This is a genomic window from Pseudarthrobacter sp. MDT1-56, from assembly GCF_059383555.1.
Genome location: NZ_JBWZCK010000006.1, coordinates 168,902 through 283,790, shown reverse-complemented (window position 1 = coordinate 283,790; position 114,889 = coordinate 168,902). Strand labels below are relative to the sequence as shown.

Genomic DNA, 114,889 nt, shown 5'->3' with positions numbered 1-114,889 from the left:
GTTCCACCCTTTTAAATACGCGATTCGTTGATAAGTCTGAACTCCAGTCTACTGACTCGAGTTAAATCCTCGACCGCAAGGTATGGCGGGGCCCCGGCTCCGCGCCCGGAACCGGGCCGGATCAGCCGCGCCTGAGGCTCCAGTTTGCGCCGTCCGGACCATCCTCGACGACGACGCCGGCGGCGGCGAGGGTGTCGCGGATGGCATCCGAGGCGGCCCAGTCCTTGCTGGCGCGGGCCTGGGCCCGGGCCGCGAGCTGCGCTTCGACGAGGACGCCAAGGGCGGAGGTGCCCTGTTCGTCGACTGCGGGTCCCGCGGTGTCGTTGAGACCAAGGACACGCAACATGTCGGTGGCGCTGAGCAGTGCCTGCCGGGCGGCGTCGAGCTCCCCGGCGGTGAGGGCGGTATTGCCGGCGCGGACGGTTTCGTGGAGCACTGCCAGGGCCTGCGGGACGTTGAGGTCATCGTCCATCGCGGCAGCGAAAGCGTCGGGAACGGCCCCGTGGCTGCCGAAGACAAAGTCCCCGTCCGCCGAAGCGAGGACCCGGGCAGCGCGGCTGACGAAACCGTCAATCCGTTCCACCGCGGCGGCGGCCTCCTGCAGCGAGCTCGGCTGGTAGTCCAGCACCGAGCGGTACTGTGCCTGGCCGAGGTAGTAGCGGACCACCCGCGGCGGGGCCAGCTCCAGCATCTCGGCCGGGCTGACAGTGTTGCCGATCGACTTGGACATCTTCTCGCCGGCGTAGGTCACCATGCCGTTGTGCATCCAGAAGTTGGCGAAACCGTGGCCCGCAGCCTGGGACTGCGCCATCTCGTTTTCGTGGTGCGGGAAGCGCAGGTCCAGTCCGCCGCCGTGGATGTCGAACTCGGTGCCGAGGTACTTGGTGACCATCGCGGAGCATTCGAGGTGCCAGCCCGGGCGGCCGGCGCCCCACGGCGAGTCCCAGCTCGCCGTCGTCGGCTCCCCCTCCTTGTGGCCCTTCCAGAGCGCGAAGTCGCGGGGATCCTTCTTCCCCCGCGGGTCCGAATCAGGAGCCCCCTGCATGTCGTCGACCTTCTGCCGGGTCAGCGAGCCGTACTTGGCCCAGGAGCGCACGTCGAAGTAGACGTCGCCCGAGCCGTCCGGGGCCGCGTAGGCGTGGCCTCGGTCGATGAGATGCTGGATCAGGGCGTGCATCTCAGGAATGTGGCCGGTGGCGCGCGGTTCGTACGTGGGGCGGGAGACGCCCAGGGTGTCGTAGGCCTTGAGGAATTCCTGCTCGTAGCGGTAGGCCAGCGCCCACCACTCCTCATCCCGGACGGCGCCGGGCTCGTCCTCGAAGTGGGGACCGAAGGAAGCCGCGGACTTGGCGAGGATCTTGTCGTCGATGTCGGTGACGTTGCGCACCACGGTGACCCGGAAGCCCCGGTACTGCAGCCAGCGGGTCAGCTGGTCAAAGGCGATGGCGGAGCGGATGTGCCCGACGTGCGGCATGCCCTGCACCGTGGCGCCGCAATAGTAGAGGCTCACTTTGCCCGGAACCAGGGGGGCGAAGTCGCGGACTTCGGCGGATGCAGTGTCATAGAAGCGCAGGGTCACCGCTCCAGATTAGCCGATGGGGATCAGGCCCCGGCGTGGGACCGCTTACCCCGGCCTACTTGCAGTACTCGCCGATCCTGTTGTTCTGTTCGGTGAGCTGTTTGGTCTGCTCGTCGCTCCTGGCTCCGAGTGAGGTGCCGGCCACCTGCTTCATGATGTCCGCCATTTTCTGGATCGGATCGGCCACCTCGGGCGCCACCTTGTCCGCGACCTCCTGGTAATGCTTGGAGATCTGCTCCGCCTGCTGCTGTTGGTTGCCGGTGGGGACGAAGGTGTCCTGGTTGAGGAACGCGCAGCTTTCCGGGATGCTCATCTTCGGCGTCGCGGCGCACCCGGTCAGCAGGAGTCCGGCCAGCAGGACGACGGCGGGCAGCAGCTTTTTCACGGGGAGTCTCCTGGTGTTGCGGGAAGGGTCTTCGGTTAACCCTAGGCGACGGACTCGGGGGACGCCGAGCGGACGGGGTAGACGAGGGCCGACGCCGTGGCCGAAATGCCTTCGCCGCGGCCGGTGAAGCCCAGGCCGTCGCTCGTGGTGGCCGAGACACTGACCGGGGCGCCTGCGGCCTCGCTGAGGACCCGCTGGGACTCCTCCCGGCGGGGCCCGAACTTGGGCCTGTTGGCCACGAACTGCACGGCGATGTTCCCGATCTCGAAGCCCGCGGCGCGGACGATCCGCGCAGCCTCGGCCAGCAGGGTCACGCCGGAGGCGCCGGCATATTCCGGGCGGTCGGTGCCGAAGTGCGTGCCGAGGTCCCCGACGCCGCAGGCGGAAAACAGGGCATCGGCGGCGGCATGCGCAACCGGGTCGCCGTCGGAGTGGCCGGACAGTCCGCGCTCCCCATCCCAGAAGAGTCCACCGAGCCAGAGCGGCTGGGGCGCGTCGTCGGGGGCGTACGCGTGGACGTCGATCCCGATTCCAGTCCGCGGGATGACGGGCAGCGGGGCGTTCTGATTTCCGGACATGCTCAGCCTTCCACCCAGCGGGCGCCCAGCGGGCCCTCCAGGAGACCCTCGGCGATGATCAGGTCCAGCGGCGTGGTGATTTTCAGCGATTGGCTGGCGCCGCGAACCGCGTGGACCGGGACGCCGAGGAGTTCCACCAGCATGGCGTCGTCGGTGACCGCGGCCGCCTGGCCGGCGTCGAAGGAGGCCGCCGCTTCGTGGGCTCGCTGGAGGGTGGCGAGCTCGAAGCCTTGCGGGGTCTGCACCGCCCGGAGGGTCTCCCGGGCCGCGGTGCCGGTGACGAGCTCCGGGGCGATGGCGGCGCCGTCGCCCGTGGTCCGTTCCACCGTCTTGACCGTGTCCACCACGGGCATGACCGGGATGACGGCCACCGCGCCGGCCGCCAAAGCGTGCGAAACCCGGTGGAAGACAGCCTCCGGAGCCAGCGCGCGGGCGGCGTCGTGGACCAGGACGGCTTCCGTGCCTGGCAGGAGCGCGGCCAGCGCGGCGCGGACCGACTCGGCGCGGGTTGCGCCGCCGTCGACAACCGTCACGACCGGGAGCTGCACGCCCTCGCCTGAGGGCGTGCGCCGGCGCTCCGTCTTGAGCTCCTGCGTGAAGGCCTCACAGAGTGCGTGGAGTTCCGAATCGCCGGGAGGGATGGCGACGCAGATCTGCTGCGCGACGCCGGCTGCGGCGACACCCCTTAGGGCGTGGGTGAGGATGCTGTCCCCGCCCAGCGGAACCTTGGCTTTTGGCATGCCGTAGCCCAGGCGCTGGCCTGAGCCGGCGGCGACGACGATGACTGCGGTGGCGGGGCCGGCCGGAGACGTGGTGGTCGGTGCAGAGTCCATGCGCACAAGACTACGTCCCGGCGCCGCGTGCATCCCAGTGAGCTGTCAGTTCTGGTGCTTATCGGGCGGTCTGAAGGACCAAAGCTGAAAGATCAACCCGGGCGGTGGCTGAAAAAGGGCGAAAAGAAACCCCGGCAGCCGTTACGCTACCGGGGTTCGATTCTTATCTGTTCGACTTGCTTAGGAAGCCAGGACCTCGTCGAGAACGCTTGCGGCTTTCTCTTCATCGGTCTTTTCAGCCAGCGCCAGTTCTGAAATCAGAATCTGGCGTGCCTTGGCCAGCATGCGCTTCTCCCCTGCGGAGAGACCCCGGTCGTGATCGCGGCGCCACAGATCGCGAACGACCTCTGCCACCTTGATGACGTCACCGGAAGCAAGCTTCTCCAGGTTTGCCTTGTATCGACGCGACCAGTTGGTGGGTTCTTCAGTGAACTCGGCCCGCAGCACTTCAAACACGTGCTCCAGACCTTCTTTGCCCACTACGTCCCGGACCCCAACAAGGTCAACGTTCTCTGCTGGAACTTCAATGGTCAGATCACCCTGAGCCACCTTGAGCTTGAGATACATCTTCTCTTCGCCCTTGACAGTGCGCATCTTGATTTCTTCAATTTTCGCTGCACCGTGGTGAGGGTAAACTACTGTCTCGCCGACCTCAAAAACCATGTGGACATTCCCCTTTCCCGCAGACCAGTTTATCACGTTTAAGGCATACGACTGCCATGGAACGCACCCAAGAACCGCGTGAATACAGGGAAAATGGCCTTAAACGGCACCGTCTGACCCCTTGACGAAAGCGGATATTAGTGCATTGCCCCTCCCCTGCCAAGGGTGCACGCCTTCCCGCGCGGGCGCCCCGCCAGCCGCGGAGCCGACGGGATTGTGTACTGCCCGAATCATCGTTTGGCGTGGATTGCCGATAGGCTATGGCTGAATACTGTTCCAAGACTCTCAAGGAGTGCGAGACGTGGGTTTCACTGCGATGAACCGGGGCCAGCGCGGCAAGCTGGCAATGGCAACGGCTGCTCTGGGCATCGGCCTGCTGTCCGTAACAGGCTGTGGCTACACCAACCCCCAGGCGACCGCCGCGCAGTACGCGGCCTCTGACGGAACGCAGGCCAACGTGGGCGCGCTGCAGCTGCGCAACATGATGATCATCTCCGCCGGCGAGGACAAGCCCGGCCGTGTGATCGGCGCCGTGTACAACACGTCCTCCGAGGACGTGACACTGACCATCGCCGGCGCCGGCGGATCCCAGACCGAGGTGCCGGTCAAGCAGAACTCCTACACGCTGCTCAACGACTCCACCGACGAGGCCATCTTGAGCACCACCGGCGGCATCCCGGGTTCCCTCGTCGAGGTCAACGTCAGCGAGGACGGCACTAACCAGAAAACCACGTTCAAGGTTCCGGTGCTCGACGCGACGATCTCCGACTACAAGCAGTACCTGCCGGCAGGCAGCGAGCCCACGGGCTCGGCCACGCCGACCCCGTCCCCGACGAGCAGCGCAAACCACTAGCTTTCACTCAGAAGGAGGGGCGCCCGGTCACCGGGCGCCCCTCCTTCTCTGTATGTTCTGTGTGCGTTATTTTCTGGGTGCGTTCCGCCCCGTCCGGGCTATTGATTCCCCGGGCTCAGGGCTCGAACTTGTAGCCCAGGCCGCGGACCGTGATCAGGTGCCGCGGCGCCGAGGGATCCGGTTCAATCTTGCTGCGGAGCCGCTTGACGTGGACATCGAGGGTCTTGGTGTCCCCCACATAGTCCGAACCCCAGACCCGGTCGATCAGCTGCCCGCGGGTCAGGACCCGGCCGGAGTTCCGCAGCAGCATCTCCAGCAGCTCAAATTCCTTCAGCGGCAGGGAAACCTGTTCACTGTTGACCGTGACGACATGCCGCTCGATGTCCATCCGTACCGGTCCGGCCTGCACGGTACTGGAGACCAGTTCCTCTGGCTCGCCCTGGCGGCGCAGCACGGCCCGCACGCGGGCCACCAGCTCCCGTGACGAGTAGGGCTTGGTGACGTAGTCGTCGGCGCCGAGTTCCAGCCCGACGACCTTGTCGATCTCCGCGTCCTTCGCCGTCAGCATGATGACCGGGACGGACGAGCGCTGCCTTAGCTGCCGGCAGACCTCGGTGCCCGACTGGCCGGGCAGCTGCAGGTCCAGCAGCACGAGGTCGGCGCCGTTGCGGTCGAACTCGGTAATGGCGTCCAGTCCGTTGTCCACTACCTCCACCTCGAATCCTTCTTTGCCCAACAGGTAGGACAGCGGGTCGCTGAACGACTCTTCGTCCTCGACAATCAGAATCCTGCTCAAGCGATAGCTCCTTGCTCATGGGCGCCGGCGGCGTCCCGTCGTGTTGGTCTGGGGTGCTGGGACGGGCCGTGGGCCGCGGCCTGGGTGGCCGCCCGGTCCGCCGGCTCGCCCGCGTCGGAAACGCCGTCGAGGTCCTGCCCTTCCAGCTCCGGAAGCCGGATGGTGAAGGTGGAGCCCTGCCCGGGCCGGGACCAGAGGGTCACCTCGCCGCCGTGGTTGGCGACCACGTGCTTGACGATGCTCAGGCCAAGGCCGGTGCCGCCGGTATGGCGTGAGCGGGCGGCATCCACGCGGTAGAAGCGTTCGAAGACGCGTTCCTGGTCCTCGGGGCTGAGCCCCTCGCCCTGATCCGTGACGGAGACGGCCACGAGGCCGTCCTTGGCCCGGATGCCGACGCCGACCCTGGTGTTTTCCGGGGAGTAGCGGATGGCGTTGTCAATCAGGTTCCGCAGTGCCGTCACCAGCTGGTCCTGGTCGCCGTAGACCATTGCGTCCGAATGCCCGCCCACCACGAGGTCGATGTTCTTGCTCTCCGCCGGCAGCTGCGACCGGTCAACCGCCTCGGCGACCACGGTGTTGATGTCCACCGCCCGGCCCTGCTTTGCGACGTTGGAGCCCTGCAGCCGGGAGAGTTCGATGATGTCCTGCACCAGGGCCGCCAGGCGGGCGGATTCCTTGTGGGTGCGTTTGGCGAAGCGGCGCACGGCTTCCGGGTCATCGGCGGAGGATTCAAGCGCCTCGGCCAGCAGCGAGATAGCCCCGACAGGTGTCTTCAGTTCGTGGGAAACGTTGGCGACGAAATCGTTGCGGACTTCCTCCGTGCGGGTGACCTCGGTCCGGTCGTCGGCGAGCAGGAGGATGTATTCCTCCGCGATCACGGCCGCCCGCACCTGGACCACGATGGTTCCCTGTCCCAGGGGGCCCCGCGGCAGTTCGAGCAGCCGTTCGAGGATGACGCCGTCGCGCCGCACTTTCGCCGTCATCTCCAGCAGCTGCTCATGGACCAGGGTGTGGCCGCGCACCAGGCCGTAGGCGTACGCGGCGGGGCTGGCGCGGACGACGCCGTCGATCGCGTCCACCACCACAAACGCCCGACCGACGGCGGCCAGCACCTCGGCGGCGCCTTCGGGAAGTGCGGGATCCTCGAACTCGACGTCCACGAGCTTTCGCTGCTGTTCACTGACCCGGAAGGCGAGCACGCCGAAGACGCCAAGCGACAGGCCGATAAGGCCGGCGATCACACCGATGAGCATTGGGTCCACGGCTCCAGCTTATGCTCTGCCCCGCGTCGGAAACTGTAATCTCCTGCTATTCCCACTCCGGTTCAGCTAACGTTCATCTATTGGGGCGTAACAGTTCACCGGACGCTGGAAGACTGGACAGTTGAAGCGCCGAGAGGTGAACCGAAATGGTCCCGCCACTGTGGTGGCTGGCATTGTTTCCAAGGAAAGGACGCACACGTGCGCAAGGTTTTTCAGGAAGAGCTCGCCCAAGTGGGGGAACAGCTCGTCGAAATCTCAACGCTGGTCAGTGAGGCCATTGAGAAAGCTACGACTGCCTTCGAGGGCGCCGATATCGACCTGGCAGAGGACGTCATCGCGGCCGATGCGCGGATCGACTTCCTGCAGAACAGCCTCGACGAGCGCGCCATCGACATCCTCGCCCTGCAGGGCCCCGTGGCCAGCGACCTGCGGATGATCGTGGGGTCCCTCCGGATGAGCGCCTCCCTGGAGCGGATGGGCGACCTCGCCCGGCACCTCGCCCAGCTTGCCCGTCTCCGGTACCCCGCCACCGTGGTTCCCGCCCAGCTGCGTGAGACCTTCCAAAGCTTCGCCGAGCATGACCTGCTGATCGCGCGGAAGCTCACGGTGCTGCTGGAAACCCGGGACCTTGAAGTGGCCCGGGACATCCTGAAGGCCAACAGCGCGGTGAACGACCTGCACCTGAGCGTCTTCCAGGCCATCGCCCGCAGTGACTGGCACGAGTCCCCCGCCACGACCGTCGACGTCGCCCTCGCCAGCCGCTACTTCGAGCGTTTCGCGGACCACGGCGTCTCCGTGGCGCAGAAGGTCACCTACCTGGTCACCGGCGCCTGGCAGCCGAACGGCATCGAGCACAGCTAGCACTCCCCGGGCCGGGACAACAGCGCCCGGAGAGTGGAGCCGGACTATAGAACGTACGACGCCGGCCGGTCACCTTGCGAGGTGACCGGCCGGCGTCGTACTTTTTCGTCGGTGCTGCGTCGAAGCGCTACTTCTTGCCCTGGTTGGCGACTGCCTGGATCGCCTCGGCAGCGGCCTCGGGATCAAGGTAGGTGCCGCCCGGGTTCAGCGGCTTGAAGTTCTCGTCCAGTTCGTAGACCAGCGGGATGCCCGTGGGGATGTTCAGACCGGCGATGGCTTCGTCGCTGATGCCGTCCAGGTGCTTGACGAGGGCGCGCAGCGAGTTGCCGTGGGCCGTGACCAGCACTGTCTTGCCGGCCTTGAGGTCTTCCTTGATATCCGATTCCCAGTACGGCAGCAGGCGGACCAGGACGTCCTTGAGGCACTCGGTGCGGGGCAGCTCATCGCCGAGGTCCGCGTAGCGCGGATCATGCGCCTGGGAGAACTCGGAGTCGTCGGACAGGGGCGGCGGCGGGGTGTCGTAGGACCGGCGCCAGGTCATGAACTGCTCCTCGCCGTATTCGGCGAGGGTCTGGGCCTTGTCCTTGCCCTGCAGGGCGCCATAGTGGCGTTCGTTGAGCCGCCAGTCCCGATTGACCGGGATCCAGCCGCGGTCGGCCTTGTCGAGGGTCATGTTGGCGGTGTTGATGGCCCGCTTCAGCAGCGAGGTGTACAGGACGTCCGGGAGGATGTTGTGCTCCACGAGAAGCTCGCCGCCGCGGATCGCCTCGGCCCGGCCCTGGTCGTTGAGGTCAACGTCCACCCAGCCGGTGAACAGGTTCTTGGCGTTCCATTCGCTGTGGCCGTGGCGCAGCAAAATCAGCTTATAAGTCATGGTTTTCATCCTAGCTGAGCAGCCACGGACAGTGCCGCGCGTTACATCACCGCCGCCACACCGCGACGCGCAGTCACTCCGCGCCCATTCCGGGGCGCCGCTTGGGCCGGAACTGACCCCGCCCTGGAGGATAGGGTGGGCTGGTGGTGCAGAAGGCTGAGCGGGTCGCGTCCCCGCAAACCCATGTCATAGGAAAAGGCGGCATGGAAAAGCGCGGGGTGGCGAAAAACGGACCCCGCGCGGGCAGGCCGGTGGGCAACATTACCCGCGGCACCACCAACCCCAACCGGATGCGGCGGCTGGACCGCTGGCTGACCGGCCCGCAGGCCTGGCGGCTGCGCGCGGCGGCTGATCCGCTTGTCGTCGATCTGGGCTACGGCGCGTCCCCGGCCACCGCCGTCGAACTCTTTGAACGGCTGTCCGCAATCCGGCCCGACGTGCGGGTGGTCGGCATCGAAATCCAGCCCGAGCGGGTCCGGCTGGCCCAGGAACTGGCACGGCCCGGGCTGAGCTTCCAGCTGGGCGGCTTCGAACTGCCGGTGCCCGGCCGGCCCGTCCTGGTGCGGGCGTTCAACGTGCTGCGGCAGTACGAGGAAGCCGACGTCGCGGCCATCTGGCGTCTGGTGCAGGGGCGGCTGGCCCCGGACGGGCTTTTCATCGACGGCACCTGCGACGAGATCGGCCGCCGGGTCACGTGGGTGGCGCTGGACGCCGAGCGGCCGCTGAGCCTGAGCCTGTCCATGCGGTTCGGCAGTTTTGACCTGCCTTCGGAGGTGGCCGAGCGGCTGCCGAAGGCCCTCATTCACCGCAACGTGCCGGGCGAGAGGATCCAGGCCTTCCTGCAGGCGATGGACAGAGCCTGGCTGGAGGCTGCGCCGCTGGCGTCCTTCGGGAACCGGCAGCGCTGGACGGCGATGTGCCGGGCACTGCTCGACGTCGGGTGGCCGGTCCAGGACGGTCCGGCCCGGTGGCGGCTGGGCGAGCTGACGGTCGGCTGGGACGCCGTCGCGCCGGGGCCTTAGGCGGCCGGTGGTGGGGCCACGCCGGCAGGGTTCCCTGAGCGAGCTTGCGAGCTTAGGCGGCCGGTGGTGGGGCCACGCCGGCAGGGTTCCCTGAGCGAGCTTGCGAGCTTAGGGCCCGGTGGTGGGCCCACGCCGGCAGGGTTCCCTGAGCGAGCTTGCGAGCTTAGGGGGCCGGTGGGGATTACCAGGGGCCGTAGGGACCCATGTTGCGGCTTCCGCCGCGGCCCGCGTCCTTGACGGCGGGGCGGACGTCGGCGAGGTACACGGAGGCCGCCGTCACGGCGACGAGTCCGAACAGTCCCAGCGGGCCCAGGAGGCCTCCGCCTCCGCCGCCCAGGAGGGAGAGCAGGCCCACGGTCATGGCGCCGCCGGTGACGGCCAGCCAGAAGGTTTTGGTGCGCTTGGAGACGGCTTCAAAAGCGTTCGCCTTGTGCCGCAGGCAGTCGAAGAAAGCCCACACCTCAAGGGCCAGGGCTACCAGGGCCAGGAGAAAGTAGACCCCTGTCTCGACATAGTAAATAAGCGCTCTTCCGTCCATGCCCCCAGCCTAGCCGTCCAAGCTGGCCAAGGCCTGCTCCAAATCGGCCCAAAGATCCTCGACGTTTTCGATTCCCACGCTCAACCGGACCAGGTTGTCCGGCACACTGACCGGTTCGGCGGTGTGCCGGCGCCGCCGTTCGATCAGCGACTCCACTCCTCCGAGGGAGGTGGCCGGCAGCCAAAGCTTCAGGGCCCGGATCATCCGGTCCGCGGCATCGGCACCGCTGAGGCTGCCACTGCGGCCGGCCACAGGGGCCATTTCAATGCACAGCACCGAGCCGAATCCCTTCATCTGGCTCTTGGCCCGTGCGTGGCCGGGATCCGAGGGCAGGCCCGGGAACCGGATGCTGCCGACCCTGGGGTGCGCGCCCAGCCGCTCGGCCAGCACGGCCGCCGAGGCCTGCGAGCGCTCGACCCTCAGGGCCAGGGTGCGCAGTCCGCGCAGCGCCAGCCAGGCCTCGAACGGCCCGGCGATCCCGCCGTGGATGGTGCGGTGGTGCAGCAGCGTGGCGCGGAGCCCGGCGTCGGAAGTCACCAGGGCGCCCAGCACGACGTCGGAATGGCCGGAGAGGTATTTCGTCACCGAGTGCAGGACGACGTCGGAGCCCAGCGCCAGCGGCTGCTGCACCAGCGGGGTGGAGAAGGTGTTGTCCGTGACGACGACGGCGCCCGCCGCGTGAGCGGCTGTTGTCAGCGCTCGGATGTCCGCGACGCCCAGCATCGGGTTGGTGGGGCTCTCCAGCCAGAGCATGCTGGCGGGGCGCCCGTCCGCCGGCGCGAGTTGCGCCAGGACCGCGTCGGTGTCCGCGATGTCCACCGTCCGCAGTTCCAGGAAGCCCTTCCCGGCAAGTTCCGTGGCCATCACCAGGGATCCGGCGTAGCTGTGGGACGGCATGACCAGCACCCCTCCGGCAGGAACCAGGGACAGTGCCGAACTGGCGGCGGCGAGGCCGGAAGAATAGAGCAGGCCGGGCAGCGCGGCGCCCTCCAGCTGGCCGAGGGCCTCCTCGAAGGGGTCCCAGGTGGGGTTGGAATACCGCCCGTAGCCGCGGTCGCCGTCGCCCAGCGGTCCCGTGCCGTAATAGGTAGAGGAGAGCACCAGCGGGGGGTTGACCGGTGCATCGCGTTCACGCGGCGGGCGGCCCGCGGCCACGACCACCGTTTCCGCGGAGAGGGAGGCTGCCTGCGCTTCGGAAAGACTCATGGTCACAGGGTACTTCGGCGCCCCGCAGGGCGGCCAAGGCGTTACGTCCAGGGCGTGACTGTCGGGGATTGTCGGTAGGCTAGAGCGGTGACTACCCATAACCCCGGACTGTTTATCGCCTTCGAGGGCGGCGACGGCGCCGGCAAGTCCACGCAGGCAGCTGAGCTGGCTGCGGCGCTTGAATCGCGCGGCCTCAAGGTGCTGCGGACCAGGGAGCCGGGCGGCACTCCGATCGGCGAAAAGCTGCGTTCCCTGGTCCTGGACCACGGCCACGGCCACATCGATGCGCACACTGAAGCCCTGATCTTTGCCGCCTCCCGCGCCGCCCACGCCAGCCAGGTCATCCGCCCTGCCCTGGACCGGGGCGAGATCGTCCTCACCGACCGTTACATCGACTCGTCGGTCGCCTATCAGGGCGCCGGTCGGGACCTTGGCACCGACGCCGTCCGCAATATCAACGAATGGGCCACCTCGGGCCTGCAGCCGGACCTGACGGTGCTGCTCGACGTTGACCCCGCGGTCGGCCGCCGGCGGCGCACCGCGGGCGATGCGGCCGAGGACCGGCTGGAGTCCGAGGCGGACGAGTTCCACGCCAGGATCCGGACTGCGTTCCTGGCCCTCGCCGCGGCCCGGCCCGAGCAGTATCTCGTCCTTCCCGCCCACCTCCCGGTCGACCAGCTGGCGGTCCGGATCCTCGAACGGGTCGACTCGCTGCTGACCCTCCCCCGGGGCGTGACCGCATGAGCGTCTGGGACGACCTCCAGGGCCAGCCCGCTGTGGTGGCCCAACTTCGCCAGGCTGCCGAGGGCGACGGCCTGACCCATGCCTGGCTCTTCACGGGTCCGCCGGGTTCCGGCCGGTCCAACGCGGCAAAGGCCTTCGCCGCCGCGTTGAACTGCGATCAGGACGATGTCACCCTGCGCGGCTGCGGTGAATGCGCGGCCTGCCTGACCATCCTGGGTGAAACCCACTCCGACGTCGCGTTCGTGCGCACCGAAAAGGTCACCATCACCATCGACGAGGCCCGCGAGCTGGTCTCTACCGCCGGGAACCGGCCGTCCTCGGCGCGCTGGCGCATCATTGTCGTGGAGGACGCAGACCGGATGGCGGAACGCACCACCAACGTGCTGCTCAAGGCGATCGAGGAACCCACTCCCCGCACCATCTGGATGCTGTGCGCGCCCTCCCCGGCCGACGTCCTTGTCACCATCCGCTCCCGGTGCCGGGCGGTGGCGTTGCGGCTTCCGCCCGCAGCCGACGTCGCTGCCCTGCTGGTCAAGCGCGACGGCGTCGACCCGGCCGTCGCCGAACGTGCGGCCCGGGCGGCGCAAAGCCATGTGGGGATCGCCCGCCGGCTGGCACGGGATCCCGAAGCCCGCGAGCGGCGGCTCGAAACAGTGCGGTTCCCCTTGGGCCTCCGGGGCGTCACCGCCGCGGTGCTGATGGCGGAGAAGCTCGTCAAGATCGCCACCGAGGAAGCCAACAGCTCCAACGATGAGCGCGACGCGGCCGAAAAGGCCGCCCTGCTCGCCACCCTCGGAGCGCCCGAGAGCGGCACCCTGCCGCCGGCCATGCGGGGGCAGGTCAAGCAGCTCGAGGACGACCAGAAGCGCCGCGCCAAGCGTTCGGTAACGGACTCCCTGGACCGCACGCTGACCGATCTGCTGTCCTTCTACCGGGATGTGCTGATCATCCAGATGGGGAACGCCGTGGAACTGGTCAACGTTGAGCTCAGGAGCGAACTCGTTGAGTTCGCCCGCCAGTCATCCGCCGAAACGACGCTTGCCCGCATGGACGCCATCAACAAGGCCCGCAAACGGATCACGACTTCCAACGTGGCTCCGCTGCTGGCCATCGAGTCCATGGCCGCAAGCCTCATCTGAGGGATCATAGAGAGACCCGTCCCGGATGAACCGACTTTCAGCCCAGCCCCCAGCACCGGTCCGGTGTGACGTGGCAGCCCCTCCGCTCCGTTCCGATCCTCCAAGGAGAACCGTATGAAGTCTGCACGAGCAGTGCCCGCCAGATCCCGATCCCTTACGATCGGCATGCGGGCAGCCGGCGCCATGGCCCTGGCCGCGGTGCTCTCCTCGTGCACCCTGTTCGGTGCCGGCGACAGCGGGGCCAAAAGCTCCAGCACACCGAATCCTGAGATCGCGTCCTCCGCGCCCGCCGAACTCCGCAGCTACTACACCCAGGACGTCGACTGGTCCGCCTGCGAGTCGGATTTCCAGTGCGCCAAGATCAAGGTTCCGCTGGACTACAGCAAGCCTGACGGCGAGAGCATCGAGATCGCGGCGCTCAAGCTGGCCACGAAGGGCGGCAGCAAGGGCAGCCTGCTCATCAACCCGGGCGGGCCCGGCGGCTCCGGCTACGACTTCGTCAAGGATGCCGGATCCACGCACTTCTCGGACAAGCTCCGCGCCAACTTTGACATCGTGGGCTTTGACCCGCGCGGCGTGAATCGCTCCGCCCCGGTCACCTGCCTGACGGACGAGGAACGCGACGCCTCCCGCGCGAAGATCTACGATCTGGACACCGAGGCCGGCCTGTCCGAAACCCTGGCGGACAACCAGGTGATCGCCGCCAAGTGCGAGGAAAAGACCGGGCCTGTCCTCGGCAAGGTCGACACCGAGAGCTCCGCCAAGGACCTCGACATCCTGCGCGCTGCCCTGAACGACACGAAGCTGAACTACATGGGGTTCTCATACGGGACGTTCCTCGGGTCGACCTACGCCTCGCTGTTCCCTGACAACGTCGGCGCGATGGTCCTGGACGGCGCGATGGACCCGTCCCTCAGCTATGAGGAACTCACCAGCGGGCAGGCTAAAGCCTTCGAAAAGGCCCTCCGTGCCTACGTGGAGAACTGCCTCCAGTCCGACGGCTGCCCGCTTAGCGGCGGGGTCGACAACGGGATCCAGCAGATCCGGGACCTGATCGCCGCCGTGGAGGCGAACCCCATGCGCGCCAAGGACGGCAGGATGGTCTCGGCTTCCACCCTGGTCACCGGCATGATCGTCCCGCTGTACAACGACGACAACTGGCCGTTGCTGACTCAGGCCCTCGGTGCGGCCCTGAAGAATGACGCGTCGCCGTTCCTGAGGCTGGCCGACTTCAATGCCGAACGCGAACCCGACGGCAGCTACTCCTCGAACAGCACCTTTGCCTTCAGCGCCATCAACTGCCTGGACTACCCGATGGTCACGGACACCGCGGGCATGCGTGCCGACGACCAGCAGCTCCGGCTGGATTCGCCCACCTTCGGAAAGTACTTTGCCTACGGCGGCACTAACTGCAAGGAGTGGCCGTACCAAAATGTCCGGACCCCGGCACCGGTGGAATACAAGGGTTCGACCGACATCCTGGTGATCGGCACCACCGGCGACCCGGCCACCCCGGTGGAATGGGCGAGCGAGCTGCGCAAGCAGCTGGGTAACGCCTCGCTGCTGACGTGGCAGGGCGAGGGCCACACAGCCTACGGCCGCTCCAACGACTGCGTCGGCAATGCCGTGGACGGCTACCTGGTCGACGGGAAGACCCCGGCGGACAATACAGTCTGCTGAGGCGTTCGACACTCATTTTGACCGGGGCCGGAGGACTCTACTACAGTTGTCTCTGGCATGAAGCGCCCGGGCCTCCCGGACACTTCAGGCGGTTGCTTCCTTAGCTCAGTTGGTAGAGCGTCTCACTCGTAATGAGAAGGTCGCCAGTTCGATTCTGGCAGGAAGCTCTGGTCTTCATCTATCGGCCCCGGCGCAGTCGCCGGGGCCGATCTTTTTGCCCCCACACGGGTGGCGCCTGCCCTCAAGGCGCACAAGAAGGCACTTCGTTGCCAGGATGACGTGCACGGCCGAAAGCCTGGCGCGCCGGTGAATATCCTCGGTGCGGCCATGAACAACGGCGTAGTCCGCCCTGCCCCGCGCCTTCAGCGCTGTGCGGGACGGCGCCACCAACAGAGCGTGAGCTCCAGGAGTAGTACATGAAGAAACGCACAACGTTGTTTTCCAGTGCAGCCGTCGCGGCCGTGCTGTCCCTCACGGCGTCCCTCGGCGCCGTCGCGGCCCCGGGGGCAGCCCCGGCCGCGACCACTGCCGCCACGGGCACCTACAAGTGCACCCTCAAGATCAGCGACGGCGTCCCGCCCTGCACGCTCCGGGCGGCACCGGCGCCCGCCGAAGCACCCGCCCCGGTCGCTGAAGTGGCTCCCGCAGCCGAGCCTGCCCCGGCAGTCCCGGTGCCCGCAGCGGCTGCCGTGCCCGCCGCACCCGCGGCGGTGGTGCCGGCGTCGACCGGCTCCGCGCTGATGCCCCTGGGCGTGCCCGGCGCGTGGTCGCAGACCTTCAGCGATGACTTCAACGGCACCACCCTCGATACCAGCAAGTGGTCGAGTTCCTGGTTCGGCGGCGGCACCATGAACAAGGTCAAGACTGACCCGGCCAACGTCTCCGTCGGCGGCGGAAACCTCTCGCTGAAACTTTCGGACGCCGGCACCGGCAGCCTCGTGTCGTCAAACCCGAAAGACGCCGCCACCACCGGCTACGAGTTCCGGACCGGCTACACCGAGGCCCGCATCTCTTTCCCCGGTAACGGGACGGTGCTGCACAACTGGCCTGCATGGTGGACCACCGGACAGTCCTGGCCGGCCACCGGCGAGAACGACATCGCCGAAGTGCTCAAGGGAAAGCTGACGTCGAACTATCATTCGGGCTCCGGAACCCACAACCAGGGCACCATTGCCGGCAGCTGGGGGAACGAGTTCCACACGTACGGCCTGTGGCGGAAGGGAAACCTCTCCGAGGTTTACGTCGACGGGGTAAAGGTCAAGTCCTTTCCCACCGACGACGGCAACGCCCCGCAGTACCTCGTGCTGAACGTCGGCAAGGCCAGTGCCAGCACCGCGTACGGGCCGGCCTCCGAGATGAAGGTCGACTACGTCAGGGCCTGGCAGTAACTGGCAGGCCTGACCTTGGCCGCGCCCGCGGCGGGCCAGGGCCGGGCTCCAGCGTCGCTCCTCACCCGCGGGCCCGCGCCTCCCGGCGCCGCTCGCCCGCCCGAAGGACGATCTTGCGGAGCTCATCGAACCACAGCACGGTCGACGCCATCGCAACGCAAACGGCCCAGTGGCCGGCGTCCAGGGACGCCGTCCCGAAGGCCCGCTGCAGGAACGGCAACTCGACGACCGCCACCTGAAGCACCGTCGCCAGCAGCACCGACCCCCAGAGCCACTTGTTCACGAAGAGCCGGCGGAAGGCCGACGTCGTCTCCGAACGGGAGTTGAAGGCGTTGAACAGCTGGGCGAACACTAGGGTGGTGAAGCCGGCGGTCCGTGCGACATCGAGCGAGTCAGTGCCGCCGGGGACCAGCCCGCCGGGCAGGAAGATGTCGATGGTCAGCAGGGACGCAACGCCCATAACCAGGCCGATGCTCAGGATGCCCAGCCACATGCGCGTGCCGAGGATCCGGTCGCCGCGCTGACGGGGCCGGCGCGCCATGACGTCGTCGATTTCCGGGTCAACGCCCATCGCCAGGGCGGGGCCGGAGTCGGTCACGAGATTGATCCACAGGATCTGCGTGGCCAGCAGCGGCACCGCGACTTCGCCGGGGCTCGCGCCGGCCAGGCCCATGGCGCCGGCGAACACAACGCCTAGGAAGACCGTGAACACCTCGCCCATGTTCGAGGACAGCAGGTAGCGCAGGAATTTTTCGATGTTCTCGAAGATGACCCGGCCCTGGCGCACGGCGGAGACGATCGTGGCGAAGTTGTCGTCGCCGAGGATCATGTTCGAGGCCTCTTTAGTGACCTCGGTGCCCGTGACACCCATGGCGATGCCGATGTCCGCGGTTTTCAGCGCGGGCGCGTCATTGACGCCGTCCCCGGTCATCGCCACCACGTTGCCTTGGGCCTGCAGTGAGGTGATGATCTGCAGTTTGTTCTGCGGTGCCACCCGCGCATACACCGAGCTGTTCCGGGTGAGCGCGCGCAGCCCGTCCTCGTCCAGTTTGTCCAGCTCCGCGCCGGTGACCGCCTGCTCCCCCGGCATGGCGATCCCAAGGTCGCCGGCGATCCGTGCCGCACTGAGCGGGTGGTCCCCGGTGATCATCACGACGCGGATCCCCGCCCGCCGCGCCTCTGCCACGGCGGAGGCCGCTTCTGCCCGGGGCGGGTCCAGGATTCCGACGACGCCGACGTACACCAGCGTGCTCTCGTCTTCCTCGTCGAGTACGTACGTTTCGTGACGGTCCGCTTCGGTGTACTGGCGGTAGGCCACGCCGAGCGTGCGGAAGGCCTGCGAGGAGAGCTCCTCGACGTCGCGCAGCGCCCGGGCGCGGCGCTCTGCGTCCATCGGAACCACCTCCCCGCCGAGCTGCAGTGCGGTGCAGTGTTCCAGTAGGACGTCCGGGGCGCCCTTGGTGACCAGGGACAGGGTGCCGCCCTCCCGGTGATGGGCCAGCGCCGACATCAGCTTCCGCTCCGAGGTGAAGGGGATCTCGCCTTGCCGGTCGAACTCCCCGATCCTGTCGGTGACCCCTTCAAGCTTCCGGGCAGCGACGAGGAATGCCGCCTCCGTCGGGTCGCCCTGGATCTCCCATTCGCCGTCGTGTTCCCGCAACTGCGCGTTGTTGGCGAAGGAGCCCCCGGCCAGCACCATGCGGGCTTCCCGGAGCAGTGCCGGATCACGAACTTCGTGGCCGTTGTAGAGCACACCGCCCTCCGGCCGGTACCCGACGCCGGTGAGCTCGACCTGGCCGGAAGCGGTGGTGATCCTGCAAATGGTCATCTCGTTGCGGGTGAGCGTTCCGGTCTTGTCCGAGGCGATGACCGAGGCGGAGCCAAGGGTTTCCACCGAGTGCAGCTCCTTGACCACGGCGTTGCGTTTTGCCATGTTCTGGACACCGATTGCGAGCACCACGGACAGGATGGCGGGCAGCCCTTCGGGTACGGCCGCCACCGCGAGCGAGACCCCCAGCAGCAGGACGGTGACGAGCCCGCTCAGCGTGGACACCCCGTTGACGATGATGATCGTGGCCATCACGACGACGGCGATCGCGATCACGGTGAAGCCGAGCAGCTTGCTGACGCCCGCGATTTCGCGCTGCAGCGGCGTGGGGGCGTCCTCAGCGGCTGCCAGCATTCCGGCAATCGCGCCGACCTCGGTGTCCATCGCGGTTCCGGTCACCACCGCGCGGCCCACGCCCTGCGCCACGGCGGTCCCCTTGTAGACCATATTCAGCCGGTCGCCGAGGGGGACCTCGCCGCTGAGGACCCGGGGGTTCTTGAAGACGGGCGAGCTTTCTCCGGTGAGCGAGGACTCGGCGACGCCCAGGGAACTTGCCGTAAGCAGCCGGGCGTCGGCGCCGACGGAATCCCCCTCGTTGAGGACCAGGATGTCACCGCGCACCAACCCCGAGGACGGCACCGTTTTCAGTTGGCCGTCCCGCAGCACCGTGGAGTTCGCTGCCGTCATCAGCCTCAGCGCCGCGACGGCGCTCTCGGCCTTGTTTTCCTGCACATAGCCGAGGACGCCGTTGAACAGGACCACGGCCCCGATCACCAGCGCGTCAATCGGCACGCCGGAGGCGCCTTCCACCGCCCAGGCAAAGACCGAGATGGCGATGGCCGCGAGCAGCAGGTAGATCAGCGGGTCCTGGAACTGCCGCACGATCTTTCGCCACAGTGGCACCGGCGGTGCGGAGCGGAGTTCGTTGGCGCCGTAGAGTCCCAGGCGCCGATCCGCCTCGTCCGAGTCCAGACCGGTCTCCGGGCTGACGTCGAGGGTCTGCAGGGCCTCGGAGGCGCGGCGGAGGTGCCACGGGAGGGTGCCGGCGGCGGCGCCCGCCGCGTCACCGGCGGCCGGGTCGGAAAGGCTGTGCGGCGTGTTGCCAGGGCCGCCTGATGGTCCGCTCAAGGGGACCAGACGGAGGCAGCGCCGGAATGGCCGGTACTGACGCTCTGGTAAACGAAGAAGGCGCCGGCTGCCGCCGCGACGACCAGCAGGGCCAGCCGGACAACGCGGTTGGTCCGCAGGCTCCCCAGGAAGGCGAATCGCCGCCCGATGGGCTCATGGCTCGCGACCAGTGTCGCCGCGACAATCACAAAGAACACCACAGAAACGGCCTTGAGCACGTCCCCCTGTTCCGCATGCTCCCGGATCAAAGCCGACGAGGGGCGGGCCTCCTCCAGCTGTTCCCCGGCCTCCGCGGTGATGAGGGACAAGGGCACCAGGCCAAGGGACAGCACACCCAGCGGCCAGGCCAGGTAGCCGCGCCAGCGGGGCGCCGCCGCGTAAGCGATCGCGGCGAGACCGGCGGCCGGGGCCAGCACAACGACGGCGTGGATGAGCAGGATGTGGGCCGGGAGCCCCGCTATTTCGATCATGTCTGTCCCTATCCGTCCAAACCGCCCGGTGGTGGCGGCATCGCCGGGGCCGGACTTCTATGATTCTTGCATGGGAGAGCAGGGGCTGGCGGACGTCGCGGGACGGCTCTATGCCCTCCCGTTCGACGATTTTGTCGCCGCACGGACAGCAGCTGCCAAGGACGCGGCTGCCGCGAAAGGGCAGCGGTCCCTCGCCGCAGAGGTGCGGTCCCTGCCCAAACCGTCCGTGGCGGCGTGGACGGTGAACATGCTTGCCGCCCGGCAGCCTGGGACCCTGCGGGAACTCGCCGGGGTGGGGACGTCGATGCGCGCCGCGCAGTCCTCCCTCGATGCAGCGGAACTCCGGCGGCTTGGACACGAACGGCGCCAGCTCCTGGCCACCGCGGTCAAGGCAGCAAGGGAGATCGCCGAACAGCAGGGCCGGAAGATCAGCGGCGCGATCGCGACGGAGGTAGAAGCGACGTTACGCGCGGCGACAGCAGATGAGGGGGCAGCGGCCGCCGTGCAGTCCGGCCGTCTGCTCCGGGGGCTGTCCGCCGACGGTGTGGACGTGGTGGACCTTGCCGGTGCCGTGGCGCTGCCCGGCCTGATGCTTCCCGCCACGGCCGGACCGGTTCCCACGCCCGGCGCACCCGGGGAAGAGGTGCGGACCGGAACCGCGGCCGGGACCGGGACTGCAGCCGGTAAAGCAGCGGAGCAGCCCCGGTTGCGCGCTGTCCGGCAGGAACCGCGGAGGTCCACTCCCTCCGCGCTGGTACGAGCCCGGGTTCTGCTCAAGGATGCGGAAGATGCCGCCGGAGCGGCCGCCCGGGAAGCCCGGCAGCAGGAAGAGGAGCTGTCCGAGTCGACGGCCCTGGCCGCCGACCTCGCCGACGCGGTGCGAACGCTCCGGGAACAACTCGCAGCGCGCGAGCAGGAGCTCAAAGCCGTCAGGAAGCGGCGCGAACTGGCCGCGGCCCGGGCGCAGCAGGCAGCACGGGCCGCGGCCAGGGCGCGCCGTACCGAGGACCTTACCCGGGAACGGGTGCTGCGGCTTGGCAACACACCGCACTGATGACCGGATAGTGTCGGAGGTCGGCGCCACACTTAATGCATGGAAACCAACCAGTACTTTGAAGTCACGTACCTGGACACGGACTGCGGCCGCATCCGCACCGAGACCTTCGACGACGTTTCCGACGCCGAACGCTTTGCCAGCCGCCGGGTGGCCGATGAGCACGGCTGGGCTGTCGTTGACGCGGTGCCGGTGAAGGAAGGCCGAAGGGCCGCCTAGCGGGGATCCGCGGGGTCACGGGGCCGCAAAATGGGCCCCCACCCGGTTCGGGTGAAGGCCCAGCTGCGGTCTTCGCGGCGCCGTCCGGCCGTGAGGCCGGGTTGGCTTAGGCGAAGTCGGAGACTGCCGGGTCGGCGCCGATGCGGCCGGCGCCCTCGGCCGAGTTGTCCATGCCGTTGATGGCCTGCACATCCGTCTCGTCCAGGCTGACGTCCAGCGCGGCGTAGTTCTCGCGGATGCGGGATTCGGTCACGGACTTGGGGATAACAACGTTGCCGATCGCCAGGTGCCAGGCGATGACAACCTGCGCCGGAGTGGCGTTATGCTTGGCCGCGATCTGGCCGATGACGGCGCTCTCCAGCAGCTCGCCGCCCTGGCCCAGCGGCGACCATGCCTGGGTGAGGATGCCCTTGGAGGCGTTGAATTCACGCAGCTCGGCCTGGTTGAAGAAAGGATGCAGTTCGATCTGGTTGATGGCCGGCACGACGCCGGTCTCGTCGATCAGGCGCTGCAGGCCTTCCTTGGTGAAGTTGGAGACACCAATGGTCTTGACGCGGCCCTGCTTCTGCAGCTCGATGAGAGCCTTCCACGTGTCCACGTACTTGTCCTGTTTGGGCTGCATCCAGTGGATCAGGTACATGTCCAGGGTCTCCAGGCCCAGGCGTTCCATGGATTCCTCGAAGGCCTTCAGCGTGGACTCGTAGCCCTGGTCCGCGTTCCACAGCTTGGTGGTGATGAAGATTTCCTCGGGCTTGAGGCCGGAGCGCTCGATCGCCCGGCCCACCCCCGCTTCATTGCCGTAGATCTTGGCGGTGTCGATGTGGCGGAAGCCGGCCTCGAAAGCCTGGACAACCACCTTCTCGGCGACGTCGTCTTCAACCTGCCACACTCCATAGCCAAGCTGGGGAATGGTGTTGCCGTCATTGAAAGTCAGTACCGGTGAAAAAGTCATCTAACTATCCTGCCAACGTACCCGCCATACCGCCAGCGTTTAGGGCGCAGCTAAGCTAGGCGCTTAACCGGGAATTTTGGGCCAGCCACGGCAGCCGGGGACCGTCAATCGGTGGCGGCCGCCTCCGCCAGGCGTCGTTCGGCGTCGGTGACCTGTTCCAGCACCGATTCGGCACGGCGCCGTACCGACTCCGCGCCGGGCTCGGCAGGGCCGACGGCGAGCCGGAGCATCGCGGCTGCTTCGGCCGTGGTCGCCAGGGAGTTGCCGGCCGTGGACAGGGCGCGGTGGACTCCTCCCAGCCTCCCGGGAATGTCGAGCCCTTCGCTGGGTGCGCGCCGCTGGGCCTCCACGCAGATCTGCCGGACCCGCACGGAGAGTGCCGTGAGTTCGTCGGCGATCTCCAAGAGTTCGGCGTAGAGGGCGTCGTCCTCCACCCCCGCGAGGACCTGGTGATAGCGGTCCAGGCCACGGGTGAAACGGTCATGGGCGCGGCGCCAGAGCCCTTTGCCGAGTTCGGCGTCGTCTTTCCGCCCTTGCCGGGCGGCGCTGAAAAATCCCAAGGGTGCCTTACAGGTATTGGCCGGGACCATGGTCCGGGTCTGCGGGGACGGCAGGCTGCGGGTGAACCGGGCCGGGCTTGGGTGCGGCGGCGCGCTGGGGTTCCCCGTTCTCGCCGATCACCACCCCGGGCGCAATCACTGTTCCGGGAGGCAACTGGCGGAGCTGTGCCTGCGCCACGGCGTGCTCCCGGGCTGCATGCTGGGCCGCGAGAGCGGTCTGGATGCCGTGGAAGAGGCCCTCCAGCCAGCCCACCAGTTGGGCCTGCGCGATCCGCAGTTCCGCGTCCGAGGGGGTTCCCTCTTCGGGGAACGGAAGGGTGATCCGTTCCAGCTCCTCTACCAGTTCCCGCGCGAGGCCGTCTTCCAGTTCCTTGATGGAACGTTCATGGATCTCTGCCAGGCGGACCCGCGCCGCGTCATCGAGAGGGGCGGACCTCACTTCGTCCAGGAGCTGCTTCATCATGGTGCCGATCCGCATCACCTTCGCGGGTTCGTCAACGAGGTCCTGGAGCTGGCTGGACCTGGGGCGTGCCCCCGCGGGCACCGAGGGCTGGACGGGTCCCCCCACTCCCCCGGGCTGGCCGGGCTCCAGCGGATGGTCCCGGGCAACTTTTCCGTCGTCGCCGGCCGGCCGGGGGTCCAGGGTGGCACCCTCGAAGGGGACCCCGCCGTCGGGCTGAGTGTCGTTCGGATCGCTCATGGCTTCATACTCTCACGAGCCCGGACCCACGGAGCGGGCCAGCCGCCGGGCCGCGGCCCGGACCCACGGAGCGGCGCGACAAACGGTGCAACAAACAGCAGAGGGCGCCGCCGGGCACTAGTGTGCCCGGCGGCGCCCTTGGGCACCTGCGACGCCGATCAGCCGAAACGGTCAGCAGCACCGGCCCTGCGGGTTGGCTTCCTGGCGGTCCGTCTGGTCCCGCCAGAACTCCCGCTCGGTCATCGGCTGGGAGCCGTGGCCTGCTTCGACATGGTGTGCCAGGTACTTCGTGTAGGCATCTGCGCCCATGACACTGCCGAGGTACCGGGCGAACCCCCGGAAGCCTGCAACTACAGCGTTCATTTGTGCCTCCGCATTAGTGGTGGGCGGCCTTCTCGGCCCGCTTGTCCGCCGGCAGCTGGTTCCACTTGGCCATAAGCTCCCGCTCGGACGCCGTGGGAACCGGGCCGGCCGGGGCGAAGACCCGGGCCGGCAGCGCCGGATCCTCGTTGCTGGTGTTGGCCACGCCGGCCTTGGCGTTGCGGAACGCCTTGGACGTGGCGATCAGGGCAGTGGTGATGACGATGATGCTGAGCACCACGAAGATGACCGAGAGCCAGCCCTGGATCGCGGTGTTGCGGACCACGGCTTCCATGGCCTGGACGGTCTTGGCCGTGCCGAAGGAGGTTTTACCCTCCTCGAGTGCCTTGGAGAAGGCGGCGTTGTTGGCGAAGTAGCCGACTGCCGGAGTGGAAGAGAAGATCTTCTGGTAGCTGGCCGTGATGGTCACGACGGCTGCGAAGGCCATCGGGAGCGCCACGATCCAGAGGAACTTGAAGGAGCCCTTCTTCGCAGCGATGGCGAGGCAGACCGACAAGGCGATGGCCGCCAGCAGCTGGTTGGCGATGCCGAACAGCGGGAACAGCGTATTGATGCCGCCCAGCGGGTCCGTGACGCCCATCAGCAGCACAGCGCCCCAGGCACCGACCATGACGGCAGTGGCGAGCCAGGCGCCGGGACGCCAGGAGTGCTCCTTGAACTTCGGGATGAAGTTGCCGATCGAGTCCTGCAGCATAAAGCGGGCAACGCGCGTGCCGGCGTCGACGGCGGTGAGGATGAACAGCGCCTCAAACATGATGGCGAAGTGGTACCAGAAGCTCATCATGGCGGTGCCGCCGATGAACTGCTGCATGATGTGGGCGAGGCCAACGGCGAGGGTCGGGGCGCCGCCGGTTCGGGAGACGATGCTGGCTTCGCCGACGTTTGCGGCCGTCTCGGCGAGCATGTTCGGGCTGATGTTGACGCCGGACAGTCCGAGGCTGTTGACCCAGGCGGCCGCGGTTTCCACGGTGCCGCCGGTGAGGGCCGCCGGGGAGTTCATCGCGAAGTAGAGCCCGCGGTCAATGGAGATCGCCGCGACGAGGGCCATGATGGCCACGAAGGACTCCATCAGCATGCCGCCGTACCCGATGTAGCGGGTCTGGCGTTCCTTTTCGATCAGCTTCGGCGTGGTGCCGGAAGCGATCAGCGCGTGGAATCCCGAGAGCGCACCACAGGCGATGGTGACAAAGAGGAACGGGAACAGCGCGCCCGGGAAGACCGGGCCGTTGTCGCGGCTGGCAAATTCACTGAAGGCCGGGACCGCGATTTCCGGTCGGACCACGATGACGGCCAGGGCCAGCATCACGATGACGCCGATCTTCATGAAGGTGGAGAGGTAGTCACGCGGGGCCAGGAGCAGCCAGACCGGCAGAATGGCGGCGATGAAGCCGTAGATGATGATGGCCCAGGCGATGGTGACCTTGTCCAGTGTGAAGAGGGCGTCGCCCCATTCGGTGGCGGCGACGGCCCCGCCGCCGATGATGGCGGCCATGAGCAGCACAAAGCCGATCAGCGAGACTTCCATGATCTTGCCGGGGCGGATGAAGCGCAGGTAGACGCCCATGAAGAGCGCGATCGGGATGGTCATGCCGACGGAGAAGACACCCCACGGGCTCTCGGCCAGGGCGTTGACGACGACGAGGGCCAGGATGGCGACGATGATCACCATGATCAGCAGGGTGGCGATCAGCGCGGCGGTGCCGCCGATGACGCCGAGTTCCTCGCGGGCCATCTGTCCCAGGGAGCGACCGCCGCGGCGCATGGAGAAGAACATCACGACGTAGTCCTGGACTGCTCCGGCGAACACCACGCCGATGATGATCCAGATGGTGCCGGGGAGGTAGCCCATCTGGGCGGCGAGGATCGGGCCGACGAGGGGGCCGGCGCCGGCGATAGCGGCGAAGTGGTGGCCGAAGAGTACGTTGCGGTCCGTTCGGACATAGTCCTTGCCGTCGGCCTTGTACTCTGCGGGGGTGGCCCGGCGGTCGTTCGGCTTGAGCAGGTAGCGCTCGATGACCTTGGAGTAGAAGCGGTAGCCGATCAGGTACGTACACACTGCGGCGAACACGAACCATATGGCGTTGACTGTTTCACCGCGGACGATCGCGAGCATGAACCATGCCACGGCGCCCAACAGGGAGATTGCCGCCCAGATTGCGATCTTGGTCGGCGTCCATTTGCGCTCTTCGGCTTCGCGCAGGGACTCGTCCACGGCGGTGGGCGGCAGCGTCGGATCGGGCGTGATGCCGTCATCGACGAGTAAGTTTTTTGGCGTGCCATCTGGCATTGTGCCCATGTCTCCTCCTTGAGAAACCCCAACCGGGCAAATCCACTCGACAGATGTGCCCCAAGGCACCCTACCAACGACCGCGATTCATGGATATGGGTTTGCGCTGGGCGGCACCGCGGAGGCGATGAACGGTTGGGTCAACGCGCCGAACGGCGGGGTTGTTACCGCCGGGTGCTACCCGCTGGTAGTGGCCGCGCGGGGCGGACGTCAGGCGGACGGACCGGCCAACTGCATGAGCCGGGCCTCGCAGAGGTCGAGCCACCGCACCTCGGCCTCGGTCTGAAAGATGAGTGAATCCAGCACCAGCAGCCGGGCGGTGTCCGCCGACCGGTACTGGGATGCCGTATCGCGCCGGGCCTTGGTGTAGTCCTGCAGGGCGCGGATGGATACGGACCGCTGGGCTTGGATGGCTGCGCCGACGTCGACGCCGGGAAGCGTCAGCCCGAGGGCGAGCTTGATGGCCAGTTCATTCCGGGGAGGGCTGGTCCGCGGAACCGGTGAGGTGAACCAGTTGCCGACTTCGGCGCGACCCTCGGGGGTGATGGTGTAAACGACGTGGCCTTCGCCGTCGGCACCATCCTTGCGGACAAGGCCGTCGCGCTCCAGGCGGTCAAGAGTGGTGTAGACCTGCCCGATGTTGAGGGGCCAGGACGATCCGGTGCGTTCCTCGAATTCGATCCGCAGCTGGTAGCCATAGCGTGGCCGGTCCTGCAGAAGGGCGAGGAGGCTGTGACGGATGGACATGATGCTCCCGGAGGGTAGCGGGACGACAGCATACACGCGCCCCAAGACGCGTGTATACCGCGTATGGAATTACATTACAGTCATTCGTAATGCCGAAGCAATTCGAGATATGCCATAACTGGAATACCTGCTACAGGACCAGCAGGATTTTTCCCACGTGGTCGCCGGAGTCGAAGTACCGGTGTGCGGCCACGACTTGCTCCAGCGGAAAAGTCTTTGCCACCAGCGGCCGGATCCGGCCGTCAGTCAGCAGCGGCCAGACAGCCTCGCGGACGGCATCCATGATCACGGTCTTCTCCTCCACGGGCCGCGGGCGCAACGCGGTCGCAATGATCGCAGCGCGCTTGCTCAGCAGCTTGCCCAGGTCCAGTTCACCTTTGGCCCCGCCCTGCAGCCCAATCACCACCAGCCGCCCGTAGTCAGCCAGCGCCTCCACGTTCTGTGTGAGGTACTTGGCCCCGACAACGTCGAGGATGACGTCCGCGCCCTTGCCGCCGTTCTGCGCCCGCAGGCTCTCCGGGAAGTCCTCCTCGGCGTAGTTGATCGCGATGTCGGCGCCAAGGAAGGCCTTGGCGGTGCTGACTTTCTCCGCGGTGCCCGCTGTGGTGGCGACAACGGCTCCGAAGGCTTTGGCGAGCTGGATGGCCATGGTGCCGATGCCGCCGGTTGCCCCGTGGATGAGCACGGTCTCGCCCGGCTGCAGCTGCGCCGTCATGATCAGGTTGGAGTAGACCGTCGCCGCCACTTCCGGCAGGGCTGCCGCGGTGACGAGGTCGATGCCGTCAGGTACCCTCAGGACCTGCCCGGCCGGAACGGCCACCTGCTGGGCGTAGCCGCCGCCGGCCAGCAGGGCGACGACCTTGTCCCCCACAGAGAACGGCTTGGCGACGCCGGGCCCAAAGCCGGCGATCCGGCCCGAGACTTCCAACCCGGGAATCTCCGAGGCCCCGGGCGGCGGCGGGTAGTGGCCCTTGCGCTGCTGGACGTCGGCGCGGTTGAGTCCCGCGGCAACGACGTCGATCAGCACCTCTCCGGCGCCGGGCACCGGGGGCGGGACCTCGCGGACCACCAGGGCCTCGGGTCCGCCCGGCTCGGAGATGTAGACAGCCTTCATGGAGAACTCCCGATTCCTAACTAATCTTGCTGCAGCTTCCCGCAGGGACGCGCGTGCGGCACACGACATCCGAAGCGCCTTCTCCCAGAGTATGCGGAGGAGTTACCCCTGTCCGCGAGCGCAACCGCGTTTTTTGTTGCTGCCGACTGCCTATGAAACACTACTCGTTAGGGAAGGTTGTCCGAGCGGCCGATGGAGCTGGTCTTGAAAACCAGTGTGCGGTAACCCCGTACCAAGAGTTCGAATCTCTTACCTTCCGCGAATAATGCCCCCAGTTCCCCTCTTATGGCGGAACCGGGGGCATTTTTGCGCGCCGGGCCGGCGGGAGGCAATCAACCGGAGCCATTGAATCCGTCGGTGCCCGGGAATAGTCTCTGTGTGTCTTCACCACCCGCATGAACCGGTCGGCCTGCCGGCTCGACCCGGGGCCGCAGAGCAGAGAAGGAGCCCACAATGCCCACACCGGACCACACCAACGGCGCACCTTGCTGGATCGACCTGATGACCTCCGATACCGGGAAGGCCAAGGCGTTCTACGGTGAGCTGTTTGGCTGGACCTTCGAGACGGGCGACCAGGAGAAGTACGGCGGGTACATCATGGCCGAGAAGGACGGGAAGCCCGTTGCCGGCATGATGCAAAAGGACGAGGCCACGGCGGGCATGCCGGACGTGTGGAGCACGTACCTGCGCTCGGATGACGCGGCGGCCACCCTGCAGGCTGCGGCCCAACACGGCGGACAGGTGTATCTGGAGGCCATGGACGTTCCGGACCAGGGCCGCATGGCGATGATCGCTGACTCCACCGGGGCATCCATCGGGGTGTGGCAGCCCGGCGAAATGAAGGGCTACGGGCTCGCGGCCGAACCGGGCACGCCCGCCTGGCACGAACTCCACACCAGGGACTATGGCGCCGCGGTGAAGTTCTACCAGGACGTGTTCGGCTGGGACACCGACGTCATGAGTGACACCCCTGAATTCCGCTACACCACGCTGGGTGCCGGGGATGCTGCCCAGGCCGGAATTATGGACGCCTCGGGTTATCTCCCTGCCGGGGTCCCGTCCAACTGGCAGGTCTACTTCGCGGTGGCGGACACGGACGCCGCGATCGAAAAGGCCGTGTCAATGGGCGCCCAGGTGATCGACGGGCCGGACGACAGCCCGTTCGGGCGGCTGGCCACGCTTGCCGACCCCACCGGCGCCATGTTCGTGATCGTTGCAGAAACCGCGCAGCCAGGCGCTGACGCCGGGCCACAGGGTACCTGAGCGTCCCGGGCGAATCTCAGGAAAAGCTGAGGAAAAACTTCGGAAAATCCTTGCGCAAAACTGCCGCGGGAATGCCGGCCAGCCGCTTCAATGGCGGTTACTGCCCGGTATTCTTTTGCCATGCCCGCCGCCTGGGCGTCGGGCATGGCTCGACTGACCAAGGTCAGAAGCTTCACCAACTCCGTTGCTGGGACGCACCGTTGGTGTTCCGTGACGGCTGTGACGCGTTCCGCTGGGGGACGTCTCGCCGAATGCACATGCACGACACACCGTGTTCATTCACCCCTGTTTTGATGTGCCGGGAACTGCTTAACCAGGAGCAACGACCGGCGGTCCGCGGCATCGCGCGGGCACCTTCCACCAGCCCTTACCCGGGCACCTAATGAGAGTTAGAGCGGATGAAACACATACCTTGGAAGACCGCGCTGGGCACTGCGCTGTCGGTGGGGCTCATTGCAGCCCCGCTGGCCGCTGTGCCGGCGTTTGCCGTGGAGGCCACCCCGGCAGCGGCTGGCAGCTCGCCAGTCATCATCAACGAGGCGTACCTCAGCGGCGGCAGCGCCGGAGCCGCCTTCAAGAACAAGTTCGTCGAGCTTCACAACACCTCCGACGCCCCGGTTTCGCTGGACGGCTGGTCCCTCCAGTACCGCTCCGCGTCGGGAACCGGAGTCCCGAGCAGCGTCGTACCGCTCACCGGCACCATTGCGGCCAACGGCCTCTACTTGCTCAAGGGCGGGAGCAATGGCACGGTCGGGCTGGATCTGCCCGCCGCTGACTCCACGGCCACCGGATTCAACCCTGCCATCGGCGGCGGAACAATCGTGCTGGCGAAGCAGGCAGCCGCTGTCACCGACCTCGCCACCGGGTCCGTCGTCGAACCGGCCAACGTGGCCGATCTCCTCGGTTACGGCAGTTCGCTGACCTTCGAAACACTGGCGGCCAAAGCGCCGTCGGGCACCGGTGACGTCAAGAGCCTGAACCGCAGCAATGGCGTTGACAGCAACAACAACTCCGCGGACTTCACCCTGAACGCCACCATCACCCCCAAGGCCCCCAACGGTGCAGCCGCCCCGGTCGATCCCCCGGTCGATCCCGGCCCCGTCACTCCCCCCGCCGTCAGGACCATCGCCGAAATCCAGGGCGAGGGCGTCGCGAGCCCGCTCGTCGGGACTTCGGTCATCACCCGCGGCAAGGTCACCGCGACGTTCCCCACCGGCGGGTTCGCCGGCTACTACATCCAGACCCCCGGCTCCGGCGGCGACCTGACCCCGGCGAACCACACGGCGTCGGACGCCATCTTCGTCTTCTCAGCGGCCACGGCCGATTCCGTGCAGATCGGCGACTACGTCGAGGTGACCGGCGCGGTCAGCGAATACTTCGGCATGACCCAGGTGACGGTCGCCGCTGCAGCGGACCTGAAGAAGCTCACCGAGGCTGCCCCCGAGGTCAAGGCCACCGGCTTTGCCCTCCCGGCCGAGGAAGCCTTCCGCGAAGCGCTCGAAGGCATGCTGCTGACCCCGCAGGGACCCGTCACGGTCACTGACAACTACTCGCTGAACCAGTACGGCGAAATCGGTCTGGCCGGAGGCACCACCCCGCTGGAGCAGCCCACCGCCGTCGCGCCCTACGGCTCCGCCGAATACACCGCCACCGTCGCCGCCAATGCCGCCCGCGGCATCAAGCTCGACGACGGCGCCACCACCAACTTCCTCAAGGACGCCGGCACCAAGGCGCTGGAACTGCCGTACCTGACCACGGCGGACCCCGTCCGCGTGGGCGCACCGGTGAGCTTCAAGACCAACGTCGTGCTCAACTTCGCCAACGGCTCCTGGAAGTTCCAGCCGCTGACCCACCTGACCCCGGCCAACGCGGAGGCCGTCCAGCCCGCCAGCTTCGGCGCGACCACCCGCACGGAGGCCCCGGCGGCCGTGGGGGGCAACCTCAAGATCGCCTCGTTCAACGTGCTCAACTACTTCCCCACCACCGGTGACCAGCTCACCGGATGCACGTACTACACCGACCGCGCCGGCAACCCGATCACCGTCCGCGGCGGCTGCGACGCCCGCGGCGCGGCCAACGCCGAAAACCTCCAGCGCCAGCAGGACAAGATCGTTGCCGCCATCACCAAGTCCGGCGCCGACGTCGTGTCCCTCATGGAAATCGAGAACTCAGCGCAGTTCGGCAAGAACCGTGACGACGCCCTGGCCAAGCTGGTCGATGCCCTGAACATCGCCACCCCGGGGATCTGGGACTACGTCCGAACGCCCGCCAACGCACCCCCGCTGGCCGACGAGGACATGATCCGCACCGCCTTCATCTTCAAGAAGTCCGCAGCGGAGCCGGTGGGCGAGTCCATCATCCACAACGACACCGTGGCCTTCGCGAATGCCCGCAAGCCGCTGGCCCAGGTCTTCAAGCCGGTCGGCGCGGCCGATGACAAGAAGTTCATCGCGATCGCCAACCACTTCAAGTCCAAGGGCTCAGCCGCCACTCCGGAGGACACCGACAAGGGCCAGGGCGCCTCGAACCTCGCCCGCACCGCACAGGCCCGGTCCCTCCTCGCGTTTTCCAACGAGCTGCAGACCGCCAAGGGCACCGACAAGGTCTTCCTGATCGGCGACTTCAACGCCTACGCCAAGGAAGACCCGATCAACGTCTTCACGGCCGCCGGTTACGTCAACCAGGACGAAAAGGCCCGGAACGCCGATGGCTCCGCCAAGCACTCCTACCTTTTCGGTGGCCTGGTGGGCTCACTGGACCACATCCTCGCCTCACCGGGCGCCAACGCCATCGTCACCGGCGCTGACATCTGGAACATCAACTCCGTGGAGTCCGTGGCCCTGGAGTACAGCCGCTACAACAACAACGTGACCGACTACTACGCTCCGGACCAGTTCCGGGCGAGCGACCACGATCCGGTGGTCGTGGGGCTTGATCTGCCCTCCACTCCTGCCAGCGTTGAGCTGAACTTCCTTGGCATCAACGATTTCCACGGCCGTATCGATTCGAACACCTTGTTCTTTGCAGGCACGATCGAGAAGCTGCGAGCCGCGGCTGCCCCCGGCGCCACGGCATTCCTCTCCGCCGGTGACAACATCGGCGCTTCACTGTTCGCCTCGGCCGTTGCCCAGGACCAGCCGACCATCGATGTGCTGAACGCCCTTGAGCTGCGGACCTCCGCCGTGGGCAACCACGAGTTCGACGGCGGCTGGGCCGACCTGCGCGACCGCGTCATCGCGGGCGGCAGCAACGCCAAGTTCCCCTACCTGGGCGCCAACGTCTACCAGAAGGGCACCACCGAGCCGGTCCTGCCGGAATACACCGTGCTCGACATGAACGGCATCAAGGTCGCCGTGATCGGCACGGTTACGCAGGAAACGCCCTCGCTGGTCACTCCTGCCGGCATCGCCGACCTCGAATTCGGCGACCCCGTCGACGCCATCAACCGCGTCGCCGCGAAGATCAAGGCGGACAACCTGGCCGACGTGATCATCGTGGAAAACCACGACGGCGCCGGTTCCGGTGTGCCCGAAGGCTCCACCCTGGAGCAGGAAGTCGCCGCCGGCGGCCCCTTCGCCAAGATGGTCACCGAGGTCACCCCGGATGTTGCCGCGATCTTCAACGGCCACACCCACAAGCAGTACGCGTGGGCTGCCCCGGTCCCCGGCGTTGACGGCAAGACCCGTCCGATCGTCCAGACCGGAAACTACGGCGAGTTCATCGGCCAGATCCGCCTCACCATCGACACCGCAACCATGGCGGTCACCAGCTACACGGCCGCCAATGTCAAGCGCACCACTTCCGCCGACCAGCCGGCGGCCGACCTCGTGGCCAAGTACCCTCGGGTCGCCGCCGTCAAGACCATCGTTGACAAGGCCCTGGCCGACGCAGCAGTGGTCGGCAACCAGCCGGTCGGCTCGGTGACCGCGGATATCACCACCGCGTTCACGCCTGCCACCGCCACCACCCCGGCAACGCGCGATGACCGTGGCAGTGAGTCCACCCTGGGCAACCTGGTCGCGGACTCCCTGGTGGATTCACTCAAGACCCCGGAACTCGGCGGCGCCGAGATCGGCGTCGTCAACCCGGGCGGCCTGCGCAACGAGCTGTACTACGCCCCGGACGGGACCATCACCTACGCCGAGGCCAACGCGGTCCTGCCGTTCGTGAACAACCTGTGGACCACCTCGCTGACCGGCGAGCAGTTCAAGGCGCTCCTGGAGCAGCAGTGGCAGACCAACCCGGACGGCACGGTTCCCAGCCGCGCCTACCAGCAGCTCGGCCTGTCCAAGAACGTCAACTACACCTACGACGCCGCCCGCGCCGCCGGTGACCGGATCACCTCGATCCGGGTCAACGGCGCGCTGATCGACCCGGCGCAGTCCTACCGGATCGGAACGTTCAGCTTCCTGGCAACGGGCGGCGACAACTTCCGCATCTTCAAGTCCGGCAGCGACACCAAGGACTCCGGACTCGTGGACCGCGACGCGTGGATCAAGTACCTGCAGGCACAAAGCCCGGTCTCGCCGGACTTCGCCCGCCGCTCTGTTGCCGTGGTGAACACCACCGCCGCCGAGGTCAAGGGCGGGGAGGCCATCACCCTGGCCGTCTCCAAGCTGGACCTCACCTCGCTGGGCAGCCCGGTGAACACCTCGCTGCGCGCCGAGTTCACGGACTCGAACGGAACCGTCACGGATCTGAGCTCGGTACCGGTTTCCGCCGGCGCCGCCACGGTTGATGTGAAGGTTCCCGCCGGCGCAGCAGCCGGCACAGGCACCCTGGTGCTCACGGCCGTCGAATCCGGCACCGTGGTGAAGACGGCCGTCCTGGTCGCAGCCAGCGTCCCGGCCCCGCCGACGTGCACCGCGCCGGTCAAGCCCAAGAAGTCCGCGGACCTCGTGGGCCAGGTGAATTACGGCAAGGCAATGGCCGCCTACCGCCACTGCCTCAAGGGCTAGCTTCGTAGCCCTGCACCAGTGAGCATGCCCTCCCCCGGGCTGCAGCGGTGGACATATAGCCCATATGTCCATTGCTCAGCCCGGACGGAGGGCATGCTCATTTTTCGTGGGCCCGGCGGGAGGGCATGCCCATTTTTCGCGGGCGGTCCGGAGGGCATGCTCCTTTTTTCGCGGGGTTAGCGTCCGAGGATGGCCCGGGCAATCTCGTCGGCGTCCCGCAGGGTGCGCTGGCCACTGCGGTACACGGGTCCGCTCTTCTGCCGGGCTTCGGCCGCGATGGCGGTTCCCCACTGCACCGCGGACAGCTGCAGACCCAGGACGTATAGGCCTTCGGTCACCGAGCCGTTCGCGCCCAGCGGCCGGTACGGATGCGGCGTCACGTCCAGCCCGGACGTCGGCACCGGCGCCCCTTCCACCGTCATCATGAGCCGCGGGCGGACCAGGCCTTCGGCGAGCAGCTGCTCCAGCAGGGGCGATTCGTTGGCCGTGACCATGTTGGCCGGCGCCAGCGCCTCAACCATGGCCACGGCCTGCACCACTTCCCCGAAACCATCTTCCGCGCTGTTCCCCACCCAGGGCGAGACCGCCGTGAACGTCCCGGCCTTGCGGTCCACGCCGAACTTCGGGTCCGGGCCGACGAACCGGACGACGCCGGCGCTGACCAGGGCCGCGAGCTGTTCGGACCGGAGCGCCGGCGGACCGCTGGCCAGGCCTTCGACGAAGGATTCGAACCAGCCGCGGAGTCCCGCGACCCAGGATTCATCGGTGATGCCGCCGTCCGCGACGGCGGTCTTCAGCACCGCCCGGCCGTGGTGCAGGGCGCCGATGGTCATCTTCACCGGGTCGTCCTCGCCCAGCGCGGAACGCCTGGCGTCATCGAGCAGATAGTCGACGACGGCGTTGTCGAGTTCCGCACGGGAGGCGAACGACCTCCCGGCCAGCGGCGCCGCGAGTCCCAGCAGGTTGAGGCGGTGGGCGGGGCGGACGTGGATCTCCAGCACGGAGTCCACCACGTCGTCCCATTTCGCGGCCGAGTGCGCGTGCGGATGGAGGGCCTCCTCCAGCGCCTGCAGGAACTCCTTCGGGTCCGTCACGATGGCGCCCGGCTGCGAGCGCGCCAGCGTCGAGTAGTAGGCCCAGAGGGCGTCGCGGTGCAGGAGGGGCCAGAGGTCATGGTCGAAGGCAGGCCGGATTCCCGCCTCCGCGAATTTCGCCAGGGCGCTTTCGGTGCAGTACCTCAACGTCACGGCGTCGGGATAGTAGCCGGCGAGGGTCGCCTTGGCCCGGTACGGGGTGCCGCGACGGGAGGCTGCGATGATGAGCGGTTCGCGGCCGGAGGGAAGGTAGCGGAGTCCGCCGTTTTCGCCGGCCAGGAACCGTCCGCCGCGGCCTTCGGTCAGCTGGCCCATGGCGTCGAAGAAGTTCAGGCCCATGCCGCGCACCAGAACCGGTTTGACCGCCGGCACCAGCGCCCAGTCGACGTCGGCCGGAGCCGCCGGAGGCAGGTACAGCAGCCCGAGGTCCTGCGCCGCCGTCTGGAGTTCACGTTGTTCGGGGTTGAGCCGCGATTCCAGGTGGCCGAGGGCCAGAACCACGGAATCGACGGTGAGGACCGCGCCGTCGGCCAGTCCGACGTCGAACCTCACCCGGCCGTCCTCGCCCTCCCCGGCTCGGGGCGCGGCAGCATGGCGGACGAAAGTCGCCGTCGTGTCGTGGAATTCCACCGTAGCGCCGGCGGGGAGGCGGGACAGCAGCTCCTCCAAGGTGGAGCGCAGGTAGCGCCCGTACAGGGCCCGGCTGGGGAAGTCCGCCGCACCCAGCCCGGAGAGTTCTGCACGTTCCTCGGCCGAGAGGCAGGGGTGGGGCTGTTCCTGCTGCAGTTCACGCCACCTGTCGAAGGTGTGGCCGGCGAGCGGCCGCGCGAGGTCGGGGTCCTCGGGGATGACCGTGGGGTAGAACGACTGCGTGTTCATCAGGTAGAGCCGGGACTGGCCGGGCTGCCAGACGTGTCCCGGCCCCGCGGGATACGGGTCGATAACGTCGACGTGCAAGGTGGCGTCCGGTCCGGCAGGCACCCAGTTGGCCAGCAGCCGCTCCAGTGCGCTGGTGCCCCGGGGACCGGCGCCAATCACTGCCGTCCGGATGCTCTGCGATATGCCCACGGCATCCAGCGTATCCGCTACCGGCCCGCAGCCCGGACCCGGGTGAGGGACCCGGGACGGGTTCCGCCGGGCTGCGGCTTGACTTGCTACTGGTGCGCGGATGTTGCTTGGATGGAAAAATGACCACCGCTGAAGCTGCTCCCCCGCCCGCGTCCGACCGTCCCGCCGCGAGCGCCCCCGCGGACACCGCAGGGGGAACCGCGCCCGAACCCGTTGACGAAAACATCTGGCTCGAGGAGATCTACGGCGAGGAACAGCTGGCCTGGGTCCGGGAGCAGAACGCCCGCACCGAGGAGCTGCTGGAGGATGCCGAGTACACGGCCCTGGAGGGCAGCATCCTGGAGGTGCTGGACTCCCCCGACCGGATCGCGATGGTGGGCAAGCACGGCGAGTGGTACTACAACTTCTGGAAGGACCGGGAGAACCCGAAGGGCCTGTGGCGCCGGACCAGCTGGGACAGCTACCGCGGCGGGGCCCCGGAGTGGGACGTCCTGCTGGATGTGGACGCGCTGGCCGCGGCGGAAGGCGAGGAGTGGGTCTTCCACGGCGCCAACTTCCTGCGCCCGGCCGCCGGAGAGCCGCACCGGCGCGCGCTGCTGGCACTCTCCCCCGACGGCGGCGACGCAAACCGCTACCGCGAGTTCGACGTCGAGTCCCGCAGCTTCGTGGACCCCGCTGCCGGCGGCTTCGACCTGCCGGCCGCGAAAGGCAACGCCTCCTGGCTCGACGCGGACACCCTGCTGGTCTCCTCCACCGCCGAGGGACTGCCCGCCACCACGTCCTCCTACGCCCGAACCGGCGTCAAGCTGCGCCGCGGCGGATCCCTGACCACGGCGGAGCGGCTGTTCGACATCCCCGAGGACCACATGATGGCCCTCGTGGCGCATGACTCCACCCCGGGCTTCGAGCGGACCTTTGCCGTGGACTGGATCAGTTTCTTCGAAAAGACCACCTCGGTGCTGCGCGACGGCCGGTGGGTTCAGCTCGACGTCCCGCTGGACGTCAACCTCAGTGCGCACCGCAAATGGCTGCTGTTCCGGCCGCAAAAGGACTGGACCGTCGGCGCGGCGACCTACCCGGCAGGATCCCTGCTCGCGGCCGGCTTCGAGGATTTCCTGGCCGGCAGCCGGGAAGTGTCCGTGCTGTTCACCCCGGATGAGCACACCTCCCTGCAGTCCTGGAGCTGGACGCGGGACTTCCTGCTGCTGAATCTGCTCCGCGACGTCTCCTCGGAGATCCGCGTCCTCGATCCGCAGCAGCCCGGGACGGACACCGCCTGGGCTTCCACCGTGCTGGACGCCTGCCCGCCGCTGCACGACGTCAACGCCTACGCCGTCGACGACGAGGACACCGCCATCGGTTCGGACGACGACTCGGACGATGACGGTACCGACGGCGCCGCACCGCCAGCCGAAGGGGAGGCTCCCGGGGCCGGGAACGACTTCTGGCTCGTGGCCACCGGTTTCACCACCCCGAGCACCCTGACCCGCGGGACCCTGAAGCGCACCGCCCGGGGCGGCGTGGACGGCACGCACGAGGTGATCCGGTCCTCGCCGTCGTTCTTCAACGAAGACGCCTACGAAGTCCAGCAGCACTTTGCCGTGTCCCAGGACGGCACCCGGGTGCCGTATTTCCAGGTGGCATCCAAGGGCCTCGTGCTGGACGGCCAGAACCCCACGCAGCTCTCCGGATACGGCGGCTTCGAGATCTCCCGGACCCCCGCGTACAGCGGCGCGGTCGGCCGCGCCTGGCTGGAACGCCGCACCCAGGAATGCGCCGGGCCCGAGGGGGGTGCCCCGCACACCCGTGGCGGGGTCTACGTCGTGGCGAACATCCGCGGCGGCGGCGAATATGGTCCCTCGTGGCACCGCGCGGCGCTGCAGGACAAACGGCACCGGGCCTACGAGGATTTCGCCGCCGTGGCGGCCGACCTGATCTCCCGCGGCGTGACGTCGCGCGAACGGCTCGGCTGCGTCGGCGGATCCAACGGCGGCCTGCTGGTGGGGAACATGCTCACCCGGTATCCGGAGCTCTTCGGGGCCGTCTCCTGCGGGGTGCCGCTGCTGGACATGCGCCGCTACACCAAGCTGTCCGCCGGATACTCCTGGATTGCCGAGTACGGCGATCCGGACGTCCCCGAGCAGTGGGACTTCATCAGGACGTTTTCCCCCTACCACCTGCTCAGGGACGGGGTGGACTACCCGGAGACGTTCATCTGGACGGCCACCTCGGACGACCGCGTGGGGCCGGTCCAGGCGCGCAAAATGGCCGCCCGCATGCAGGCGATGGGCATCCCCAACGTCTGGTTCCACGAGGCGCTGGAAGGCGGCCACGCGGGTGCCTCGGACAACCGGCAGGCCGCGGCGCTGCAAAGCCGCAGCCAGCACTTCCTCTGGCGGGCCCTGGCGGGCCGGAGCGCCTGAGCTCCGGCACTTCCCCGACGAGCCACGCGGGGTCACTTTGCGCCCAGGCCGCGGCCGGGATGGGCCGAAAGTGAACCCGCGTGGCTCGTTTTGCACTGCATGGCCCCTTCTGCGTATCCTTGGTTGGCTAGTTAATAGCAATTGGAGACGTGCCAGAGCGGCCGAATGGGCTTCACTGCTAATGAAGTGTGGGGCACAACTCCACCGGGGGTTCAAATCCCCCCGTCTCCGCGTTTGGCCCCGGTCCTGGACCGGGGCCTTTTGCGTACCCGGGCACGTCCGGGTGCCGGACACCGGGCGCCGTCCCGGCGGCCCGGATGGCAGGATAAGCCCATGTCGAGCAACAACGCGTTTGACGCGATCATCGTAGGCGGCGGCCATAACGGCCTGGCCGCGGCCGCATATCTGTCCAAAGCCGGCCGGAAGGTCCTGCTGCTGGAGAAACTGGAGCACCCCGGCGGTGCCGCGGTGTCCGCCCAGGCGTTCGACGGCGTCGACGCGCGCCTCTCGCGGTATTCCTACCTCGTGAGCCTGCTCCCGCAACAGGTCATCGACGACCTTGGGTTGCGCATCCGGCTGGCCCGGCGCCGGTACTCGTCCTACACCCCCGACCCGCACGACGGCAGCAACGCCCTGCTGGTCGACAATGGGGATGCCGAGGCCACGGCGGCGTCCTTTGCCGCCGTCGGCGCTCCCGCCGGCGAATTCCACGCCTTCACCGAGTTCTACGCCGGCTGCCGCCGGCTCACCGAGGCGCTCTGGCCCACCATGACGTCGCCGCTGCCGACCCGCTCCGAGGCGAGGGCTCTCGCGGCCGGTGCCGGTGCGGCGGAGGTGTGGGAGGCCATGGTCGAACGGCCTCTCGGGGACAGCATCGCCCGGTCGCTGCAGCACGACCTGGTCCGCGGCGTGGTGCTGACGGACGCCCTGATCGGAACCTTTGCCCGGGCCGGCGACGAGGATCTGCAGCAGAACATCTGTTTCCTGTACCACCTGGTCGGCGGCGGGACGGGCGACTGGGACGTACCCGTCGGCGGGATGGGCGCAGTGTCCGGCGAACTGGAACGCTCCGCCCGTGACGCCGGCGCGACCATCCTGACGTCCGCTGAGGTCACCGCCGTCCGCCCGGGAGGCGCGGTCAGCTACCGGCATAACGGAGCAGAGCGGACGGCCACCGCGTCCTGGGTCCTCGCCAACGTGGCCCCGGTGGTGCTCGACCGGCTCAGGAGCTCCGGGGCTTCCAACGGCACCGCCCCGGACACAACACAGAACCCGAACCATCTCCGGGAGGGCGCCCAGGTCAAGGTGAACCTGCTGCTGAAACGGCTCCCCCGGCTGCTGGACCCGAAGGCCAGCCCGGAGGCTGCCTTCGGCGGGACATTCCACATCAACGAGACCTGGTCGCAGCTCGACGCCGCCTACCTCGCCGCCGCGGCCGGAACCATCCCGGACCCGCTGCCCTGCGAGATCTACTGCCATTCCCTCACGGACCCCAGCATCCTGTCCCCGGAACTGCAGGCCTCCGGAGCGCAGACCCTCACCGTGTTCGGCCTGCACGTCCCGGACCGGCTGATCACAGCGGACAACAACGACCAGCGCCGGGCGGAACTGCAGGCCGCGGTCCTGAAGTCCCTGAACTCGGTCCTGGCCGAACCCATCGAGGAGCTGCTGGTGGCCGGCCCGGACGGGCAGCCCTGCATCGAAACCAAAACCACCCTGGACATTGAACGCGCGGTCGGCATGCCGCGGGGCAACATCTTCCACGGGGGCCTCGACTGGCCCTTCGTCGAGGACAACGCACCGCGGGACACCCCGGCGCAGCGCTGGGGCGTCGCGACGGATGACCCGCAGCTCCTGCTCTGCGGCTCCGGGGCCCGGCGCGGCGGTGCCGTCAGCGCCATCGGCGGGCACAACGCGGCCATGGCAGTGCTGGAGTCCGGGTCCCTGGAATCCGGGCCGTTGGGATCCGCCCGTGCTTCGCAGGGCTAGGCCGGGCGCCGCAGTGGCCCGTGCATGACTAAGCCTTCACCGCCTGCTGGCACCCCGGCGGACCAGTGGAGTCCACGGCTGGCCCTGCTCGTCGCGGCGACGTTTTTTATGGAGTTCCTCGACGGCACCGTCCTGGTCACCGCGATCCCCAGCATCGCGGCGGACTTCTCAGTCCCCTCGGCTGACGTCAACATCACCATGACCGCCTACCTGTTGACGGTGGCGATGGGGATCCCGCTCAGCGGCTGGCTGGCCGAACGCCTCGGGGCACGGCGGGTGTTCTGCCTGGCCATTGCGACGTTCACGGTGGCCTCGCTGTTGTGCGCGCTCAGCCAGGACCTGACCATGCTGACCCTCAGCCGGGTGCTGCAGGGTGCGGGCGGCGCCATGATGGTCCCCGTGGGCACCCTGGTGGTGCTCCGCGGAACGGCCAAGAAGGACCTGCTCCGCGCCACGGCCTACCTGGTCTGGCCCGGACTGCTGGCGCCGGTCCTCGCCCCGCTGGTGGGAGGCGCGCTCACCACGTTCCTGTCCTGGCACTGGATCTTCCTGATCAATCTCCCGCTGGGCCTCGCGGCGTTCCTCGCGGCGCTGCGGCTGGTCCCGAGCACCGCGGGTGACCGGACACGGCGCCTGGACTGGCTGGGGCTGGCCCTCACGACCCTGGGCGTGGGGGCCGTCGTGGTGGGGCTGGAGCTGGCCGGCGGCCGCGAGTCCGGCGGCCTTGCGACCGCCAGCTTCACCGCCGGGCTGCTGTTCCTGGTCACGGCTGTCTGGTGGATGCGGCGGGCCCGCTCCCCCTTGTTCGACCTCGGGGTTTTTTCCGCCCGGACGTTCTGCGCCACGGCGACCGGCGGGTTCGTCTACCGCCTGACCATCAGTGCCGTGCCCTTCCTGCTGCCGCTGATGTTCCAGATCGGCTTCGGCTGGGATCCGCTGCGCGCCGGGGTCCTCGTCGCGGCAGTGTTTCTGGGCAATATCGGGATCAAGCCCGCCACGACCCCGCTCATCCGGCGCTTCGGCTTCAAGCCGGTGCTGGTCTTCGCGTCGCTGGCCTCGGCGGTGACCTTTGCGCTGTGCGCCCTGCTCGATGCCGGCACCCCGGAGCCGCTGATCTTCGCGTTGCTCGTGGCCAGCGGAGCCTTCCGGTCCATCGGCTTCTCGGCTTATGCCTCCGTGCAGTACGCCGACGTCGTTCCGGCCCAGCTGCCGTCCGCCAACGCCGTCTCCGCCACCCTGGTGCAGCTCGCGACGGCGGCCGGGATCGCCATCGGGGCCCTGCTGATCCGGGTTTATGAGGCCGGCGGCCCGCTGCTGGGCGGGGTGGGGGCGGCCGGCGGGGATCCGGCGGCACCGTACCGGGCCGCGTTCCTGGCGCTTGCCGTGGTCATGCTCCTGAGCACCCTGGACAGCCTGGCGCTGCCCCGCCACGCCGGGGCCGAGGTCAGCCGGCCTGGCCAAGCACCAACGGCAGCACAGCGCCGGCGCCCGCGAGCCTGAGGGCCCGGCCGGCGACGGTCACGGTCCAGCGGCTGTCGACCAGATCGTCGATCAGCATCACGCTCTGGCCCTGGATTCCGGCCAGGGCGGCTTCCAGTTCCGGCCCCACCACGAGCCGGTCCCAGACCCCGGCGAGCCGGTAGGCGCTGTTGCCGCCGCGCCCGCCGGTCGGTCCGCCGTGCTCGAGCTGCAGCTGCCCCAGGTAGGGGATCCGGCCGATTTCCGAGATGCCCCGGGCCAGCGAGTCCACCAGGGCAGGCTTGCCGCGGGACGGGACGCTGATGATGGCGGCGGGCCGGCCTGCCCCGCTCCAGCCGGGCGTGCGGGCGTCGCCGGCGCCCCACTCGCGCAGCACCTGGACGCAGGCCTGCAGCATGCCGGGGTCCACGGTCCGGTCGGGGGCTCCGGCGGCGAAGGCTTCGCGCAGGGCGCCGCCCCAGCCGAGGTCCGTGAGCCGTGCCAGCGCGCGGCCGCCGGCGACGCTTTCCTCGGGCTTGAACTTGCCCTTCACGGGCACGCCCAGGCGGTCCATGCCGCTGGGCCACTGCAGCCGGGGTTCCAGCGGGACACCGGCGCGGCTCAGCGTCTGGCCCGCGGCTTCGGTGGCCGACGCGGCAATGTCCGCCGGGAACCATTGTCCGGCGCAGTTGTCACAGCGGCCGCAGGCGCGGGCGGTCTCATCGTCGAGGACCGAGGTGATGTATTCCATCCGGCAGCCGGCGGTGTCCTGGTAGATGACCATGGAGTCCTGCTCGTCCACCCGGGCCGACGCGATCCGGCTGTACCGCTCGGCGTCGTAGGTCCACGGCTGGCCCGTGGAACGCCAGCCGCCGCCCACCCGCTCCACGGCGCCGTCGACCGCCAGGACCTTCAGGAGCAGCTCCAGCGGCGTCCGGCGCAGATCCACGCGCGCCTCCAGCGCAACCGTGGACACGGCGGTCCCCGCTTCTGCGAGGGCGGTCAGCACCGCTCCGGCCTTCTCCTCCGACGGCATCGACGCGGTGGCGAAGTACTGCCAGATGTCCCGGTCCTCGGACCCGGGCAGCAGCAGCACGTCGGCGTTGGCGGCCCCACGGCCGGCACGGCCGACCTGCTGGTAGTAGGCCACGGGCGAGGACGGCGCCCCCAGGTGCACCACGAACCCGAGATCCGGCTTGTCGAAGCCCATGCCGAGCGCCGAGGTGGCCACGAGGGCCTTGACTTGGTTGTCCTTCAGGAGTTGCTCGGCGCGTTCCCGGTCGGCCGGGTCGGTGCGTCCGGTGTAGGCCAGCACCTCGTGCCCGGCTTCGGCGAGGAGCCGTGCGGTGTCCTCGGCGGCGGAGACCGTCAGGGTGTAAATGATTCCGCTGCCGGGCAGGTCCTTCAAATGGGTGAGCAGCCAGCCGAGCCGGTCGCGGGAGTCCGGCAGGCTCAGCACGCCGAGCCGCAGCGATTCCCGGCCCAGGGCGCCGCGGATGGTCAGCACACCGGCGCCCAGCTGCTCCTCGATGTCGTGGACCACCCGGGAGTTGGCCGTGGCGGTGGTGGCCAGCACCGGCACCGACTCCGGCAGCTGGGTGATCAGGTCGGCGATGCGGCGGTAGTCGGGACGGAAGTCGTGGCCCCAGTCCGAGATGCAGTGGGCCTCATCGATGACCAGCAGCCCGGTGCGGCGGATCAGCTCGGGGAGCTGGTTCTCCCGGAACGAGGGATTGGTGAGCCGCTCGGGCGAGACCAGCAGGACATCGACCTCATCGGCCGCGAGCTGTTCGCGGACGGTGTCCCATTCCAGCTGGTTGGCGGAGTTGATGGCCACGGCCCGGACCCCGGCCCGTGCCGCGGCGGCTACCTGGTCACGCATGAGGGCCAGCAGCGGGGAGACGATCAGGGTGGGCCCGGCGCCGCGGCGCCGGAGCAGCAGGGACGAGACAAAGTACACCGCCGACTTTCCCCAGCCGGTGCGCTGCACGACGAGGGCCCGCCTGCCGCCGTCGACGAGGGCCTCAATGGCCTCAAACTGGCCGTCATGGAACTCCGCGGCCGGGTGCCCGACCAGCTCGCGCAGCACTTCCTGGGCCTGCTCCCGGGTTCCGGCTCCCCCGGCGGAACCGGCGGGGCCGGCCCCTCCAGCGGGGGCGGCGGAAGCGGAAAGGACTGCAGCGTTCTGGTTATTGGCCATTGCTTCAGTATCCCAGCCCCCTCCGACAGCCGCGAAGCCGGGGGCGCCGCTATGTGGACAATCACAGCGGATCCGCCCGCTCTCCGGCGGCAGGAGGACCACACGATCGCTCCTCCACAGCACGGTTCGGCCGTCAACGTAAGATAAGACGCGTGACTATGGACCAGACAAAGACTTTTGACCTCTCGGCCTCCTTCAAGGCCTACGACGTGCGCGGCATCGTCGGCGAGTCGATCACCGCCGAGATCGTCGAGGCGGTGGGCGCGGCATTCGTCGACGTGCTGGCGCTGGCGGGCAAAACGGTGCTGGTCGGCGGCGACATGCGCCCGTCCTCCCCCGAGTTCAGCAAGGCCTTTGCCAACGGCGCCGCCCGGCGCGGCGCCAACGTCCAGCTCCTCGACCTCATCTCCACCGATGAGCTCTACTACGCCTGCGGCTCGCTCAACGCGGCCGGCGCCACCTTCACCGCCAGCCACAACCCCGCAGAGTACAACGGCATCAAGATGGCCAAGGCCGGCGCCGAGCCGATCTCCTCCGAATCCGGACTCAAGGAAATCCAGGCCCGCGCCGAGGAATACCTCAACTCCGGTTCCATCCCCGCCGCCCCCACGCGCGGCCTGATCGGCGTGCACGACGTGCTGAAGGGCTACTCCGAGTACCTGCGCAGCCTCGTGGACCTCCGCGGCTCCCGTCCGCTGAAGGTCGTCGTTGACGCCGGCAACGGCATGGCCGGCCTGACCACCCCCGCCGTGCTCGGCGACGCCCTGCTGCCCAAGCTTCCCCTCGAGATCATTCCGCTCTACTTCGAGCTGGACGGTTCCTTCCCGAACCACCCCGCCAACCCGCTGGAACCGGAGAACCTGCGCGACCTGCAGGCCGCCGTCGTCGAGCACGGCGCGGACATCGGGCTGGCGTTCGACGGCGACGCCGACCGCTGCTTCGTCATCGACGAAAAGGGCGAACCCGTCTCGCCGTCCGCGATCACCGGCATGGTGGCCCGGCGCGAGATTGGCCGCGCACAGGGCCTCGGCGAGGCCAACCCCACCGTCATCCACAACCTGCTGACCTCCCGCGCGGTCCCGGAACTGGTGGAACGCCACGGCGGCCGGGCCGTGCGCACCCGCGTGGGCCACTCCTTCATTAAGGCTGTCATGGCCGCGGAGGGGGCCATCTTCGGCGGCGAACACTCCGCCCACTTCTACTTCCGCGACTTCTGGAACGCAGACACCGGCATGCTCGCCGCGATGCACGTCCTGGCCGCCCTGGGCGAACAGGAGGGCCCGCTGTCCGAGCTTGGCCGCGAATACGAGCCGTACATGTCCTCCGGCGAGATCAACTCGGAAATCGAGGACAAGGCCGGCGCCGTGGAACGGGTCCGTCAGGATTTCCATTCCGAGGACGTTGAGGTGGATTATCTGGACGGCAGCACCTTCATCGCCACGGACGGCAGCTACTGGTTCAACCTGCGGCCCTCCAACACCGAGCCGTTCCTCCGCCTGAACGTCGAAGCCACGGACCGGGCCACCATGGAGCGTGTCCGCGAGCGCGTCCTGGCACTGGTCCGGGGCTAGAACCGTGTCGGAACGGCCAGCGAATCCCGTCACGGACTCCGCAATACAAACCTCCAGCGCGAACCCTGCCGGGACGGAATCGTGGCGCAGCAGCGTGCCGGAAGCCAGTGCCACCGATCTGGAGAACCTGCTCGGCACCGGAGTCGGCGCCGCCCAGGAACAGCTTGAGCGCAACGGCGGGTTCCTGCCGTTCGCCCTGGTGGTCGAAAACGACGGCGAGGTCCGGCTGGTTGCCGTCACTCCCGCCGACGCGGCCGAGGGAACGGACGCGGATTTCGACGCCGACTCGATGATCAGCGACCTGACCGAGCTGCTGCGCCAGCACCGGGACGAGTTCCGCGCCGCCGCCGTCGTGTGTGACATCACCCTGCTGGAGGAGGCCTCGGACGCGATCCACGTGGCCGCGGAGCACCGGGACGGCTCCCTCTTCGCCGCGGTCCTGCCCTACGCCGCCAACCCCGCGACCCACGAGCTGGAATTCGGCGAGCTCTCCGCGGATTCGAACGAGCCCGGCATCTGGGTGGACTAGACCGCCCGTAAACTGGTGTTATGAAGATCAACGCCTTCGCGGATGTAAGCCTGCGCGCCATGATGGTGCTCGCAGCCGCCCCCGACGGCGCGCTCCTCACCACCCAGAGCATCGCCGATGCCGTCGCGACCCCGTACAACCACGTCAGCAAGGCGATGGCGAAGCTGCGTGAACTGGGAATGATCGACGTCGAACGCGGCCGGCACGGCGGCTCCCGGCTCAGCAGCGCGGGACGCGTCGCCACCGTGGGCCAGCTGCTGCGCCAGCTGGACACCCGCACGGACCCGGCCGACTGCGTCGCGGCCGGCGGGGCATGTCCGCTGATCAACGAATGCCGCCTCCGCGGCGCCCTCTCCCGGGCCCGTGAGGCTTTCTACCGCGAACTGGACGAAATTATCGTCGCATCCCTGCCGACCTCCCGGCAGATGGCGCCGGTGTTCCAGGCGATCGGTCTGCGTCCCGGCCTCTGAGCGGAGCCGTGCTTCGCCCAAGCTGCCAGGCCCTGCCCGCCACGCCCGGGAATCCCCTCGATTTGGAGATGTTTTCTACGCCATGTAGAACTGATGCATAAATACTTGCATTTCAGATACAGGTATTATCGACGGTCCGGTTGAAGACCCCGGGCCACTATCTCAGGAGTCAACATGCTCTCGGACAAGTCCTTCCCCGTCATCGAGGCCACCCTCCCGCTGGTCGGTTCCCGGATCGGCGAAATCACCCCCAAGTTCTACGCCCGCCTCTTCGCAGCGCACCCGGAACTGCTGGACGGCCTTTTCAGCCGCTCGAACCAGCGCAACGGCAACCAGCAGCAGGCCCTGGCCGGAAGCATCGCCGCTTTCGCCACCCACCTGGTCAACAACCCCGGCACCCTGCCGGAGACCGTGCTTGCCCGCATCGCCCACCGCCACACCTCCCTCGGCATCACCGAACCGCAGTACCAGGTGGTCTACGAGCACCTCTTCGCCGCCATCGCCGAGGATCTGGCCGAAGTCATCACCCCCGAAATCGCCGAGGCCTGGACCGAGGTCTACTGGCTCATGGCGGACGCCCTGATCAAGCTCGAAAAGGGCCTCTACGCCGCACAGGCCAACAGCGTGATGTGGAGCCCGTGGCGGGTCGCCGCCAAGACCGCCGCCGGCACGGGATCGATCACCTTCACCCTGGAACCGGCCGACGACACCCCCATCACCCCCGCTCTTCCGGGACAGTACGTGAGCGTCAAGGTCACCGTTCCGGACGGACTGCGCCAGGTCCGCCAGTACTCGCTCTCCGGCGACGCCGGTACGAGCCGCAGCTTCACCACCAAGAAGGACGACGGCGGCGAAGTCTCCCCCGTGCTGCACGACACCGTCCAGGTGGGCGACATCCTCGAGATCTCCAACCCCTACGGCGAGATCACGCTCAAGGACGGCGACGGCCCCGTCGTCCTGGCTTCCGCCGGCATTGGCTGCACACCGACCGCCTCGATCCTGCGCTCCCTCGCGGACGCCGGCTCGGACCGCCAGGTCCTGGTCCTGCACGCGGAAAGCGATCTGGAGTCCTGGGCGCTGCGCTCCCAGATGACGGACGACGTCGAGCGCCTCGACGGTGCCGACCTCCAGCTCTGGCTCGAGCGGCCCGTCGCGGGAACCAAGGAGGGCTTCATGTCCCTGCGCGAAGTGGACCTGCCGGCCAACGCCTCGCTGTACCTGTGCGGTCCGCTGCCGTTCATGAAGAGCATCCGCAACGAGGCCATCAATGCCGGCATCCCGGCCACGAAGATCCACTACGAGGTCTTCGGCCCGGACATCTGGCTCGCCAGCTAAGGTACTCATCGATTGCTCCGTAACGGCCCTTTTGAGGGGTGAAAAGGGCCGTTACGGAGCAATGGATGAGCGTACTACGGCGGCCCCGCACCTTTCGCAGGTGCGGGGCCGCCGTCGTCGTGAGGTGTGCTGCGGGAAACGACCCGCACAGGGTGTCAGGTCGCGGACGGCACACCGGTGATCGCGTGGCCGAAGCGCAGGAGGTTACCCGGGTCGTAGCTGGACTTTGCGGCCCTCATCCGTTCGTAGACTGCGGGCGACCATGCCCTGGCTCGGTCGGCTTCATTGCCAGGCTCGCCATGGAAGTTGACCAGCGTGTATCCCGTGGAGTGGGGAGCCATCGCGTCCAGGACCCCGCGGATGGATGAGGCGACGGCCTCGGCGAACGGTGGCATGTTGAATCCGAGCAGGAAGAGCAGGAACGCCGCGTCCCGTCCGGACACGGCGTCCGGCAGCGCCCCGGCCCGGGCCAGGGCCCCGCCGAGCGGCCGGATTTCGACGAGGAGCAGCGGACAGTCGGAGCCTTCTCCGGTGAGATTCAGCAGGTCCGCGACCGTCTCTTCGCCGAAGTCTTTCAGGAGCGCTCCGCCGGCTGTGAATGGGAGCGGATCCGCCGGGTCCATGTGGATCTGGTCAACGTCGAGGTAGCTCATGGGCCCCGCCGTGTCCATCAACGGCCTCGAGACCGCCCGCATCGGGGCCAGCAGCGCGTCGCCGTCTTCGCGGGTCCCCAGGAAGGCGAAGCGCAGGTGCACGACGAACTGGCCCCGCAGCGGCGCGGGGACGAACTCCATGTCCGGAAGCCGGAGCAGGGAGATGGAGGGCGAGGCGTCGTCCGGCAGGCTGGGCAGCCAATCCCGGAACGCGGCCAGGATGAGGGCCGTGTCCGCCCCGGGATAGATGATCCCGCCGCCGTAGAACTCGCCCAGCGGGAAGAGGCTGAACTCGAGTCCTGTGACAATGCCGAAGTTGCCCTTGCCGCCGCGCATCAGCGCGAACAGCTCGGCTTCGGCCCCGGCATCGATCCGGCGCAGCGCGCCGTCCGCGGTCACGACCTCCATGCTGCGGACATGGTCCGCCGCAAACCCATGGGCGCGGCCCAGCACAGGCAGTCCGCCGCCGAGGGTGTAGCCGACGGCGCCGACGTCGGTACTTGAGCCGTGCAGTCCGACCAGCCCGTGCGGCACGCTCGCTTCCAGGACGCTGCGCCACTTCACCCCGGCCCCCACCCGTGCGGTGCGTTCGACCGGATCGATCTGCAGATCCTGCAGGCGCCGTGTGTTGATGAGCAGGCCGCCATGCACCGCAGAGTCAGCGCCGTGGCCGGTGGACTGGACTGCCACCGGCAGCCTGCGTTCTGCCGCCCATTTCACCGCGGCAGCGACGTCCTGTGCGTTCTCGGCCCCCAGGACGACGTCGGGCCGGTGGACTGTTGCGGCGTTGAACGCGAGCGTCTCTGCCGCGTATTCGGGGCTGTCCGGCAAAACGACCGGTCCACTGACAGCCGTGGACAGAGCCTGGATGTCGTCGGTGACAAGCATGAGGAGCTCCTGTGCTCTCGCGTGCTGCGAGCAGGTTGGGGGCACGGCAGCGCGCGCGTGGAACGGCCCCAGCATCCTCCCCAGTCGGCGGACGGCCCGGCTGATGATTGCGTTTAACCCTAGGGCCCGTTCTTCCCTGCGGTCTAGGGACCTAAGTCCCGGCGGCCGGCTCCCCTAAAGAAGACCCGACAGAGTAAGCACGACGGCGGCCGCGCACCTTTCGTAAGGTGCGCGGCCGCCGTCGTCGGATCTGCTGGCTGCTAGTGCGCTGCCATGCGTTCCTTCAGGCCTTCGAGCTCTGCGCGCAGGGCTTCGGGCAGTGAGTCGCCGAACTTGGCGTACCACTCCTCGATCGAGGCGAGCTCGGAATCCCACTCCTCGCGGTCCACGCGGACGGCGTCTTCCACGTGGGCGTGCGTCAGGTCCAGGCCGGCGAGGTCCAGCGAGTGACCGGCCGGCACGAAGCCGATGGGGGTCTCGACGGCGTCCGCCTTGCCCTCGATGCGCTCGATGGCCCACTTGAGGACGCGTGCGTTGTCGCCGAACCCGGGCCAGGCGAAGTCGCCGTCGGCCGTGCGCCGGAACCAGTTGACCAGGAAGATGTGCGGCAGGCGTTCCGGGTTGGCCTTCCCGGAGACACTGATCCAGTGCTTCAGGTAGTCGCCCGCGTCGTAGCCGATAAACGGCAGCATAGCCATCGGGTCGCGGCGCAGCACGCCGACCTGGCCGGCAGCGGCAGCCGTGGTCTCGGAGGAGAGCGTGGAGCCCATGAAGATGCCGTTGGTCCAGCTGCGGGCCTGGGTGACCAGCGGAACCGTGGTCTTGCGGCGGCCGCCGAAGAGGATTGCGGAGAGCTCCACGCCGTCCGGGCTGAAGTACTCCTCGGCCAGCATGTCGACCTGCGAGATCGGGGTGCAGAAGCGGGAGTTCGGGTGGGCTGCGGGCTGGTCCGAATCGGGAGTCCAGGAGTTGCCCTGCCAGTCGGTCAGGTGCGCCGGAACCTCGTTGGTCATGCCCTCCCACCAGACGCCGCCGTCGTCCGTGAGGGCAACGTTGGTGAAGATGCTGTGGCCCTTGGCGATGGCGCGCATGGCGTTGGGGTTGGTGCCCCAGCCGGTGCCCGGAGCGACACCGAACAGGCCGGCCTCCGGGTTGGTGGCGCGCAGTTCGCCTTCCTTGCCGATCCGCATCCAGGTGATGTCGTCGCCGAGGGTTTCGACCTTCCATCCCTCGATGGTCGGATCCAGCAGGGCGAGGTTGGTTTTGCCGCAGGCCGACGGGAAGGCAGCAGAGATGTAGTAGTTCTTCTTCTCCGGCGAGGTCAGCTTGAGGATGAGCATGTGCTCCGCGAGCCAGCCCTCATCCCGGGCCATCACGGACGCGATGCGCAAGGCGTAGCATTTCTTGCCCAGCAGGGCGTTGCCGCCGTAGCCGGAACCGAAGGACCAGATGGAGCGCTCTTCGGGGAAGTGCACGATCCACTTGTCCGTGTTGCAGGGCCAGGCGACGTCGGCCTGGCCGGGGGCCAGCGGCGCGCCCAGGGAGTGCAGGGCGGGGACGAAGAAGGCGTTCGTGGCGGTGATCTTGTCCAGAACCTCGGTGCCGATCGTGGCCATGATGCGCATGGAAGCGACAACGTAGGCGCTGTCTGTAATCTCCACGCCAAACTTGGGATCCTCGGCGTCAAGGTGGCCCATGACGAACGGGATGACGTACATGGGGCGGCCGCGCATGGAGCCGCGGAACAGCCCGCGCAGCTTCTCCTTCATCTCCGCCGGAGCCATCCAGTTGTTGGTGAAGCCGGCATCGCGTTCCTTCTCGGAGCAGATGAAGGTCTGCTCTTCGACGCGGGCCACATCGGCGGGGTCGGAGAATGCCGCGAAAGATTTGGGGAACAGCTTCTCGTTCAGGCGGGTCAGGGTGCCAGCCGCGACGAGCTCGTCCGTGAGCCGGGTGTTCTCTTCTTCGGAGCCGTCTACCCAGTGGATCCGGTCCGGCTGGGTCAGTTCAGCTACCTCTTCAACCCATGCCAGCAGGCCGGCATGTGTGGTGGGTGCTTTTTCAAGCAACGGTAGTCGCGCCAAATCTCCCATTACGGTTCCCTTCCTCGGGTTCAGTCGTGTTTCCTAAATGTAGGGCTAGATCACCCCCTGAAATCGGGCTTGGATGTGGGATGTCCGGGGGCTTGGAAATCAAAAACCGCGGAAATGCAAGGAAACACCAGTACGAAATGACCCAATTTTGTGACCAAGGTCACGTAGACCGGTCTAGTCGGGTAGATTACACCCGTTTCGATTTGTCACTACGGCCCCTCCTCGCGTAAAGTAATTCGAGGTTCGGGGAGCGAGAAGTTCCAAGAACTGAGAATGCGCCCATAGCTCAGCTGGATAGAGCGTCTGTCTACGGAACAGAAGGTCAGGGGTTCGAATCCCTTTGGGCGCACAGAGAAAAAGATCCGCACCGGTACGCCGGTGCGGATCTTTTGTTTAACGCCGACGGCTCGCCCCAGGCCCGACGGCGGGGCGACGTGCCCTGCGGGGCACGCCGCCCCGCTACGGGGCGACGGCCTGGCTGATCCGGAGCCGAATGCCGTCGAAGTGGCCGTTGAGCCGCTGCGCCGCGAGCGCCTTGTCCCCGGTGGCGACGGCCTCGTAGATCCCCCGGTGCAGGGCAGCTGCTCCCCGGAGATCGACCCCCTCGGTCCCGCCCAGCTCCACGTGCAGCCGTCGGTACACCTGCCAGAAGACGCCGAGCAGACTGACCAGCAGCTCGTTGTTGAGTGGCTCGAACAGCCGGCGGTGAAATTCGGCGTCCGCTTCGACGAAGTTCGCACCGCCGCCGGCCAGCGCCTCCATCCGGAGCACGGATTCCTCGACGGCCGCCAGGTGCTCGGCGGTCATCAGGTCCATGGCGGCCGCGATCAGCCCGGCCTCCAGCGCCTGCCGGATGTCCACCAGCTGCAGGGCCTCCTGCCCGTGATGCCGCAGCGACAACCGGCCCCGGAACGTGAGTCCGTCGGTCAGGGCGTCAAAATTGCTGGGCGCCACGAACATGCCGAAGCCGTGGCGGATTTCAATCACCCCCAGGGCCTGGAGTACCTTCAGCGATTCCCGCAAGGTGTTCCGGCCTACGCCCAGTGCGGCGGAGAGCTCATTCTCGGTCGGCAGCGGATCCCCGGCGTCCAGCTCACGCTCCAGGATCAGCTCCATGATGTCCGCCTGCAAGGCTCGCAGCCTGGCCTGAGCGCTGAACCTTGCCGGCGGCATGGGTCCGCCTCCCGTCACGCCCGGGCCGCCCGCTGCCCTGCCGTCAGCCCGGCTCGCGCCGCCGGCGGTTACGCTGCCTTCCGTCATGGCCCTGCCCTCCCCCAAGTGTGTTCCCCACAGTAGCGGTGGTCCCACGTCCTGCAAAGGGTGTTGGTCAACCCCTGCGGCCCGGCGCCGGGCGTAGGCTTTTGCCATGACGGCACAGCTTGCTCGGGAATTCGATGTCATTGTGATCGGCGCCGGCGCCGTGGGTGAAAACGTCGCCGAGCGCGTCGTGCAGGGCGGGCTGACCGCGGTGCTGATCGAGGCGGAGCTGGTGGGCGGCGAGTGTTCCTACTGGGCCTGCATGCCCTCCAAGGCGCTGCTGCGCCCCGGCACCGCCCTTCACGGCGCCCAGACCGTGCCCGGCGCCGCAGAGGCCGTCACTCGGACCCTGGACGTTGCCGCAGTCCTGAAACGCCGCGACTACTTTACGTCCAACTGGCAGGACGACGGCCAGGTCAAGTGGGTCCAGGACACCGGGATAGAGCTCATCCGCGGCCACGGCTGGATCACGGATGCCAGGAAGGTGGAAGTCGCCGGACTGGATGGCAACAGCTACGCGCTCACGGCACGGCACGCCGTCGTGGTGGCCACCGGATCTTCGCCGACAGTGCCGCCGATCGAAGGTTTGTCCGACGTGGACTACTGGACCACTCGGGAGGCGACCTCCGCGCGCGAGATCCCGGAGCGACTGGCAGTCCTGGGCGGCGGCGTCGCCGGCACCGAACTCGCCCAGGCCTTCGCCCGGCTGGGCGCCTCGGTCACCCTCGTGGCCCGCGGCAGCCTGCTGGGGGCCTTCCCGGAGGAGGCGGCCACGCTGGTCGCGGCCGGGCTGCGGGCGGACGGCGTCCGCCTCCAACTCCACACCGGAACCAGCAGCGTCCGCGAGAACGACGACGGCTCCCTCACGCTCGAGCTGGAGGGCGGCAGCACGGTGACGGCGGACAAGCTCCTGGTCACCACCGGACGGCATCCCGCCCTCGAAGGGATCGGCCTGGAGAGCGTCGGACTCGCCGCCGAGGACGGCGGGGAACTGCGGCTCAGCACCGACGCCACCGGCCTGGTGTCGGGCGGCGCCGGGAACGACGTCGAGCCGTGGCTGTACGCCGCCGGCGACGCCGCCGGGAAGGTCATGCTGACCCACCAGGGCAAGTACGGGGCGCGCGCCACGGGCGACGCCATCGCCGCACGGGCCAAGGGCGAGCTCAGCGGCGACGCCGCCTCGTGGAGCCGTTACGCCCGGACCGCCGACGACCACGCGGTGCCCAACGTCGTGTTCACCGATCCGGAACTGGCCAATGTGGGGCGGACCGTCCGGCAGGCGGAACGGGACGGCTTCAGCGTGTCCTCCGTGGAACTGCCCATCCAGGTGGCCGGATCCTCGCTGCACGCCGAACGATACGAAGGCTGGGCGCAGCTGGTCGTCGATGAGGACCGAAAGGTACTGCTGGGCGCCACATTTGCCGGCCCGGATGTGGCCGAGCTGCTGCACGCCGCCACGATCGCCGTCGTCGGCGAGGTCCCGCTGGACCGGCTCTGGCACGCCGTGCCGGCCTACCCCACGATCAGCGAAGTGTGGCTGCGGCTGCTCGAAGAGTACGGGCTCTGAGCCGCCGCCCACCGGCCGCACAGTTTGGTTGCTCACATTGCTTCGATCTTATTTGAACTGACCGGTCAGTTTAGTTAGCCTTGACGTAGACATTCTTCTGCGAAAGGCTCCCCTTGCTCCGCGTGCAACAACTCTCCGTGAACGGCAGACGGGACGTGCTGCTCCCGGCCACATCCCTGCAGGTCCGGCGCGGCGAGCTCCTGCTGGTTTCCGGCACCCGCCAGGACCAGCGCACCGCCCTGGCCCTGGCCCTGAGCGGACGCCTTAAACCCTCCTGCGGCCACTTCGCATGGGATGGCGCGGAGTGGGACGGAAGCGCCCGGATCAAGACCCTGCGGCAGGTCAGCGCTGTGGTGGACTCCCCCGGCGTGAACGAACCCGAGCAGCACCTCAGCGTCCGCGACCTCGTCACCGAGGACCTGGCCCTGATTCCGCGGCGTTACCGGGGTTCACTGCTGAGCCAGCCCTGGCTCAAGGTCAACCGCTTCGAGGACATCGCGGGGCTGTGGACCGAGCAGCTTCCGGCCGCCCGGCGGATCGGGCTGCTCACGTCCCTTGCCCTGGCGGACCCGCACACGGACCTGCTCGTGGTGGACTCCCCGGACCGCCACGGCGATCCGGATGACTGGCTGCCGCGGCTGGAGGAGCTGGCCTACGACGCCGGACGTCCGCTCGCCGTCGTCGCCACCGTGATGCGCGTCCCGGCCGGCTGGACCGGTCCTGCCACTGAGATCGGCAACGCCGGCGCACCAGCCGATGGCGACCGTCCCCTGGACGACCTTGACGCATCGAGCACGCGGGAAACCGAGGACGCATTGTGACCGTCTTGCGGCTGGCCCGCTCCGAACTCAAGCGCATGACCGGTGGCCTGCTGCCCAAGTTGACCATCCTGGCGCTGGTGATGGTGCCCCTGCTCTATGGCGCCGTCTACCTCTACGCCAACTGGGATCCCTACGGAAACCTGAACCAGATCGATGCCGCCCTGGTCGTGGAGGACACCGGAGCCACCTCCGCCGACGGCACCCGACTCGAGGCCGGCAGGAAGGTCGCCGAGAGCCTCGCGGACGGGCACGTCTTCAACTGGCAGGCGGTCTCCGGGCCGGAGGAAGCGGACCAGGGCGTGAGCACGGGCAAGTACGCCTTTGCCCTGAAGATCCCCCGGGACTTCTCCGCGAACCTGGTCTCCCCCGGCAGCTTCGACGCCGCCAACCAGGCCATGCTCAACGTCACCACCAACGACGCAAACAACTATCTGCTGAGCACCATCGTGGACAAGCTCACCACCGCCGTGCACACCACGGTGGCCACCGAGGTCGGCGAGGAAACCGCCAACCAGCTCCTCACCGGTTTCGGAACCATCCACGCCCAGATGCTCAAGGCCTCCGACGGCGCCGGGCAACTCGCCGACGGCGTTTCCAGCCTCCACGACGGGACCGTCACCCTCCACCAGGGCACGGGCGAGCTCCAGACCGGAACCGCCGAGCTCTATGCCGGCCAGCTCAAGCTCCGGGACGGCGCCAACAGCCTCAGCACGGGGGCAGCCCAGCTCAGCGGCGGACTGTCCCAACTCAAGGACCAGACCGCCACACTGCCTGCCGATTCCCGGGCACTCGCGGACGGCGCCGCGCAGGTGGCGGCCGGCAACGCCGCACTGAGTACCAAGATGCAGTCCCTGGCCGGCCAACTGGCCGCCTCCGAACAGGCGGCCGCCCAGGCGCAGCGCAGCCGGGTGGTCGCGTCCAACAGCCGGCTCGTCGCCGCGGGGGTCCTCACCCCGGCCCAGGCGGAGACCATCCTCGCGGACTTCGATGCCACCGCAGCCCCGCCGGCGTCCGCGGGGCCCGCTGCGACCCTCACGACCGCGGCAGCGCAAATCCAGCAGCTGGCGGACGGGTCCGCGTCCGTCAGTGCGGGGGCGGCCAAACTGGCGGCGGCCACCCCCGCGCTCGGCGGCGCCATCACCCAGGCGTCCACCGGGGCGGACCAGCTGGCCGGCGGCGCCGACACCCTCGCCGCCGGGCAGCAGGGCGCACTGGACGGTGCCGCTAAACTTTCCGAGGGCGCGCAAAAGCTCGACGGCGGGGCGGCCCGGCTGGAAGGCGGGGCAGCCACGGCCGCCGACGGCGCAGCGAGCCTCGCGGGCGAACTCGCCAAGGGCGCCGGCCAGGTCCCCAACCCCAACGACACCCAGAAGGACAGCCTCGCCAAGGTGATGGCCGATCCGGTCGCCGTCAGCAACGTCTCGCAGGCCAAGGCCGGCTCCTACGGCGCAGGCCTCGCACCGTTCTTCCTCACCCTGGCCCTCTGGATCGGCGTCTTTATGCTGATCCAGGCGATGCGGCCGGTCACCCAGCGGGCGTTGGCGTCGAACGCCCCGGCCTGGAAAATCGCCGTCGGCGGCTGGGTACCGTTCCTGGCTGTCTCGGCCGTCCAGGCGAGCCTGCTCACGCTTGTGGTTGATGTGGGGCTGGGCCTCAGCCCGGCCCACCCCTGGCTGATGTGGTTCCTGATGCTGGCTGCCGCAATGGCGTTCAGCGCGATCATCCAGGGCGTTGTGGCGTTGCTAGGCTCCCCCGGCAAGCTCGTGGTGCTCATCCTGCTGGTGCTGCAGCTGGTCTCCTCCGGGGGCACCTTCCCCTGGCAGACCACGCCCCAACCGCTCCACGTGGTGCACCAGATCCTTCCCATGGGGTACGTGGTCAACGGCATGCGGCACCTGATCTACGGCGCTGACCTGGCCGTCATCCTGCCCACGATGCTGGGGCTGCTTGGCTACACTTTGCTGGGGATGGCCCTGTCCACCCTGGCCGTCCGGAAGCACAAGTACTGGACCCTGAAGACCCTGAAACCGGAGATCACCGTATGAGCAGCCGCACGGACAGCAACAGGGCGCCTTCCGGCGGCGCGGCGACCCCCTTGGGGACCGCGGGAACCGCGAAGAAGCTCCGGCCGGCCCGTACCAACGCCACCAAGCAGAAGCTGTTCGAGGCCTCGATGGAACTGATTGGCGAGCGCGGCGTGGCCGGGGTGACAGTCGATGAGATCGCGGCGGCGGCCGGGGTCTCCAAGGGCACGGTGTACTACAACTTCGGCAGCAAATCGGACCTGATCGCCCAGCTGCTGCGCCACGGGGTGGACATCCTGCTGGCCCGGCTGCTGAGCGTCAGGGACGATGCGGCAGACCCGCTAGCGGCGATGGACGAGATGATCGGCCAGGCCATGGACTTCATGGACGAGTACCCGTCCTTTGCGCGGCTGTGGGTGAGCGAGAACTGGCGCACCCCCAGCGAGTGGCAGGACACCTTCACTGAGCTCCGGGAACGGCTGCTCACCGTGGTCCGCGCTGCAATCGATGCGGTGGCCGCCGTCTACCCGGTGGATCCGGCCGTATCCCGGAGCAGCCTGGAGACAGCCATTTTCGGGGCCTGCTTCGTGGTGGGACTGGACCGGCAGACCTACAACCCGGAGCGGACCCGCGCGCAAAGTGTCGCCGCGATCATGGCGTCCATGCGCGGCTACGTCAGGAAGTAGCCACTCTCGGGGATGATTAACCACATGGGCCACATGGGTAACAACGGCAAGATTGCCATCGGTGCGTTTCTCGCCGCACTGGCGCTGTTGGCGCTGGCCGGCATCACCCTGCACGAAACCGTGTTCCTGTGGTTCCTGGCGGCCTGCGCGGCAGCCTATGCGGCATGTGTCTCCGAGGTGATTATCCGCCGCCGGCACCGGACCCTGGCCGCCAGTGGGATCGGGAGCATCCTCTTTATTGCCTTCAGCATCGCGTTCCTGCGGCAGTGGGGACTGGCCTTCAATGCCGATCCGGACGCGATGTCAGCCCGGGTGGTTTCCGAACACCCTGACCTGTACTTCTACCTCGCTGCTGCCGCCGGCGCGGCCACCCTGCTGCTGCTGGTGGCCGGGACGGTCCTGCCAGGCAGGGGCCGGCGTCCGCGCGGCGCAGGCCATGCCCCGCGGCGACGTCCGGCGTCGGGCGCGAAAGGCCAGGCATCCCGGCCGGCAGCCGCCCGCCGAACACCGTCCCGGACCGCCACCCCGCGCCCGGCGTCCAGGTCAGCGGCGGGAACCAAGGCTCAACCGGCCAACGCTCAGTCGGCCCGGGTTCGTGCCCCGCGGGCCGCGTCCTCCGGACTGAAGCGGCCGGCCTCCCCCGCCGGGGGAACCGCCGCGGCCAAGTCCCCCGCCAAGTCCGGAGCCAAGTCCGCCGCCACATCCGCGCGTCCCCCGGCACGGACGTCGCCCCGCCGCTGAGCGCGCTGTCGCGGATCCCGCCGTCGAAAATTCCCGGGGCGCAGCACCGCTGTCGCCACCCCGGCGAGCAGCAGGAACCCGCCGGTCACCTCGGCGGGGGTCGGCACCTCGCTCAGGACGAGCCACGCCGTCGTCATCCCGACCACCGGAACCAGAAGGGTGAACGGCACAACGGCGGAGGACGGGTACAGCCCCAGCAGCCTGTTCCAGATGCCGTAGCCCACGAGGGACCCGAAGACCGCCGTATAGAGGGCGCTCAGCAGGGTGACAGGCTGGACGTCCAGCAGGGCCTGCGACACCGCCCCCGGCCCGTCCACCAGCAGGGACAGTCCCAGCAGCGGCAGCGGCACCACGGCCCCTGACCACACCACGAGTCCCAGTCCGGACGCCGCCTTCGCTTTGCGGGCAACGATGTTGCCGGCGGCCCAGGACAGTGCCGCGGCGAGCACGATCATCAGCGGGAGCACCGGGGCAACCAGGCTGCGGCCGACGGCCACAACGGCGAGGCCGGCCACACCCAGCACCACGCCGGCGAACTGCAGCCGGCTCGGCCGCTCGCCGAGGAAGCCGGCGGCCAGGAGCACGGTCAGCAGCACCTGCGCCTGCAGGACCAGCGAGGCCAGGCCCGCCGGCATGCCCAGGGCCATGGCCAGGTACAGGAGGCCAAACTGGCCGGCGCTCATCAGCAGCCCGACGCCGATGATCGCCTTCCAGCTCACCTCCGGCTTGCGGATGAAGATGATGCAGGGAAAGACCACGAGGGTAAACCGCATCGCCACAAACAGCAGCGGCGGCATCTCCGCCCCTTCCGGGTGCAGGCCAAGGTCGATCGCGACGAAGTTGACGCCCCACAGCACAGCAACGAGCAGGGCCAGAGCGGAATGACGAGGGTTCACCCTGCCACTATGCCGGTTCCGGCCGGAAGCCGTGGCCGGATCGGGCTGGCGAGCCGGAGATTATGTGGTGCGCGGATGGTTAGAGGTTCCGGGGATTGTCACCGCGGGGTTCGTCGGTGCGGGCCGGTTCATGGGGTGCCTGTTCCGGGGGAACCTGGCTGCCGGGGACCTGGCTGCCGCCCGGAGTGCCGCCCGGCGTGGAGATCTGCTCGGCGGCGGAAGGGTTCCTGTCACTGCGGTCCCGGCGCAGCTCTTCGGTGCCGGCGGTTTCCCGGGGCTGCTCGTCCCGGCTCTGGGCGTCACGTTTGCTGGTGACCACATCAGGGTCCAGTTCGTCAGCCTTCCGCAGCTGTTCCTGCGCGCCGGCGCGGACCTTCTCGGCGTCCTGCTGCCGTTCGCGGGCTTCCTCCCGCAGCCGCTCGGCCTCGACTTCTGCCTGTTGGGCATCGGCCTCAGCCCGGGCAGCCTTCGCCTCGCGCTCCCTGGCGCCGATCTCTTCGGTCTTGGCCTGTTCGCGCATTTCGACTGCCTTGTGGCGGTTCGCTTCCGCCTTGCGCTTGCGGCTGAGCATGGTTGCCACGACGACGATCGCGATCACCACAACGACGCCGATGATGAGCCCTATGAGCTGTCCTGAATCCACGATGATTCCGCCTTTTCTCTCGATCGCCATAAGTCCACGAGTCAACAGCATCAGTAAACCGCAGAATCGCCTGCGTGACTATGCATTCGGGTATCGGGCGGGGCGCACCGTGCCGGGGCGTTGATGGGCCCGGGTGCGTTGATGGGCGCGGGTGCGCGGATGGGCCCGGGTGCTACTTTCCCCGGGGAACCTTGAAGTGCGTGAGCAGCGCGTCCTGGCCATCCAGTTCGGCCCAGGACTTCTCTGTCTCCATGACGGTCAGCGCGCTCGTGGGGTACCGCGTGGCGGCATCCATGTAGGCGTCGTGGTCGGAATCGCGGGACGCAAGATGCATGGCGAGGTCCTGCACCCCGGGCATGTGCGAGATCACCATGAGGGTGGTCACGGTATCCGGGACGTGGTTGATCACTGTCAGCATCCGCTTCGCCGAAGCCGCGTAGAGCCCGTCCTCGAGTTTCGGCGTCGGGGCTTTGTCGCCGAGTTCACTGCACACCCAGGTGCACGTCTGCCGCGTGCGCAGGGCGCTGGAGCAGAGGATGAAGTCGGGGACCACGCCATGCTTCAACAGCCATTTTCCGGCCTGCGGGGCATCGCGGTGGCCGCGCTCGTCGAGCGGCCGGTCGTGATCCGCGACGCCGCCGGGCCAGTCCGATTTGGCATGCCGCATGATCACCAGCCGTTTGATGTGATGCGCGCTCATGGACCAATCCTAGTGCGGCGGCTGATCCACGAGCACGCATCCCACCAGCGGCCGCTCAGTCTTCCAGGACGAAGGTTACTTCCAGCACAACGTGCCAGGCCACGACGGCGCCGTCGCTGATTTCAACCTTCTGTTCCTTCACCCACGCCCCCGTGACATTGCGCAGGGTCTTGTTCGCCCGGTCGATGCCCTCTTTGATGGCGGCATCAAACGAGGTCTTGGAGTTCGCGCTCAGGGTAGTAATCCGTGCAACAGACATGTCTTCCTCCCAATAGTCGGTCCAACGGTCAAACCCTACGCCGCACCCCCGAAACACAACAGAGCCCACGGAGAAAGCAAAAGCGCCCGCCCCCCGGTGAGGGACGGACGCTTTGCGTGGATCAGAAGCTAGATCGAGTATTCCGGGGCGGCCCAGACCACAACTTCCGGGTGCTCATAGAAGCGGTAGCCCTGGCCGCGAACCGTACGCACGGTGTTCGCGAGGCGCCCGAGCTTGGAGCGCAGGCGGCGGATGTGCACGTCGATGGTCCGCTCGTTGGGCACCTCTTCGGCGTTCCGCCACAGGCCCTCGAGCAGCTCATCGCGGCCCACGGTGCGGGTGCCGTTCTCAACGAGGTAGTTGAGGAGTTCGAACTCCTTGAACGTAAGGTTCAGCGATTCGCCGTCGAGCGCCACCTCGCGGCGGGCAAGGTCGATCAGGACACCGGAAGGGCGCGGGTCCTGCGGCTGCTGCAGGCGGGCAGTCTCGGCACGCTGGCGGGCGCCCACCGTGGGGTCACCGAAGGTGGAACGGACCACGTCCAGCGCGGAGCCCGGGGCGCTGGCCGGTGCGACGGCGACGGCAGCGTAGCTTTCGGCGCCGGAGACGAGCGACTGGGCGTAGGCCCGGATTTCCTGGGCAAGCTTGGCAATGGACGTGCCGGCCGCCGCGGCGGTTTCCTCATCGATCCCCATGTAGAGGACGAAACCGCGGGCCACGTTGTCGTTTGGCACCGGACGGATGGGGCTGCCGTCGCCCGGAGCAATTACAGGAGTCGGGGCCGTGACGGGCGTCGGCGGAACGGCGCGGAGCTGTCCGTAGGAGTTGGGGTTATACCCCTGCGGGGCAAAGCCCGGGGCGGGGAAGCTGTTGCCGGATCCGGCAGGGGCGAAGGAGGCCCGGCCGCCGAAGCCCTGGCGGATACCGGAGGCCTGGCCGGCCTTGCTGGCGTTACGGACGGAGATGTGGACGTATCCGGATGCAACTGACATGGATTGCTTACCTCAATGTGAATGGCCGTCATCGCGGCTCGAATGCTACTTTTCCCCGCAATGAAAACTGGGGAGGGCGCCCGACGCTGGGCTGGGGGCGAATGCCTAGAAACCTTTGGGGTGTAAAAGTTAGGCGTGCATTCGACAACAGCGCTTCTCAGTACCAGCGGGTGCGCTGATCCAAAAAACTGCGGCTGCAGGTGCTGTTGAGTTCTTGTTCACAATTGAAGTGTGCAACGTAACAATGAAAACTTGCAAGTAACAATGGACGCAGAAGTCCACAATATGAGACGAAACGCGGAATTGTAGTGCAGATCACAATTCTGCTTCGTCATTAAAATAACAACCGTTCTGATTAATGGGCGCCCGGTTGGCCCAGTTCACCGAAGATAATTCGCACCAATCTCCGCTGCGCCCAGAATCATTCACTGAGAGCCGGTTCGGTCAAACCGTTCGCCTACTTAGCATTGGATGTCCAGCGTTCCACAGAGTGGTCACCCCGGGGCGACGAAAAAAGCGGCCCGCCGGCCGGTCGCGGGGATGTCCAGCTCGCTAGGCTGGGATTCACAGGCGCCGCACAGGATCCCCAAAGCAGCACCCAACCGGCAGATCGGAGAGTTGTCCCATGGCCACTTCCCACTCCATGACCAATAACCTCCCCCAGCTCACCCATCCGGATGGGTCCCCCATCCGTGCCCTGGTCGTGGACGATGAACCCAGTCTCTCCGAACTCATGAGCATGGGGCTGCGGATGGCGGGATGGTCCGTTGCCGTGGCCGCCGACGGCCCCGAAGCCGTGAAGCTTGCCAAAGAATTCCGCCCCGACGTGCTCGTGCTCGACGTGATGCTTCCCGGCTTCGACGGCGTTGAACTGCTGGGCAGGATCCGCGCCTTCGCGCCGGAGGTGCCCGCCTTGTTCCTGACAGCCAAGGACGCCGTCCAGGACCGTATCACCGGGCTGGCTGCGGGCGGGGATGACTACGTGACCAAGCCGTTCAGCATGGAGGAAGTGCTGCTGCGGCTGCACCGGCTGGTCCAGCGTTCCGGAGTGGCGGCGATGGATACGGCCGAACTCGTCGTCGGGGACCTCGTCCTGAACGTCGACACGAGGGAGGTCCGGCGCGCGGGTGAAGAACTGCACCTCACGGCCACCCAGTTCGAGCTGCTGCGCTACCTCATGGAGAACCCGAAGCGGGTCGTCAGCAAGGCCCAGATCCTGGACCGGGTCTGGGACTACGACTTCGGCGGGCAGGCCAACATCGTGGAGCTTTACATCTCCTACCTGCGCAAGAAGGTCGACGCCAGCCGTCCACCCATGATCCACACGGTGCGCGGCGCCGGCTACGTCCTGAAACCGGCGGACTGATCCGTGCCTGAGCGCTCCGCCGGGTTCCGCCCCTCCGGGTTCAATTGGCGCAACCCGTCCACCTGGCACCTGCGCACCCGGCTCGTCCTGGTCGCCATGGCGCTGCTCGTGGCGATCTGCGGCGCCGTCGGTATTGTCAGCTATGCCTCGATGGACTTCTTTCTGACCAAGCAGCTCGACACCCAGCTGCAGCAGGCAGCGGTCCGTGCCCGCGAGTTTGGCCGCTCCGGCCGCTCCGATCCCCTCGAGGCGCGGGGCCTGCCCATCGGCACCCTGAACGCGAGAATCGATGACGATTCGGTCCGCAGTGCCGGTTTCCTCTCCGAAGATGCCACCCGGGAATCCCTCACCGACGAGGACGACGAGATTCTCCTGGAGCTCACGCCGTGGCTCGAGCCGGTGGACCGGACCCTGTCCGCCGGCGCCTACCGGCTGGTTGCCGCCGAGGCGGGCGGGGACGTGATCGTGACCGGCCTGCCGCTCGCAGAGAAGCAGAACACGCTGGCCACCATGGTGTGGACCATGGTGCTCGTGTCCGCCGGCGGACTGGTGGTCATCGGCCTGGCCGGGACGGCGCTGATCCGCCGGACCATGAAGCCGCTCGATCAGCTCTCCCAGGTCGCGACCCAGGTCTCCCGGCTGCCGCTCGACGCCGGAGAGGTGGGACTGGCCGTGCGGGTGCCGGCGTCCGCAGCGCATCCGGGAACCGAGGTGGGCAGTGTTGGCCACGCACTGAACATGATGCTGGACAACGTCTCCAATGCCCTCGAAGCCCGGCAGAAGAGCGAGATGAAGGTCCGCCAGTTTGTCGCGGATGCCTCGCACGAGCTGCGCACCCCTTTGACCGCCATCCGCGGTTACACCGAGCTGATGCGGATGACCGAGCATTTCACCCCCGACGGCCAGAAGTCCCTGGCCCGGGTGCAGAGCCAGTCCGAGCGTATGACCACCCTGGTGGAGGACCTGCTTCTGCTTGCCCGGCTGGATGAGGGCCAGCCGCTCAAGCTCAGCGAGGTGGACCTCACCCAGTTGGCCATCGAGACGGTCAGCGACGAGAAGGTCATGGCCCCGGACCGGGTCTGGCATCTGGAACTCCCGGAAGAGCCGGTGGTGATCCGCGGTGACGCGACCCAGCTGCATCAGGTGCTGGCGAATCTGCTCTCCAACGCGCGCAAGCACACCGGCCCCGGCACGACGGTGGTGACCGGCGTGAAGCGGTCCCCGGACGGACATGCCGTGGTGACCGTGACGGACAACGGCCCGGGGATCGCCCCCGAGTTCGTGGACCGCGTCTTTGCCCGCTTCACGCGTGCGGACGCATCCCGCAAGAATCCGGTTTACCTCACGACGCCGGCAGCCGGCAGGGGGTCCCTCCCGCGGCGTCCGCTACACCCGCCGCGGTCGCCCGAGGCAGCCGCCGCGGTCGCCACCACCGCGGCCCCCGCCACAAGCGCCTCCGCCGAGGGAACCAGCGGGCTGGGATTGTCGATCGTGCAGTCGATTGTCGCGGCCCATGGCGGGACTGTCGGCGTGGTCTCAGTGCCCGGCCGGACCGAGTTCACCGTCCGGCTGCCGGAGGCTCCACCCGCCGCGTGAGGACGCTCCGTCGCTGGGCAATGCGCAAGCTGCCCCGCCGCCGTCGGATTTCCTGTTACCGAAATGTGACATAGGCGTCCAACTCCTGTACGGTTTTTAGGGTGCGGTCATCACTGGGCCGTATATCCGGATGCACGCCAAGCTCTGCCGCCTCTCGGATTCCGCTGGACCAGGCAGAGGCGGGGGACCCAGAGTTCCCGGGCATTTCTGCACATCGCACCCCTGGGGTGAAGCCGACACGTGAGTTTCCGTGCGGCCGGGTGACCTCACCCGAACCCGACAGCTAACTCCGCAGGCGTTGAGAGGCACTCATGACTGATTCCAAGGCACAAACGCGCTCTGACGGCGCCGCACCGACGACGGGCTCCCAGCATTCGCGCCACCGCGCCGAACCAGCCAAGCCCGCTTCAGCCCTGGCCCGGTTTGCCCACAACGCCGGCTCGGCCGGCCGCCGGGCGGCCGTCATTGTGGCCGCCTGCGCGGTGCTCGTGGGGGCCGGCGCCGCCGGCCAGGCGTCCGAGACGTCCACCCGCAACGCCGGCGCGGACAGTTCCAAGCAGGCAGCCGCCACGGCGGATCCGCTGACACACCTTGATTTTGAACGTGTCCGGGTCGAGAACCAGGCCGTCCTCCCCACCGGCGACGCCCCAGCCCCGGCGGCCGAGGTGGCGCCGGCCCCGGCAGCCCTGGCCCCTGCTCCGGCACCCGAGCCTGCTCCGGCACCTGCCCCTGCGCCCGCCCCCGTTGCGGTCAATGATCCTGCGGGCGCGCAGGCGTACGCGGCCAGCCAGCTGGGCTCCTATGGCTGGGCCCCGAGCCAGATGCAGTGCCTGATGAAGCTCTGGACCAAGGAGTCGGACTGGGAGACCACTGCCACGAACCCGAGCAGCGGCGCCTACGGCGTGGTCCAGTCGCTGCCGGCCGAAAAGATGGCCAGCGCGGGCGCCGACTACCGGACGAACTACCGCACCCAGATCAACTGGGGACTGGAGTACATCGAGGATCGCTACGGCTCACCGTGTGGCGCCCTGAACTTCCACTACGCCAACAACTGGTACTAAACCCCGGGCACAGCCAGACCAGCCGGCTTAGCCGGCGGGACGGTTGGGGAGGTACTGCACCGCCCATTTGTTGCCGTCAGGGTCGGCGAAGTGGACAAAATGCCCCCAGTCCTGGACATCGACGTCACTGACGTCCACGCCGTTGTCCCTAAGCTGCTGGTGGGCGGCCTGGATGTCGCTGACCACGAGCTGAAGGCTGGGGGCGGTGCCCGGCGGGGCGTCCGTGAGGCCCTCGCCGATGGCGATCGAGCAGCCGGAGCCCGGCGGGGTCAGCTGGACGAATCGGATGCCCTCCATGGGCCGCTCGTCGAAGTCGGCATTAAAGCCCACCTTGTTGACGTAGAAATCCTTCGCGCGGTCCACATCGGACACCGGAACAAAGACAAGTTCAAGTTTCCAGTCCATGGGGCTCAGGCTAGTACCGGGCGGGGCATTCCGGTAGGCCGGGGCCCCGCGCGAGGGTCCGGCCGCGAGGGCAGGTCCGACGCCGGGCGGCTGGACTAGCCGGCCACGCCGTAGAGGCGGTCGCCGGCGTCGCCCAGGCCCGGCACGATGTAGGACTTCTCGTTGAGCTTCTCGTCGATCGAGGCGAGCACAATCGTCACGTTGGCATCGGCGAGCTCTTCTTCGAGTTTCGCCAGGCCTTCCGGGGCGGCCAGCAGGCAGATGCAGGTGACGTCGGAAGCGCCGCGCTTGAAGAGGAACTTGATGGCCTCGCGCAGCGTGCCGCCGGTGGCGAGCATGGGGTCCAGGACGAAGATCTGACGGTCGGTGAGGTCTTCGGGGAGACGCTCTGCGTAGGTGATGATGTCCAGGGTCTCTTCATCGCGGGCCATGCCCAGGAATCCGACTTCAGCCGTGGGAACCAGCTTGGTCATGCCCTCGAGCATGCCGAGTCCGGCCCGGAGGATGGGGACCACCAACGGGGTGGGCTTGGTGAAGGCGGTGCCGATGGTGGTGCTGACCGGCGTCTCGATGGTCACCGGTTCGGTGCGGACGTCGCGGGTGGCCTCGTACGCCAGGAGCGTGACGAGTTCCTCGGTGAGCTGGCGGAAGACCGGGGACGGGGTGTTCTTGTCCCGCAGAACGGTGAGCTTATGGGCGACCAGCGGGTGGTCCACAACGAGAGTGCGCATGGGTCAAAACTATCACCCGGCGGCTGGGGGCCTGCCCGTGGGACCGCGGGCGCCGACGTCGTCGCTGTCCTCCGGAGTACTCCCGCTTGCGGCGCCGTCGCGCAGGTGCGCCGGATGGTCGAATGTGGGCGCGGGGCCGGCATGCTCGCGGTGCCGGATCACATGGAACAGCCTGTGCGCCAGGATCACGATGCCGACCCAGGCCAGACCCAGCACCCACCCGATGATCACATCCGTCATCCAGTGGTGGCCCAGATAGACCCTGCTCATGCCCATCGCGAAGATGAAGGCCCCGCCGGCCACTATCAGGCTGACCCGGGCTGCGGTGCGTTGGATCTGCAGACAAGCGAGGTACACAACGAGCCCGATCACTACCGTGGTGTTGAGCGTGTGGCCGCTCGGAAACGAGGGCGAGGATTCGAAGGGCGGGACGGCGTCGGCGTGGTCCGGGCGGGTCCTGCCGATCAGCGTCTTGCCCAGCGAGGTGGCTGTCACGGAGACTGCTGCGGCACCCCCGATCAGGATCAATGGCCGCCAGGTCCGGCTGGTCCAGATGAGCCACGCGGTGAGGAGGCTACCCAGAATGGGCATCCCGATCCCGCCCCCGATGTTGGTGAACCCCGTCACGAACGAGTCGAGGCCGGGACTGCGGAGCTGTTCCATCATCCCCAGGGTGGGCTTGTCCAGGTTCGCCAGGCCGGCGTCGTCCACCACATCGTCATAAACCTCGGCACTCAGCAGCGCCAGGACCACCACGACGACGCCGCCGATGAGCATGGTGACCCACAGCGCCGCGTAGGGCACCACCCATTTTCCCCAGCGCTGCGTCAACCAGCTCTCTATCCCGGTACTCACGATGTCTCCCGAATGTCGTTGCCGGCAGCTGTGCTGCACAGCGTGCTTACTATCGAAACTATCATTGACTAATGACTTCCCCCGAGCCCCGCCATGCCGAATGGATGGGTCTTGCCCTCACTGAGGCGCGTGCCGCGCTGGCCACGGCGGACGTGCCCATCGGCGCCGTCGTCATCGGACCCGACGGCACCGTGCTCGGCAGCGGCCGCAACGAACGGGAGGCCCTCGGGGACCCGACGGCGCACGCGGAGATGGTCGCCATCCGCGGGGCCGCGGCGCGGCTGCAGGAACTCAGCGCCCAGGACGGGAGCACCGGTGACGGCTGGCGGCTGGCGGACTGCACCCTGGTGGTGACGCTGGAGCCCTGCGCCATGTGCGCCGGGGCGGTGGTGCTGGCCCGGATTCCACGGGTGGTGTTCGGCGCCTGGGACGAGAAGGCCGGGGCCGCCGGCTCCGTCTTCGATATCCTCCGCGAGCGCCGCCTCAACCACTGGGTGGAAGTGTTCGGCGGGGTCAGGGAGCAGGAGTGCGCGGCGTTGCTGCAGGACTTCTTTGCAGGACACCGCGGCGCCTGAGTCTCGCCGCTCCCCCGCTCCTGGGGATCCCGGGGCTAGCTGACGGCGGCGGAGCCTGTTGCGGCTGCCGCGAGGTTGTCGATTCGTTTCTGCCGGGTGGCCGGTGAGTCGAGGCTGAAGGCCCGGAAGTCGCCGAGGTCCTCCCGGATCCAAGCCTCGACTTCGGCGATCCGCCGGGTCACCGCGTCCGTGGGGGTGCGGAACACCCAGGGCACGATTTGTTCCTTGCCAGGATCGTACTGCCACAGCCCGATGATCCGTCCCCGGTCGACGATGGGATGGTCCGGGAGGTCCGCCTGCAGCGCCAGCGAACCCAGGGTGTTCGTGTGCTGGTCCTCCTCGGCCAGCAGCTCGGCGGCATTGCGCCGCAGCAGCGCGAGGGAGTCCGTTCCGGCGAGCAGTTGGATCTGCTCGTCGTCCGGTTCCTGGAACTCGGCGAGTTGGTCGACGTCGTCGGGCAGCATCCAGAGCGTCTCCCCGGCGGCGGTGGGAACCTCCACCGCGCCGACCGCGGCCAGCGCCGCCTTGCTCTGGGCCACCGTGAAATCGGTGAACCACTGCGACTGTTTGAAGGTGGCCCCTCCGGTCCAGCCCAGGTAGCGGCGGACCAATTCGGTGCGGGCCTGGTCGTCGTCGAGCGGGCTGGGCGGCAGGTTCCACAGTTCGTAGGCGTAGCGCTGCTGGTCGAGCCGGCCGGTGGCCGGCACCCGGCGGATCCGACCCTGGGACTGCAGGATGCCCAGGGCCGTGGGCAGCGTGGTGGTGGCGCCCTTCCGTTTGCCTTCCTCGCCGAGGTTCCGCACGGATTCGCCCAGTTCGTCCTTGAGCTGCCTCGGGTCCATCGGGACGGCGGCCTCGGCGAGCGTGTGCAGCACCTGCTCTTCCAGCAGGGTGATTTCGCCGCGGTCCACGCCGAGCCTGCCGACCACCTTGACGGTCGCCTCGGCGGCGTCGCGGCCGAGCGTCAGCGCCCAGGCGAAGTCGTCCCGGCCCAGCACGTAGGTGCAGCCGCGCGCCGCCGGGAGTTCAAGGATCCGGTGCGCCAGGACGTCGGCGTCCACCTCTTCGCGGCGGATGCCGGCGCGGGCGAAGAGCGTCAGATAGGGATTGGCGCCGCCCACGGAGCGCGCCCAGCCCGCCCGGGCGAAGACCTGCTCCGCGGTGCAGCCGGCCAGCGATCCGTCCAGGCCCTGTTTGTGCCAGGCCCAAGCGCGGAGCCGCTCTGGGGTGAGGGTCCGGGCGGGCGGCGCGTTCGCCGTCCGGGGCTGCGTGGTCAGGGGCTGGGGCGTCATGGGGTCATTGTCCCCCAGCTTGTGCGGCAGGGGAATCTTCCGCGGACGGCTTTTCCTGCTCTACACCGGGTGGAGCAGCCGGTGCCCGCGCGGCCGGGTGCTCCGGGTCCAGGGCTGACAGCACGGTCCGGGCCGTGCTGTCCCAGCCGGGCAAACGGTCCCGGGCGTCGACCGCCGCGGCCCGCCAGCGGGTGCGGAGGCCGGGTTCGGACAGCCAGCGCCGCAGCACCTCCGTGAGGGGCGCCGGGTCGTCCCCGAGGGCGACGGCGGTTCCCGGCAGGGTGGCCGCGGCGTCCGTCGCCGCGGGACTGGTCCCGGGCGTCGCCGCGGCGGGCGCGGCAGGTGATGGTGCGGGGTTACCGGCTGCGAGGGCCTCGACGGCGCCGGTGCCGGCCCCGACCACCACCGGAACACCCCTGGCAATCGACTCCGTCACCACAAGCCCGAAGGTCTCGGCCTTCGAAATGAGCAGGCTGAGGTCTGCCGCGGCCCATTCCGCCTCCAGCGCCCCGCCCCGCAGCTCCCCCGGGATCCGGATGCGGTCCTGCAGCCCCAGGCGGTTCACCGTGTCCCGGAGCCGCGCGGCATAGGCCGGATCCGCGGTGTCGGAGCCCACCAGGGAAGCGGTCCACGGCAGGTCCGTCAGGGCCGACAGGGCGGCGAGGAGCAAAGACTGGTCCTTGTTCGGCAGCAGGGCGGCCACGGCAAGGAGATGCGGCGGCTCCGATCCGTCGGCCAGCGCGGCGGCGTCGCTGCCGGGCAGGGCAGTCCGGACACCGTCCAGCCCGTGCCTGGCCTGGATCCCGGCCGCAGCCGAGGTGCTGGTGCAGATCACCCCGGCCGCCGCCCGCAGCGCCCGGAGTTCCAACCCGGCTTCGTTGTGCCCGGTGTCGTCGAGCGGCATGTGGAGAAGAATCCAGGCGGGCCGGCCGGCAGCCGCGGCCTCGGCCAGTTCTTTGGGCGCCCCACAGGCAAGGAGCCCGTCGACGAGCGTGACCACGCGTTTGTCGCCGGCCGCGTCGGCGGCGTTGGCGTTATGGCCGTTGGCGCCTTCGTCGTCGCCCAGGAGGGCGGCCAAGCGCCGCCGGTCCTCCGGCCTGCCGACCGGCCAGCCGCCGTCGAGCGGGCAGATGTCCACATCCACGCCCAGCGCAGCCAGCTCCCGGGCGAGGGCGGCGTTATAGACGTTGCCGCCCGAGTTGTGGCCCACGTTGCCGGGCACCACCAGGCGGAGGCGGAGGCCGTCCGGCTGCACGGTGTTCCCCACTGGCCCCGGAGTTCCTAGCTGGCCTCGAAGTCGAGTGAGTAACTGGCCCACGCGTCGGGGGTTTCGCGCAGCGTCACGTCCAGTCCGGCGAGCGCACGCCCGTCCGTGCCGGTGCGGATCTTTGCTGCCATGGCGTCGGCGACGTACTGGGCGAGGGCCTCGGTGGTGCTGAGTTTGCCGGCGAAGTCGGGGTGCTCGTCAAGGTTCTTGTAGTTCAGGCCTTCGAGGATGGCATCCAGCACCTCGCCGGCCTCGCCGATGTCCAGGACGATCGAGTCCTCGTTCAGGGTCCGACGGCGGAAGGTCACTTCCGTGACGAAGGTGGCGCCGTGCATGCCCTGGGCGGGGCCGAAGGCCGGGCGCGGGAGGCTGTGGGCAATCATGAAGTTGCGGCGGACGGTCAGGCTGAACACGGATTTACCTCGTGGCTTCTGTGGGGGCTGATTCGGTGGCGGGGTTTTGACGGATGGGGCCGTCACTGGCCGGGTATTCGATGACGTGGCAAAGCGCGTCCAGTGCGCCGTCGGAGAGCCGCTGGACGACGTCGGGCAGCTCCGCGAGGGTGGACGAACCGGTGAGGAACGCGTCGAACGCGGGGTCGCTCAGCAGGGAGACGGCGAGGCGGAGCCGGTCGGCGTTGGTGCGCCGGTGGCGGCGTGCCCGGGCCACGACGCCGACCTGGCTGGCGCGGATGGACAGCCGGCGGGCGTGGAAGTCTTCGCCCAGCGGCACGCTGACTTTGCGGTCGGCATACCAGGACATCTCGATGACATCGCCGTCGTCGCCCGCGAGCTGCAGGGCGCGCTCGAGGCCTGCCTCCGAGGCGGAACAGTGGATCACGATGTCGCAGTCCGGCAGGGCGTCGTCGGGCAGGCTGAACTCGACGCCGAGGGTTTCGGCGAACGCCCGCTTGGCCGGGTCGATATCCACCAGCTGCAGCCGTCCGAGCGGGAACGAGCCCAGGAGCTTGGCCACCATACCGCCGACGAGGCCGGCGCCGATGACGGCGACGCGGTCGCCGAGGCGGGGCCCGGCCTCCCAGATCCCGTTGATCGCGGTCTCGACCGTGCCGGTTAGCACGGCGCGGCGGGCGGGGACATCGGGCGGAACCACGGTGAGTTTCTCCACCGCGACGATGTAGCGGTCCTGGTGCGGGTAGAGGCAGAAGACCGTCTTGCCCAGCCAGCCAGCCGGGCCGTCCTCGACGACGCCGACGGAGAGGTAGCCGAATTTGACCGGGGACGGGAAGGATCCTTCCTGGTTCGGGGCGGCCATCTCCTCTGCCACGCATGCCGGGACGCGGGCGTTGTGGACGACGAGTTCGGTGCCTTTGCTGATGCCCGAGTACACGGTGCGGACGAGTGCTTCGCCGGGGCCAGGAGCGCGCAGGTCCTCGCGCCGGAGCTCCCCTTTCCCGGGGCCGACGGTCCAGTATGCGGTGGCTGTGGAGTGCTGTGCTGGCTGTTGGTCTGAGTTAGTCATCTTGCTGACGAATCTAGTCCCCCGCCCATTCACGGGGAAGTGCCGACGGCCCGGGCGCGCCGCGGTTCGCGGTCTGTCGGGGCCGCGCTCAGGGGCAGGCCCGACCGCCGTTTTGTGGATGAGCGCCCTGCTCCGGTACCCTAGTCAGGTTGGTGACGTGTCCGAGCGGCCGAAGGTGCAACACTCGAAATGTTGTTTGGTGAAAGCCAACGTGGGTTCAAATCCCACCGTCACCGCCAAGTAGCAAGACCCCTGCTTCCCTTATAAACCAAGGGAAGCAGGGGTTTTGTTTTGCCCCGAAATCGGATGTGAGCACCCACTGCGCCTGCCACTCCGGGAGTACGCTGGCGATATGAGCGATCCCGAGCTTGTGGCCCTGCCAATGGGCTTCGAACGTTTCCATCGACGGGACTTCGTCAACTACCAGCTCAACCGGGCATATGCGCTGGGCTTCGCCGACCGCCAGGAGCTAGTCGACGCCGCGGACGTGCGGTCGATGGATGACTGTGTCACCGTGTTTGATGCCTTATCGAGCCGGGCGGCCGCCGAGGCCCGGCCTCGGAACGCGGCGGGTTATGAGATGATCGCGGAATTCTTCACGCCGCCCCGGTCGGCGGAGAAAGCGCATCGCTACCGCCGCTATCTGAAGCTCATCGACACCTCCTTCGCAGATGCTGCCATCGTCCGTCACGAGGTCCCCTACGCCGACGCGGCACTGCCGGCGTATTCGCTTCCGGCGGCCGGGACACCAACTGGCGGCACGGTGCTGCTGCACGGCGGGTTCGACTCCTTGATCGAAGAGTTCTTCCCCATCCGTCAGCGAGTCGCTGCCGCCGGTTTCGACGTGATTGCCTTCGAGGGCCCGGGACAAGGTGGGGCGCGGACTTTGAACGGACTCACCTTCGACCACGACTGGGGAAAACCGGTCGGGGCGGTGTTGGACCACTTCCGCCTCGACCGGGCCGCCCTGGTCGGCATCTCGATGGGCGGGTACTGGGCGTTGCGTGCCGCGGGACGCGAGCCTCGCATCCACAGTGTCGTGGCTTGGCCGCCGGTGTACGACTGGCTTCACAAGGTCCCACCCGTGTTGCGCAGCCCGGTCCGCACGATGGTGCGGCACCGGCGCTTTATGCGCTGGAGCGTGCGCACCCGTGCCCGGCTGTTGCCGACCCTACGCGTTGTGGTCAATCAGGTCCTTTACATGCTCGACAGCGACGATCCGGCGGACGTCGCCGAGTGGTTCCTGGGCATGAACGCCGAGCACCTGGACAGCGGACGGGTGAACCAGGATGTGCTGCTGATGTGCGGCGAGCACGACGCCTTCCAGCCGCCAGCACTGACCAAAGCGCAGGCTCAAGCGCTCACAGCCGCCCGAAGCGTCACGACGCGCATGTTTACCCGAGCCGAGCAGGCCGACCAGCACTGCCAAATGGGAAACCTCGAGCTCGCCTGCGAGGTTCTCACCACATGGTTGCAGGCCGCAGGCACGAACGCAGGCGCTTCCAAGTGATAGTCCGATCCCGGTGGCCCGTCGATGTTGCCCGGAATATTCGCTCCCTATTTTGGAAATATTCGTGTCCCTCAACTCAGGCACTATCTTCACCACCGCATGAGCGTTCTGCGGTTTTATTGGATCACCGGGTGACAGCCATTCCTTATCAGGCATAGCGGCCATAAGCTTTCAATCCGGGGCTGCTGCCTCTAATGAAAAACGGGGGAAAAATGCCAGACGCATGGACATGCGACCACTGCGGCGCCAGGACAATCAACCGAAAAGTGGAATCCACCTCGCTGGGTGATCGGGCGAAGAAATTCATAACAGTCCCGACCAAGTGCAGCGACCCCCGCTGTCCCAACAGCGACCGGCTACAGCACGGTTTGGAGTGGTGCAGCCCCGCTTAGGTGACGTCCTCAGGCCTAACGCCTGGCAATATGTGGAGGCTCCACCGGGCCCGAAGATTCCTGCAAGCTGGCTCCATCGTTTTGAGACCATGGAGCCAGCCTTTGCGGAATCCAACTCGATCGGAACACCGAAATGGTCTCTCCCCAGAAAGATGCCCGGGCCAGATCCCACCGCCAGAGTAAACGCCTTAGCGTTAGCGGGCAATAGGCTTCAACTTGACTTGAAAATTCAGAACTACTGTGGTTTATGAGGCCGCATTTTTCGTATTCCGTGCCCACTTCAGAGATATTCTCCTCTACGGCTACCCGGCGGGGCTCACCACGTCTTCCAGCACCGACCGGTCGAAAAAGCGGATCTCTCCGGTTTCCGGAAAGAACACCGGTACGACGGAAGTGCTCGGGTCCTTCGAAGTTTCATAGATTTCGGGTGCACCCCCGTGCCTGCGGGCAATGGTTCCGACAAGATCCGTACCGCGGACTTTGACGGTCCGGTATTTGTAGCTCATTAGGGCTCCTTTGGGTGACGTGGGACACAGCCTACTCCCAGCGGTGCCGCCCGTACCGGCCGCACGGCAAGTGCGTCATGGACGAACGAGAAGGCTTCACTGGTGCACAATGCGTTCATGACCAATGACGCTCCCCGCCCGGTCTACTTCCTTTCGGACAGTACGGGCATCACCGCAGAAACGCTCGGCAACACCCTGCTGACGCAGTTCCCCGCGAACGAATTTGACCGCATCACGGTCCCGTTCATCACCACCGTCGACCAGGCCCGGGCCGTCGTCAAGGTAATCGACAACCTTGCCGCCACCGGCCTGCAGCCGATCGTCTTTTCCACCGCCGTCGGCAGCGACATCCGCCAGACCCTGGGCACCTGCAACGGGATCATCGTGGATCTGATCGGCACCCACGTCGGACAGTTGGAGCGGGCCCTGGGAGCCGAAGCCAGCGGGGAACCGGGCCGGGCCCACGGGCTGGGCAACGCCGCCCGCTACCAGTCCCGGATGGCCGCCGTCGAATACGCCATGGAGCACGACGACGGGCAAAGCCTGCGCGCGCTCGAAAAGGCCCAGGTCATCCTGGTGGCTCCGTCGCGCTGCGGCAAGACTCCTACCACCATGTACCTGGCGCTGCAGCACGGCATCTTCGCTGCGAACTTCCCGCTGGTGGACGAGGACTTTGAACGCGAAGGGCTCCCCAAGCCGCTGCGGCCGTTTGTTTCTAAGTGTTTCGGCCTCACCACCAATCCCCTGCGCCTGAGCCAGGTCCGTACGGAACGCCGCCGGGGCTCGCCCTACGCGTCGCTGCGGCAGTGCGGCTTTGAGTTGCGCAGCGCCGAGCGGCTGTACGTGTCCCACGGGATCCCCTATCTCAATTCGGCCAGCGTCTCCGTGGAGGAAATGGCAGCCACGATCCTCCAGAAGATGAACCTCAAGCATTAGGCCACAGGGGTTCACAAGTGTTGCGTGGACCACATCATGTGGAAACACTGGCCTAGACCTGTCACTGTGGACAGGACTTGCGCCCATCAACCGGCGATCGCCCCGCGCGGGGCGGCGATACCGCATGCCACCATCTGCAAAGGAGCAGCAAACCATGACGACAGACATCCTGTGGTTCTCAGAACTCGGTCTCAAGGACCTGGACCGGGTGGGCGGCAAAAACGCCTCCCTCGGCGAGATGGTGCAGAACCTGACGTCTGCCGGCGTTCAGGTGCCTGACGGCTTCGCCACGACGGCGGACGCCTACCGCAGCTTCCTCGCCGACTCCGGTCTGGACCAGAAGATCGCCGACCGGCTGGTCGGCCTGGACACCGACGATGTGACGGCCCTGGCGGCCGCGGGCAAGGAAATCCGCGGGCTGATGCGCGAGACGCCCTTCCTGCCGGACTTTGAGGCGCAGATCCGCGCCTCGTACCAGAAGCTGGTGGACAAGCACGGCGGCTCCGAGGACCTCTCCTGGGCCGTCCGCTCCAGCGCGACGGCGGAAGACCTCCCGGACGCCTCCTTCGCCGGGCAGCAGGAAACGTTCCTGAACGTCCGCGGGATCGAGAACATCCTGGTGGCCATCAAGGACGTCTTCGCGTCCCTCTACAACGACCGGGCCATCGCCTACCGGGTGCACCACAAGTTCGAGCACGCCGAAGTGGCGCTCTCGGCGGGCGTCCAGCGCATGGTTCGTTCCGACGTCGGCGCTTCCGGCGTTATGTTCACCATGGACACCGAATCCGGGTTCCAGGACGCCGTCTTCGTCACCTCCTCCTATGGCCTCGGCGAGGCCGTCGTCCAGGGAGCCGTCAACCCGGACGAGTTCTACGTCTACAAGCCCGCCCTGGAGGCAGGCCGCCCGGCCATCCTCAAGCGCGGACTGGGCGAAAAGGCGCTCCAGATGACCTACACGAGCAACCGCGAAATCGGCCACACCATTGACTTCGTGCCGGTCGAGGCCTCCCTGCGGAACCGCTTCAGCCTCACGGACGACGACGTCGAGCAGCTGGCCCGCCACGCCGTCGCCATCGAGAACCACTACAAGCGCCCGATGGACATCGAATGGGGCAAGGACGGGATCGACGGCGGCCTGTACATTCTGCAGGCACGCCCGGAAACCGTGCAGTCCCGCAGGACCTCCGGCAGCCTGAGCCGCTTCCGGCTCAACGGGACCGGCAAGGTCCTGGTCGAGGGCCGCGCCATCGGCCAGCGGATCGGCGCCGGCAGCGTCCGCATCCTCACGTCGATCGACCAGATGGCCGCGTTCAAGACCGGCGACGTCCTCGTCGCGGACATGACCGACCCGGACTGGGAACCGATCATGAAGCGCGCCTCCGCCATTGTGACCAACCGCGGCGGCCGCACCTGCCACGCGGCGATCATCGCCCGGGAACTGGGGATTCCGGCCGTCGTCGGCACCGGCGCCGCGACCGACGTGCTCTCCGACGGACTCGAGGTGACCGTCTCCTGCGCCGACGGCGAGACCGGCGTCATCTACGAGGGCCTCCTGGACTTCAGCGTCGAGGAAACCGAGATCACCCAGCTGCCCGAGGCCCCGGTCAAGGTCATGATGAATGTCGGCACCCCCGAGCAGGCCTTCACCTTTGCGCAGCTGCCCAACCACGGCGTGGGCCTGGCCCGGCTGGAATTCATCATCAACCGGCAGATCGGCATCCACCCCAAGGCATTGCTGAACCTGGACGAGCAGCCGGACGAGGTCATCGCCGAAATCCGGGAGCGGATCGCCGCCTATGACAGCCCGCGCGACTACTACATCAAGCGCCTGGCCGAAGGGGTGGCGACCATCGCCGCGGCGTTCGCGCCGGAGCCGGTGATTGTTCGGATGTCCGACTTCAAGTCCAACGAGTACGCCAACCTCGTCGGCGGGCCCGCCTACGAGCCGCATGAAGAGAACCCGATGATCGGCTTCCGCGGCGCCTCCCGGTACCTGGAGCCGTCCTTCCGGGACTGCTTCGACCTGGAATGCGAGGCCCTGTCCTTCGTCCGCAACGAGATGGGCCTGACCAACGTCAAGCTGATGATCCCGTTCGTGCGCACTGTGGATGAGGCCAGCGGCGTGATCGACCTGCTCGCCGAGAACGGACTGCGCCGCGGCGAAAACGGCCTCGAGGTCATCATGATGTGCGAACTGCCGTCCAACGCCCTGCTGGCCGACGAGTTTCTGGACTACTTCGACGGTTTCTCCATCGGCTCCAACGACATGACCCAGCTGACCCTGGGCCTGGACCGGGATTCGGCCATCGTCGCGGCCAGCTTCGACGAGCGCAACCCTGCCGTCAAGAAGCTCCTGAGCATGGCCATCAAGGCGTGCAAGGCGCGCGGCAAGTACGTGGGCATCTGCGGCCAGGGGCCCAGCGACCACGCGGACTTCGCGGAATGGCTGGTCGAGGAAGGCATCGACTCCGTCTCGCTGAACCCCGACACCGTGGTGGACACCTGGATCAGGCTCGCCGGAGCGGCCGCCATCGCCGAGGCCGCAGCGAGCTGAGACGGTCAACACGCGTAGCCACCCGGCACGGTTGATAGACGCGGTGAACTGACACCACGCCGGCAGCGGAGATACCCCGGTCCTCGGACTGGGGTATCTCTTTGTGCCGGGCAGCTCGCCCATCGCCACGGCACGGCGTGGCCGGGGAGCCGGAATCCCGAACAGCTGCTGGACGCCTGCACAAGACGGGGCCGGCGTCGCCGTCAATTGGTCCATTGAGCAGCGGCCCCCGCACGCGGTTAGCTAAGGACCATCAGCGTTCCGCACCAATGACGTTCAGGACACAACGTGACTTTGCAGCAGGATCGGGCCAACGGCGCCCCCGGATTTTGGCCCAACGTACGAACCGGCGACCGGCTTGAGGAACTCCTTGCGGACCTCCCGGCCGACGCACCGTGCCCGGACGACTGCCACTTCTGCTCGGGTCCCGAGACCGACTGACACCGTCCGGGCCGCCTTCGCGGCCCGATAGAACGCGCCGGTAGAATCGGGGACAGCCCGCGGCCGGTAGCGCCGCGCGGGCAACCATGGCCGCCGCTGGTGAAGGGAGTGTTCCGTGCGCACAGCCGCCAGAGCACCCTTCCACGCCCTGCGCTCGGCCATGGTGGCACTCACGGTCCTTTCCCTGGCAACGGGCGCGCACACGCTGGCCGGCGGACAGTTGCCTTCCCCCGGCATCCTGCTGGCCCTGCTGGCGCTGACCGGGCTGGCTTCCACCACCGCCACCCGGCTGAGGCTGAACCTCCCGGCCCTGGCGGGGCTGCTCGGCGCGGGACAACTTGTGCTGCACGAGGCCTTCACCGCGTTCAGCGCCCCCGCCCTGGCCGGCCCCGTGCCAGGACCGGCGGGCGACTTCACGCCGCACCACGCCGGGCCGGTTCCGCTCCCCGCCGGTGCCGACATCCCGCTCGCGGTGTCGGGACTGGATTCGGGACTTTCCCTGCTGATGCTGGCCGGCCACGCCCTCGCAACGCTCCTTTGTGCCTTCCTCCTCGCCCGGGGCGAGGCGGCTCTGTGGTCCCTGGCGGCTTGGCTCCGCCCGTTGCTCCGGCTCCCTGCCCCGGTAATGCCCGACGCCGTTGCGGTGCCGGCAGCCGCCGGCTGGCCGGCGGAGTCGGTTCCGCTGCCGTGGCGGAACCTCCGGCGCGATTGCCGCCGCGGGCCGCCCGCCGCCGTCGTACTTTCCTGACTCTTTCCCCGGCCGCGGCCCAGCCGGTGCCCTCACGTCCGATGACCCAATCTCGGGTCCGGACCAGCCGCCGCGCCACCTTCCCCATTTTGTGCGCCCGCCCGCGGGCAGCGCACGCCTGAAAGGCAAGCTGTGAAAACTGCATCCACTTCCGTCCTGCGCCGCACCCTCACCGCCACCGCGGTGGCCGGCGTTACCGCGGCCCTGATACTCGCCGGGATTTCCGGCGCCTCGGCGCACGTCGGTGTCACTCCGGACAAGACCGCCGCGAACTCCTACGCCCTGCTGACCTTCGGGATCCCACACGGTTGCGAGGAGTCCGGCACCACGAAGGTGACCATTACCCTCCCCGCCGAACTCAACGATGCCCAGCCCACGGTCAACCCCAACTGGACAGCCGCGAAAATCACAGAACAGCTGGCCGAACCGAAGAAACTCGCAGACGGGACCTCCATCACCAAGCGGACCAGCCAGATCGTCTACACCGCCAAGGCACCCCTGGAGCCCGCGCTCCGCGATGCCCTGGTGCTCTCCGTGAAACTGCCCGACGCCGCGGGGAAAACCCTGTACTTCCCGACCTTTCAGAACTGCGAGGAGGGTCAGACCGACTGGTCCGAGCTCCCCGCCGAGGGGCAGGATCCGCACTCCCTCAAGGCGCCGGCACCCTCCGTGACGGTCACGACTGCCGCTGCGGCAGACGGCCACGGCGCCCAGGCCGCCAGCGCGTCGGACACCACACCGGAGACGGTCCAGGCCGCCTCGGTGAACGACGACGGCGTCCAGGCACGCAGCTGGGCCGGTCTGGTGGCCGGCGTCGGCGGCCTCGTCCTCGGCGGCCTCGCCCTGGCCCGCAGCCGGGGCAACACCCCCGCGCCGGTCCGCGTTTCGGCACCCGGCTCCGGGTCCAACCCGGCAGCCAAGGAGTAGCTGACCTCGATTGATGCCCGGAAATCACAATCCGGGCATCAATCGTGCGCCGTCGTCGTGGCATCGTTGACTCAGGCCACAACGGACGTGAAGGTTGTGCCATGACGGCTCAGCGAATCAACACCAGACTGGTATTCACGACGGCGGCAGCCGCGGCGGCACTTTTACTTGCCGGTTGCGGCACCGGCACGCCGCAGGCCCAGACCTCCAGCACCCCGGCATCCTCCCCCACCGCCACCGCCACCGCCAGCCAGCCTGCCGCCTCCGGCACGGCCACCGGCCCCGCCTCGTCGGCCCCCGCGCCGGCAGCGTCCACACCTGCCGCGCCTGCACTCTGCAAGGCCGCGGGCCTGACGGCCACTATCGATTCCACCGGCGGCGGTGCCGCCGGCAGCGTCTACATGAAGCTGATCCTGACAAACTCCGGCACCGAGCCGTGCGTGCTGAGGGGCTTTGCCGGCGTCTCCCTCACCGCCGACGCCAACGGTGCCCCGATCGGAGCCGCGGCAACCCGGGACGAGTCAACGCCGGCCCCCGACCTCGAGCTCGCGCCGGGGCAGGCCGGCGCCGCCACACTGCGCTACAGCCAGGCGGCCAACCACCCCGACTGCACGATGGCCACCGCCGCCGGCTTCCGCATCTACCCGCCCGAAGACACCGCCTCGCTGTTCGTCGCCCAGCCCCGGGACGCCTGCAGCGACGCCGAAACCCGGCTGCTCACCATCGGCGTTTTCCAGTAACTCCGGCCGCCACTGCCGGCGCCAGGCGCCCCGGCCGGGCGGCAGCTCGACCACGGGTCTCTGCCCGCCCGGGCAACCGGGCTGCGGCCGCAGACTTCGACCGCGCGGGGCCCGCCATTTCCTGTCGGCGGGTTAAGGCATGATGGAGGAATGAAGGGGCAGGAGCTCGCCGGCGGCACACTTGCGGCCGAGGCCATGGACCGGTTCAGCCGGCCAACCCGGGACTGGTTCCTGGGTGCATTCAGTGCGCCCACGCCGGCCCAGAACGGCGCCTGGAACGCGATTTCCTCCGGCGCCCACGCGCTCGTGGTCGCCCCCACCGGTTCCGGCAAGACGCTCGCGGCCTTTCTCTGGGCGCTCGACCGGCTGCTCGTCGCAGCCCCCGCCGAACCCAAAGAACTCCCCGGCCTGGACACCGCCAAAGGCGCCCGGCGAAAGGCGCCCAAACGCAAGACCAAGGTGCTGTACATCTCGCCGCTCAAGGCGCTCGGCGTCGACGTCGAACGCAATCTGCGCGCCCCGCTGATCGGCATCACCCAGACCGCCAAACGCCTGGACCTGCCCGCACCGCTGATCACAGTGGGCGTCCGCTCCGGTGACACCCCGGCGTCGGACCGCCGCTCGCTGCTGAGCAGCCCGCCGGACATCCTCATCACCACGCCCGAATCGCTCTTCCTGATGCTCACCTCCAAGGCGCGGGAGACGCTGAGCGAGGTGGACACCATCATTGTCGACGAGGTCCACGCCGTCGCCGGCACCAAACGCGGCGCCCATCTGGCCGTGTCCCTGGAACGCCTCGACGCCCTGCTCCCGAAACCCGCCCAGCGGATCGGACTCTCGGCCACCGTCGAGCCCAAGGAGCTGGTGGCGCAGTTCCTCGCCGGCTCCGCACCGGTGGAAATCGTGGCCCCGCCCTCGAAAAAGACCTGGGACCTGACGGTCTCCGTCCCGGTGGAGGACATGTCCGACCTGCAGGGCGCTGCCGGCGCGTTCGACTCCGGTGCGGCGTCCGGGCTCCAGCCGCAGGCATCGATCTGGCCGCACGTGGAGGAGAAGATCGTGGACCTGGTGCTGGCCAACCAGTCCACCATTGTGTTCGCCAATTCGCGCCGGCTCGCCGAACGCCTGACCGCCCGGCTCAATGAGATCTACGCCGAGCGGCAGCTGATGGCCGAGGGCGGCGGCTGGGGCGGGTCTGGCGCCGGGGCACCCGATCTCGAGCCCGTGTCCGCGGGTGCACCGGGAGGCGCTCCCGTGCTGCCAGCCTCCACCGCAGTGCCGGCGTCCACCGCGACACCGGCGCACATGATGGCCCAGGCCGGCAGCACCGCCGGGGCCGATCCGGTCCTGGCCCGGGCCCACCACGGCTCGGTCTCCAAGGACCAGCGGGCCCTGATCGAGGACGACCTGAAATCCGGCCGGCTGCGCTGCGTCGTGGCCACGTCCTCCCTGGAACTGGGCATCGACATGGGTGCCGTGGACCTCGTGGTGCAGGTGGAATCCCCGCCCTCCGTGGCCAGCGGGCTGCAGCGGGTGGGCCGCGCCGGTCACCAGGTCGGCGAGATCTCCCAGGGCGTCCTGTTCCCCAAACACCGCGCAGACCTGGTGCACACCACCATCACCGTGGAGCGGATGCTCGCCGGCAAGATCGAACGGCTCTTCGTCCCGGCGAATCCGCTGGACATCCTGGCCCAGCAGACCGTCGCGGCCACGGCACTGGGTTCCATCGATGTGGAGGACTGGTTCGCCACGGTGCGCCGGTCTGCGCCGTTCGCTTCCCTCCCGCGCTCCGCTTTCGAGGCCACCCTGGACCTGCTCGCCGGACGCTACCCCTCCGACGAATTCGCGGAGCTGCGGCCCCGGATTATCTGGGACCGCAATGCCGGCACCATCGAGGGCCGCCCCGGCGCCCAGCGGCTGGCAGTCACCTCCGGCGGCACCATCCCGGACCGCGGGCTCTTCGGCGTCTACATCATCGGCACCGAAACGGAAGGGACCGGTTCCTCCGGATCCGCGGGCTCCGCCAGCGGCGACGGCCGGGCGGCCAGTCCTGCCGCCGCCGCAGCCAAGGGCGGCCGCCGGGTCGGCGAACTCGACGAGGAAATGGTCTACGAATCCCGGGTCGGCGACGTGTTCGCCCTCGGCGCCACCAGCTGGAAAATCGAGGACATCACCCACGACCGGGTGCTGGTTTCCCCCGCTTTCGGCCAGCCGGGGAAACTTCCGTTCTGGAAGGGCGACTCCCTCGGCCGCCCGGTGGACCTCGGCCGCGCCCTGGGCGCGTTCGTGCGGGAACTGTCCGCGTCCGACGTCGGGCCGGCCACGGAACGCTGCAAGGCCAGCGGCCTGGACGATTTCGCCGCCAACAACCTGATCCAGTATCTCGCCGAGCAGAAGCTGGCCACCGAGGTGGTCCCCAGCGACACCACCCTCGTGGTGGAGCGCTTCCACGACGAACTCGGCGACTGGCGGGTGGTGCTGCACAGCCCCTTCGGCATGCCCGTGCACGCGCCGTGGGCCCTCGCCGTCGGGCAGCGGCTGCACCAGCGCTACGGCATGGACGGCTCCGCGATGGCAGCCGACGACGGTATTGTGCTGCGCGTGCCCATGATGGAGGACGAGCCGCCCGGCGCCGAGCTGTTCCTGTTCGACCCGGAGGAACTCGAACAGATCGTGACGGCGGAGGTCGGCGGCAGCGCCCTCTTCGCCTCCCGCTTCCGTGAGTGCGCCGCGAGGGCCCTGCTGCTCCCCCGCCAGAACCCTGGCAAACGGCAGCCCCTGTGGCAGCAGCGCCAGCGTTCCGCCCAGCTGCTGGACGTCGCCCGGAAATACCCCACGTTCCCGATCGTGCTCGAGACCGTCCGCGAATGCCTGCAGGATGTCTACGACCTTCCGGCGCTGAAGGACATTGCGGCGTCGATCGAGCGCCGGGAGCTGCGGATCCTGCAGACCACTACCCAGCAGCCCTCACCGTTCGCCAAGTCCCTGCTCTTCGGCTACGTCGCGCAGTTCCTGTACGAGGGCGATTCCCCCCTGGCCGAGCGGCGGGCCGCCGCGCTGGCACTGGATTCGACCCTGCTCAACGAGCTCCTCGGCCGGGTCGAGCTGCGCGAGCTGCTCGACGCCGACGTCATTGACGCCACCGAGCGGGAGCTGCAGCGGCTCGCCCCGGACCGGAAGGTACGCGGGCTGGAAGGGGTCGCGGACCTGCTTCGCCTGCTCGGCCCGCTGACCCCGGAGGACGTCGCCGCCCGGCTCGAACCGGCGGCGGGGACCGGCCCGGAGGTAGGACTTGCCGCGGAGGCAGGGCTTGTCGCGGCGGCAGTGCCGGGCCCGGAGACGGGCCTTGATGAGGCTCCGGAAAGTGGGCCGTTGGTCGAGAGCGTGGCCCCCGTCGCCGATGCAACCGCGCATCTGGTGGCGCTCCAGCGTGCCAACCGCGCCATCAAGGTCAACATCGGCGGCGCCGAGCGCTACGCCGCGGTGGAGGACGCCGCCCGGCTGCGCGACGCCCTTGGCGTCCCGCTGCCGATGGGGGTGCCGCTGGCCTTCATCGAGCCGGTCGCCGATCCACTGGGCGACCTCGTCTCGCGCTATGCCCGCACCCACGGGCCGTTCACCTCCGCGGAGGCCGCCGCCCGGCTGGGACTCGGCGTCGCCGTCGTCGGCACCGCCCTGAAGCGGCTCGCCGCGGACGGACGGGTGGTGGAAGGCGAGTTCCGCCCGCACGCCGCTCCCCCGCCGGCACCGGCTCAGGGTCCGGAAGCCGACAGCGACGGCGACGCAGCTTCCGGCCTCGACGGCGGGACCCAGGCCCCCGCCGCGCCCACGGCCCCGTCGCTGGCGGGCGTCAGTGAATGGTGCGATGCCGAAGTCCTGCGCAAGCTCCGCCGCCGCTCGCTCGCCGCGCTGCGCGCCGAAGTCGAGCCCGTGGATGCCGCCGCGTACGGCCGTTTCCTGCCGGCCTGGCAGAACGTCCGGGTGCCGGGCAGGCGCGGACAGTCGGCGCTGCGCGGACTGGACGGGATCATCACGGCCGTCGACCAGCTCTCCGGTGTGCCCATTCCGGCCTCCGCCTGGGAACCCCTGGTCCTCGCCAGCCGCGTGTCCGACTACCAGCCCGCCATGCTCGATGAGCTCATGGCTGCCGGCGAGGTGCTCTGGTCCGGCGCGGGTGCGCTCCCCGGCAACGACGGCTGGGTCAGCCTCCACCTGGCCGATTCGGCCGAGCTGACCCTGAACCCGGCCATCGACTTCGAGCCCGGCGACGCGCAGCAGCGGCTGCTGGACCATCTGCGGAACAACGGCGGCGGCTACTTCTTCCGGCAACTGACCGACGTCGCCGGCGGCATGGACTCGGTACTCAGCGACCAGGACGTCGTCTCAGCGCTCTGGGACCTCGCCTGGGCGGGCCGGATCACGGGCGACACCTTCGCCCCGGTCCGGGCCATGATTGCCGGCGGCCACACCGCGCACCGGCAGGTCGCCCGCGCCCCGCGGGCCCGGGCCCCCAGGTTGAGCCGGCTGGGACGCGCCCACGGGACCGGTTTGCTCGGATCTCCCGGACTGACCGGGGGCCGGTACGGCTCCGCCAGCGGCGCGGCAGCCACTCCCCCGCTGGCGGCCGGCCGCTGGTCCGCCCTGCCCGCCCCCGAACTGGATGCCACCATCCACGCCCGGGCCACCGCCGAACTCCTGCTGGACCGGTACGGCGTGGTCACCCGCGGTTCGGTCATGGCCGAGAACATCCTGGGCGGCTTCGGACTGATGTACAAGGTCCTGGCCCGGCTGGAGGAAGCCGGACGGTGCCGGCGCGGCTACTTCATCGAACACCTGGGCGCGGCGCAGTTCGCCGTTCCCGCGACCGTGGACCGGCTGCGTTCCTACGCCGAGGACACCCAGCTCCACAAACCCGAACCGGTGGCCCTGGCCCTGGCCGCGACGGACCCGGCCAACCCCTACGGCGCCGCCCTTCCCTGGCCCGCCCTGAACGTCGAAGCCGGAACCGGCCACCGTCCGGGCCGGAAGGCCGGTGCCCTGGTGGTGCTGGTCGACGGCGCCCTCGCCCTGTATGTGGAGCGCGGCGGCAAGACCCTCCTGGCCTTCAGCGATGACGCAGAGGTCCTGGCCGCGGCCGGTTCCGCCCTGGTCAGCGTGGTCACCCGGGGTGCGGTGGACAAACTCATCATGGAAAAGGTCAACGGCCACGGCATCCTCGACACCCCTATCGCCGCCGCCCTGGCCCACGCCGGCGCGTACTCCACGCCGAAGGGACTGAGGATCCGTGCCTGAGGGCGATTCGGTGTTCCGCGCGGCCGCCCAGTTGCATGCTGCGCTGGCAGGCCAGCAGCTCATCTCCTCCGACTTCCGGGTACCCCGGTTCGCCACCCTCAAACTGGGCGGCTGGACCGTGACCGAGGTGGTTCCGCGGGGCAAACACCTGCTCATGCGGCTGGAGGGCCCGGCCCGGGGAGGGGGTGGCAGTCCGGCGGAACCGGACCGGCTGACGATCCATTCCCACCTCAAGATGGAAGGCACCTGGCAGGTCTACCCGCCCGGCGGCCGGTGGCGGAAGCCCGGGTTCACGGCGCGCTGCGTGCTGCGCACCGCGGCGGCAGACGCCGTCGGATTCTCGCTGGGCATCCTCGAGGTGGTCCGAACCTCTGACGAAGATTCCGTTGTTGGCCACCTCGGTCCTGATTTGCTGGGTCCCGACTGGGACCTGGCCGAGGCGGAGCGGCGGATCCGCGCGGCGCCGGACGTTCCGATCGGCGTCGCACTGCTGGACCAGCGGAACCTCGCGGGGATCGGCAACATCTACCGCTGCGAGGCCTGCTTCCTCTCGGGCGTGCACCCGGCGGCGCCCGTCTCGGCAGTGCCCGACGTGGCGGCCATGGTCACCCACGCCAAGGTGCTGCTGGAGGCCAACCTGGGACCCGGGCGCCGCACCACCGTCCTGAACCGGCGCGGCGCTGCCGTGGGGCGGACCTCCGGGTTGCCCGGCTACTGGGTCTACCGGCGCGAACACCAGCCGTGCCTGAAGTGCCGGACACCGGTGCGGCGAGGAGTCCTCGCCAAGGCCACCGGCACGGAAGAGCGGGACATCTACTGGTGCCCGACGTGCCAGCCGCTGACGGGACCGGCTTAGCCATACTCCGCGGCGGCCCAAGGGCAATTCCCGCGCCGTATACAACGGTCGTGGGGACTGACCACCTAGGGTGCGGCGACCGCAGGGTCAGCTGCCGCCGCCGGCCGGCCGGACTCCTTCAGCTCCGGGACGGTGAACCGCGGCAGCAGGAGCTGCACCAGCGGGCCGATGGCCAGGGCGTAAAGCACGGTCCCGATGCCCACGGAGCCGCCAAGCAGCCAGCCCGCGGCGAGGACCACGATTTCAATGCCGGTCCGGGACGTGCGGACGGACCAGCCCGTGCGGCGGGCGAGTCCGGTCATCAGGCCGTCGCGTGCGCCGGGACCCAGCCGGGCACCGATGTAGCAGGCGGAGGCGATCCCGTTGAGCAGGATGGCGCCCGCGAGCATGCCGGCCTGACCGCCGAGGTGGGAGAACTCGGGGATCAGCGCCAGCCCGACGTCGGCGAAGACGCCCACCAGCACGGCGTTGCACACGGTGCCGATGCCGGGCCACTGCCGCAGCGGAATCCACAGGAGCAGTACGAGGAAACTCACAATCACCACCACCGTGCCAATGCTCAGCCCGGTCTTGACCGCGAGGCCCTGGTGGAACACGTCCCACGGGTCCAGCCCGAGGCCGGCGCGGATGAACATGGCCAGGGATATGCCGTACATGGCGAGGCCTATAAGGAGCTGAAGGAGCCTGCGGGTCATCATGCACCCCATACTTCCGGAAAACTGGCATTGCATTCCATAGCCAGTTTGAAATACTGGCTCTATGTCCGGATCCCTGAACCCCAGCTCGCTCGCCCGGCTCCTCGGCGAGTGGAACCTCGGCGCAGCCCCCGCCTACCGGGAGCTCGCCGACGTCGTCCGCCTCCTGGTCCTCGACGGCCGTGTGCCGCTGGATGTCGCACTGCCCAGCGAACGGGCCCTGGCCACGACGCTCGGCATCAGCCGGACGACTGTCACTGCCGCCTACTCCCTGCTGCGCGAGCAAGGCTTCCTCAGCAGCGGCCAGGGCAGCCGCGGCCGGACCTGCATCCCGCAGTCCGGTCCGCCGGGCGGCCGCAGAGGCGGCGGCGGGGCGCATCTCAGCGGCGCTCCCGGCCTGGCCGTTCCGGACGGAGTCCTCGACCTCGCGTATGCCTCGCTGCCGGCCAGCGGTGAGGTGGTGCACCGGGCGTTCGCCTCCGCACTGACGGAACTGCCGGCGCTGCTGCCCGGCTTCGGGTATGACGCGCTAGGGGTGAACCCGCTGAGGGAAGCCATCGCCGGGCACTATTCCGCGGCCGGTGTGCCCACCACCGCGCGGCAGATTCTGGTCACGTCCGGCGCGCAGCACGCGCTGAACATCGTGCTCCGCACCCTGGCCGGCCGGTCCGACAAGGTCCTGGTGGAGCATCCCAGCTACCCGAATGCTCTCGACGCCATCCGGGCCGCGGGCTGCCGGCTGGTGCCGGTGGCTATGCCCGCCGCCCACCCGGACCCCCAGCCTGGGGCGCCTTCCGGCGGCCGTCCGGGCTGGGATCTGGACGCGATCGAGACCGCGCTGCGGCAGCAGCGGCCCGCCATGGCCTACGTGGTCCCGGACTTCCACAACCCCACGGGGCGTCTGATGCCGGATGCCCAGCGGCGCCGGCTGTTCCGTGCCGCCGCCGCGGCCGGCACGGTCCTCGTCGTGGACGAAACGCTCCGTGAGCTGAACCTCGACGGCGTCGCCTCCACTCCGCTGGCCGCCTTCAGCCCCGCCGTCGTCTCCATCGGCTCCCTCAGCAAGTCACACTGGGCCGGGCTGCGGACCGGCTGGATCAGGGCTGAGGAGCCCCTGATCCAGCGGTTCGCCGCCGCGCGCACCACCATGGACCTCGGCGGCCCGGTGGTGGAACAGCTCGCCGCGGCCCACCTGGTCAACGCACTCGCCGAACCGCTCCCGGCGCGCCTGGCCTCCCTGCGGGACAACCGGGACGCACTGCTGGAGCTAATCGCCGGACGGCTGCCGGGCTGGCAGAGCGAACGGCCCGACGGCGGCTTGTCCGTGTGGTGCCGCCTCCCGGCGCCGATCAGCACCGCCCTCGCCGTGGTGGCCCCGGACTTCGGCATCCGGCTGGCGGCCGGGCCCCGGTTCGGCACGGGTGGGGCCTTCGAGCACTACCTCCGGGTGCCGTTTACGCTGCCTCCGGAGCAGCTCGAGACCGCGGTGGCGGCGTTGCGTTCCGCCCAAGACAAGCTGGAGGCGTCCCCGCAGTTGCGGCGCAGCCTCGGAGCCCCGCCCGCGGCGGCCATCGCCTGACACCCGCCGCACCGGGTCGCGGGCGGCGGGTGCCGCGGGTGCGGACCAGCTAGGAGAAGGCCTTCTCGAAGAACCTGCCCCATGCCTTCGCCGTGGAACCGGAATCCCCGCTGCCGCTGAAGTCGTGGACCGTCATGCCGACCGTGGCGCCAAAGGCGTTGCGGCCGAAGAACCGGTACAGGGTGTCCGCGGTGCGCAGGCCGAGGAAGTTCTCGTTGGCGAAGTCCACCTCCCCCGAGAGCCGGCCAACGCCGTCGAGCTCCAGCTCCACGGCGCTGCCGGGCTCCGTGCCTTCAACACCCAAAGCCCTCTTGAGCCGCACAAAGCCGTCCGGCGCCGCCGAGGCGGGAGGGGCCTGGATGTCGGTGAACACCACCGGCTGGCCGTCAAAGTACTTCAGGTACTGGCCGAGGGTGTGCAGGTAGAACTCGGTGTGCTTGCTGGCGCCGTCGTACTGCTGGTCCCAGTTCTCGGTGAAGATGCCGCTGTGCACGTAGTGCAGCCGGGCGCGGCCGCCGCCGAGCGGTTCCAGCACGTGCTCCAGCTGGTTGAACCAGCCATCCGGGCCCTCCATCCGGGACACCAGGTGGCGGGGGTAGTCTTCCACGGGCCGCACGGCCTGCCACTCGTCGGTGGGGAACATCCAGCCGGCTTCGTTCTTGGTGACCGCCTCCCAGACGCGTTCCGGGGTGGCGGGCAGTTCCGTATCCACGACGATTTCGAAGTTTCGCTTGTCAGTCATTGTCCTGCTCCTTAGCTGATGGGGTTGTGGGTGACTTGGGTGTTGCCATTTTCAGTGTCGGGTGAAGCGCGACGACGAGGCGGTGCTTGCGCCCGCCGCCCGCGGGGGTGCCGTCGGCCGGGGTCCCCGGTCCGCCGTCGTGGTATTTGTCCACAAGCCGGGTCACGGCGACGCCAAGTTCCTCGGCGAAGGCGGCCCGGTCCGCGGCGGTGCGGAAGGTGATCTCGCCGTCGATGGCGAAAGTGGCGAGGCGCTGCTTGGCCGCGGCGGCACCGGTGATCAGCCGGCCCATCTCCTGGACCATGCGGCTGGCAAGCGCCAGCAGCCAGAAGGCCGAAAACCGGTCGGAGAACCGGTGCGGGTCCGGGGCAACGGAGGCCAGAGCCGCCGGGGAAATCAAGTACGAGGCCGCACTGGCCTGCAGGATGCGCTCCGTGACGTTGCCCTTGCGGCGCTCCGCCACAAGTTTCACCAGCCCGTGACGCTCCAGGGCCTTGAGGTGGTAGTTGACCTTCTGGCGCGGCAGCCCCACCTTCGCCGCGAGCTGCGTGGCGGAGCCGGGCTCGGCGAGTTCCATGAGGATGCGGGTCCGGATGGGGTCCAGGGAGGCCTCCGCCGCGGCCGGGTCCTCGATCACTTCGATGTCCAACATGCTTCCAGTGTGGTCGCCGACAGTTTTATTTGTCAAGAACTTTTTTACCGTCGGTCGGGGTGGTGCGCCGAGGTCGCCGGAAGCCCCACTTTTGCGGCGGGCCGGCAAAGTAGAATGGACCGGTGATGCAATCCCCCCTGCCCGTGCGCGACGGCGTCAATGCGACCCGCCTCCGCCTCCCGGACGAGGGGCCCTGGGACACCGCGATGGACTACATGATGCACCGCTGGGGCCACATCGACCCCCAGGGCATCGAGGACCGCTTCGACGCCGGCGAGATTGTGGGCGAGGCCGGCATCCCCCTGGACCGCGCCACCCCGCTGCGGAACCACACCTTCATCTGGTACTACCGCACGCTGCCGCCGGAGGTCCGGATCCCGGTGGAACTGAACATCCTGCACCAGGATGAGCACCTCCTCGTAGTGGACAAGCCGCACTTCCTGCCCACCACCCCCGGCGGCACCTACATCCAGGAGTCCGCGCTGGTGCGGCTCCGGAACCAGCTGGACCTGCCGGACCTCATTCCCATGCACCGGTTGGACCGCATGACCGCCGGGATCCTGCTGCTCTCCACTAATCCCGAGACCCGGGGCAAGTACCAGGTGCTTTTTGAGAAGCGCCATGTCCACAAGGAATACGAGTGTGTGGCCTCGGCCGAGCCCTCGCCCGGGCACCCCGCCACCGATTTCCCCGTGGTGGTCAGGAACCGGATGACGAAGTCCCGCAGCTACCTGCTCGCCGAGGTGATCGACGGCGACCCCAACGCCGAGACCCGGATCGAACGGTTGCGGACCTTCCCCGGGCCCGGCCCGGCAACGCCCGCCGGCCACATCACCACGAACGCGGCCGACGGCGACACCGGGCGCCGTGCGCTGTACCGGCTCGAGCCGCACTCGGGCAAGACCCACCAGCTCCGCGTGCACATGGCCTCGCTGGGGCTGGGGATCGTCAACGATGCCTTCTACCCGCAGCTGTTGGACAAGGCGCCGGACGATTACTCGAAGCCGCTCCAGCTGCTCGCGCGCGGGATCCGGTTCGTCGACCCCATCTCCGCCAGGCCGGTGGAGTACCGCAGCGGGCTGGAGCTCAGCGAAGCCCGCTAAGGCCTCTCGGGAAACTAAGCCCGCCCCGGAGTCCCGCGGCCGAGCCGGCCGGGCGCCACGTCACGGACGGGCGCCAGGCTGGAAATGCGGTAACTTGTGCCCATGGACTTCGGCAGCGCGGACGGCTGGAGGGACGCGATCTACTTCTGGATCATCCCGGTTGTTATGGGCGATGCCATTTTCCCGCCCCTGCCTTCCGAAATGGTGGTGATCACCGGCGGCGCCCTGTCCGCCGTCGGGCGCGCCAACGCCCTCCTGGTGGTGCTCCTTGCCGCGGCAGCGTCGTGGCTTGGCGACATCCTGGTGTTCCAGCTCTTCAAGCGGCGCCTGAGCCGTACCCTGGACCGCTGGCGGTGGGGCCGCGCGTTCCATCGGGCGGTGCACTCCGCGATCGGGAAAGCCGGCCGGTCCACCACCTACGGGGCGATCATCGGCATCCGCTTCATCCCGGGCGGACGGCTGGCGACGACGGCCGCGGCCGGCATCGCCAACGTCTCCACCCGCGGTTTCAGCCTGTGCGCGGCCGTCGGCGGTCTCCTCTGGGCCGTCTGGTCCGTTGGTCTCGGCTATGTCACCGGGGCAGCCACCGGGCTGCCGTTCTGGGCAAGCTCCCTCATAGGGGTCGGCCTGGGGGTCCTGATCGGCGTCGTCCTGGGCGTGGTCGTCACGCGGAGGCGCGGCAACCGTTCCCCCGTGGTGGACGGACCCGAAGAGGAACTGGACTTCTGAGGGGCGGAACCCGCCTAGACGGGCGCCCAGCGGCCGCGGTTGCGGCGGAGCACCATCAGGTGGCCGGTCACCGCAACGCGTTCGACGGCGTCGCGCATCATCGCCGCCGACTCCAGCGCCTGGCGGTTCTCGCCACTGTAGGAGGTGGGCTCGACCAGGAAGCGCAGGTTCAATTGCGGAACCCCGCCGGCCAGGTCCAGCTGGTTCGCCTCGACGTGGTGCCGCGTCTCCAGGGCTTCGACGGCCGCGGCCATCACGGACTCCGGCGGGTTGCCCGGCTTGAGCCCGGTGATCTTCAGTCTGGTCTGGAACGACGGCATGGAACAACCCTAGCTGGACCGGCCGGCTCCACCGGATCTAGCCGGTGTTGCGCAGGCCTGCCGCCACGCCGTTGACCGTGATCAGCATGGCGCGCTGGAGACGCTCGTCAATTTCGCCGTTGGGCATGCTCTCCCCGGCGGCCTCGGAACGGACCCGGCGCAGCAGTTCCACCTGGAGGTAGCTGATCGGGTCGAGGTACTGGTCCCGGATCTCCAGGGAGCGCTTCAGGGTGGGCTGCGCGTCAAGCAGCAGGTCCTCGCCGGTCAGGTTCTGGATCTCCGTGACGGTCAGCTCGTATTCGGCCCGGATGGTGCGGAACAGGTGGTGGAGCTCCTCCGGGACCAGGGTGGAGACGTAGTAGCCGGCGATGTCCATGTCCGTCTTCGCCAGCGTCATTTCCACGTTGGAGAGCACCGAGCGGAAGAAGTGCCAGCCCTCCATCATCTCCACCAGCTGCGCCGAGTGGCCGGCCTCGCGGGCGGCCTTGAGCCCGGAGCCGACGCCGAACCAGCCCGGGACGATCTGCCGTGACTGCGTCCAGCCGAACACCCACGGGATGGCCCGCAGACCCTCAAGTCCGGCGCCGGAATCGGGCCGCTTGGACGGCCGGGAACCGATGTTGAGGGACCCCAGCTGTTCCACCGGGGTGGACGCCATGAAGTAGGCCGGCAGGTCCGGGTCATCGATCAGCGTCCGGTAACGGGCGAAGGCGGCGTCGGAAATGGTCTCCATGACGTGGCCGTAGCGTTCGCGCTGGTCCTCCGAGGTGCGCGGCGTGCGGTGCAGCGCGGAGCCCTGCATGACCGCCGCGAGCGACAGCTCCAGGTTTTCGCGGGCGAGTTCGGGCAGCGAGTACTTGTCCGAGATGACTTCGCCCTGTTCGGTGAACTTGATCTCGCCTTCCAGCACCCCGTTCGGCTGGGCCATGATGGCGTCGTAGGTCGGCCCGCCGCCGCGGCCCACGGACCCGCCGCGGCCGTGGAACAGGCGCACCCGGACGCCGTGCTTCGCCGCGATGTCCCGGAGTTTGCGCTGGGTCTTGTGGATTTCCCACTGGCTGGTCATCACACCGGATTCCTTGTTGGAGTCCGAGTAGCCGAGCATGATTTCCTGGACGTCGCCGCGCAGCCGGACCAGCTCGCGGTAGGAGGAATCGGAGAGCAGCTGGTCCACGATCTCGGCCGAGGCCCGCAGTTCCTCCACGGTTTCCAGGAGCGGGGCGAAGCCGATCCTGGCGTACGGGGCCGCGCCGAAGAGGCTGACCAGGCCGGCCTCGCGGGCCAGCACCGCCGCGGCCAGGACGTCGTCCGCGCCGCGGGTCATCGAGATGATGTACGTCTCGATCACGTCCGGGCCGTAGGTGCGCAGGGCACGCCGGATCTCGCGGAAGACGTCATAGGTGCCGTCGGCGACGCCGTCGAGCTTGATCGGGTGGCCGGACAGCGGGCGGCGGGAGGCGAGCTCGGACCCGAGCACCTCGAGCCGCTCGGAACGGCTGAGTTCCGCGTACCGGACGCCGGGCCCGCCGAGGCGGTCCATCAGCTGCCCGACAGCGTCGTGGTGGTGGTCGGCGTGTTCGCGGATGTCGAGGGTGGCCAGGTGCAGGCCGAAGGAGGCGATGGCGCGCCGCACCCGGGCCAGGGCGCCGTCGGCGGCGAGCGCGGCGTGGTGGTTGCGCAGCGAGCGCTCCAGCAACCCCAGTTCGTCGAGGAGCTCAGCGGTGGCGGTGTAGTCGCGGCCCGGCTCGTGCGCGGCTCCGGCCGCGACGCGCCGGCCCGTGTTGAGCAGCTTGGCCTTGATGCAGGTGAGTTTGAGCCGGTAGGGCTCCTGGGCGTTCAGTTCGAGGACGCGGCGGTCCAGGCCCGGGAGGTTTTTGAGGTCGACGTCGATCGAGTCCAGCAGCTCCTGGTCCGCCCCGGCGAGCGCGGTCGAGTTGGACAGGATGGAGATCAGCCCGTCGATCAGGCCGATGCTGATCCGCACGGCGTGCTGGTTCTGGATCTGCAGGATTTCGCGGGTGACGGCTGCGGTGACGTTGGGGTTGCCGTCCCGGTCGCCGCCGATCCAGGAGCCGAAACGGATGGGTGCCTTCTCCACGGGGAGGCTGACACCGTGTTCGGCGAGCAGTTCGGAGAGGTCCGAGAGCATCTCCGGCATGGCGTCGCCCAGGATGCCGGTGAGGTAGTAGATCGCGTTCCGGGCCTCGTCCACCGGGGTGGGCCGGACCTGGCGGAGTTCGTCCGTCTGCCACATCTGGTCGATCACCTCGGCGAGCTGGCGGTCCTGGCGGCGGCGGGCGGACGTGCCCTCCGCGGTGCTCTCGGCGAGGATGTCGGAGAGCCGGCGGACCTTGTCCAGCACGGAGCGGCGGGAGGCTTCGGTGGGGTGCGCGGTGAAGATGGGGCGGACGTCGAGTTCGTTCACGACTTCCTGCAGCACCGAGGGCCCGGCCTGGCCGGCGATGTCGGTGACAGCCTTGGCCAGCCAGCCGTCCTTTTCCTGCCGGGTGCGCAGTCCGCGGACCCGGTGCACCTGCTCGGCGGCGTTGGCCAGGTGGAAGTAGAACGCGAAGGCGCGGACCAGGTCGGTCGCCTGCTCAAGGGGCAGGGAACCGAGCAGTTCGCGCACCTGGGCGACGACGTCGTACGAGCTCCACGGCCCGGTGGCATCCGCACCTCCCCGGGCGGCTTCCTTGGATTCCTTGGTCAGCAGGCGCACCTGCTCCACCAGGTCCAGGAGCTCGGGCCCGTGCTGGCGGACCAGGGATTCGCCGAGGAGGGTGGACACCCGGCGGACGTCGGCGCGCAGCTCGGAGGCGAGATCGGTGCCGGGATTCGTTGCAGTGTCAGCCATGGAATCAATCTTTCGAGAGGACTTGGCTCGTACACTGCGCTGGATACTGTGAGCCGGGTTACTTTCTTCCTAAAAGATGCTACCCGCAGCCACGGCCGGCAGGGAATCCGTCTCAGATAGTGTCAGCCCGCCTACCGGGCGATTTTGAAGTTGAACGCCCCGGTGCCCAGCGCGCCCCAGATCCGCACCCAGACCGGCAGCATCATTTCGGCGCCGCGGGCCGTGGTGATGTCGCCCAGGTCGATGATGTCCCGGTGCCCGAAGCCCGTGAGCAGCCCGCTTACCAGCTCCTTGGCCGCCGCGTCATTGCCGGAAACGAAGACCGAATGGTCGCCCCCGGCCACGCTCGCCGGGTCGACCATAACGCTGGCGGTCATCGTGTTGAGCGTCTTGACCACCCTGGCTTCCGGGAAGGCCCGCTGGAGCTGCTCACCGAGACTGTCGGTATTCACCGGGTTCAGCGACGGCGGAAAGCCGTGGGAGAAGTCCAGCGGATTCGCGACATCCATGACCACCTTGCCGGCCAGGTTTGCCGCCCCCGCCGCGGTGAGTGCCTCAAGGGAGCCCGCGCCGTTGGTGGCGTTGACGACCAGGTCCGCGCGGGCGGCGGCGTCCGCGAACGTGGCGACGCCGATCTGTGTGTGCGCCGCGTGCCATGCGGCAAAGGGCGGTCCGCCCGTCGCGCCGGGCTCGGACCGGACAAGCGTCGCCTTCGGATCGCGCGTGCCGACCACGACGTCATGCCCGAGCGCTGACAGTGCCCCGGCGATCGTGGGGCCAACGGTTCCGGTTCCCAGTACAGCAATCTTCAAGACGTCCTCCGTTCTGGATGGTTCGGGTCGGGATGGCTAGGTTCAGGATCCCGGGATAGACAATTCTGTCTACCCCTCAGCAGGAAGTTATCAGACAGACCTGTCTACGGCAACCATAGACAGACTTGTCTGGGTACCATGGAGCCATGACGCCGACCGCCGCCAGGACACCACAGGCCGTCCGCACGCCAGCCGGACAGGCCAGGGACAAGATCCTGGCCACGGCCTTCCGGCTCTTCTATGCCCAGGGGCTCAGGGCCGCCGGCATCGATACGATCATCGCCGAGTCCGGCGTCGCGAAGGCTACGTTCTACAAGTATTTCCCGGCCAAGGATGACCTGATCCTGACCTACCTGGAGAAGGTTGACGGCGTCTGGACCGGGCAGCTCCACGCCGCGGCGGAAGCCGCCGGGCCCGATCCCGCGGCCCAGCTCGTGGGACTGTTCGACGCCCTGGCCACTGCCTGCCGCCGCGACGGCTACCGCGGCTGCGCCTTCATCAATGCCGCCGCCGAGTCAGCGTCCGGAACCCGTATCCACGAACGGACGGTGGCGCACAAGGAACACGTCAGGGCCTGGATCCGCGACCTCGCCGTTCAGGCCGGCGCCCCGGATCCGGACCAGCTGGCCCTCAGCCTGACCCTGGTCCTCGACGGCGGCCTGGCCAGCGGCGTGCTCGACGCCGACCCGGCAGCCGCCGTCGCCGCCCGCCACACCGCGGCACAACTTGTGTCCGCCAGCCTCGAAACTCCGCCCACTCCCAACTGACTCCTCCGGAGGAACCCCGTGAACACCATGCAACCCGGTCCCGACGCCCAGTTCGCCCGCTGGCAGCGCTTCCGGAACAGCCGCAACGCGGCCCTGGCCAGCGAGTTCGGCTGGCTGACCCTGACCTCCTTCCAGTGGCTGGAGGACCGGCCGGCCGCCGTCGAGCTGGTCCCCGGGCTTTGGTCCACGGACGGCGCGACGGCGTTCCTCACCGCCTCCGCGGACGAGGGACTGACCCTGGTGGAGGCCGGCGAGCCCGTGGACGGCACCATCAGCGCGGCGCTGGCCAATGAGGAATCGCTGCTGTGGGTCAAGTACGGCGGCAGGGACGGCCGCCAGGTCGTGGTGGAACTCGCCATGCGCGCCGACAAGTACGCGGTGCGTACCCGGGATTCGAAGTCGCCGGTGTTCACCGGGTTCGACGGCGTTCCCACCTTCGACTACCGGCCGGACCTGGTGGTGGAGGCCAGCTTCCACCCGTATCCGGAGCCGGTCGATGTTCCGATCGGCACCGCCAACCCGCTGGTCGACGGGGTCCACCGGTCCGTCGGCGAACTGGTGTTCCGGCTTCCCGGCAAGGACCACGAGTTCCACCTGCAGGCCGAAGAGGAAAAGCTCGGCGCGCTGACGGTCACCTTCCACGACGAGACCAATGGGGAATCAACCGACGAGTGGCGGAAGGTCTCCACGGCCCGGCCGCGGCCTGATGGCACCGTGATCCTGGACTTCAACCGGGCGATCAACTACCCGAGCGCCTTCACCCCGTACGGCACCTGCCCGATGCCGGTGAAGAACAACAGCCTGGACTACCGGATCGAGGCCGGCGAGAAAGAGCCCGCGCTGTTCTAGCCCCCCGTTCCAGACAATCGCGACTAGACGATCGCGGAGATCCCGGTCACGGCCCGGCCCACGATCAGCGTGTTGATCTCGAACGAGCCTTCGTAGGTGTAGATCGCCTCGGCGTCGGCGAAGATCTTGGCCATCCGGTAGTCGGTGACGATCCCGTTGCCGCCGAGCAGGGACCGGCCCATCCCCACGGTCTCCCGCATCCGGGCGCTGACATAGGACTTCGCCAGCGCCACCTGCGGCATGTCCGCGGCTCCCTGGTCCTGCAGCTGCGCGATCCGGACCATCATGCCCATGCTTGCCACGGCATTGCCGAGCATCGTGACCAGCTGCTGCTGGACCAGTTGGAATTTCGCCAGCGGCCGCCCGAACTGCTGGCGTTCGACGGCATACTGCCGGGCGACGTCGAACGCCGCCAGCTGCTGGCCAACACCCTGCCAGGCGACCATGATCCGTGAGCCGCGCAGCAATTCGTTGGTGTCCTCGAAGCTGCTGATCCCGGCGAAGCGGTCCGACTCGGCCACCTGCACATCCTGGAAGACGATGTCCGCGTTCTGCACCGTGCGCAGCGCGATCTTGTTCTCGATCCTGCTCCGGCTCACCCCCGGCAGGGTCGCGTCCACGATGAAGCCGCGGATGCCGCCGTCGGCCTCGTCACGGGCCCAGACGAGCAGGTAGTCGCAGAACGTCCCGTTGCCGATCCAGCGCTTGGCGCCGTTGAGCACCCAGCTGTCCCCGCCGTCGGGCGCCCCGCCGGGAACGCGCCGGGCGACGGTCTCCATGCCGCCGGCCACGTCGGAGCCATGCTCCGGTTCGGTCAGCGCGAACGCGCCGGTGGTCCGGAGGCTGGCGGCGTCGTCGAGCAGGCGCGCCTTTTGCTCCTCGGAGCCGAAGCCGTAGAGCGCTTCGACAAAGAGGTCGTGGTGGACCAGGAAGAACGTCGCCAGCGAGGTGTCCACCCGGGTCATCTCGGCGATGACCAGCCCGGCAAACAGGTTGCTGTAGCCGCGCTGGGCCGGGGCGCTGAGCTCCAGGGCCGCGAGCTTGGGCAGGATCTGCGCGGGAAACTCGGCCTTGTTCCACCACTCGCCGGCGAACGGAGCCACCTCGCGGGCCAGGAACTCCCGAAGCTCGGCCAGCTTCGCCTGCTCACGGGCGTTGAGCATCGACTCGAAGTCGAAGAAATCAGCGGTCGGCAGCCCCGCGACCGAGTCCGCGGCAGCGGGGGAAGGGGCGAGCCTGGCCTGCGTCATTTCGGCCCCATCCGGATGGCGCCGTCGAGGCGGATGGTCTCGCCGTTGAGCATGGCGTTTTCCACGATGTGCGCCGCGAGGTTTGCGTACTCGGCCGGCCGGCCCAGCCGGGACGGGTGCGGCACCTGCTGGCCGAGGGAGTCCTGGGCCTCCTGCGGCAGCCCGGCCATCATGGGCGTTTCGAAGATACCCGGCGCGATGGTCACCACGCGGATCAGCGAGCGCGCCAGTTCGCGGGCGATCGGCAGCGTCATTGCGTGCACCGCCCCCTTGGAGGCGGCGTAGGCCGGCTGGCCGATCTGGCCGTCAAACGCGGCAACGGAGGCGGTGTTGATGATGACGCCGCGCTCCGGCCCGCCGAGCTCGGTCGCGGCCGGCTCGGTGGCCGCCATCGCGGCCGCCGCAAGGCGGATGACGTTGAAGGTGCCCACGAGGTTGATCTGGATGACCCGGTTGAAGGTTTCCAGCGGCAGCACGCCGTCCCGGCCCATGACCTTGCCGGGGGTGGCGATCCCGGCACAGTTGACCAGGATCCGCAGCGGACCGAGGGCAACGGCGGCGTCGACGGCGGCCTGCACCTCGACTTCGCTGGTGACGTCGGCGGGAACGAAGACCGCCCGATTGGCCGGCTCCACCGGGGTTCCGGCCCCTGGGGCCTCCACCTGGACATTGCTCCGGGCATTCAGCTCGGCGGCGAAGTCGGCGCCGGCGGAGTTTGGCAGGTCCACCAGGACCACGGAGGCGCCGGCGTCGAACAGGCGCCGCGCCGTCGCAGCCCCCAGGCCGGAGGCCCCGCCCGTAATCAGCGCAACTGTACCTTTGATGTCCATGCATCCTCCTTGATGTCGAACCGGAGCCCGAGTCCGTCGCGACACTGTGTGCAGCGTCACGCACTTACCGCGAACATTAGTTAGTGAATGTTAACTGGAATGCGGGCATTCCGCACCTTTCCCCTGCCGCTACTAGGCTGGAACCATGACCCCGGCTGACAACTCCACCGCCCCCAACTGGTCTTTCCGGGCCGACGAAGCCGCCCGCTCCGTGACCGGGCTGTTCGGGCAGCGGCTCTTTTTCCTGCCGGGAACCCACATCGCCGCGATCGTCCGGCCCTCGGGCCGGCTCAAGAACCTGGCCCGGCCCTGGCACTACTGGTGGCAGGCGCATTACGTGGACTGCCTCGTGGACACCGGGCGCCGCGAACTCGGCACGGACGGCCGGCCCGGCAAGCGGTTCGACGGCGGGAACCGGCCCAGTGCAGGCCGGCTCGCCTCCCGGCTGGTCACCGGGATCCGGCTCCGCAACTTCCTCACCGTCGTCAACAACTACTACGACGACATGGCCTGGCTGGCGCTGTCCACGCTACGGCTGGAGAACCTCGCCAGGGACAGCCGCAAGGAGGCCGGACGCCGCCGCAACGCCAAGGTCCTGAAGAGCCTCACGCTGCAGTTCGATTCGGCTTCCACGGACGACCTGGGCGGCGGGACCTTCTGGAGCAAGAAACGGGATTTCAAGAACACCCCGGCCACGGCACCGGTGGCTCTCTATTACGCGCGCACCGGCCAGGCGGCCAAGGCGCAGGCGCTGCTGGACTGGCTGGACGCCAAGCTGCTCGACCCCGATCAGGGCCTGTACCGTGACGGCCTCCGGATCGCCCCCGGCGGCGACGTGGTCCTGGAAAGTGCCATCTACACCTACAACCAGGGCCCGGTCCTGGGCGCGCTGCTGGAACTCGGCGGCGAGGCCAACCTGGCCCGGGCAGCCCGTCTTGTGGCGTCGGTGGCGCGCAGCCTCACCCTCCCCGTACCTTTGCCGGCGCGCAGCGCGCTGGTGCTGCGCTGCGAGGGCGCCGGCGACGGCGGCCTGTTCACCGGGATCCTCGTCCGGTACCTGGCCCTCGCGGCCACCGACGGGCGGCTGCCCGCCGGGACCCGGGCGGCGGCCGCGACGCTCGTCAACGACACCGCCGAGGCGTTCTGGGAGGGCCGCCGCCTCCTGTCGGCCGAGCACCCGCTCGCCCGGAAGGGCGGCCGGATCCTGTTCTCCACCCACCCCGAGCTGCCGGCGCTGCAGACCTACCCGGCGGGCGCCGCCGTCGAACTATCCACGCAACTGCAGGCCTGGATGATACTGGAAGCCGCCGCTTCGATCGCCGGGAATTAAGTCACGCAATAGTTACGTAATTGATGTGATCCTGATCACTTAAGGCTCCCTCAGCTTGGTTGCTTAGGTTTGGCTAACCTACAGTTTTTCGTAGTGAGCATGCCCTAACTTCCCCCGCTCACAGGGGGCTAGGGTTCCCAACACCTTCCTTGCAGAAAGCAGCCCCATGAAGATCCGCACCAACGCGCTGGCAGGTATCGCACTTGCCGCCACCGCCGCGCTCGGCCTGTCCGCCTGTGGCTCCGGTACCTCCACCGCCCCCAGCAGCAGCGCCGCCGCTGACGGCAAGATTTCCGGTGAAATCACGGTCTACAACGCCCAGCATGAGTCCCTGACCCAGGAATGGGTGGACGCCTTCACCGCGGAAACCGGCGTCAAGGTCACCATGCGCCAGGGTTCCGACACTGAGATGTCCAACCAGATCATCCAGGAAGGCCAGGCCTCCCCGGCCGACGTCTTCCTCACCGAAAACTCCCCGGCCATGGCCCAGGTGGAGAACGCGGGCCTGTTCGCCGACGTCGACAAGGCCACCATCGACCAGGTGCCCGCCGAATTCCGTCCCTCCACCAACAAGTGGACCGGCATCGCGGCCCGCTCCACCGTGCTGGTGTACGACAAGGCAAAGCTGAGCGAAGACCAGCTGCCCACCTCCATGCTCGACCTGGCCAAGCCGGAGTGGAAGGGCAAGTGGGCTGCATCGCCGTCCGGCGCCGACTTCCAGGCGATCGTCTCCGCGCTGCTGGAACTCAAGGGCGAAGCCGCCACCGAGGAATGGCTCCAGGGCATGAAGGAAAACTCCAAGCCCTACAAGGGCAACAGCACGGCCATGAAGGCGGTCAACGCCGGTGAGGTCGACGCCGCCCTGATCTATCACTACTACTACTACGGCGACCAGTCCAAGACCGGCGAGAACTCCAAGAACGTCACCCCGTACTACTTCAAAAACCAGGATCCGGGCGCGTTTGTGTCCGTCTCCGGCGGCGGCGTGCTGAATTCCTCGAAGAACGCGGCGGCGGCCCAGGCCTTCGTCAAGTTCATCACCGGCAAGAAGGGCCAGGAAGTCCTGCAGAAGGGCACCTCCTTCGAGTACGCCATCGCCTCCGATGTCCCGGCCAACGAGAAGCTCGTCCCGCTGGCGGAACTGCAGGCACCCACGGTGGACCCGGCCAAGCTGAACTCGGCCAAGGTCTCCGAGCTGATGACCAAGGCAGGACTGCTGTAACCACGTGACAACCAAGCTGGCGGCTCCCGGAACATCCGGGGGCACGACGACGGCGGGCCGGGGCAAGAGCCCCCGCCCGCCTTTCGGCGTTTCTGTTGTCGCAATCCTGGCCGTCCTGATCGCGCTCTTTGCGCTGATTCCGCTGGGCTACGTCATTGTTATGACGGCGGCAACCGGGTGGGACACTGCCGTGGACCTGATCTTCCGGGCACGGGTCGGCGAGCTGCTGCTCAACACCGTGCTGCTGATGCTGGTCACCGTGCCGCTGTGCCTCATCCTCGGTGTGGGCGGGGCGTGGCTGGTGGAACGCACCCAGCTCAAAGGGCACAAGTGGTGGGCCGTGCTGCTCGCGGCCCCCCTGGCCATCCCCGCCTTCGTCAACAGCTACGCCTGGGTTTCCGCGATACCGTCGCTCGAGGGCCTGTGGTCCGGCGTGCTGATCGCGACGTTGTCGTATTTCCCGCTCGTCTACATCCCGGCTGCCGCGACGCTCAGCCGGCTGGACCCGGCCATTGAACAGTCCGCCGCGTCCCTGGGCCTCGGCGCGTGGCGCACCTTCTTCCGCGTAGTGCTGCCGCAGCTGCGGATCGCGATGACCGGCGGGGCGCTGCTCGTCTCCCTGCACCTGCTGGCCGAGTACGGCGCCTTCGCGATGATCCGCTTCGACACTTTTACCACCGCGATCATGGTGCAGTACCAGTCCACCTTCAACGGCACCGCCGGGAACATGCTGGCCAGCGTGCTTGTGTTCCTGTGCCTGATCCTGCTGCTGGTTGAAGTGCGCAGCCGCGGCAGTGCCAGGTACGCCAAGATCGGCTCCGGCGCCCAGGCCCGCGCCCTGCGCCTTCCGCTGCGCACCTACCAGCTCCCGGCCCAGCTGTTCCTGGTTGCTCTCACCGCGCTGGCTTTCGGGCTGCCCCTGACCTTCGTGCTGCGCTGGATCTTCGCCGGCGGCCCGGATATCTGGGCGGCCGAGGAGTTCCTGCCGGCCCTGTTGCAGACCCTGATGTACGGCCTCGCCGGCGCCCTGGCCACCACGGTCGTCGCGTTCCCGATGGCGTACCTGGCCGTGCGTCACCCCAGCTGGTTCAGCAAGGCCCTGGAGCTGTCCAACTACATCACCAGTTCCATGCCGGGCATTGTGGTGGGCCTGGCTTTCGTGACGGTCAGCATCAAGGCGGCGCCCAACCTGTACCAGACCTCGGCGCTGCTGGTGGCGGCCTACGTATTGCTGTTCCTGCCGCGCGCCCTGGTCAACATCCGTTCCGGCCTGGCCCAGGCTCCGAAGGAACTCGACGAGGCTGCCCAGGCGCTCGGCAAGCCGCCGCTGCTGGCCTTTCTCCGGGTCACGCTGCGGCTCACCGCCCCGGCCGCCGCGGGTGGTGCAGCGCTGGTGTTCCTGGCGATCGTGAATGAACTGACCGCAACACTGCTGCTCTCCCCCAACGGCACACGGACGCTCGCCACCGAGTTCTGGAGCAAAAGCAGCGAGATCGACTATGCCGGCGCCGCCCCGTACGCCCTGCTGATGATCCTGATTTCGGCGCCGATGACCTACCTCCTCTTCCAGCAGTCCAAGAAAGCAGCGGGACAGTGACCCAGAACAGCCCCTCCCGGCTCCCGGAACCGCGGATTGCCGCGTCCGTGGCCACCAGCACCAACAGCCACCTGCAAATCGACGCCGTCACCAAGAACTTCGGCTCCCAGGCTGTCCTGATGGGTGTCAACCTGTCGGTGGCCAGGGGCGGCACGACGGCGATCGTGGGGCCCTCGGGTTCCGGCAAGACCACGCTGCTGCGGCTTATCGCCGGTTTTGAGCACCCGGACACCGGGAGCATCTCGCTCAACGGCGCCAAGGTGGCCGGCGACGGCATCTGGGTGCCCGCACACAAACGCCACGTGGGCTACGTGGCGCAGGACGGCGCCCTCTTCCCGCATCTGAGCGTCGGGCAGAACATCTCCTTCGGCCTCGACGCCGCCAAGCTCCCCGGCGGGCACCGCGGCGTGAAGGCCCGGGTGGCCGAACTGCTGGAAATGGTCTCCCTGGACCCCGCCATGGCCAAGCGGCGGCCGCATCAGCTCTCCGGCGGGCAGCAGCAGCGGGTCGCCCTGGCCCGGGCCCTCGCCCGAGAGCCGGAACTGATGCTGCTGGACGAGCCCTTCTCCGCCCTGGACGCGGGTCTGCGCGTTGCCACGCGCCGCGCGGTGGGCAAGGTGCTCCAGGACGCGGGTGTCACCACCATCCTGGTCACCCACGACCAGGGCGAGGCGCTGTCGTTTGCGGACCAGGTGGCGGTGATGCGCGGCGGACGGCTGGCGCAGATCGGCAACCCGTTCATCGTCTACACACGCCCCGCGGACCGCGCCACCGCGGAATTCCTGGGCGACGCCGTCATCCTGGACGCCTGGATGGAGGGCTCCCTCGCCACGTGTTCCCTGGGCGGGATCCCCGTGCGCCGGCCCCCGGCGCAGGGACGGGTCCAGCTCATGCTGCGGCCGGAACAGATCCGGATCGCGGAGGACGGCCCCATCCGCGGCGTCGTGGTGGATACGGATTACTTCGGGCCCGAAACGACCGTGCGGCTCAAGCTCGCCGTCCCGCCCGTCCTCGCGGAAGGGTCCGTGGCGGACCACCGCTACCCCGGCGGCGGCGAAATCATCACCATCCGGCATTGGAACGCCTCGATCGCCCGCCCGGGTTCGGAACTGTGCCTCCGCGTCGTCGGCGAGGCTGTGGCTTTCCCGGTGGAAGACCTGCCACCGGCATAGCCGCCACGGGAGCGGCCCGTCCGTGCCCTGTTCCTTCTCCGGTTCCCGCGCCGGCACACCAGCGCCCCGCGGGGACCGTTGAGCCGGTCCGGCTCCCGGCATAGGGTGGGGCGCATGACTGTTCAGCCAGCGCTCCACCGCCAGCACTGCTCCGTTGCCGCCCCCACCCAATTGTGGCTCGATGCCGAGGGGCGGCTCGCCAGCGGCCACGGTGCCACGGACGCCGCCGGCTCCTCCGGCGCCGCGGGCGGTGGCTGGTTCACCGGCCTGCTGCACGGGGACACCCGGATGCTGTCCCGGGCAGAGGTGCGGGTGAACGGCCTCGAGCCGGAGCCCGCCACGGTGGAGGCTGAGGCCGGGGGTGTGCTGCGCGTGCGGGGGCTGGTCCGTGGCATTCCGGGGCCCACTGAGGACCCCGCCGTCGAACTTCTGCAGACCTGGACGGTCACGCCCGGCGTCGTCCGGCACTCCCTGCAACTGAGCACGTCCCTCGAGTCGCTCGACGTGGAAATCGAAATCCAGCTCGCCGCGGACTTCACCGATATGGCCGCCATCCGGCTCAGCCGCTTCCGGGAGCCCTCCGAGCCATTCTCCGCAGACGATTCCACGCTGCGCTGGCGCGACGGGGGGCGGACCCTGACCGTCGCCGCCCCCGGCAGCGTCGCCTCCGGCGAACGGCTCCTCTGGCGCGGCAAGGCAGGACGCGGGCACCCGTTCGACGTGGAATGGCAGGCCGTGCTGGCCGACAGCGAGGACGCCGTGGTGGCGGCGCCGCCGCCCGCCACGCGCCGGGTCCGCGCCGAGCCGTCCGGCGCCCTGGGCCTGCTGCTGGACAACGCGCTCGATGAGCTCGCCGGCCTCCGCCTGGCCACCCGGACGCTGCCGGACGCGCCGTTCGCCGCTGCCGGGGCGCCCTGGTACTTCACACTGTTCGGACGCGATTCCCTCTGGACCGCGCGGCTGCTCCTGCCGCTCGATGCCGGGCTCGCCGCCGGAACGCTGCGCACCCTGGCAGGGTTCCAGGGCACGAAGGACGATCCGGGTGCCGCCGAGGAACCGGGCAAGATCCTGCACGAGCTCCGGGCCAAGGAACTCGTGCTGGAGAGCCAGGGCCTGCGCCTGCCCCCGGTGTACTACGGCGCCGTGGATTCCACCCCGTTGTGGCTGTGCCTGCTAGCCGAACTTGGCCAGGCCGGACTGGACGACGCCGCCGTCCGCGCGCTCCTGCCCAGCGCGGCCCGGGCGGTGGAATGGCTGCTGGCCGCCGGAGGAGCGCCCGGCAGCACGAACAGCGGTTTCCTCAGCTACCAGGACGCTACCGGCCACGGGCTCAGCAACCAGGGCTGGAAGGACTCCGGGGACGCCATGCAGTTCCGCGACGGCCGGCAGGCCGACGGCCCGATCGCGCTCTCCGAGGTGCAGGGCTACGCCTACCAGGCCGCCGTGGACACCGCCGACCTCTTCGATTCCTACGGCGAGCCCGGCGCCCAGGCACTGCGGGACTTCGCCGAGGCACTGCAACAGAACTTCCGCGAGCGCTTCTGGGTCGAGGACGACGACGGCCCCTTCCCCGGGATGGCCCTCGACGGGCACGGCGAGCCGCTGGACATCCCGGGCTCCAACATGGGGCACCTGCTCGGCACCGGAATACTGGACGCCTCGGAAGCCCGGCTCGTGGCGGACCGGTTGCTCAGCCCCGAGCTGTTCTCCGGCTACGGTGTGCACACCATTTCCCGGCGCGCCGCCGGTTTCTGGCCGTTCAGCTACCACTGCGGTTCGGTCTGGAGCCACGACACTGCGATCGCGGTCCGGGGGCTGCTCGCCGAGGGATTCCTCGCCGAAGCCCGGACCATCGCCGAGGGCCTGCTCGCCGCGTCGGGTTCCTTCGGACACCGCCTGCCGGAACTGTTCGCCGGCATCACTACCGAGGAGGCCGGCCACGCGGTGCCCTATCCGGCGTCGTGCCATCCGCAGGCCTGGTCCTCAGCGTCCGCGGTGGTGATCGCCCAGGCCATGGGCGTCGGATTCTAGCGACGGGCCGCCCGGGGTCACGGGGGCCGTCACGGTGCCGGTGGCCGTTTGTTCTGCGGGTACGGCGTTTCGTGCCGGGCCAGCATCTCGACGAATCCCGCGATCTTCTTCGCCCTGGTGGCAGCCTGCTTGACCCCGTTGGTCCGGTAAATCAGGGCGTACCTGTTCACCGAAGTCAGGACGTCGAACATCGCCTGCGCCCGGGGATCCGCCGCGATGGCCGCGGCCAGGTCCTCGGGCACTTCCGCCGTCGCCGCACCGGAGTAGGCCGCTTCCCAGCGGCCGTCCGCTTTGGCGCTGTCGACGGCGGCGCGGCCGGCGGGAGCCATCCTGCCTGCAGCCTCGAGGCGGCCGATCCGCTCCACGTTCCGGGCGGACCACACACTTTTCCGTCCCCGGCGGGTCATCCGCTGGAACGAACTCGCTTCATCCCGCCGCCGGCCTTGGCCGTCGATCCAGCCGAAACACAAGGCTTCCTGCACCGCGGCCTCATAGTCCAGCTCCGTCACGGCGCCGCCTTTCTTGTGCAGCACCAGCCACACCCCGGGGCTCTCCGCGTGGTGGCGCTCCAGCCACGCGCGCCATTCGGCGGCATCTTTCACCAGCAGTTCCTCAAGTTCAGCAGCCATGGAACCATTCTGCTCCGCACTGACCACCGGCACCGATTTGGTGGGACGATATCCCTGAGAGCCGGAACCCGTCACAACCTTCAGGAGCAACGATGCTGCGTGTCCGCCCGATCCACTTCACCTCCCGCCTTGATGCCTGGGAGCGGCTGCTCACCGGACTCGGTCTGGTCAAGACCGTCGACGAGCCCACCTGGCGTGAGTTCGACGCCGGCTCCGGCCGGCTCGCCCTCCATTTTGTCGAGCCGGGCTCCGCCGAGGACGGCACCACTTCGCTCGGCGTCGAGGTGGGCGACCTGAAGGAATTCGCCCGGCGGACCAAGGAGGCCGGTGCGGCCGAAGGCGGCACCAACGCCGAACTCATCGACGCGGACCATGGCCCGTCCTGCCGCATCACGGCCGCGGACGGGTTCAGTTTCCTCGCCGACCCGGCCACACGCGCCACGGACGGCGGCTGGGGCGGGTCCGCGGAAGCTGACCCGGGCATCGCCGTCGTCGGGGTCTGGTTCTCCGAGGACGCCGTGGCGGCGACCCGGACGTTGCGCGACATCGGCGCCCGGCCCCGCCCGCTCCCGGGCAGCGGCGAGGCCGACACCGACACTGCCGAATCCGAAGCCTTCACGGCGAAGAACGGCGGGATCCTGATGGTCGGTGCGGGCACCGGGTCCGGGCGTGCCGGCCTGGGCTTCGAATACGCCGGCGCCCTGACCGCCCTCCGTGAGCGTCTGAGCGAGGCCGGTAACGAGGCCGCGGTGATTGAGGAAGCGGCCATTCCTACCCTGCACGTGGCCAACCCCGATGCCGACGGCGTCGCCGCCCACCCGCCGCTCTGGATTTCCGCGGCGCCGGCCGCAGGGTGAGTGCGACCACGCCCCAGCCGCAGGGATGGGGTAGAACTTAACCATGAACGTTCGCACTCCTGACCCGAACCCCGGCTGGCTTTCCGACGAAGATTTGTTCGAGGCGCGTGGCCGGCTGCCCATGGTCTACGTCGAGGCCGTCCCGGTCCGGCTGGATCCGCTCGGGTTTGTTAATGAGGTTGGCACGCTCCTGCAGGCCGACGAGGACGGCACAATGGTCCGCTCCCTGGTTTCCGGCCGCGTGTTGTACCGCGAGACCATCCGCGCGGCCCTGCTGCGCCATATGGAGAAGGACCTCGGCCCGATGGCCTTCCCGCAGCTGCCCATCAGCCCGGTGCCGTTCACGGTGGCCGAATACTTCCCCTCGCCGTCCCACACCGGATTCACCGACGACCGCCAGCACGCCGTCGCCCTGGCATACATCATCCCCGTCACCGGCGAATGCTCGCCGCGGCAGGACGCGCTGGAGCTGACCTGGATGACCCCGCAGGAAGTTATGAGCTCGGATGTCCAGCTGGAATTCAGCGGCGGCCGCGGCGCCCTGATCCGCCAGGCTCTGGCCTTCGCCGGCGTCGGGAACTGACCGACGGCGGTTGCGTCCCCGACTTCCGGCGCGCGCCTTTGTAGACTGTAGGGCGGACCGCAAAAGAATTTAAGGACTCCAGATGACTCACCCCCCGGCCGCCCCGAACTATATCGAACAGCAGGCTGGATCTCTGCAGAGCGGCGACCAGCTGCTCCTGCCCGACGGCAACCGCTCCGCCGAAATCCAGCGCGTTGACGTCGAAGCCGACGATTTCGGCACCCCCGCCGTGGTCCTGGCGACCCTCACGGGAGGCGGCGGACTCAGGATCGCGGCATCCTCCACCGTCCTGATCCTTGGCGCTCCCGCCGAGGCCGGGGAAACCACTGTCGAGGAAGCCGGCTCCGCTCCGCAAGCCGGCGAACCGGCCGCCGAGGCGGGCAGCGGCCAGGGCAGCGCAGGCGGGCAGGACAGGAACGCGGAGGCCGACAGCGCCGCCGCTCCCGCCGTCGTCGTCCCTCCCCTGCCGCCCGTTCCGCCGGTGGTGAGCGGCCCCAGCGAAGAGGACCTGGCACTGATCCCTGTCCTTGAGGGCACGCCCGAGTCCGTGGTGCAGGCCGTGGCCGAGGCCCACCCGAACTCGGCGGGAGTGCTGCTGCTCAGCGAACGGCTGGCCAAGGGCATCAACACGAAGTCCGGCAGCTGCCTCAAGGACCTCAGCGACCTCGCGCAGGAGCTGTTCATTATCCTCAAGGACGCCGAAAACGCCCTCGCCGTTGCGGACCTGCTCAATGTGCTGCCCTTCGACGGCAACCGCGGCCGCTGGGCATCGGTGGAGGCCTCCCTCGCCCTGTCCAGCTACATCTGCCGCCAGCTCGGCCAGGAAGAACGCGCCGCTGTGTACGAGAAGTTCCTCCGCGCCCCCGATGCCATGGAGACGGACCCGTTCAAGGCGCGGATCAACGCCAAGGTGCGCCAGCGCTCACTCAACGAACCGAACCTGTATGACAAGGAAATCTTCCGTTCGATGGACAACTCGAACCCGGATGCGGAACGCGAATGGCGGCTCCTGCGGCTCGAGGCGCTGCTCTTCCTGCGCGCCCACGGCGGTTCGGAAACCATCGGCGCCCCGGAACTGGACCGCCGGATCGGCAACGAACTCGAGTCCGTCCGTTCCTGAGGCGTTTGGCCCCTACCCCCTCCCGGCCGGGCGTTGTAGATTCAGCCCATGACGAACAATCTGAGCGTTGTGATCAACTCCGACGCGCAGCAGGTTTGGACAATGCTGCGCGAGCCCGCCAAGGTAGCCCAGTGGCACGGCTGGGAAGCCGACGACCAGGCGGCCGAGATCAATGAGATCTATTTCAGCCCCAATGTCATCGAGGGCGCCGACCACACCTCCCTGGTGGTCGACGGCGGGGACGTGTTCACCTTGAAACCGGTCCCGGCCGGCACCGAAGTCAGCGTCACGCGGGCGGCGGTGGACCACAATTCCGAGTGGGCCGCCTGGGACGAGGACATCACCCAGGGCTGGCTGACCTTCATCCAGCAGCTCCGCTTCGCCCTCGAACGGCATCCGCACGGCAAACGCCGGACCTTCTTCTTCTCCGTCCCCGGGAACGGAGGCTCCGCGATTGAAAAGCTGGGCCTGTCCGACGTCCCCAAACCCGGCGAACCGTACTCGCTGACCCTGGCGACGGGCGAGGAAGTCTCCGGCAAGGTCTGGTTCCGCAGCAACCACCAGGTGGGGCTTACGGTCCACCACTACGCGGAACACGGCGAAGGCCTGGTGATCGTGGCGGACCAGCCGGCCATCAAAGACCTCAGGCCCGAGGGCGGATCCCTGGTCATCGTCTCCACCTATGACCTCGGGGCGCACCAGCTGGAGTCCATCCGCAACTACTGGGACAAGTGGCGGGCTGAGAACTACCCCACATCCGATCCGCTGCACTAAGGGTTGGCGGCTGTTAGCTGGCACACTTGAACGGTGCCAGCCAATCCTGAAATACCCGTGCCGTCGCTCCTGCCGGCCCAGCAGTCCGAGTTTTCCTTCCGTGTGGGCAAACGGCTGAGTGAAAGCTGCTCGCCGTCGGAGGCCCAGGTCAGCGCCAACGGCGGGGAGTTCCTCGGCCGCACCGGCACCATCACCACACCGCACGGCGAGATCCAGACCCCGGCGTTCATCGCGGTCGGCACCAAGGCCACGGTCAAGTCGGTCCTCCCGGAGTCAGTCGCCGAGCTGGGCGCGCAGGCGGTGCTGGCCAACGCCTACCACCTGTACCTGCAGCCCGGCGCGGACATCCTGGATGAGGCCGGCGGGCTGGGTGCCTTCATGAACTGGCGCGGACCCACCTTCACGGACTCCGGCGGGTTCCAGGTGATGAGCCTGGGCTCGGGGTTCAAGAAGGTCATCGACATGAAATCGGTGGACAATTCGGGACCCGACGACGCCGTCGCCCCCGGCAAGGAACGCCTGGCCCACGTGGATGAGGAAGGTGTGTGGTTCAAGAGCCACCTCAACGGCGACCGGCACCGCTTCAGCCCTGAGATCTCCATGAACGTCCAGCACCAGCTCGGCGCGGACATCATGTTCGCGTTCGACGAGCTCACCACGCTGCAGAACTCCCGCGGGTACCAGGAGGAATCCCTGGAGCGCACCCGGCGCTGGGCCGAGCGCTGCATCACCGAGCACTTCCGGCTCACGTCCGAGCGTGCGGGCAAGCCCTACCAGGCGCTCTTCGGGGTCATCCAGGGCGCCCAGTACGAGGACCTGCGCCGGAAGGCCTGCCGCGACCTCGGCGCGATGAACTTCGACGGCTTCGGCATCGGCGGGGCCCTGGAGAAGGAGAACCTGGGCACGATCGTGCGCTGGTGCAACGAGGAACTCCCGGAGAACAAGCCCCGGCACCTCCTGGGCATCTCCGAGCCGGACGACATCTTCACCGCGATCGAAAACGGCGCGGACACCTTCGACTGTGTCTCGCCGACCCGGGTGGCCCGGAACTCGGCGTTCTACCACCCCACCGGCCGGTACAACCTCTCCGGCGCCATGTATAAGCGCGACTTCGGCCCGCTGCAGGAAGGCTGCGACTGCTACGCCTGCCAGAATTACTCCCGGGCCTACATCCACCACCTGTTCAAGGCCAAGGAAATGGTCTCCGCCACACTGATCTCGATCCACAACGAGCGCTTTGTGGTGAAGATGGTGGACGACGCCCGACTGGCCATCGAAGCCGGCAACTTCTTCGAGTTCAAGGCCGAGACCCTGGGGCAGTACTACTCCTAGGGGGCGCCCCGCCCGGCCCCTGCCCCCTCCTGGCACGCGGCACCCGCCCTACGCTCCGTAGCTCGGTTCGCGCTTCTTGATCCAGCCGATCGCGGCCGCGGTGACCGGGACGAAGAGGAACTCCACGAGGGTCTTGTAGAGGAAGCCCACGACCACGTAGTTCACAAACGTGCCGACGTCGGTAATCCCGATCACGGAGGCGGCGATGCTGCAGAAGATCAGGGTGTCCACGAACTCGCCGGCGACGGAGGACCCCATGATGCGTGCCCAGAGGGACTTCTCCCCCGTGCGCGCCTTCATCTTCACGAGGATCCACGCGTTGATGGTCTGCCCGGCCAGGAACGCCAGCAGGGAGCCCAGCACAATCTGTGGAACGGGGCCCAGCGCGCCTTCCAGTGCGGCCTGCTTAGCGAGACCGAAGTCGTCGTTGAAGCCGGGCAAGGCGATGATGATCCAGTAGCAGAGCGACGCAAAGACGGACAGGGCGAAGGCGGTGATGATGGCTTTGCGGGCCACCTTGAACCCGTAAACCTCGCTGATGACGTCCCCGAGGATGTAGGCCAGCGGGAAGAGGAAGAAGCCGCCGTCGGTGATGACCGGGCCGATCGCGACGCCCTTCGATGCCCCGATGTTGGACAGAATCAGCACCACGGCCATAACGGCGAGCAGGATCCCGAAGTAGGAGGAACCAATGGAGGCGAACTTTGGCGGCGCTGCGGCCGGTAACGTGTGGGCGGAAGCCATGGGTGTTCCATTCATAGTGGTTCGCTCGGCGTCCCGGATCCTCGAGGAGGACCACACTGGGCTGCCGGCTGTATTAGCACTGGACGGGTCCGGAGAACTAGCTGCCGGAACCGTCTACCATTCTCTCACCCGTTGCCAGGGGCTGTTGTTGGACTGCGGGCCACGAGGGCCTGCCTACCCGCCGCAGGCGCGCTGCCCGGCTAGGATTTCGGCATGGCTTCCGATTCCCCCAAGGACAGCGGGCCCGCCCGGCAAGGCGACGATCTGGTGATGACGGTCGCCTCCGAACGCAGCGCCGGAGTACCGGCAGGCCCGGTGGCAGACTCGGCCTGGCGGAGGATCAGCTTTGGGCGGTCTTTCACATA

98 protein-coding genes, 5 tRNA genes and 1 riboswitch (1 of these 104 only partly in view) are annotated in these 114,889 nt (G+C 68.3%); of the genes, 56 read left to right on the top strand and 47 right to left on the bottom strand.

All coding sequences use genetic code 11. The features are described from left to right. Positions 1-121: 121 nt before the first annotated feature. The 5 genes from cysS to AC50YC_RS10990 all read right to left on the bottom strand — a co-directional run bounded on the left by cysS (position 122) and on the right by AC50YC_RS10990 (position 4,038). The gene (gene cysS, locus AC50YC_RS11010) at positions 122-1,579 is read right to left on the bottom strand and encodes a cysteine--tRNA ligase (RefSeq protein ID WP_494953555.1); all 1,458 of its coding nucleotides are present in this window, start codon (positions 1,577-1,579) and stop codon (positions 122-124) included. 55 nt (positions 1,580-1,634) lie between these two features. After that, positions 1,635-1,964, bottom strand: coding sequence for a hypothetical protein (locus tag AC50YC_RS11005; RefSeq protein WP_494953554.1), 330 nt, complete (start codon positions 1,962-1,964; stop codon positions 1,635-1,637). Between the two features lie 41 nt (positions 1,965-2,005). Beyond that, entirely contained in the window at positions 2,006-2,542 is a 537-nt protein-coding gene (gene ispF, locus AC50YC_RS11000; RefSeq protein ID WP_494953553.1) for a 2-C-methyl-D-erythritol 2,4-cyclodiphosphate synthase, read from the bottom strand. Positions 2,543-2,544: 2 nt separating this feature from the next. Beyond that, entirely contained in the window at positions 2,545-3,375 is an 831-nt protein-coding gene (gene ispD / locus AC50YC_RS10995; protein ID WP_494953552.1) for a 2-C-methyl-D-erythritol 4-phosphate cytidylyltransferase, read from the bottom strand. 180 nt (positions 3,376-3,555) lie between these two features. Then, positions 3,556-4,038: a CarD family transcriptional regulator gene (locus tag AC50YC_RS10990; RefSeq protein WP_024367191.1), complete on the bottom strand. Its 483-nt coding sequence runs from the start codon at positions 4,036-4,038 to the stop codon at positions 3,556-3,558. Between the two features lie 316 nt (positions 4,039-4,354). Here AC50YC_RS10990 and AC50YC_RS10985 point away from each other — a divergent pair, with 316 nt between their 5' ends. After that, positions 4,355-4,891 (top strand): hypothetical protein, encoded by a 537-nt coding sequence (locus tag AC50YC_RS10985; protein ID WP_494953575.1) that lies wholly within the window; start codon positions 4,355-4,357, stop codon positions 4,889-4,891. A gap of 115 nt (positions 4,892-5,006) precedes the next feature. On the opposite strand, the gene AC50YC_RS10980 is transcribed toward AC50YC_RS10985, so the two are convergent. Both AC50YC_RS10980 and AC50YC_RS10975 read right to left on the bottom strand, forming a co-directional pair. Continuing rightward, the gene (locus tag AC50YC_RS10980) at positions 5,007-5,687 is read right to left on the bottom strand and encodes a response regulator (RefSeq protein ID WP_354174422.1); all 681 of its coding nucleotides are present in this window, start codon (positions 5,685-5,687) and stop codon (positions 5,007-5,009) included. Further along, entirely contained in the window at positions 5,684-6,940 is a 1,257-nt protein-coding gene (locus tag AC50YC_RS10975) for a sensor histidine kinase (RefSeq protein WP_494953574.1), read from the bottom strand. Before AC50YC_RS10975 ends, AC50YC_RS10980 begins: the two co-directional genes overlap by 4 nt. A gap of 207 nt (positions 6,941-7,147) precedes the next feature. Here AC50YC_RS10975 and phoU point away from each other — a divergent pair, with 207 nt between their 5' ends. Next, positions 7,148-7,810 (top strand): phosphate signaling complex protein PhoU, encoded by a 663-nt coding sequence (phoU, locus tag AC50YC_RS10970; RefSeq protein WP_494953551.1) that lies wholly within the window; start codon positions 7,148-7,150, stop codon positions 7,808-7,810. Positions 7,811-7,937: 127 nt separating this feature from the next. Here phoU and AC50YC_RS10965 read toward each other — a convergent pair whose 3' ends face one another. Then, positions 7,938-8,684, bottom strand: a complete 747-nt coding sequence (locus AC50YC_RS10965; protein ID WP_494953550.1) for a phosphoglyceromutase — start codon at positions 8,682-8,684, stop codon at positions 7,938-7,940. Between the two features lie 203 nt (positions 8,685-8,887). On the opposite strand from AC50YC_RS10965, the gene AC50YC_RS10960 reads away from it, so the two are divergent. After that, the gene (locus AC50YC_RS10960; RefSeq protein ID WP_494953549.1) at positions 8,888-9,706 is read left to right on the top strand and encodes a class I SAM-dependent methyltransferase; all 819 of its coding nucleotides are present in this window, start codon (positions 8,888-8,890) and stop codon (positions 9,704-9,706) included. 181 nt (positions 9,707-9,887) lie between these two features. Here AC50YC_RS10960 and AC50YC_RS10955 read toward each other — a convergent pair whose 3' ends face one another. Continuing rightward, positions 9,888-10,244: a DUF2516 family protein gene (locus AC50YC_RS10955; protein ID WP_494953548.1), complete on the bottom strand. Its 357-nt coding sequence runs from the start codon at positions 10,242-10,244 to the stop codon at positions 9,888-9,890. Between the two features lie 9 nt (positions 10,245-10,253). Next, complete coding sequence (locus tag AC50YC_RS10950; protein ID WP_494953547.1) at positions 10,254-11,450, bottom strand: trans-sulfuration enzyme family protein; 1,197 nt, start codon at positions 11,448-11,450, stop codon at positions 10,254-10,256. A gap of 87 nt (positions 11,451-11,537) precedes the next feature. Here AC50YC_RS10950 and tmk point away from each other — a divergent pair, with 87 nt between their 5' ends. The 5 genes from tmk to AC50YC_RS10925 all read left to right on the top strand — a co-directional run bounded on the left by tmk (position 11,538) and on the right by AC50YC_RS10925 (position 16,401). Beyond that, entirely contained in the window at positions 11,538-12,194 is a 657-nt protein-coding gene (tmk, locus tag AC50YC_RS10945; protein ID WP_494953546.1) for a dTMP kinase, read from the top strand. Further along, entirely contained in the window at positions 12,191-13,333 is a 1,143-nt protein-coding gene (locus tag AC50YC_RS10940; protein WP_354174432.1) for a DNA polymerase III subunit delta', read from the top strand. Before tmk ends, AC50YC_RS10940 begins: the two co-directional genes overlap by 4 nt. 114 nt (positions 13,334-13,447) lie before the next feature. Next, positions 13,448-15,013 carry an alpha/beta hydrolase gene (locus AC50YC_RS10935; protein WP_494953545.1) on the top strand — a complete coding sequence of 522 codons (1,566 nt, stop codon included), beginning with the start codon at positions 13,448-13,450 and terminating at the stop codon, positions 15,011-15,013. 94 nt (positions 15,014-15,107) lie between these two features. Then, a tRNA-Thr gene (locus tag AC50YC_RS10930) sits at positions 15,108-15,180 on the top strand. A gap of 249 nt (positions 15,181-15,429) precedes the next feature. Next, entirely contained in the window at positions 15,430-16,401 is a 972-nt protein-coding gene (locus AC50YC_RS10925; protein WP_494953544.1) for a glycoside hydrolase family 16 protein, read from the top strand. Positions 16,402-16,462: 61 nt separating this feature from the next. On the opposite strand, the gene AC50YC_RS10920 is transcribed toward AC50YC_RS10925, so the two are convergent. Together AC50YC_RS10920 and AC50YC_RS10915 are read right to left on the bottom strand one after the other, a co-directional pair. After that, positions 16,463-19,357 (bottom strand): cation-translocating P-type ATPase, encoded by a 2,895-nt coding sequence (locus AC50YC_RS10920; protein WP_494953543.1) that lies wholly within the window; start codon positions 19,355-19,357, stop codon positions 16,463-16,465. Further along, entirely contained in the window at positions 19,354-19,827 is a 474-nt protein-coding gene (locus AC50YC_RS10915; protein ID WP_494953542.1) for a hypothetical protein, read from the bottom strand. Before AC50YC_RS10915 ends, AC50YC_RS10920 begins: the two co-directional genes overlap by 4 nt. 70 nt (positions 19,828-19,897) lie before the next feature. On the opposite strand from AC50YC_RS10915, the gene AC50YC_RS10910 reads away from it, so the two are divergent. Continuing rightward, positions 19,898-20,881, top strand: coding sequence for a hypothetical protein (locus AC50YC_RS10910; RefSeq protein WP_494953541.1), 984 nt, complete (start codon positions 19,898-19,900; stop codon positions 20,879-20,881). A 39-nt stretch (positions 20,882-20,920) separates the two neighbouring features. After that, positions 20,921-21,100, top strand: a complete 180-nt coding sequence (locus AC50YC_RS10905) for a hypothetical protein (RefSeq protein ID WP_494953540.1) — start codon at positions 20,921-20,923, stop codon at positions 21,098-21,100. Between the two features lie 106 nt (positions 21,101-21,206). On the opposite strand, the gene AC50YC_RS10900 is transcribed toward AC50YC_RS10905, so the two are convergent. The 7 genes from AC50YC_RS10900 to AC50YC_RS10870 form a co-directional block, all read right to left on the bottom strand. Continuing rightward, the gene (locus tag AC50YC_RS10900) at positions 21,207-22,052 is read right to left on the bottom strand and encodes an aldo/keto reductase (protein ID WP_494953539.1); all 846 of its coding nucleotides are present in this window, start codon (positions 22,050-22,052) and stop codon (positions 21,207-21,209) included. Positions 22,053-22,156: 104 nt separating this feature from the next. Beyond that, positions 22,157-22,612: a hypothetical protein gene (locus tag AC50YC_RS10895; protein WP_494953538.1), complete on the bottom strand. Its 456-nt coding sequence runs from the start codon at positions 22,610-22,612 to the stop codon at positions 22,157-22,159. 7 nt (positions 22,613-22,619) lie between these two features. Continuing rightward, positions 22,620-23,312, bottom strand: a complete 693-nt coding sequence (locus AC50YC_RS10890; protein ID WP_494953537.1) for a bacterial proteasome activator family protein — start codon at positions 23,310-23,312, stop codon at positions 22,620-22,622. Positions 23,313-23,483: 171 nt separating this feature from the next. Continuing rightward, entirely contained in the window at positions 23,484-23,675 is a 192-nt protein-coding gene (locus tag AC50YC_RS10885) for a YbdD/YjiX family protein (RefSeq protein WP_354174454.1), read from the bottom strand. Positions 23,676-23,688: 13 nt separating this feature from the next. Then, complete coding sequence (locus tag AC50YC_RS10880; RefSeq protein WP_494953536.1) at positions 23,689-25,989, bottom strand: carbon starvation CstA family protein; 2,301 nt, start codon at positions 25,987-25,989, stop codon at positions 23,689-23,691. A gap of 201 nt (positions 25,990-26,190) precedes the next feature. Further along, positions 26,191-26,727 (bottom strand): PadR family transcriptional regulator, encoded by a 537-nt coding sequence (locus tag AC50YC_RS10875; protein ID WP_494953535.1) that lies wholly within the window; start codon positions 26,725-26,727, stop codon positions 26,191-26,193. Between the two features lie 130 nt (positions 26,728-26,857). Further along, positions 26,858-27,841, bottom strand: a complete 984-nt coding sequence (locus AC50YC_RS10870) for an NAD(P)H-quinone oxidoreductase (protein WP_494953534.1) — start codon at positions 27,839-27,841, stop codon at positions 26,858-26,860. 171 nt (positions 27,842-28,012) lie between these two features. Here AC50YC_RS10870 and AC50YC_RS10865 point away from each other — a divergent pair. The 3 genes from AC50YC_RS10865 to AC50YC_RS10855 all read left to right on the top strand — a co-directional run bounded on the left by AC50YC_RS10865 (position 28,013) and on the right by AC50YC_RS10855 (position 34,062). Beyond that, a tRNA-Ser gene (locus AC50YC_RS10865) sits at positions 28,013-28,100 on the top strand. A gap of 194 nt (positions 28,101-28,294) precedes the next feature. Further along, complete coding sequence (locus tag AC50YC_RS10860) at positions 28,295-29,104, top strand: VOC family protein (protein WP_494953533.1); 810 nt, start codon at positions 28,295-28,297, stop codon at positions 29,102-29,104. Between the two features lie 398 nt (positions 29,105-29,502). Continuing rightward, the gene (locus AC50YC_RS10855) at positions 29,503-34,062 is read left to right on the top strand and encodes an ExeM/NucH family extracellular endonuclease (RefSeq protein ID WP_494953532.1); all 4,560 of its coding nucleotides are present in this window, start codon (positions 29,503-29,505) and stop codon (positions 34,060-34,062) included. A gap of 176 nt (positions 34,063-34,238) precedes the next feature. Here AC50YC_RS10855 and AC50YC_RS10850 read toward each other — a convergent pair whose 3' ends face one another. Further along, on the bottom strand, positions 34,239-36,224 hold the full coding sequence (locus AC50YC_RS10850) for an FAD/NAD(P)-binding protein (RefSeq protein ID WP_494953531.1): 1,986 nt from the start codon (positions 36,222-36,224) through the stop codon (positions 34,239-34,241). 119 nt (positions 36,225-36,343) lie between these two features. Here AC50YC_RS10850 and AC50YC_RS10845 point away from each other — a divergent pair, with 119 nt between their 5' ends. The 4 genes from AC50YC_RS10845 to AC50YC_RS10830 all read left to right on the top strand — a co-directional run bounded on the left by AC50YC_RS10845 (position 36,344) and on the right by AC50YC_RS10830 (position 42,136). Then, positions 36,344-38,647 (top strand): prolyl oligopeptidase family serine peptidase, encoded by a 2,304-nt coding sequence (locus AC50YC_RS10845; RefSeq protein WP_494953530.1) that lies wholly within the window; start codon positions 36,344-36,346, stop codon positions 38,645-38,647. 143 nt (positions 38,648-38,790) lie between these two features. After that, positions 38,791-38,878 (top strand) — tRNA-Ser (locus tag AC50YC_RS10840). A gap of 102 nt (positions 38,879-38,980) precedes the next feature. Continuing rightward, positions 38,981-40,636 (top strand): phytoene desaturase family protein, encoded by a 1,656-nt coding sequence (locus AC50YC_RS10835; protein WP_494953529.1) that lies wholly within the window; start codon positions 38,981-38,983, stop codon positions 40,634-40,636. Between the two features lie 24 nt (positions 40,637-40,660). Beyond that, positions 40,661-42,136, top strand: coding sequence for an MFS transporter (locus AC50YC_RS10830; protein WP_494953528.1), 1,476 nt, complete (start codon positions 40,661-40,663; stop codon positions 42,134-42,136). Here AC50YC_RS10830 and AC50YC_RS10825 read toward each other — a convergent pair. Further along, positions 42,081-44,294 (bottom strand): RecQ family ATP-dependent DNA helicase, encoded by a 2,214-nt coding sequence (locus AC50YC_RS10825; RefSeq protein ID WP_494953527.1) that lies wholly within the window; start codon positions 44,292-44,294, stop codon positions 42,081-42,083. The two genes, AC50YC_RS10830 and AC50YC_RS10825, sit on opposite strands and share 56 nt — an antisense overlap. Before the next feature lie 152 nt (positions 44,295-44,446). On the opposite strand from AC50YC_RS10825, the gene AC50YC_RS10820 reads away from it, so the two are divergent. The 4 genes from AC50YC_RS10820 (at position 44,447) to AC50YC_RS10805 (ending at position 48,199) form a co-directional block, all read left to right on the top strand. Further along, entirely contained in the window at positions 44,447-45,865 is a 1,419-nt protein-coding gene (locus tag AC50YC_RS10820) for a phosphomannomutase/phosphoglucomutase (protein WP_494953526.1), read from the top strand. A 94-nt stretch (positions 45,866-45,959) separates the two neighbouring features. Then, a complete protein-coding gene (locus AC50YC_RS10815; RefSeq protein ID WP_494953525.1) occupies positions 45,960-46,394 on the top strand; it encodes a hypothetical protein in 435 nt (144 codons plus the stop codon). 20 nt (positions 46,395-46,414) lie between these two features. After that, positions 46,415-46,864, top strand: a complete 450-nt coding sequence (locus AC50YC_RS10810; RefSeq protein ID WP_494953524.1) for an RrF2 family transcriptional regulator — start codon at positions 46,415-46,417, stop codon at positions 46,862-46,864. A gap of 174 nt (positions 46,865-47,038) precedes the next feature. After that, positions 47,039-48,199, top strand: a complete 1,161-nt coding sequence (locus AC50YC_RS10805; RefSeq protein WP_494953523.1) for a globin domain-containing protein — start codon at positions 47,039-47,041, stop codon at positions 48,197-48,199. Positions 48,200-48,354: 155 nt separating this feature from the next. Here AC50YC_RS10805 and AC50YC_RS10800 read toward each other — a convergent pair whose 3' ends face one another. Continuing rightward, the gene (locus AC50YC_RS10800; RefSeq protein WP_494953522.1) at positions 48,355-49,740 is read right to left on the bottom strand and encodes an FAD-binding oxidoreductase; all 1,386 of its coding nucleotides are present in this window, start codon (positions 49,738-49,740) and stop codon (positions 48,355-48,357) included. A gap of 260 nt (positions 49,741-50,000) precedes the next feature. After that, complete coding sequence (locus AC50YC_RS10795) at positions 50,001-51,833, bottom strand: phosphoenolpyruvate carboxykinase (GTP) (protein ID WP_494953521.1); 1,833 nt, start codon at positions 51,831-51,833, stop codon at positions 50,001-50,003. Positions 51,834-52,108: 275 nt separating this feature from the next. On the opposite strand from AC50YC_RS10795, the gene AC50YC_RS10790 reads away from it, so the two are divergent. Next, positions 52,109-52,182 (top strand) — tRNA-Arg (locus AC50YC_RS10790). A 110-nt stretch (positions 52,183-52,292) separates the two neighbouring features. On the opposite strand, the gene AC50YC_RS10785 is transcribed toward AC50YC_RS10790, so the two are convergent. Next, positions 52,293-53,006: a FadR/GntR family transcriptional regulator gene (locus AC50YC_RS10785; protein ID WP_494953573.1), complete on the bottom strand. Its 714-nt coding sequence runs from the start codon at positions 53,004-53,006 to the stop codon at positions 52,293-52,295. Between the two features lie 193 nt (positions 53,007-53,199). On the opposite strand from AC50YC_RS10785, the gene AC50YC_RS10780 reads away from it, so the two are divergent. The 4 genes from AC50YC_RS10780 to AC50YC_RS10765 all read left to right on the top strand — a co-directional run bounded on the left by AC50YC_RS10780 (position 53,200) and on the right by AC50YC_RS10765 (position 58,188). Next, positions 53,200-54,657: a dihydrolipoyl dehydrogenase family protein gene (locus AC50YC_RS10780; RefSeq protein WP_494953520.1), complete on the top strand. Its 1,458-nt coding sequence runs from the start codon at positions 53,200-53,202 to the stop codon at positions 54,655-54,657. Positions 54,658-54,770: 113 nt separating this feature from the next. Continuing rightward, positions 54,771-55,478, top strand: coding sequence for an ABC transporter ATP-binding protein (locus tag AC50YC_RS10775; protein WP_494953519.1), 708 nt, complete (start codon positions 54,771-54,773; stop codon positions 55,476-55,478). Next, positions 55,475-57,523: a YhgE/Pip family protein gene (locus AC50YC_RS10770; protein WP_494953518.1), complete on the top strand. Its 2,049-nt coding sequence runs from the start codon at positions 55,475-55,477 to the stop codon at positions 57,521-57,523. Before AC50YC_RS10775 ends, AC50YC_RS10770 begins: the two co-directional genes overlap by 4 nt. Further along, positions 57,520-58,188 (top strand): TetR/AcrR family transcriptional regulator, encoded by a 669-nt coding sequence (locus AC50YC_RS10765; RefSeq protein WP_494953517.1) that lies wholly within the window; start codon positions 57,520-57,522, stop codon positions 58,186-58,188. The genes AC50YC_RS10770 and AC50YC_RS10765 overlap by 4 nt, the downstream gene beginning before the upstream one ends. 578 nt (positions 58,189-58,766) lie before the next feature. Here AC50YC_RS10765 and AC50YC_RS10760 read toward each other — a convergent pair. The 5 genes from AC50YC_RS10760 to AC50YC_RS10740 form a co-directional block, all read right to left on the bottom strand. Beyond that, on the bottom strand, positions 58,767-59,825 hold the full coding sequence (locus tag AC50YC_RS10760; protein ID WP_494953516.1) for an EamA family transporter: 1,059 nt from the start codon (positions 59,823-59,825) through the stop codon (positions 58,767-58,769). Between the two features lie 79 nt (positions 59,826-59,904). Further along, complete coding sequence (locus AC50YC_RS10755; RefSeq protein ID WP_494953515.1) at positions 59,905-60,498, bottom strand: hypothetical protein; 594 nt, start codon at positions 60,496-60,498, stop codon at positions 59,905-59,907. 142 nt (positions 60,499-60,640) lie between these two features. After that, entirely contained in the window at positions 60,641-61,168 is a 528-nt protein-coding gene (locus AC50YC_RS10750; protein ID WP_494953514.1) for a SixA phosphatase family protein, read from the bottom strand. Between the two features lie 55 nt (positions 61,169-61,223). Beyond that, complete coding sequence (locus AC50YC_RS10745; RefSeq protein ID WP_018774263.1) at positions 61,224-61,427, bottom strand: dodecin family protein; 204 nt, start codon at positions 61,425-61,427, stop codon at positions 61,224-61,226. A 128-nt stretch (positions 61,428-61,555) separates the two neighbouring features. Further along, positions 61,556-62,419, bottom strand: a complete 864-nt coding sequence (locus AC50YC_RS10740; protein WP_494953513.1) for a winged helix-turn-helix domain-containing protein — start codon at positions 62,417-62,419, stop codon at positions 61,556-61,558. Positions 62,420-63,044: 625 nt separating this feature from the next. Here AC50YC_RS10740 and AC50YC_RS10735 point away from each other — a divergent pair. The 3 genes from AC50YC_RS10735 to AC50YC_RS10725 all read left to right on the top strand — a co-directional run bounded on the left by AC50YC_RS10735 (position 63,045) and on the right by AC50YC_RS10725 (position 66,442). Further along, positions 63,045-63,785, top strand: coding sequence for a response regulator transcription factor (locus tag AC50YC_RS10735; protein WP_494953512.1), 741 nt, complete (start codon positions 63,045-63,047; stop codon positions 63,783-63,785). A gap of 3 nt (positions 63,786-63,788) precedes the next feature. Continuing rightward, positions 63,789-65,381, top strand: coding sequence for a sensor histidine kinase (locus tag AC50YC_RS10730; protein ID WP_494953511.1), 1,593 nt, complete (start codon positions 63,789-63,791; stop codon positions 65,379-65,381). A gap of 152 nt (positions 65,382-65,533) precedes the next feature. After that, a riboswitch (cyclic di-AMP (ydaO/yuaA leader) is annotated at positions 65,534-65,691 on the top strand. A 1-nt stretch (position 65,692) separates the two neighbouring features. Then, complete coding sequence (locus AC50YC_RS10725; protein ID WP_494953510.1) at positions 65,693-66,442, top strand: aggregation-promoting factor C-terminal-like domain-containing protein; 750 nt, start codon at positions 65,693-65,695, stop codon at positions 66,440-66,442. A gap of 27 nt (positions 66,443-66,469) precedes the next feature. On the opposite strand, the gene AC50YC_RS10720 is transcribed toward AC50YC_RS10725, so the two are convergent. The 3 genes from AC50YC_RS10720 to AC50YC_RS10710 all read right to left on the bottom strand — a co-directional run bounded on the left by AC50YC_RS10720 (position 66,470) and on the right by AC50YC_RS10710 (position 68,433). Next, on the bottom strand, positions 66,470-66,847 hold the full coding sequence (locus tag AC50YC_RS10720; RefSeq protein WP_494953509.1) for a VOC family protein: 378 nt from the start codon (positions 66,845-66,847) through the stop codon (positions 66,470-66,472). 95 nt (positions 66,848-66,942) lie between these two features. After that, complete coding sequence (gene upp, locus AC50YC_RS10715) at positions 66,943-67,578, bottom strand: uracil phosphoribosyltransferase (RefSeq protein WP_354172505.1); 636 nt, start codon at positions 67,576-67,578, stop codon at positions 66,943-66,945. 12 nt (positions 67,579-67,590) lie between these two features. Next, positions 67,591-68,433 (bottom strand): phosphatase PAP2 family protein, encoded by an 843-nt coding sequence (locus AC50YC_RS10710; protein WP_494953508.1) that lies wholly within the window; start codon positions 68,431-68,433, stop codon positions 67,591-67,593. A 71-nt stretch (positions 68,434-68,504) separates the two neighbouring features. Between AC50YC_RS10710 and AC50YC_RS10705 the strand changes: the two genes are divergently transcribed. Further along, positions 68,505-69,008, top strand: a complete 504-nt coding sequence (locus AC50YC_RS10705; RefSeq protein WP_494953507.1) for a nucleoside deaminase — start codon at positions 68,505-68,507, stop codon at positions 69,006-69,008. Between the two features lie 35 nt (positions 69,009-69,043). Here the strand turns inward: AC50YC_RS10705 and AC50YC_RS10700 are convergent, their stop codons facing one another. Genes AC50YC_RS10700 through AC50YC_RS10685 form a run of 4 tightly spaced genes read right to left on the bottom strand, consistent with a single transcriptional unit; the run spans position 69,044 to position 73,049 of the window. Next, a complete protein-coding gene (locus AC50YC_RS10700) occupies positions 69,044-70,300 on the bottom strand; it encodes a DNA glycosylase AlkZ-like family protein (RefSeq protein ID WP_494953506.1) in 1,257 nt (418 codons plus the stop codon). A 4-nt stretch (positions 70,301-70,304) separates the two neighbouring features. After that, positions 70,305-71,567: a glycosyltransferase gene (locus AC50YC_RS10695; protein WP_494953505.1), complete on the bottom strand. Its 1,263-nt coding sequence runs from the start codon at positions 71,565-71,567 to the stop codon at positions 70,305-70,307. Between the two features lie 14 nt (positions 71,568-71,581). After that, a complete protein-coding gene (locus AC50YC_RS10690; protein ID WP_494953504.1) occupies positions 71,582-71,980 on the bottom strand; it encodes a 6-pyruvoyl trahydropterin synthase family protein in 399 nt (132 codons plus the stop codon). A 4-nt stretch (positions 71,981-71,984) separates the two neighbouring features. Beyond that, entirely contained in the window at positions 71,985-73,049 is a 1,065-nt protein-coding gene (locus tag AC50YC_RS10685; RefSeq protein WP_494953503.1) for a zinc-dependent alcohol dehydrogenase, read from the bottom strand. 151 nt (positions 73,050-73,200) lie between these two features. Here AC50YC_RS10685 and AC50YC_RS10680 point away from each other — a divergent pair. Both AC50YC_RS10680 and AC50YC_RS10675 read left to right on the top strand, forming a co-directional pair. Next, positions 73,201-73,288: transfer RNA gene (locus AC50YC_RS10680), tRNA-Ser, on the top strand. Positions 73,289-73,401: 113 nt separating this feature from the next. Beyond that, entirely contained in the window at positions 73,402-74,559 is a 1,158-nt protein-coding gene (locus AC50YC_RS10675) for an alpha/beta fold hydrolase (RefSeq protein ID WP_494953502.1), read from the top strand. A 694-nt stretch (positions 74,560-75,253) separates the two neighbouring features. On the opposite strand, the gene AC50YC_RS10670 is transcribed toward AC50YC_RS10675, so the two are convergent. Further along, positions 75,254-75,457, bottom strand: a complete 204-nt coding sequence (locus AC50YC_RS10670) for a hypothetical protein (protein ID WP_354172527.1) — start codon at positions 75,455-75,457, stop codon at positions 75,254-75,256. Between the two features lie 117 nt (positions 75,458-75,574). On the opposite strand from AC50YC_RS10670, the gene AC50YC_RS10665 reads away from it, so the two are divergent. The 8 genes from AC50YC_RS10665 to AC50YC_RS10630 all read left to right on the top strand — a co-directional run bounded on the left by AC50YC_RS10665 (position 75,575) and on the right by AC50YC_RS10630 (position 87,951). Next, a complete protein-coding gene (locus AC50YC_RS10665) occupies positions 75,575-76,393 on the top strand; it encodes a pyruvate, water dikinase regulatory protein (protein WP_494953501.1) in 819 nt (272 codons plus the stop codon). Between the two features lie 154 nt (positions 76,394-76,547). Then, positions 76,548-78,947 (top strand): phosphoenolpyruvate synthase, encoded by a 2,400-nt coding sequence (gene ppsA / locus AC50YC_RS10660; RefSeq protein WP_494953500.1) that lies wholly within the window; start codon positions 76,548-76,550, stop codon positions 78,945-78,947. 288 nt (positions 78,948-79,235) lie between these two features. After that, positions 79,236-79,388: a hypothetical protein gene (locus AC50YC_RS10655; RefSeq protein WP_494953499.1), complete on the top strand. Its 153-nt coding sequence runs from the start codon at positions 79,236-79,238 to the stop codon at positions 79,386-79,388. Positions 79,389-79,503: 115 nt separating this feature from the next. Then, positions 79,504-80,136: a hypothetical protein gene (locus AC50YC_RS10650; RefSeq protein WP_494953498.1), complete on the top strand. Its 633-nt coding sequence runs from the start codon at positions 79,504-79,506 to the stop codon at positions 80,134-80,136. Positions 80,137-80,268: 132 nt separating this feature from the next. Next, entirely contained in the window at positions 80,269-81,063 is a 795-nt protein-coding gene (locus AC50YC_RS10645; RefSeq protein WP_494953497.1) for a YcnI family copper-binding membrane protein, read from the top strand. Between the two features lie 101 nt (positions 81,064-81,164). After that, a complete protein-coding gene (locus tag AC50YC_RS10640) occupies positions 81,165-81,803 on the top strand; it encodes a DUF4232 domain-containing protein (RefSeq protein ID WP_494953496.1) in 639 nt (212 codons plus the stop codon). 150 nt (positions 81,804-81,953) lie between these two features. Next, on the top strand, positions 81,954-87,095 hold the full coding sequence (locus AC50YC_RS10635; protein WP_494953495.1) for an Lhr family helicase: 5,142 nt from the start codon (positions 81,954-81,956) through the stop codon (positions 87,093-87,095). Continuing rightward, complete coding sequence (locus AC50YC_RS10630; protein ID WP_494953494.1) at positions 87,088-87,951, top strand: DNA-formamidopyrimidine glycosylase family protein; 864 nt, start codon at positions 87,088-87,090, stop codon at positions 87,949-87,951. The genes AC50YC_RS10635 and AC50YC_RS10630 overlap by 8 nt, the downstream gene beginning before the upstream one ends. Positions 87,952-88,016: 65 nt before the next feature. On the opposite strand, the gene yczE is transcribed toward AC50YC_RS10630, so the two are convergent. Continuing rightward, on the bottom strand, positions 88,017-88,649 hold the full coding sequence (gene yczE / locus AC50YC_RS10625) for a membrane protein YczE (RefSeq protein ID WP_494953493.1): 633 nt from the start codon (positions 88,647-88,649) through the stop codon (positions 88,017-88,019). A gap of 61 nt (positions 88,650-88,710) precedes the next feature. Between yczE and yczR the strand changes: the two genes are divergently transcribed. Further along, positions 88,711-90,225 (top strand): MocR-like transcription factor YczR, encoded by a 1,515-nt coding sequence (gene yczR, locus AC50YC_RS10620; RefSeq protein ID WP_494953492.1) that lies wholly within the window; start codon positions 88,711-88,713, stop codon positions 90,223-90,225. A 49-nt stretch (positions 90,226-90,274) separates the two neighbouring features. Here yczR and AC50YC_RS10615 read toward each other — a convergent pair whose 3' ends face one another. Continuing rightward, positions 90,275-90,967 carry an SRPBCC family protein gene (locus AC50YC_RS10615; protein WP_494953491.1) on the bottom strand — a complete coding sequence of 231 codons (693 nt, stop codon included), beginning with the start codon at positions 90,965-90,967 and terminating at the stop codon, positions 90,275-90,277. After that, positions 90,960-91,619, bottom strand: coding sequence for a helix-turn-helix domain-containing protein (locus AC50YC_RS10610; protein WP_494953490.1), 660 nt, complete (start codon positions 91,617-91,619; stop codon positions 90,960-90,962). Before AC50YC_RS10610 ends, AC50YC_RS10615 begins: the two co-directional genes overlap by 8 nt. A gap of 125 nt (positions 91,620-91,744) precedes the next feature. Here AC50YC_RS10610 and AC50YC_RS10605 point away from each other — a divergent pair, with 125 nt between their 5' ends. After that, positions 91,745-92,722 carry an RluA family pseudouridine synthase gene (locus AC50YC_RS10605; protein ID WP_494953572.1) on the top strand — a complete coding sequence of 326 codons (978 nt, stop codon included), beginning with the start codon at positions 91,745-91,747 and terminating at the stop codon, positions 92,720-92,722. Positions 92,723-92,824: 102 nt separating this feature from the next. After that, a complete protein-coding gene (locus tag AC50YC_RS10600; RefSeq protein WP_494953489.1) occupies positions 92,825-93,451 on the top strand; it encodes a DedA family protein in 627 nt (208 codons plus the stop codon). A gap of 14 nt (positions 93,452-93,465) precedes the next feature. Here AC50YC_RS10600 and AC50YC_RS10595 read toward each other — a convergent pair whose 3' ends face one another. The 3 genes from AC50YC_RS10595 to AC50YC_RS10585 form a co-directional block, all read right to left on the bottom strand. Further along, positions 93,466-93,771: a hypothetical protein gene (locus AC50YC_RS10595; protein WP_354172546.1), complete on the bottom strand. Its 306-nt coding sequence runs from the start codon at positions 93,769-93,771 to the stop codon at positions 93,466-93,468. Positions 93,772-93,808: 37 nt separating this feature from the next. Further along, positions 93,809-96,625 carry a phosphoenolpyruvate carboxylase gene (ppc, locus tag AC50YC_RS10590; protein ID WP_494953488.1) on the bottom strand — a complete coding sequence of 939 codons (2,817 nt, stop codon included), beginning with the start codon at positions 96,623-96,625 and terminating at the stop codon, positions 93,809-93,811. Positions 96,626-96,756: 131 nt separating this feature from the next. After that, positions 96,757-97,437 (bottom strand): NADPH-dependent F420 reductase, encoded by a 681-nt coding sequence (locus AC50YC_RS10585; RefSeq protein ID WP_494953487.1) that lies wholly within the window; start codon positions 97,435-97,437, stop codon positions 96,757-96,759. Between the two features lie 146 nt (positions 97,438-97,583). Between AC50YC_RS10585 and AC50YC_RS10580 the strand changes: the two genes are divergently transcribed. Continuing rightward, positions 97,584-98,204 (top strand): TetR/AcrR family transcriptional regulator, encoded by a 621-nt coding sequence (locus AC50YC_RS10580; protein ID WP_494953486.1) that lies wholly within the window; start codon positions 97,584-97,586, stop codon positions 98,202-98,204. Between the two features lie 27 nt (positions 98,205-98,231). Continuing rightward, positions 98,232-99,053: a DUF1684 domain-containing protein gene (locus tag AC50YC_RS10575; RefSeq protein WP_494953571.1), complete on the top strand. Its 822-nt coding sequence runs from the start codon at positions 98,232-98,234 to the stop codon at positions 99,051-99,053. A gap of 23 nt (positions 99,054-99,076) precedes the next feature. Here AC50YC_RS10575 and AC50YC_RS10570 read toward each other — a convergent pair whose 3' ends face one another. Beyond that, the gene (locus AC50YC_RS10570) at positions 99,077-100,303 is read right to left on the bottom strand and encodes an acyl-CoA dehydrogenase family protein (RefSeq protein WP_494953485.1); all 1,227 of its coding nucleotides are present in this window, start codon (positions 100,301-100,303) and stop codon (positions 99,077-99,079) included. Beyond that, positions 100,300-101,133: an SDR family NAD(P)-dependent oxidoreductase gene (locus AC50YC_RS10565; protein ID WP_494953484.1), complete on the bottom strand. Its 834-nt coding sequence runs from the start codon at positions 101,131-101,133 to the stop codon at positions 100,300-100,302. The genes AC50YC_RS10570 and AC50YC_RS10565 overlap by 4 nt, the downstream gene beginning before the upstream one ends. Before the next feature lie 145 nt (positions 101,134-101,278). Between AC50YC_RS10565 and AC50YC_RS10560 the strand changes: the two genes are divergently transcribed. The 5 genes from AC50YC_RS10560 (at position 101,279) to AC50YC_RS10540 (ending at position 108,485) form a co-directional block, all read left to right on the top strand. After that, on the top strand, positions 101,279-102,463 hold the full coding sequence (locus AC50YC_RS10560; RefSeq protein WP_494953483.1) for a glycoside hydrolase family 76 protein: 1,185 nt from the start codon (positions 101,279-101,281) through the stop codon (positions 102,461-102,463). Between the two features lie 166 nt (positions 102,464-102,629). Further along, on the top strand, positions 102,630-103,685 hold the full coding sequence (locus AC50YC_RS10555; protein ID WP_494953482.1) for an iron ABC transporter substrate-binding protein: 1,056 nt from the start codon (positions 102,630-102,632) through the stop codon (positions 103,683-103,685). Positions 103,686-103,689: 4 nt separating this feature from the next. Then, the gene (locus AC50YC_RS10550) at positions 103,690-105,282 is read left to right on the top strand and encodes an ABC transporter permease (protein WP_494953481.1); all 1,593 of its coding nucleotides are present in this window, start codon (positions 103,690-103,692) and stop codon (positions 105,280-105,282) included. After that, positions 105,279-106,454 carry an ABC transporter ATP-binding protein gene (locus AC50YC_RS10545; protein ID WP_494953480.1) on the top strand — a complete coding sequence of 392 codons (1,176 nt, stop codon included), beginning with the start codon at positions 105,279-105,281 and terminating at the stop codon, positions 106,452-106,454. Before AC50YC_RS10550 ends, AC50YC_RS10545 begins: the two co-directional genes overlap by 4 nt. Before the next feature lie 114 nt (positions 106,455-106,568). After that, the gene (locus AC50YC_RS10540) at positions 106,569-108,485 is read left to right on the top strand and encodes a glycogen debranching N-terminal domain-containing protein (protein ID WP_494953479.1); all 1,917 of its coding nucleotides are present in this window, start codon (positions 106,569-106,571) and stop codon (positions 108,483-108,485) included. A gap of 29 nt (positions 108,486-108,514) precedes the next feature. Here the strand turns inward: AC50YC_RS10540 and AC50YC_RS10535 are convergent, their stop codons facing one another. Continuing rightward, entirely contained in the window at positions 108,515-109,114 is a 600-nt protein-coding gene (locus AC50YC_RS10535) for a YdeI/OmpD-associated family protein (protein ID WP_494953478.1), read from the bottom strand. Positions 109,115-109,206: 92 nt separating this feature from the next. Here AC50YC_RS10535 and AC50YC_RS10530 point away from each other — a divergent pair, with 92 nt between their 5' ends. The 5 genes from AC50YC_RS10530 to tgt all read left to right on the top strand — a co-directional run bounded on the left by AC50YC_RS10530 (position 109,207) and on the right by tgt (position 113,780). After that, positions 109,207-109,971, top strand: a complete 765-nt coding sequence (locus AC50YC_RS10530; protein ID WP_494953477.1) for a VOC family protein — start codon at positions 109,207-109,209, stop codon at positions 109,969-109,971. 43 nt (positions 109,972-110,014) lie between these two features. Next, on the top strand, positions 110,015-110,554 hold the full coding sequence (locus AC50YC_RS10525) for an NUDIX hydrolase family protein (protein ID WP_354172572.1): 540 nt from the start codon (positions 110,015-110,017) through the stop codon (positions 110,552-110,554). Between the two features lie 82 nt (positions 110,555-110,636). Beyond that, on the top strand, positions 110,637-111,674 hold the full coding sequence (locus tag AC50YC_RS10520; protein ID WP_494953476.1) for a DUF6707 family protein: 1,038 nt from the start codon (positions 110,637-110,639) through the stop codon (positions 111,672-111,674). A 48-nt stretch (positions 111,675-111,722) separates the two neighbouring features. Then, positions 111,723-112,448, top strand: coding sequence for an SRPBCC family protein (locus AC50YC_RS10515; RefSeq protein ID WP_494953475.1), 726 nt, complete (start codon positions 111,723-111,725; stop codon positions 112,446-112,448). Positions 112,449-112,481: 33 nt separating this feature from the next. Beyond that, the gene (gene tgt / locus AC50YC_RS10510; RefSeq protein WP_494953474.1) at positions 112,482-113,780 is read left to right on the top strand and encodes a tRNA guanosine(34) transglycosylase Tgt; all 1,299 of its coding nucleotides are present in this window, start codon (positions 112,482-112,484) and stop codon (positions 113,778-113,780) included. A gap of 48 nt (positions 113,781-113,828) precedes the next feature. On the opposite strand, the gene AC50YC_RS10505 is transcribed toward tgt, so the two are convergent. Continuing rightward, positions 113,829-114,524, bottom strand: coding sequence for a queuosine precursor transporter (locus tag AC50YC_RS10505; protein ID WP_494953473.1), 696 nt, complete (start codon positions 114,522-114,524; stop codon positions 113,829-113,831). A gap of 213 nt (positions 114,525-114,737) precedes the next feature. On the opposite strand from AC50YC_RS10505, the gene AC50YC_RS10500 reads away from it, so the two are divergent. Next, positions 114,738-114,889, top strand: the 5' portion of a protein-coding gene (locus tag AC50YC_RS10500; protein ID WP_494953472.1) for a DUF8692 domain-containing protein. The gene runs 697 nt beyond the window's last position; only the first 152 of its 849 coding nucleotides appear in the window; its start codon is at positions 114,738-114,740; its stop codon lies off the right edge, out of view.

Bases quoted from the DNA above. Each gene is read 5' to 3' on its own strand.
- ispF (WP_494953553.1), bottom strand. From the start codon at position 2,542: ATGTCCGGAAATCAGAACGCCCCGCTGCCCGTCATCCCGCGGACTGGA.
- ispD (WP_494953552.1), bottom strand. From the start codon at position 3,375: ATGGACTCTGCACCGACCACCACGTCTCCGGCCGGCCCCGCCACCGCA.
- AC50YC_RS10990 (WP_024367191.1), bottom strand. From the start codon at position 4,038: ATGGTTTTTGAGGTCGGCGAGACAGTAGTTTACCCTCACCACGGTGCA.
- AC50YC_RS10985 (WP_494953575.1), top strand. From the start codon at position 4,355: ATGAACCGGGGCCAGCGCGGCAAGCTGGCAATGGCAACGGCTGCTCTG.
- AC50YC_RS10975 (WP_494953574.1), bottom strand. From the start codon at position 6,940: ATGCTCATCGGTGTGATCGCCGGCCTTATCGGCCTGTCGCTTGGCGTC.
- AC50YC_RS10965 (WP_494953550.1), bottom strand. From the start codon at position 8,684: ATGACTTATAAGCTGATTTTGCTGCGCCACGGCCACAGCGAATGGAAC.
- AC50YC_RS10960 (WP_494953549.1), top strand. From the start codon at position 8,888: ATGGAAAAGCGCGGGGTGGCGAAAAACGGACCCCGCGCGGGCAGGCCG.
- AC50YC_RS10955 (WP_494953548.1), bottom strand. From the start codon at position 10,244: ATGGACGGAAGAGCGCTTATTTACTATGTCGAGACAGGGGTCTACTTT.
- AC50YC_RS10950 (WP_494953547.1), bottom strand. From the start codon at position 11,450: ATGAGTCTTTCCGAAGCGCAGGCAGCCTCCCTCTCCGCGGAAACGGTG.
- AC50YC_RS10940 (WP_354174432.1), top strand. From the start codon at position 12,191: ATGAGCGTCTGGGACGACCTCCAGGGCCAGCCCGCTGTGGTGGCCCAA.
- AC50YC_RS10935 (WP_494953545.1), top strand. From the start codon at position 13,448: ATGAAGTCTGCACGAGCAGTGCCCGCCAGATCCCGATCCCTTACGATC.
- AC50YC_RS10925 (WP_494953544.1), top strand. From the start codon at position 15,430: ATGAAGAAACGCACAACGTTGTTTTCCAGTGCAGCCGTCGCGGCCGTG.
- AC50YC_RS10915 (WP_494953542.1), bottom strand. From the start codon at position 19,827: ATGATCGAAATAGCGGGGCTCCCGGCCCACATCCTGCTCATCCACGCC.
- AC50YC_RS10910 (WP_494953541.1), top strand. From the start codon at position 19,898: ATGGGAGAGCAGGGGCTGGCGGACGTCGCGGGACGGCTCTATGCCCTC.
- AC50YC_RS10905 (WP_494953540.1), top strand. From the start codon at position 20,921: ATGGAAACCAACCAGTACTTTGAAGTCACGTACCTGGACACGGACTGC.
- AC50YC_RS10900 (WP_494953539.1), bottom strand. From the start codon at position 22,052: ATGACTTTTTCACCGGTACTGACTTTCAATGACGGCAACACCATTCCC.
- AC50YC_RS10890 (WP_494953537.1), bottom strand. From the start codon at position 23,312: ATGAGCGATCCGAACGACACTCAGCCCGACGGCGGGGTCCCCTTCGAG.
- AC50YC_RS10885 (WP_354174454.1), bottom strand. From the start codon at position 23,675: ATGAACGCTGTAGTTGCAGGCTTCCGGGGGTTCGCCCGGTACCTCGGC.
- AC50YC_RS10880 (WP_494953536.1), bottom strand. From the start codon at position 25,989: ATGGGCACAATGCCAGATGGCACGCCAAAAAACTTACTCGTCGATGAC.
- AC50YC_RS10875 (WP_494953535.1), bottom strand. From the start codon at position 26,727: ATGTCCATCCGTCACAGCCTCCTCGCCCTTCTGCAGGACCGGCCACGC.
- AC50YC_RS10870 (WP_494953534.1), bottom strand. From the start codon at position 27,841: ATGAAGGCTGTCTACATCTCCGAGCCGGGCGGACCCGAGGCCCTGGTG.
- AC50YC_RS10860 (WP_494953533.1), top strand. From the start codon at position 28,295: ATGCCCACACCGGACCACACCAACGGCGCACCTTGCTGGATCGACCTG.
- AC50YC_RS10855 (WP_494953532.1), top strand. From the start codon at position 29,503: ATGAAACACATACCTTGGAAGACCGCGCTGGGCACTGCGCTGTCGGTG.
- AC50YC_RS10845 (WP_494953530.1), top strand. From the start codon at position 36,344: ATGACCACCGCTGAAGCTGCTCCCCCGCCCGCGTCCGACCGTCCCGCC.
- AC50YC_RS10835 (WP_494953529.1), top strand. From the start codon at position 38,981: ATGTCGAGCAACAACGCGTTTGACGCGATCATCGTAGGCGGCGGCCAT.
- AC50YC_RS10830 (WP_494953528.1), top strand. From the start codon at position 40,661: ATGACTAAGCCTTCACCGCCTGCTGGCACCCCGGCGGACCAGTGGAGT.
- AC50YC_RS10825 (WP_494953527.1), bottom strand. From the start codon at position 44,294: ATGGCCAATAACCAGAACGCTGCAGTCCTTTCCGCTTCCGCCGCCCCC.
- AC50YC_RS10810 (WP_494953524.1), top strand. From the start codon at position 46,415: ATGAAGATCAACGCCTTCGCGGATGTAAGCCTGCGCGCCATGATGGTG.
- AC50YC_RS10805 (WP_494953523.1), top strand. From the start codon at position 47,039: ATGCTCTCGGACAAGTCCTTCCCCGTCATCGAGGCCACCCTCCCGCTG.
- AC50YC_RS10800 (WP_494953522.1), bottom strand. From the start codon at position 49,740: ATGCTTGTCACCGACGACATCCAGGCTCTGTCCACGGCTGTCAGTGGA.
- AC50YC_RS10795 (WP_494953521.1), bottom strand. From the start codon at position 51,833: ATGGGAGATTTGGCGCGACTACCGTTGCTTGAAAAAGCACCCACCACA.
- AC50YC_RS10785 (WP_494953573.1), bottom strand. From the start codon at position 53,006: ATGCCGCCGGCAAGGTTCAGCGCTCAGGCCAGGCTGCGAGCCTTGCAG.
- AC50YC_RS10780 (WP_494953520.1), top strand. From the start codon at position 53,200: ATGACGGCACAGCTTGCTCGGGAATTCGATGTCATTGTGATCGGCGCC.
- AC50YC_RS10765 (WP_494953517.1), top strand. From the start codon at position 57,520: ATGAGCAGCCGCACGGACAGCAACAGGGCGCCTTCCGGCGGCGCGGCG.
- AC50YC_RS10755 (WP_494953515.1), bottom strand. From the start codon at position 60,498: ATGGCGATCGAGAGAAAAGGCGGAATCATCGTGGATTCAGGACAGCTC.
- AC50YC_RS10750 (WP_494953514.1), bottom strand. From the start codon at position 61,168: ATGAGCGCGCATCACATCAAACGGCTGGTGATCATGCGGCATGCCAAA.
- AC50YC_RS10745 (WP_018774263.1), bottom strand. From the start codon at position 61,427: ATGTCTGTTGCACGGATTACTACCCTGAGCGCGAACTCCAAGACCTCG.
- AC50YC_RS10740 (WP_494953513.1), bottom strand. From the start codon at position 62,419: ATGTCAGTTGCATCCGGATACGTCCACATCTCCGTCCGTAACGCCAGC.
- AC50YC_RS10735 (WP_494953512.1), top strand. From the start codon at position 63,045: ATGGCCACTTCCCACTCCATGACCAATAACCTCCCCCAGCTCACCCAT.
- AC50YC_RS10725 (WP_494953510.1), top strand. From the start codon at position 65,693: ATGACTGATTCCAAGGCACAAACGCGCTCTGACGGCGCCGCACCGACG.
- AC50YC_RS10720 (WP_494953509.1), bottom strand. From the start codon at position 66,847: ATGGACTGGAAACTTGAACTTGTCTTTGTTCCGGTGTCCGATGTGGAC.
- upp (WP_354172505.1), bottom strand. From the start codon at position 67,578: ATGCGCACTCTCGTTGTGGACCACCCGCTGGTCGCCCATAAGCTCACC.
- AC50YC_RS10705 (WP_494953507.1), top strand. From the start codon at position 68,505: ATGACTTCCCCCGAGCCCCGCCATGCCGAATGGATGGGTCTTGCCCTC.
- AC50YC_RS10700 (WP_494953506.1), bottom strand. From the start codon at position 70,300: ATGACGCCCCAGCCCCTGACCACGCAGCCCCGGACGGCGAACGCGCCG.
- AC50YC_RS10685 (WP_494953503.1), bottom strand. From the start codon at position 73,049: ATGACTAACTCAGACCAACAGCCAGCACAGCACTCCACAGCCACCGCA.
- AC50YC_RS10675 (WP_494953502.1), top strand. From the start codon at position 73,402: ATGAGCGATCCCGAGCTTGTGGCCCTGCCAATGGGCTTCGAACGTTTC.
- AC50YC_RS10670 (WP_354172527.1), bottom strand. From the start codon at position 75,457: ATGAGCTACAAATACCGGACCGTCAAAGTCCGCGGTACGGATCTTGTC.
- AC50YC_RS10665 (WP_494953501.1), top strand. From the start codon at position 75,575: ATGACCAATGACGCTCCCCGCCCGGTCTACTTCCTTTCGGACAGTACG.
- ppsA (WP_494953500.1), top strand. From the start codon at position 76,548: ATGACGACAGACATCCTGTGGTTCTCAGAACTCGGTCTCAAGGACCTG.
- AC50YC_RS10640 (WP_494953496.1), top strand. From the start codon at position 81,165: ATGACGGCTCAGCGAATCAACACCAGACTGGTATTCACGACGGCGGCA.
- AC50YC_RS10635 (WP_494953495.1), top strand. From the start codon at position 81,954: ATGAAGGGGCAGGAGCTCGCCGGCGGCACACTTGCGGCCGAGGCCATG.
- yczE (WP_494953493.1), bottom strand. From the start codon at position 88,649: ATGATGACCCGCAGGCTCCTTCAGCTCCTTATAGGCCTCGCCATGTAC.
- yczR (WP_494953492.1), top strand. From the start codon at position 88,711: ATGTCCGGATCCCTGAACCCCAGCTCGCTCGCCCGGCTCCTCGGCGAG.
- AC50YC_RS10615 (WP_494953491.1), bottom strand. From the start codon at position 90,967: ATGACTGACAAGCGAAACTTCGAAATCGTCGTGGATACGGAACTGCCC.
- AC50YC_RS10610 (WP_494953490.1), bottom strand. From the start codon at position 91,619: ATGTTGGACATCGAAGTGATCGAGGACCCGGCCGCGGCGGAGGCCTCC.
- AC50YC_RS10605 (WP_494953572.1), top strand. From the start codon at position 91,745: ATGCAATCCCCCCTGCCCGTGCGCGACGGCGTCAATGCGACCCGCCTC.
- AC50YC_RS10600 (WP_494953489.1), top strand. From the start codon at position 92,825: ATGGACTTCGGCAGCGCGGACGGCTGGAGGGACGCGATCTACTTCTGG.
- AC50YC_RS10595 (WP_354172546.1), bottom strand. From the start codon at position 93,771: ATGCCGTCGTTCCAGACCAGACTGAAGATCACCGGGCTCAAGCCGGGC.
- ppc (WP_494953488.1), bottom strand. From the start codon at position 96,625: ATGGCTGACACTGCAACGAATCCCGGCACCGATCTCGCCTCCGAGCTG.
- AC50YC_RS10580 (WP_494953486.1), top strand. From the start codon at position 97,584: ATGACGCCGACCGCCGCCAGGACACCACAGGCCGTCCGCACGCCAGCC.
- AC50YC_RS10575 (WP_494953571.1), top strand. From the start codon at position 98,232: ATGCAACCCGGTCCCGACGCCCAGTTCGCCCGCTGGCAGCGCTTCCGG.
- AC50YC_RS10570 (WP_494953485.1), bottom strand. From the start codon at position 100,303: ATGACGCAGGCCAGGCTCGCCCCTTCCCCCGCTGCCGCGGACTCGGTC.
- AC50YC_RS10565 (WP_494953484.1), bottom strand. From the start codon at position 101,133: ATGGACATCAAAGGTACAGTTGCGCTGATTACGGGCGGGGCCTCCGGC.
- AC50YC_RS10560 (WP_494953483.1), top strand. From the start codon at position 101,279: ATGACCCCGGCTGACAACTCCACCGCCCCCAACTGGTCTTTCCGGGCC.
- AC50YC_RS10555 (WP_494953482.1), top strand. From the start codon at position 102,630: ATGAAGATCCGCACCAACGCGCTGGCAGGTATCGCACTTGCCGCCACC.
- AC50YC_RS10540 (WP_494953479.1), top strand. From the start codon at position 106,569: ATGACTGTTCAGCCAGCGCTCCACCGCCAGCACTGCTCCGTTGCCGCC.
- AC50YC_RS10535 (WP_494953478.1), bottom strand. From the start codon at position 109,114: ATGGCTGCTGAACTTGAGGAACTGCTGGTGAAAGATGCCGCCGAATGG.
- AC50YC_RS10530 (WP_494953477.1), top strand. From the start codon at position 109,207: ATGCTGCGTGTCCGCCCGATCCACTTCACCTCCCGCCTTGATGCCTGG.
- AC50YC_RS10525 (WP_354172572.1), top strand. From the start codon at position 110,015: ATGAACGTTCGCACTCCTGACCCGAACCCCGGCTGGCTTTCCGACGAA.
- AC50YC_RS10520 (WP_494953476.1), top strand. From the start codon at position 110,637: ATGACTCACCCCCCGGCCGCCCCGAACTATATCGAACAGCAGGCTGGA.
- AC50YC_RS10515 (WP_494953475.1), top strand. From the start codon at position 111,723: ATGACGAACAATCTGAGCGTTGTGATCAACTCCGACGCGCAGCAGGTT.
- AC50YC_RS10505 (WP_494953473.1), bottom strand. From the start codon at position 114,524: ATGGCTTCCGCCCACACGTTACCGGCCGCAGCGCCGCCAAAGTTCGCC.